This window comes from Acetobacter sp. (genome assembly GCF_052102375.1).
In the GTDB taxonomy this organism is placed as follows: domain Bacteria; phylum Pseudomonadota; class Alphaproteobacteria; order Acetobacterales; family Acetobacteraceae; genus Acetobacter.
Genome location: NZ_JBQDXI010000009.1, coordinates 1 through 113958, shown reverse-complemented (window position 1 = coordinate 113958; position 113958 = coordinate 1). Strand labels below are relative to the sequence as shown.

The following is a 113958-nucleotide window of genomic DNA, read 5'->3' as shown; positions in this document are numbered from 1 at the left end:
TCACAAACACCGTCAACACCCTATTTCATATTTCTTTCACTCTCGCAGAAAATAAATCACTCAAACGCCAGAGAGCCGCCGGATCTCTGCTTACGCACTCTATATTAAAGAAGCGCAGCGCGAATTTAAGACAGACCTTACCTCATGGCCCTACCCTTCACACTCTCTTATAAAGAATGAAGAGCCCTCCACTCACTCACGGTTGCTCAATGGCAGCGCCTGAGCCTTACTCTTAAAACTTCTGCGACTCTTTCCATGCTCCTTACTGCGCATTAGTCTTGGTCTCGGCTATTGCAAATTTTCGCTCAAAATTCTCATGGCCCCACCAAGGACAACAAGAAATATTTCCTAAAATTTCACGACAACAACCTTCGCCATCACCCTCAAAACGCAACACACAACATCAAAATCTTAAAATTAAATGAAAAACTAATTAAAATAGTGATTTCATCTTATTTTTGAATGGTAATTATATAGAATAAAATTATGTTAATTAAATTATTATTTTATGTTTTTTGTTGTTGTTTAATCAATACCACCCATTGCATGATAGCGTTTTGAAAGCACGCCATAATACTCCATAGAAACCTTCTTCTTGACGTGAAGTTTGTGACCAACAAGTCCCCTGTCACACACACTCATCAGAGCAAGGCTTCCGCTTTACATGACGCATTTTCAACCTGTGACACTTTTGTAAATCTACAAAAAGACTATATACGCCACACGTCCGGCCTCTCAGCAGGCCTACTCACCGTGCCTTTTGGCGCTTAACCTAATTGTTAAATTTCTTCGAATGGCTCGCTGATGAACGTTATGAACTCTGCTTCTTCACCCCTTAACGAAGAGACCTTGCAGCCGGTTCCAACAAATTCCGGTCAGCCACGACGTTATGGTGATTTTCCTACTTTCCCTACTGCGCTGGATTATGCCGCCCAGGGTGAGGCCGGTTTTAATATCTATTCAGGCAAAGGCGTTCTGCTTGAAGCCCTGCCTTATAAAAAACTGCGTGAACAAGCTATTGAAACGGGTCTGCGCTTTTTAGGCATGGGCCTGCAACCGGGCGACCGGGTTGCTATCGTTGCTGAAAGCGACGGCGACTTCGCGCGGATTTTCTTTGGTTGCCAGTATGCTGGCCTTGTGTCTGCCCCCCTCCCCTTACCCGTCGCTTTTGCTGGGAAGGAAGCCTATCTGGCCACATTACGCGGCATGATTACCAGTTCTGGCGCAAGCGCGGTCATTATCCCCCAGATCATAGAAGGGTGGACAAATGATATTGTCAGCGGCCTAGGGCTGGTTTTTGCAGGTTCCCCGGCAGAATTAATGGCCCGCCCGGTACCAAATATCGCTTTGCCGGATGTGGGGCCTGACGCTTTATCCTATCTTCAGTTCTCATCAGGCAGCACACGCTTCCCCATGGGGGTATGTGTCAGCCAGCGTTCTGGCATGGCGAACGTTGCCGCTATTGCTCATGACGGTTTACAGGTGACTGAAACAGGCGACCGCTGTGTTTCCTGGTTGCCGCTTTATCATGACATGGGCTTGGTAGGGTTCTTCCTGACGCCAATGACCTGTCAGTTGACAGTTGACTTGCTGCCCACGCGTGAATTTGCGCGCCGTCCCCACGTATGGCTTGACCTTATTAGCCGTAATAGGGGTACTTTGGCATACAGCCCGTCTTTCGGATACGAGCTTTGCGCTCGTCGTCCTGCCTCTGCTGAGTTGGATCTCTCAAGCTGGCGCATTGCCGGCATTGGTGGCGATATGATTCGCCCGCATATTCTTGAAGAATTTGCAGAGCGTTTTGAATCCGCTGGTTTTAGCAAAAATGCGTTCGAAGCCAGCTATGGCATGGCTGAAGCCACATTGGCGATTAGCTTCGCGCCCCTTAACAGCGGCATTCAAACTGATACGGTTGATCTGGCCGTGCTTGAAAGCAAGGGAGTTGCCATTGCCCCAACTTCTCCTGACGTTCCAAGCCGTACATTCGTGCTGTGTGGTAAGGTGCTGCCAGGACATGGCCTTGAAGTACGCAATTCTGAAGGTACTGTTTTAGGCGATCGTCAGGTTGGGACCATTTTTGTCTCCGGCCCAAGCTTGATGAATGGTTATTTCCGCCGCCCCGATGCAACGGAAGAAGTTCTTGATTCTCACGGTTGGCTGAATACAGGTGATCTTGGCTATATGCTCAATGGTCAGATTGTGGTGACAGGCCGCGCAAAGGATCTGATCATCATCAATGGCCGTAACATCTGGCCGCAAGATCTGGAATGGTCAGCTGAAACAGCCATTTCCTCCCTTCGCAGCCGAGACGTTGCTGTCTTCTCTCTTGAAAAAGATCAGCAGGAAGAGGTGGTGGCCCTTATTCAATGCCGCGCCACAGACCCTGATGCGCGTGAAAGCCTGCGGAGCGAAGCTGCAAGCCTATTCCGCCGCCTGCATGGTGTGGATGTGTCTGTTGTTTTGGTTCCGCCTCATGCGTTGCCACAAACATCTTCCGGCAAACTGACGCGTGCTAAAGCCCGCACGATGTTCCTGAGCGGTGCGTTTGCTCCACAACCTGAAGTTGAACCTGTGTGAGCGCTCCGTAGCAACAAGCCACAAACTGGCGCACTGTACTTTTTTAGGCCATAAAGCAGGCGCCAGCGGGATGGCTGCCTGCTTTTATTTGTATGCGCATAAAACGAAGAGAGACCGTACCATGAGCGACACCATAGAAAGCGTTTCCGCGCTGATTATTGAAAAGCTTCTTGCCAACCCTAAAGTGCCGCGTGACATTGATGGCAACTGCAAGATCATGGAAGATCTGGCTTTTGACTCTCTCGCCGTCATGAATTTTGTGATGGAAGTGGAAGACACGCTTGATGTCTCCGTGCCGCTCGACAAACTGGCTGATATCCGCACCATTAATGACCTTGCTGCCTGTATTGTTGACCTGAAAAACAAAGGCTGAGCCCGTATGACATCACTCTTTGCCAAATTTAACGGCACAGCCAGTGCTCTTGGTGCTCTGGTTCAGGCTGGCGGGCGCAACCCTTTTGGCGTGGTTATTGAAAAACCACTCTCTTCCACCGTTGGGTTGATTGAGGGGCGCGAAACGCTTCTGTTCGGTACAAACAACTATCTGGGCCTCAGCCAGTCTGCGCGAGCCATTAAAGCCGCACAGGACGCCGTGGCCCATTATGGCGTTGGCACGACCGGGTCTCGTATTGCTAACGGGACGCAGTCCTTACACCGTAAGCTTGAAACGCAGATAGCGGCTTACTTCAAGCGCCGGGATGCCATGGTATTTTCAACCGGATATCAGGCTAATCTGGGCATGATATCCACGCTGGTTGGCAAAGACGATTACCTCATTCTTGATGCTGACAGTCACGCCAGTATTTACGATGGCAGCCGTCTCAGCCCTGCACAGGTTATTCGTTTTCGTCATAACGATGCCGATGACCTGCACAAGCGCCTAAAACGCCTTGACGGGACACCCGGGGCTAAACTGGTGGTTGTGGAAGGTATTTACTCCATGACCGGCAATGTTGCTCCTATTGCCGAGATGGCACAGGTCAAGCGGGAAACCGGCTCTTACCTGCTGGTAGATGAAGCACACTCATTCGGCGTTATGGGCGAGAGAGGTCTTGGCGTAGCAGAAGCTGCTGGCGTTGAGGCTGATGTGGACTTCGTTGTGGGTACGTTCTCCAAAAGTCTGGGAACGGTTGGCGGCTATTGCGTATCCGACCATCCGGAACTGGAATTTGTACGCCTGAACTGCCGTCCGTACATGTTCACTGCCTCACTGCCGCCAGAAGTCATTGCCGCCACCATGGCTGCTTTGGAAGACATGGAGGCTCATCCTGAACTCCGTACGCAGTTAATGGACAATGCGGCCCGCCTTCATGCTGGTTTTCACCGCATTGGCTTGAACGCCAGCCGCCAGGTAAGCCCGGTTATTGCTGTGACCCTGGAGGAAATGGGACAGGCAATTGTTATGTGGAACCGTTTGCTGGAGTTGGGGGTTTACGTTAACCTCAGCGTACCGCCTGCCACACCGGACCACAGGCCACTGCTGCGCTGCTCCGTTATGGCAACGCACACACCAGCGCAAATTGATCAGGCAATAGATATTTTCCGTCAGGCTGGCCTTGATGCTGGCGTACTGAACGCGTCTGTTGCTTAACTAACTGCTTTTCTGAAACGCTCCCTTGCGCCAAAGCTTCCACAGAATTGGAGGCCCGGCGATAAGGGGGTGTTTTTCAGCAAAGGGCGTCAACGGCACAGAAATACCGCTATGCCGTTCAATTTTCCATGCTGCGTATCGCGGCCCTCCGGCAAACGTGAAGGCGGCTTTTACAAGGCGGGCTATGTTCAGCGGTTTGCCTATTTTCTTTCTCCACAACCAGTCTGCATTAGACTTCTCACGCTCCTGCGCAGAGAGCATGGGGCTAAGTAGGCCTGCTTCCTCAATAAATCTTACCCCGGCAATGATCCAACAGGGTACGAGCAACGCTGCATATCTTTCAGGATAGGCCGCGACAATACTGGCGCCCCGACCTGCTTTTTCCACACGTAATTCTGTCTGGTAAGTCCGTTGATACAAGGCATTCCAGAACTCTTCTGCCTGCCCTTTTTCCGGCCCAAAACAGGCAGCCCACCGCGCGCCTGTAATCACCGCACGCATAACACTTCGGGTTAAGGCTACCTCTGCCTTCTCATTTGCGAACCAGACCAAACGTACTGGTTGGGAGAAACGTGCCCATACCGTTGTATCCCATGGTGTAAAGCCCGTTAGCTTGCGGAACTGCGCTAGTGTGAGAATGGCTACTTTTGCACGCAGGGTTTTACCGCCGCTTTCTATTTCGTAATACTCGACATTGGGGGGAAGAAGGGCGTTCCCTATCCGTGCCGCGAGGGAACGTGGCCAATCTGATTGTTTGTCAAGAATGACATAAAAATCCAGCAACGTATCAGACTGTATGCCGCCACGTAGGCCGGAACCATAAAACAATATGCCTAAAGGCCGACCTTTGTCTTTCAGTTCAGAGACAAACTCTCTTACTTCCGGCGCAACTGGTGTCTGAAGTTCTGCTGCAACATGGTGTGTGAGCTGTTTAACAGCAGAAAGCAGCTGAGATGCGCCGGACATGCCTAACCCCTTCAGGCTTGAAGAAAGGAAACGACCGGACCGGCTGTGATGTCGAGACAATGCTCAGGTCCGGTTTCCAGCACTTCACCATCCAGCACAAAGGACTGAGCACTCCGGAGCCGGATACGTTCTACTGAGCCACTTTGGTAGCTACTGCTTTGCTGCATCCATGCTGGTGCCTTGCCGCGCATCAAGTTCCATGTCGCTTTTGTCAGATGTTCTGGCCTTGCAGCAACATCAAGATAGCTGATTCCTTTATCCGGCTGGCCGGGGGCCCGCCAAAAGGGCCAGATTTTGTGAGTCAGACGGTGCAAACCGGTGCAGAGAAAAAGAAAGTGGTTTTTTATATCACCGGGCTGACCATCCAAGCCCAGTGCAGCCATGGTTCCGTTCAGCCATTCCTGCCTTAAACTGGGCGAAAGAATTTGACGTGCGGTAATAGCTAACGTTGCCAGCACTGCGGCATCATGCGCGTAAGTGTTCATGACGTTTGGGCCATGTGCGATCTCTATAGCCCGCGTAAAGGCTCCAGCACCGCCAAAAAAACCAAGTTCCGGCGCACGTGTCTGGCCGGGCCATGAAATAACAAGCGGCTGACGCCGCTGTATTTTTGTTGCCAGTTGTGCAGACCCTGCGCGTGCTGCCCGCAGATGTTCCAGTGCTTTGATGCCCCGCAGGCCAAACCCAACGTCTGCTGCGATCAGATTGGTATTGCCTGACGGCAGAACAGCGATCGTCGGTAATTTATGATTAGGGTAGGAAGATGCGTAGAGTACGCTTAGCACCCTGCCTACTGTACCATCCCCACCATCAATCACCAGACAATCCACATTCTGATGGGCTAGTTCTTCTATGGTTTCACGCAGAGCATCTGCTGTTTCAGGCGCATGAAAGAGCGGGCCGAGCATTGCTTGGGCTGCTTTAAGGTAATGACGATCCGCCTTGAGATTGCGTCGGCTACGGGGATTGTGAATTAAGGCGAAACGATCTGTCACTCAGACACTCTTTAAGCAGAATAAAAATACCGGTAGCTTTTGCCCCGGTTGATGCCGGTGGTATAGTTCGTGTTGGTTCGCTTGTCACATGCTGTCCCAGGCAGACCACTCTGCATACGGAGACTTTTATTTTTGTCCGCTGTCAAAATTGCCCATCTTTCTGATTTGCATTTACCGTTAGCTGGGCTGCCTTGCTTAAAGGAAATCCGGTTTAAGCGGCTGCTTTCGCTCCTTTCGTGGCAATTACGACGCAAACATATCCATTTACCACAAACACTTAGCTACATTATGCAGGACATACGCGCTCATATGCCTGATATGGTAGCTATGACCGGGGACCTGACTAATCTGGGCCTCCTATCAGAATTTCAAGCTGCACAAACATGGCTCAAGGAACAAGACCTACCGCCTACGTTGCTTGTTCCTGGCAATCATGACGCCCTGATTCGCGAACCAACTTATTCCTGCAAAAGTACCCTATGGGCTCCATGGCTGCGTAATACAGGCCATACACCGTCCGTCCTGCGGCACGGACCTGTCATGCTCATCGGTCTAAACAGCGCCATCCCCACAGCACCCTTTCTGGCGTCCGGCTGTGTTGCAGCAAAAAGCGTTGAAGCACTGCGTCCGCTTTTGCGTCAGGCAGCCGAGGAAGGGTTATGTCGTGTCGTGCTTCTACACCACCCTCCGGTGGCTGGCCTTGTATCGCGCCGGAAAGGGTTGCGCCAGCGCAAGGCCTTACAGCGCCTGTTCCAGCAGGAAGGTGCCGAGCTCGTCCTGCATGGTCATTCCCATCGCGGTAGCCTAAGCTTTATTCCTCAGACACATATTCCGGTGCTGGGCACGCCATCAGCCTCCCATTGTGCACAGACATCAGCACGTTCGGCTGGCTGGAACGACATTTCCATACAGGCCTGCGCAACAGAGTGGCATATTACCATTCAACGCCGCGCTTTGGGCCTGGATATGAAAATGCATGATGGCCCGATATATCGTTTTGCCCCCCATCGCCTTTCCCAGCCAACCCGGCTATGAAACCATCCATGCAGCCCGAGCCTTTTCTGCGCAGGGTTCTGTCGTTCTTCACGCCCAGAACGCTGGACCGTTACCTGATAGCGCAGGTTCTCCCTCCTTTTCTGGTCGCCCTTTGTGTTGTGATGTCGGCTTTGCTGCTGGAACGGCTTCTTGTGCTGTTCAATATGCTGGCGGCTGGTAACAATCATCTTTTCACATTTATCGGGCTGTTGCTGACCCTGCTGCCGCATTACCTTGGCTTGGCCATTCCAGCCGCGCTTTGCGTGAGTGTGTTCACAGTAGTGCGGCGAATGAGCCAGAATGAGGAAATTGATGCCATTAACAGTAGCGGGCAGTCCTTACTGAGGGTGGCGCGGCCGTTTGTACTGATGGGTGGGTTACTCGGTCTGCTCTCATTCTTTTTATACGGCTTTATTCAGCCACACGCCCGCTACGACTTCCGTGAGGCCTTGTACACCGCCAGCCACACAGGCTGGGCACCGCGATTGCAGTCCCGTATGTTTGCCCGCCCCTCAGCCAATATCACGCTGCTGGCAGACCATGTGGACCACGCTGGCTCTCGCCTGAAGGACGTGTTTATCCGTGACACGTCTGATAACCGCGAACGTGTCATTACAGCCGCATCGGGCCAGATCAGAATTGCCAGTGATAGCTCTGCTGTAGAAATCGATCTGCAAAATGGCACTATCGTCACCGATACAGGTATCGGTGTGCCAACATTGACCAGGTTTGAGCATGCCACTCGTCTTCTGACAGAAGCTTCCCATATCTCCCCTTTCCGGGCACGCGGGGACGATGAACGCGAATTGACTTCCAAAGAACTGGTCGGGCGTCTGGTTGACCATAACGTTGCTATTTCCCGGCCCCATATGCGCTCGGAAGTGCATTTCCGACTGGCCCGCAGCCTGACCATTCCGTTTATTCCTGTTCTGGCCGTAGCATTGGCCATAATGCGCAAGCGCCAGCAGGGAAACGCTGGGTTAGTAATTGCCTTCCTGGCTCTGGTTGGGTTCGACCACGTGCTTCAGTTCGGACATAGTATGGTTGCGACTAAAAACACTTCCGTCATGGCCATTTGGTTGCCTGCTTTTGCTTTTATAAGCCTCTGCTCGGCATTGCTCTTTTACAAGTCTGGGGCTTTTCAGGCCATGCTTGCGCAGCGCCTTGCCGCACGTCGTAAAACTGCGCATGGGAATATTTCCCCATGAGCAAAACCGCCAAGCCCCCTCGTTTTGTCTTGCTGCGCTATCTTTCTGGTGCACTGCTGAGCCGTGTTTTATTATGTGGCGCGGTCTTGGTCGGGCTGCTGGAAATTCTGGCACTGCTAGAACAGACTACCCCTATTTTACAACGCCATCTGGGTCTGCACGGTATTTTAACCTATGCAGGCATGCGGCTGCCTTTCTTGCTGGCTGGGGCCTTGCCGCTCAGCCTGCTGATTGGTGCCTTGGTGATGCTGACACAAATGACACTGGGGAGTGAAACAGCCATTCTTCAGGCATCAGGGCTGTCCATCACCCGTCTTTATAAACATCTTATACCGGCCACGTTGTTAATTGGTGCCATAGGGGTCGTGCTGGATGATCAGGTAACACCACGCTCGGAGCAGGCACTTGCTGCATGGTGGAACCGCACAGACCCCACCCCTGAAAACGGACATTCCTTCTGGTTTCACGAAGGGCAGGATGTAACACACGTCACATATGTTGCTGATGGTGGGAATATGCTGTCCGGCCTAGATATCTACTCACGCGACAGGAACGGTTTGTTACAAGATGTGATTCACGCGGCCAGAGCTGATTATACGCATGCCAACGGATGGGTGCTGCATGACCTGAAGCGGGTTCAGATCAAAGAAAATTCTGCTGACCGCCTACCGCAGGAAGAGCAGAGAGTGTGGCATACCTCCTTGCATCCATGGGATTTTATCCGCCTGTCTGCTGAAAACCCACCATTATCTTCCGGTACAATATTGGGGATGCTGCGCGGCCGCCTGCCGTCTGATTCAAGCCCTGGCTTCCTTCAGGCCGGGCTGCTGGAACGCTTTTTAAGGCCTGCATCCCTTTTGGTTCTACTGTTAATTGCCATGCCGGTGATCTATATCCCTCCACGCACGGGTACCCGAAGCTGGGCTCCTGTGTGGTGCCTGGGTGCGGGTCTGCTTTTTATCATTGTGCAAGGAATGCTGCGCGCAATGGGAAATGCCGGCCTTTTACCGCCGCCTGTTGCGACAATACCCGGCCTACTAATTTTTACTTTGGGCGCCGTGACAGTGCTTTTGAGGAATGAAGCAAAATGAGTGGAACGCTGAATAACGCGAACCTGAAAACCGGCCGCAGTTTTGATCTGGGCAAAATGAACCTCAGACAACTGTGGATTGCGTACCTGACTTACCCAACCATTTTACTTTACTTTGCACTGGTTGTGGCAAGTGTGGTGGCTGCCACGCATTTCTTTGCCGGGTGGAGCGCTACTCTGGTTTCCGTGGTTGCTGTTATTCTGGTGTATCCTCTCGCATGGTATCTGCTGCACCGTTATGTGCTGCACGGTCGTCTGCTTTATAAAATGAAATGGACCTCCGGTTTATGGAAGCGCATTCATTTTGATCACCATCAGGACCCACACCTGCTGGACGTACTGTTTGGCTCTCCCGCCACAACACTGCCGACCATAGCTGTCATCACCCTACCAATCGGCTACCTCATCGGTGGGTGGGGAGCCGCTGCAACTGCGTTTGGTACAGGTGTGACCATCACCTGCATTTATGAGTTCTTTCACTGCATTCAGCATCTGAACTACAAACCCCGTGCGGCTTGGATCCAGCGCATGAAGGCCCGTCACGTCCTCCATCATTTCCACGACGAAGACGGTAATTTCGGCATTACCAGCTTTCTGGTCGACCGGATATTTGGCAGCTACTATCTGGATGCAAAAGCCCGTCCCCGTAGCCCAACCGTCTTTAATCTTGGGTATGATATAAAAGAAGCAAAGACGTATCCTTGGGTCATGGATCTTACTGGCTCCCCTCCGCGGGACCGGCCTGACGGTGCCCGCACTTCTACCAGCAAAACCCCGGAAGCAGCACGGCACGCAGCATGAGCTACTCCGCTGATGCACTGACTGTTCTTGTTCTGGCTGGCACTCGTCCCGGCGTGCCAGACCCCATGGCTCAGGCAGCCGGTGTCTCGCACAAGGCTATTCTACCTGTCGCGGGTGTTCCCATGATCACCCGTGTGCTTGAGACGTTACAAAACACCCCTGCCGTAGGCCGGATTATCGTGTGTATCGATGCTCCAGCAGTACTTGATGGTCTGGTGCCGCCAGCAGTTACTGTTGTGCCATCTCGTCCTGAGGGGCCAAGCGCCAGTGTCTTGGCAGCGTTGACACAGTTTGGCACACCTTTACTGGTGACAACGGCAGATAATGCGCTCCTGAGACCCGAGTGGATTATGGAGTTTTTGAACGCGAGCCCACCTCAGGCAGATGTCACCGTTGCCGTTGCGCCTGAAGCCGTGGTGTTACGAGACGTTCCCGTTACAAAACGCACCTTTATTCGTTTGTCTGATCTGGCTTTTTCTGGTTGCAACCTGTTTTTATTCCGCACCCCAGTCGCTCTCAATGTTGCTCGCCTGTGGTTGCGCGTTGAAAAAAACCGTAAGCATCCCCTACGCATTGCGTGGCTACTTGGTCCTTTTGTCTTACTGAAGGCTGTTATGAAAAAACTCAGCCGAAACGCGCTCTGCACCCGTATAGAAAAGTTGACGGGCGCAAAAGCAGCACTTGTCTGTCTGTCCGACGGCAGAGCCGCTGTGGATATTGATAAACTAGCCGATCTGGAACTGACAGAACGCCTTCTGGGCGCGGAGTAGTCCTCAGTCTGGCAAAAGGCTGGCAGCGGCGTCCGGTACTTCTGCCATGCTTGCGGCCTGTGCTTGCGCCTGTGTAGCCAAAGCGGGGTCACCATATCCCCAAGCTGCAAATAGCGCGGGGCACCCTGCACCTTTTGCCGCAGCCAAGTCTGGCACCATATCCCCAATCATGACAGTACAAGCGGGGCTTCCTCCTGCTTTTTCAATTGTGCCCAACAAATGCACGGGATCAGGCTTACGCGCTGAAAAACTGTCTCCGCCCCCAACACAAGCAAACAGGGACAGTAAATCAAATTTTTCAAGAATAGCCAAAGCTGCAACTTCCGGTTTGTTCGTGCAGACAGCCAAGATCCAGCCCTGATCCTTTAGAGTATGCAAAGCCTGGTTCGTACCCGGAAACAGGCGTGAAAGTCGCGTTGCCCGTGGCGTGTAAAGGGCCATGAACGCCTGACATGCCTGTGCGTGATCAATTTTTGCAAGGCGCTCAGCAACATCCACACCCTTGCCATTGGCCGATTGCAGCAGGCGCTCCACAAGAAGAGGAACGCCATTACCAATCATGCGCCGCACTTCGGCATCTGACACGCTGGGCAAGCCATATTGCGCCATCAGGGCACGGCCGGACTCTGCCAGATCAGGCAGAGAGTCCAGCAGGGTACCATCCATATCAAACACAGCGAGTTTCTGCTTCATCACCACTTGGCCCTTTTGGTAAATTCCTGAAAAACTTTATGATATCAACTCAGCTCTATTCTTATAGCACGAGGTTTGACACGGGCTGGAGGTTGGCTTACCGCAGTCTGGACATGACAGACACATTCCCATCCCGTCCTGCCACTGCGGTTCTATTGGCCGCCGGGCTGGGCACACGCATGAAATCCTCCCGCCCAAAAGCCATGCAACGGCTTGCTGGCCGCCCTATGCTGGCACATCTGATTGCCAATGCGGCTGAGATATTTGACCGCCTTGTGGTGGTAGTCGGGCCTGAGATGGCTGATGTTGCTGAATTGGCGGCCCCCTACCCTGTCGTCATTCAGCACGACCGCTTGGGCACGGCTCATGCGGCACTTCAAGCCGAAGCCTATTTTGGCGATGGCGATGTGGCTGTCCTTTATGCTGATAACCCCCTTATCTCTGCTGAAACGCTCAATAACCTACTGACAGAGCGGCGGCAGCCAGAAGTAGAATTGGCTCTACTGGCCATGCGCCCGTCTGAGCCGGGCCGCTATGGCCGCGTTATGACATCCGGCGTAAATGTGCAGCGAATCGTAGAATGGGCAGACGCAACTCCAGACGAGCGCGCTATAGACCTCTGCAATGCAGGGGTTTTATGTGCTGATGCTGCCACCTTCCGGCGCTGGTTACAGGCTGTGAAAAATGACAACAGCAAGGGCGAGTTCTATCTGACGGATGTGGTGGACATGGCCGTTGCGGAAGGACTGACCGTCCGCGCCGTAGAAGCGGCAGAAGATGAATTACGCGGCATTAACTCCCGCGTTGAGCTGGCTCAGGCTGAGGCCGCCCTGCAACAGCGTTTACGTACCCAAGCCATGCTGAACGGTGTGACACTAGTGGCACCTGAGACTGTTTTCCTATGTGCTGACACCGTACTTGAGGCCGATGTGCTGGTAGAACCGCATGTGGTGTTTGGCCCCGGCGTTACCGTACAGAGTGGCGCAGAAATTAGGGCCTTCAGCCACCTTGAAAACTGCACTGTGGGTGAGGCCGCCATCATAGGCCCTTACGCACGCCTCCGAACGGGATCTGCCATTGGTGCCAACGCCCATATTGGCAACTTTGTTGAGATCAAGAACACAACCGTTGGAGAAGGCGCCAAAGCCAACCATCTGACCTATCTGGGCGATGCCTCCATTGGAGCACGCACCAACGTAGGCGCTGGTACCATTACCTGTAATTATGACGGCTACTTCAAACATCACACCGCCATTGGTGACAACGTGTTTGTGGGTTCCAACGCCATTCTGGTAGCGCCCGTGAGCATAGGCACAAACGCCATGATTGCCGCAGGCAGTACCGTTACCAAAGACGTTCCGGCGGATGCTCTGGCATTTGGCCGTTCTCGTCAGGTCAACAAACATGAATTGGGCCGCCATTTCAAGGAAACGCTTAAAGCCCGAAAGGATAAAAGCTGATGTGTGGAATTTGCGGCGTTGTTGGTCTGCGCCATGCAACACCTATTGTTTTTGAAGGCTTAAGGCGGCTTGAATATCGCGGTTATGACTCCGCCGGTATTGCAACGTTGGTGGATGGTCGTGTCGAACGCCGCCGCGCTGCTGGCAAACTGAACAATCTAGGTGTGATGCTTGACGAAAACCCACTACCGGGCACCACCGGCATTGGCCATACGCGTTGGGCAACACACGGGGCCCCTACCACCTGCAATGCACACCCCCATGGCACAGAACGCGTTGCCATTGTCCATAATGGCATTGTTGAAAACTTCGAGGCCCTCCGGCATGAGCTGGAAGCCGCCGGACAGGTTTTTGAAACCGAAACCGATAGTGAAACCATAGCGCAACTGGTTGACTACTATCTGGTTCAGGGCATGGCACCAAAAGACGCAGCCCTGAAAGCGCTACGGCGGCTTGAGGGTGCATATGCCATTGCCATGATTTTTGCTGGCCATGAAGGCCTGATGATTGGCGCTTGCCATAGTGCCCCGTTAGCCGTTGGCTATGGCGATGGTGAGATGTTTCTTGGCTCCGACTCTCTTGCTTTGGCTCCCCTGACACGCCGCATCACCTATATGGAAGATGGGGATTGCGTGGTGATTACGCCTGCTGGTGCCGAGTTCATGACCTTTGAGGGCACACCAGTTCATCGCAAAGAGCAGGTTACGGCTCTGGCGGCTGGCGCAATCGGCAAAGATGGCTACCGCCACTACATGGAGAAAGAGCTCCATGAACATCCTCTGGTTATTGGGCAGACCCTCCAACGGATGGTGGACCCTGCAACCCGCAAGATTGTTCTGCCGGACATGCCGTTCGATCTGGCAACCGTACCGCGTGCTGTTATTACTGCCTGTGGGTCGGCCTTCTATGCTGGCATGGTGGGACGTTACTGGCTGGAAGCCATAGCACATCTGCCAGTGGATATTGATGTGGCCAGTGAACTCCGCTACCGCAATCCACCCCTGACTGCTGGCTCTCTTGGGCTTCTTATTTCGCAGTCTGGTGAAACGGCAGATACACTGGCCGCCCTGCGTACCTTGCGCCAGAATGCGGCCCATGTCCTGTCAGTGCTGAATGTTGAGCACAGCACGATGGCCCGTGAAAGCGACATGGTACTGGGTACCGTGGCGGGGCCAGAAATTTCCGTTGCCTCCACCAAGGCCTTTACGGCCCAGTTGACTGTTCTGGCCTGCCTGAGCATTGCAACAGCCCGCGCCCGTGGTGTGCTTGACGAACAAGGCGAGGACGATCTGGTTTCTGCCCTGCTCGACCTGCCCAGCCGGGCCGGAGATGTCTTTACCCAAGGTGACGCCATTCGCCGCATGGCAGCTATTGTGGCTGAAGCGCGGGATGTTCTGTATCTGGGCCGTGGCAGCATGTTCCCTGTTGCCATGGAAGGTGCGTTGAAACTGAAGGAAATTTCCTACATTCACGCTGAAGCCTATGCGGCTGGTGAAATGAAGCATGGCCCAATTTCCCTGATTGACCGCACGGTGCCGATTGTGGCCAGCGTACCGTTCACGCCTCTGTTTGATAAAACACTCTCTAACCTGCAAGAGGCCAAAGCGCGCGGCGGCCGCCTGCTGGTGTTTACGGATACCAAGGGTGCTGAGCGTGTCTCCGCCATTGCGGAAGATATGGTCGTTCTGCCGCATGTGCATGAATTTGCAGCCCCGATCCTGCAGACAATTCCTGTGCAGATGCTGGCTTACGAAGTCGCTGTTCTCAAAGGCACCGATGTTGACCAGCCGCGTAATCTGGCCAAGTCGGTCACGGTAGAATAAGCAGTCAAATTTGAAAAAAGCCCGGTGGACCACAAAACGGTCTACCGGGCTTTTTTTATGTCGTCAGTCTCCTCAGCAGTTTTGATAAGACGGACGCAAAAACATTTTATTTCACGGGTATTGGTTTGGTACCCCATCCAGAAGAACGCTGATACGCCCCAGTTTGGGATGGTCCAGCTCAATCCGCACAGCAACCAGACCGGCAGCACCTATTTTCTCAAACCAAACACGACCCGGTTGTGGGTTATGCAGTTTGCTTTTGTCGCTTGTAAATTTGAAGCCTTTAATCTGCTGCCCAACAAAATTGCAGCGTAAGCCTGCCTCACCCCAGTCCAGCGGGCCACCGGAAGGTAGCTTCTGCTCGCCAACAGACTGGATGGACAGAGTAGTAAGCCGCAAGCCATCAAAAATTTTTTCCTGCCCCTGACAGCTATGGGTCAAACGTGCCTGATGCAATAACCCCATGAGCATAGCCAGCACGTCCATCGCCCCTTTTCGCTCTTCCTGCGTTACGGGCTCGCGGTCTGTTTCCGGCGGGTCAAGCAATGTTACTTCCGGTGTCTGATCCTTATACACAATACGGGCGTGACGCTGTTGGCGGCGGGACCATCCTTCGGTTTCAAAATGGTCCGGATCTACTTCTTGCCCCTCAAACCGGCCTTGAGCCTGCATGGAGAGGTCTGTTTTCATAAACAGCCCAAAGAGTGGTGTTGTCTTAACATGAGCAGCAATGCCGTATTGCTGGTCGCTCAGGCGATAGGAAGCCTGAATATCCATGACATGAAGGCTATGCACAAACACGCGGTAGCGTACCGCAGTCTGCGGGGAAGTGCTTTGACCGTAAGACTGGCTGGCCGGTATAACCGCTGTCATTACGGCTATGCCAAGAGCACAGGCAATACGCCGCACCGCGGAAGATTTAAGGCCCGGAAAGAACATGCTTCTCTCTATCATTCACTCAATGGTGTTATGAAATACTCTCGCTCTGTGAAGAGCTATCGGGACGATTCTGCGTCACCGGTTGAGGGTCTATAGCCCAGACGGGCTGAAACAGCCTGCGCAAGAGCCGTTGCTCTTTGGCCCAGTTCAGCCACGTCATATCGGCTTAACTCGGACTGAGGCAGACTGATTCCAACTCCCGCCACCATGCGCCCCGAATAGTCTTTAACGCCTGCGCCAAAACACCACAGCCCATCGTGAACTTGCTCATCATCCACTGCGTAGCCACGCTGGCGGATATCGGCAATTTCCCGCACCAGAGTTGTAACAGAGCGGATGCAGTTGGGGGTGAGTGGCTCAGGCCATGTTGAGGCCGGGTGTAAGGTCAGCCATTCCCGGAAAGATGTATCATCCATTTCGGCCAGCATGGCGTTGCCTGTCGCTGTAAATATTGCAGGCAAGCGCATGCCTACACGAAACGATGCACCCAGTACGGTGGCACTATTACGGCATGCAACATAAACCACCTCCATGCCTTCCAGCAGAGTAAGGGTGACCGTAAAGGCGTTCAGGTCTGAAAAACCGTCCAGAGCCTGATAAAATTCTGTCACCAGATCGCGCTTTTCCGTCACGCCGCCTACCCAGTCCAACAACCGCGTGCCCAGCCGATGGCCTTGGGTTGCTGTTTTCTCCAACAAGCCCAGTTCAACCATAACGGCGAGCAGGCCATGCACGGTGCTGCGGGGCAATTCCAGTTGTCTGGCTATGTCAGCTGCCAATGGCGGGCGCGATTCTGCCTTCACCATATCGAGCACGCGTACCGCACGGCGTAGTGCAGGAACGGAATCTGCTGGTTTGCTCATGTCGTTTCTTATTTTCCTTGTTGACAAGACAGGCCAATACCCTCATTATTCTAAATACGGGATCGAGTTCAATATAATGAACAATAACAATGAACCGATCTTTTAGCAACAATTCGGTGGAAGCCTGACAAGAACCCATAAAAGGGCAGCAGGCTTCCCCCCGATTGCCCCCTGCCCCTCGCTCAACCTCTTTTCTTACGGTATGCAGGGTCTACCCTTACGGGCCTGGTAACAAAAGAGGGCAATATATCCATGACAACAGCTTACGACTTCACCCTTCCCGGTCTTGAAGGTGGCACGCTGGATCTGAGCGCGTATCGCGGTCACCCTCTTCTTATTGTCAACACGGCATCAAAATGCGGTTTTACCCCTCAATATGAAGGGTTACAGTCCGTGTGGTCGCAATTCAAGAAAGCCGGAGTGATGGTCATTGGCGTGCCAAGCAATGACTTCGGGCAGCAGGAACCCGGTACATCCTCTGACATTGCCAGCTTTTGCCACCGCAATTACGGGGTAAGTTTTCCCATGGCAGCACGTTCCCCTGTGAAAGGGAGCAATGCCATACCCCTGTTCCAGTGGCTGAACACGGAATGCGGTTTCCTAGCCCGCCCACGATGGAATTTTTATAAGTATCTTATTAATAAGCACGGCAAACCTGTGGCCTGGTTTAGCAGCGTGACGCCTCCTACCTCCCCGCGTGTACGCGATGCCATCGAACGCGTGCTGCTCAACGGCTAGGAACGATGCCGCCATGCAGAAGAGAAAGTGTGTCATACTCGGATAGTGCTTAAATTTTTTGAGCCAAGAGAGCGGATATGGACTGTCCCAGCACAACTGCATGGCGTGTAGCGCAGCACCGAGCCAAACATCAGATTTTGGACCGTGGCACTATTTTTCCAGACCCACTCGCCTGCCCCATACTTGGTCTTGATGAACAAGACCCAGACCTGACACATGACCAACCAGGCGAAAAAAGTTTTCGATCCTTTTTAGCCATCAGAAGCAGAATAGCAGAAGATAAACTGGCTAACGCCGTCAAACGCGGCACCAAACAGGTGGTTATCCTTGGTGGCGGACTAGAGACGTTGGGCTTACGCGGGCCCTGTAGCCATAAAAATGTGACGTTTTTTGAAGTTGATTCTCCTGCCATGCATGTCTGGAAACAGAGACATCTTGCAAGCTTAGGCTTATGCGTTCCCTCTTCCCTCATTTTTGTATCAGTCGATTTTGAGACAGTTACTCTGATAAAAGACCTGATCACCGCAGGGATAAACACGACACAACCTGTATTTTTTTCGTGGCTGGGGGTGGTGCCCTATTTATCGCGTTCCAGCATAGAAAACACTTTACAGTCTGCGGCCATATTTCCGGATTCTGAAATTGTTTTTGACTATGGCGAGCCCATAGAAAATTACTCTGGGCATCACCGCGCCCTTATGGAAAAGCGCAGCAAGCTGGTTGAGTCTTTTGGGGAACCTTGGATAAGCCGATTCCAGCCTGAGGAGATGCACTCCCTCCTCCAAAATACTGGATTTGACGACATTCTTGATTTTGACAGAAACCGCATAGCATCATATTTTGGGTGGCCACCTGTCCATGCCACCCAAAAAGCCAGCCCTCACGTAGTGTGTGCACGGACGCACAACAATTAAGAACTGAGCTTTTCCCGTTGTTTTAACGCGAGACGATCAAGCCATCCTGCAACGTGATGACACGATCCATACGGGCAAGTAACTCCTCATTATGAGTTGCTACCAGCGCAGCCAGCCCCTTGCCACGTACGGCTGCCAGCAATTCGTCAAATACGCCATCGGCCGTACGGACGTCCAAGTTTCCTGTAGGCTCATCTGCCAGCAGCAAGGCGGGATTATTGGCAAACGCGCGGGCAATAGCCACACGCTGTTGCTCCCCACCAGACAGCTTGCCCGGCAAATGTTTAACGCGGTGGGATAAACCAAATAGACCAAGTAGGTCCTGAGCTTTAGTGCGCGCCTCTGCCTTATGCACACCAGCTATCATTTGCGGCAGCATCACATTTTCCTGCGCCGTAAATTCTGCCAGAAGATGATGAAACTGATACACAAAGCCTATCTGGTCACGCCGCAACGCTGTACGGCCTGCATCGGCCATGCCGTACGTATTCTGGCCGCAAATCTCCACCGTACCCTCATCTGGCGTATCGAGCAGACCAGCCAGATGTAGCAATGTGGATTTCCCGGTCCCAGAGGGGGCAACCAGAGCAACCAGTTCTCCCGCATGCAGGGTAAAATCTGCTCCTTGTAGAATGGGAAGCGACCCATCCTCCCCGCTTTGGTAGGTTTTTTTTACGCCTGAAAGGCGCAGAACCACATCACTCATGACGCAGAGCCTCCACTGGGTCCGTGCGGGCAGCACGCCAGGATGGATAAAGGGTTGCCAGAAGTGACAGCGTAAGCGCCATAGCAATAACTTCACCCACCTGCGTCCAAACCAGTTTGGCGGGCAGATGTGTCAGATAATACACTTCCGGATTAAACAGGTTGGTACCTGTAAGAGACTGAAGCACCTGACGAATACGCTCAATATTGAGACAAAAAACAACGCCCAGCAACGTGCCTGCAACTGTGCCCGTGACCCCTACGGATGCGCCGCACATCAGAAAAATACGCATAATGGCGCCACGGCTGGCACCAATGGTCCGCAGGACAGCTATGTCGCCTGTTTTGTCCTTCACCATCATGATGAGAGAGGAAATAACGTTAAAGGCTGCGACAAGGATAATAAGTGCAAGAATAAGGAACATGACGTTCTGCTCCACCTGCACCGCGCCAAACAGGGCATTATTGGCATTGGTCCAATCCAGCACCCGCAGGCCGGGATCTCCCACTGCGTTCACAATCCGCATGGTGACAGGGCGAATATTCTGGGCATCCTGCACCATGACCTGAATTTGGGTCACTTTATCAGGCATCTGGAAATAGACTTGGGCTGCATGCATGGGCAGAAAGACGTAACTTGCGTTGTAGTCATTCACGCCCGCATCAAAAATAGCAACGATATGATAGGCCCGCACACGCGGCACCGTACCAAATGCCGTTGCCGCGCCCTCCGGTGAGACCAGAGTGATGCGTGAGCCAATGCTTAACCCTGCGCGGGATGCCAGCGTGACGCCTACTGCAACGGCATCATCGCCCTGAAAATCATCCAGAGAGCCTGCAATCAGGGAAGAACTGACAGACTTAAGGTCCAGCAGCCCCTGCTTGGTCATGCCATGCACAACACCACCGGAATTGAACGACCCAGCGCTGAGCAGAACCTGACCTTCAACCAGAGGCGTAGCGCTTATGACACCCGGCACTTTTTTTACCCGGTCTGTCACCTCCTCATAGTGGGAGATGGTCCGGCCCGCGCCGTAAATGCTCAGGTCTCCATTCAAACCAAGGATGCGATCCATCAGGTCTGCCTGAAACCCGTTCATCACCGCCATGACGATGATGAGTGTGGCCACCCCGAGCGCAATCCCGACCAGCGAGAAAATAGCAATAACGGAAACAAAGCGCTCTCCGCGCCTTGCCCGCAAGTAGCGGCCTGCTATGGCGCGCTCAAAGGGGCCAAACATGTTCAGCCTGCCAGAACCAGAGCCAGAGCATCATCCACGCTCAGGTCGTGGCGCTCGCCTGTGGCACGGCGCTTCAGTTCAACACGACCTTCTTTTGCGCTACGTGGGCCAACGACAATTTGCCACGGATGCCCCATCAGGTCGGCATCAGCAAACTTGGCACCGGCACGATCCGTGCGATCATCGTACAGAAACGCTTCCGTATTGGTGTTATAAATCTGCTCGCACAGGGCATCACAGGTTTCATCACCAACTTTCAGGTTCAGGATAGCCGCTTTGAAAGGCGCTACTGCGTCCGGCCAGATAATCCCGTTTTCGTCATGGCTGGCTTCGATAATAGCGCCTGCCAGACGGGAGACCCCAATACCGTAAGACCCCATTTCCGGATAAATTTGTGTGCCGTCAGGGCCAACGACGCTGACATCCATTGCCTTGGTATATTTGGTACCAAAATGGAAAATATGCCCAACTTCAACCCCGCGCCCTTCCCGGCGGCGGTCTTCAGGTACAGCATCCCATGCAGCGGTATCGTGCATTTCGTCCGTAGCGGCATAAGGTGTTGTCACACGCTCATAAAAAGCTTCAAGTTCACGCTGGCTGTTCACATCCACAGGGGCGTCCAGCCAATCCTGATCTTCAAGCGCTGCATCGTAAAACACGCCGCTTTCCCCGGTCGGGGCCAGAATCAGGAATTCGTGACTCAGTTCACCACCAATTGGGCCTGTATCGGCACGCATAGGCACTGCTCGAACACCCAAACGCTGGAAGGTACGCAGGTATGCCAGCATCATGCGGTGATAGCTTGCCACAGCACTCTGGTAATCCAGATCAAAGCTGTAGGCATCTTTCATCAGGAATTCGCGGCCACGCATCACACCAAAACGGGGGCGGACTTCATCACGAAATTTCCACTGAATATGGTACAGAACCTGTGGCAGATCTTTGTAGGACTTCACACCCTGTGCAAACAGGTCTGTAATCATTTCCTCATTAGTTGGCCCGTACAGCAGGTCACGCTTGTGGCGGTCCTGAATACGCAGCATTTCCGGGCCGTAGGCATCGTAACGGCCTGAGCGTTTCCAGAGGTCAGCAGACTGAAGCGTGGGCATAAGCACTTCCTGTGCGCCAACCCGATCCTGCTCTTCGCGCACGATCTGGCTGATATTGCGCAGAACCTTGAGCCCTGCGGGCAACCACGCATAAATACCAGAAGCTGTCTGGCGAATAAGGCCAGCCCGCAACATCAGACGATGCGAGACAATCTGGGCTTCTGCCGGATTTTCTTTAAGCGTGGGGAGGAAACTGCGCGAAAGACGCATGGTTATGCTCAGCCTTGTCTGGAAGCGGCCCAAGAAGGAGCCGCAGAAAACACTATGTGGAACGTTCTGCTCTAAAACACTGTAGCCATAAAGAAAACCCGCGCAAAGCGGGCTTCCTTTTTTACAGCATCTTATATGAGGTGGAGGCTGCGTCAGACACGCAGCACATGGACATCCACCAATGGGCGTTTTTGCAGTTTGCGCCCTAATGCACGACGCAATGCCGTTTTTGCTGCATCGCGGAAAGATTGATCATCACCCCGCAATTCGTCGGGAATAACATCAATGGCGTTCGCAAACTCTTCGCGCACGCGCACACTTTCCAGATCATCTGGCTCAAGCAGGCCGGGGGCGCTGATTTTTGGCTCGCCAATCACAAAGCCTTCGTCATCCACGGCAAAGCTGGCAATTACCACACCATTGAACAACATTTTACGGCGGGCAGCCAACACACCACCATTCATGGGGAGCAGACGCCCTGCATCCAGAGCCAGACGGCCACTGGGTGCGGTATCCACCACTTCTGCCTTGCCGGGAGCAAGGCGAAGGATGTCGCCATCTTCCAGAAGAATAGGGGTAATGCCTTTGTCTTGCGCCAGTGCAGCATGAGCCGTCAGGTGACGCCACTCGCCATGAACCGGCACAGCAAACTGCGGACGCACCAGATCATACATGGCCTGCACATCATCACCGGTCGCGTGGCCGGACACATGCACGAAATGCTCTTTATCGGTAATAACGCGTACGCCACGGCGGGACAGATTATCCTGCACTGCCATGATAGCCCGTTCATTACCGGGAATCATGCGGCTAGAATAAATAACGGTATCACCCTCACCCAGAGAAATGTTCGGGTGAATATCGAGCGAGATACGAGACAGAGCAGAACGTGGTTCACCCTGACTGCCGGTGATGATCATTACAATCTGATCGTCTGGCAGGTCATTCACATCCTGCTCGGTCAGGAAGGGCAGTACGCCGGACAGATATCCACATTCCCGCGCTGAAACGTCCAGATTCCGCAAGGAGCGTCCGACCAGCACAACTGTACGGCCAGCAGACTGGGCCGCCATGGCAATGCTTTCCACGCGTGCCACGTTGGACGCAAAGCATGTTACGGCAATACGCCCTTTAAGGCTGCTGATGAGGTCCGTCATGCTCCGACGCACTTCAGCTTCCGACTGGGACGGACCAGATTTCATGACGTTGGTGCTGTCACACACCAACGCGATCACACCTTCATCACCCACCTCTTTCAGGCGTTTGGTGTCAGTCGGCGGGCCTACCAGTGGGTCAGGGTCAAGCTTCCAGTCACCAGTGTGCACCACAACACCAGCGGGCGTACGCAATACAACAGCCTGTGCTTCTGGCACAGAATGGGTAACGGGTATGAATTCAAGATTGAAAGGCCCGACATCAAACGTCCCGCCACACGGGATGGTATGAATGGGGACTTCATTCAACAACCGGGCTTCACCCAACTTGCGCCGTAGGACGGAGCCTGCAAACGGGGTGACATAAACCGGGCACTGAAGAAGCGGCCATATATGCGCTACGGCCCCAATATGATCCTCATGCGCATGGGTAATGACCAACCCGGCCAACTGGTCACGGCGCTCAACAATAAAGGTGGGGTCTGGCACCAGAATTTCAGCTTCCGGTGTGTCATTCCCGCTAAAACCAATACCACAATCTATCGCCAGCCAGGTTTCCCCAAGACGATAGAGGTTAAGATTCATGCCGATCTCGCCCGTTCCACCCAAAGGCAGAAAGGCGAAATCGCCGGTCTGTTCAGTCATTCGTTTAACTATCCTTCTGTCAAAAGATCTTTTTCTGGTGTGAGACGCGGCAAGGGATTCCGCCCCGCCAATATCCGCAGCCCGTTCAGGGTCAGCATTGAATCCACATGGTCAAAGACCGTCGTTCCTTCAGAGAAGAGCGGAGCCAGACCACCGGTCGCGAGCACTTTCATATCCTGCCCGACCTCCTTCCTGATCCTCTCAACGATCCCCTCAATCAAACCGACATACCCCCAGAAAACCCCTGAGCGCATGGCTGTGACAGTGTTACGCCCAATAACGGAATCAACCACTGGACGCCCCACACCAATACGTGGCAGCCGTGCTGCCGCCTGATGGAGGGCTTCAACAGACAGATTGATGCCTGGTGCAATAACGCCGCCGCAATAATTCCCTTCTGCATCGACCACATCAAAGGTCGTGGCTGTCCCAAAATCTATAACCGTCAACGGCCCACCATAGAGATGGTGTGACGCAAGTCCATTTAAAAGACGGTCCACCCCAACTTCGTCAGGATTGTCCATCTTGATTGCAAAACCCCAGTCCAGCCGGGCTGAGGCCAGAAGAGGCTCAACTGCAAACCACTGGCGGCATAGTGTACGCAAATGATAGAGAGCGGCTGGCACAACGGTTCCTATCACCGCGCCCTCAATATCATCGGCAGAAATACCCTGCATTTTCAGCAGGGCCAGAAGCCAGACCGCATATTCGTCAGACGTGCGCTGGGCCTGCATGGTAATACGCCATGTGCCCTGCCACTTAGCGCCATCATACACAGCAAACACAACATTGGTGTTTCCAGCATCAATGACGAGCAGCACCGCCGACCTCCTGTGATGATAGCAGGATGTCCCCTGTCGCTATCATTTTCATTCCATTTTCCGTTTCAAGCAGGAGCCGCCCATCGGGGGCCAATCCTGCAAAGAGACCCTGTTCATAAGTAGTCCCGCCCTTTACCACAAGAGGCGTGCCAACAGGATGTGCCCTTGAAAGCCATTCTGAACACAAAACAGAGAAGCCCTGCTCCGCCCAGACTGCACACCAACGAGACATCTGACGTAAGATAGCCTCCGCTACCAAGCAGGGTTCTGGGGTGCCGTAGTGCGCCAGAGAAGCTGCCTGCCGACCGATTGTTTGCGCATCCGGCGCTTGTGCCAGATTGGCCCCCATCCCGATGATAAGGGACTGTCCATCCTGCTCTATCAGAATACCGCCCAGCTTCTGCCCATTCAGCAAAATATCGTTAGGCCACTTGATGCTCAGATGTGTCCGGGCAGAGGGAACAACGTCCGCCAGCCCCTCATAAAATGCGAGGGACGCAACAAAAGGCCAGCCGCCAAGCGCTTTCAGGGGAATACAGTCTGCATCCAGCGTCATGGAAAGGGCCAGACTTCGGCCGGGGTCAACCCAATTCCGCCCGCGGCTTCCCCGCCCCTTGGTCTGGCGGAGGGCCAAAAGCGCCAAGCCCGGCGGCTCCCCAGCACGCACACGCTCCATGCAGACATCTGAGGTTGAAGTCAGTTCATCGTAACATTCTAACCGCCATGGCGGACAAACTGCCTTCATTCCCGGTCCTTACCCAACCAATGCCTGTGCTGCGTGCTGGGCTACAGTCATAAGCGGACCAAGCGCCAGAATAAAGAGCACTGTCGCTACGCTCATACCCCCGGTTACAAACAATAAGGTGGTGGCCGGTCGGTCAAATGCCTCTGCGCTCTCTTCAAAGTACAAAACTTTGACAACCCGTAGGTAGTAATAAGCCCCCACGATGCTGGACAGAGCACCAATGGCAACCAGTGCGTAAAGATGTGACTGCCAAGCAGCGGCAAACACCATGAACTTGCCAAAAAACCCGGCAAGAGGCGGCACACCAATCATGCTGAACATGAAAATAGCCAAAGCAGCGGCAAGCCCGGGCTCCCTACGCCCCAGCCCTGCCAGATCAGCTATTGTGGTTACTTCATGGCCTTTACGCTGCATGGTGGCAATAACAGCAAACACGCCAGCGTTCATGACAAGATAGGCCGCCAGATAAATGAGCGTAGCCCGCACGCCAGCGGCTGAGGCCGAGGCAAGCCCCATCATGGCGTAGCCCATATGTCCGATGGACGAGTATGCCATAAGCCGCTTGATGTCTGTTTGAGGAATGGCCGCCAGCGCTCCATAAACCATGGACAGCAGTGAGACGAGTTCTACCAGAATTTGCCAGCGCGGGGCCATGGTGCCGAATGGCCCTGTCATAACCCGCAGGAACAGCGCAAACGCAGCAAACTTGGGGGCACTGGCCATATAAGCCGTAACGGGCGTTGGTGCGCCCTGATACACATCAGGCGTCCACATATGAAAAGGCACAGCGGATAATTTGAAGCACAGCCCGACAACAACAAAAACTATCCCGACCATCAGGCCAAGCGGGAGGCTCTCTTCACTACCAATAGCCGTCAGCAGGCCAGCATAATCCATGGTGCCAGCATAGCCATAAATGAGCGACATACCGTACAGCAGCAAGCCTGAAGCCAGAGACCCGAGTACAAAATATTTTAACCCGGCCTCAGAAGACCTAACGTTATCCCGCTCCAACGCACACAAAATATAAATGGAGAGTGAAGACAGCTCCAAACCCACAAATAGCGTCATCAGGTTACCGGAAGACGCCATGATCATGGCACCCAAGGTAGAGAACAGCATAAGAATGGGTGTTTCAAAGGGAAGCGAAGCGTGCTCGCCGCGTGCCTCCCCTTGGTAGCCAACCGTTACTACCGTTGCCAGCAATCCGCCAATAAGGGCCAGTTCCTTCATGAAACGCGCAAAGCTGTCGTTAATAAAGGTGCCCGCATACGCCACACCATCGGGCGAGAGTGCGACCAGAAACCCGCACCCTATGAATGCCGCGATTGTAAGCGTGGCACAGGGGAAAAACCCTTCCCCGCGTCTTTGCAACACACCGATGACAAGAATAAGCAGCCCGGACAGGGCCAAGCCAATTTCCGGAATTGCCAGAGACCAGTTTACTGCATTGGGGGTCATTGAGCAGCGCTCCGTCCGTAACCGATATGAGAGGAAAACTGTGAAGGCATGATTTTCCTCCCTAACCGCACAACGCCACAGTAAGGAGCACCACGAGGCCAGCCAGCATGGTAAAAGCATAAATGGCTATTGAGCCCGTCTGCATCCGTACAGCCTGTGCAGCACTTTGAGACGTCAGCCGAACCAGATCACGAGGAAGACCTTCCACTGCGCCTTCCTCTCCATTTTTCCAGAGCGTCCGGGCGATGGCTTTGTAGGGTTTGACAAAAATAAATGCGTAAAGCTCGTCAAAATACCATTTGTTCAGCAGAAACACATAAAGTGGACGGAACGCACCAGCCATTTGTGCAGGTAGGCGCGGTGCCATGCTGTAGCAGACATAAGCAACAGCTATGCCAGCTAGCCCGGCCAGAGACGGCATGAGGCTGATGATAGACGGAACATGCTCAAAATTTTCCATGATCCGGTTACCGGGCGCATTGAAAATTGTACCATGCCAGAACAGGTCCTGCCCCTGCCCAATATAGAAGGGCGCCAGAACAACACCAGCAATGACGGCACCGAGAGAGAGCACAACCAGAGGCAGGCTCATGCTGATCGGGCTTTCATGCGCAGCATCTCGCGCTGCCACGTTGGCAGGGCTTCCGTGGAAAACCAGAAGAAGCAGACGCCAGCTATAAAAAGCAGTGATAAACGCCGTAACGGTACCCAGCACCCAAGCGTAATGGCTCATCCCTGTCTGGTTAGCCCATAAAGCGTTGAGAATGGCATCTTTTGACCAGTAGCCCGCAAATGGGAATACCCCGGCCAATGCTAGGCTCCCAACCCACATGGCACCGTATGTCAGAGGCAGTTTTTTCCACAGCCCGCCCATACGGAACATGTTCTGTTCATCATGCATGGCATGAATAACCGAACCCGCGCCCAGAAACAGCAGGGCTTTGAAAAAGGCATGTGTTGTCAGATGAAAAACGGATGCCTGATAAGCTCCCACGCCAACAGCTGCAAACATATAACCAAGCTGCGAACAGGTGGAGTAGGCAATGGTGCGTTTGATATCCGGCTGTACCATACCCACGGTTGCGGCAAAAAAGCAGGTTGTTGCACCAATAAAAAGAATGAAATTCCGCGTACCCGGCGCAAACTCTAGCAAAGGTGAGACCCGCGCCATGAGGAACACCCCGGCGGTCACCATTGTTGCTGCATGAATAAGGGCAGATACGGGGGTTGGCCCTTCCATAGCGTCTGGCAACCATGTGTGCAGAAACAACTGGGCCGATTTACCCATAGCTCCGATAAACAGCAGGAGAGAGATAAGTTCAACCATACTGAAAGACGTGCCAAACACAGCATACTCACTGCCCAGAACATGCGGCACCGATGCGAAAATGGCATCGTACTGCACTGTGTGGAACAGCACGTAAATCAGGCCAATACCGACAAGAAAAAACAGGTCAGCCACACGGTTGACGACAAAGGCCTTGATGGCGGCTGCCGTGGCCGATGGCCGGTCGTACCAGTATCCAATCAGCAGATAACTGGCCAAACCCACCCCTTCCCAACCGAAAAACAGCTGAACAAGGTCATTGGACGATACCAGCATGAGCATGGCAAAGGTAAACAGGGAAAGATAAGCGAAAAACCGGTAAACCGGCATGGTTTCATGGCTCATATACCCCAGGCTGTAGCAATGCACGAGCAATGAGACACTCAGCACCATCGCCGTCATGGTGACGGATAATGTGTCAAAGCGCAGCATCCAGCGTGCCTCAAAGCCACCAGCGTTGATCCAGTCAGAGACCAGCAGGGCATGGGGTGCAAAACCTGAGCTCCAGCCTTGGCAGAGGGCCAGTACGCCGCACAAGGTAGCAACCGCCATGCAACTCAACGTGACAAGCTTTGCCAGACTATCGCCAATGAGACGACCGCCCAGCCCTGCAATACCTGCCCCCGCAAGAGGTAGAAAAATTGCCGCGGCAAACAGGTGAAGATCGGTTTGCATGGTGGTGCTCACCCCTTCATCATCGTGGCGTCTTCAACTTGAATGGAGCCACGGTTGCGGAAATAGACAGTAACGATAGCCAGACCAATGGCGGCTTCTGCCGCAGCAATAGTCAGCACGAAAAGCACCATAACCTGACCTGACAAATCTCCATGCGCGGACGAAAACGCGACAAAATTGAGATTGGCCGCCAGAAGAATGAGTTCCATGGACATGAGAATGATGATGACGTTTTTACGGTTCAGAAAAATCCCGAACACGCCAAGCACCAGCAGGGCAGCACTCACAACAAGATAGGGCATAAGCCCAATGGGGGCGATTGCCGAGGTCATGCCTCTTCCTCCCTTTTCTCTGCCTCTATCATCCCGCCTGACGCGTAAGAGCCGGGCACTGATGTTTCATGATACGAGTGATGCGGACGTAGAAAACCACCCTGAGCGGAGACACTTGCCCCGAGGGGAGCATCTACCAGTTCAAGAGTGTCCGCTGGGGTGCGGGCATGTTGCCGGTCAATAATTTGGCGTCGGCCCATACCGGTATCACGCAGGGTGAGCACGATTGCGCCGATCATGGCGACCAGCAAGACCAGACCGCAGGCCTGAAATAGCAGGACATAATGCGTATAGATCAGTGTGCCCAGAGCGGCCGTGTTGGTAAGGCCGGGCGCACCGGTAAGCGGTGCTATGGTGGAAGCTGGCGCCATCTTCCAGTCACTGAACGCCATGATGAGTTCAAAAAACAGAACTCCACCCACGCACGCGCCAATTGGCGCATAATGCTGCAAGCCTTCACGCATTTTTGTGAAGTCTATGTCCAGCATCATGACGACAAACAGGAAGAGAACCGCCACCGCACCCACGTAAACAATGACAAGCAGCATGGCCAGAAATTCGGCACCTGCTACAAGAAAAAGGCCTGCGGCGTTAAAAAAAGCCAGAATAAGAAAAAGCACCGAATGCACAGGGTTTCGCGCACTTATGACCATAATTGCTGAAACCAGAAGCACCGTTGCAAAGACGTAAAAAACAAGCTGCGGTATCATCTATCTATCTCCTGCCCTGCTATAACCTGCACACCGTTCAGCGGTACGGTGCGTCAAGTTCCAGACGCCGGGCCAGCAAGGCTTCCCAGCGGTCTCCATTCGCGAGCAGTTTGTCCTTGTCGTACAACAGCTCTTCCCGTGTTTCGGTCGCAAATTCGTAGTTCGGGCCTTCTACAATGGCATCCACAGGGCACGCTTCCTCACACAGACCGCAGTAAATGCACTTGGTCATATCAATGTCGTAGCGCGTTGTGCGGCGGGAACCATCATCACGTTCTTCGGCGTCGATGGTTATGGCCTCGGCAGGGCATGTTGCCTCGCACAGTTTACAGGCAATGCAGCGCTCCTCTCCATTAGGGTAGCGGCGCAAAGCGTGCTCCCCCCTGAAGCGAGGCGAGAGAGGCCCTTTTTCATAAGGATAGTTAATGGTGGCTTTCGGCTGGAACATCATTTTGAATGTGGCTGCCATACCGGCGGCAAGCTCCACCAGCAGGAAGGAGCGCAAAGTGTTTTTAAGAGTCTTCATGGTCAAACACCCCCAACCTGCGGCAGCAAACCCGTGGCCATGAGAAAGGCCGCTGTTGCTATCATCCACACCAGAGACAAAGGCAGGAAAACCTTCCAGCCAAGACGCATCAACTGGTCATACCGAAAACGCGGGAATGTGGCGCGCACCCAGATAAATACGAACAGACAGAACAGAATTTTGAAAATGAGCCACAGCGGCCCCGGCACCCATGTAAAAGGTGCAAGTCCTAAAGGAGGAAGCCAGCCACCAAGGAACAGAATGCTGACCATGGAGGACATAAGGATCATGTTTGCGTATTCGCCTAAGAAGAACAGGCCGAAAGCCAGCGACGAATACTCAACAAAAAACCCAGCCACCAATTCGCTTTCGCCTTCTGGCAAGTCAAATGGCGCACGACCTGTTTCTGCCAACGCTGAAATGAAGAAGACAATAAACATTGGAAACATGGGCAGACAGAACCAGATATGGCGCTGTGCCAGCACAATATCGTTCAGATTCAGGCTACCAACAGCCAACAGCACTGATACGATAATTAGGCCTATGGACACTTCATAAGAGACCATCTGCGCAGCCGAGCGCATGGCCCCCATGAAGGCGTATTTGGAGTTGGATGCCCACCCAGCAATGATAATGCCGTAAACACCGAGAGACGAAATTGCCAGCAGGTACAGGATACCCACATTGATGTTGGCAACAGCCAACCCGTTACCCGTGGGGATAACCGCCCAAGCCACCATGGCCAGAGAGAAAGTCAGGAATGGCGCAAACAGAAACAAGGCACGGTTGGCCCCGGCGGGAATAACCGTTTCCTTAAAAATCATCTTGATAGCGTCTGCAAAGGCCTGCAACAGACCAAACAGGCCATTCACGTTGGGGCCACGGCGGCGTTGCATGGCCGCCATAACCTTACGCTCCATAAGGGTAAGGTACGCAACCCCCAGAAGCAAGGGCACCAGAACCGCCAGCGTTTCCAGCACCATCAGGATAATCTGGCCAGCCAGCGTGTGATAAAAGAAATACGCCATGGCCTCTACTCCGCTGCCACGGCAGCATGTGCCGGGCCATACACGCGGGAACATTCCGCCATGGTTGGGCTGGCACGGCTTATGGCGTTTGTCTGGTAATAGTCCGTAACAACTTCCCGGAAGGGATAGCCTGTCAGATCAGACAATGCCGGATGTTCCACGCAGACCTGCCCTGACAGACGGCCAGATGCTGCCATGCCCCCTGTTGCAAAAACCGGGTTCAACTCTGCCATTCGCGCCCGTACACCGTCCTGAGTATCATAAGGCAATGTGTGCCCCACCACCTCAGAAAAGGCTCGTATAATGCGCCAATCTTCCTTGGCTTGGCCAGGCGGGAAAATAGCCCTGAAGGCGCGCTGCACACGTCCTGCCGTGTTAACGTATGTGCCGGGTTTTTCGGTATAAGCGGCACCGGGGAGGATAATATCCGCCCGCGCAGCAGCGGCATCACCATGATGGCCTTGATAGACCACAAAAGTCTCAGGCCCTATTTTCTCTAACGGAAAATCATCAGCCCCGAGCAGCCAGAGCACTTCCACACCACCGCGAAGCATGTTGGGGCTCGCCAGACCACGTTGGCCGGGCAGAAAACCAATGTCTAAACCAGCCACACGTGATGCTGCTGTATGCAGAATGTTAAAACCGTTCCACCCCTCCGCACAGGCACCCACCTGCTGCGCCAAGCTGTAAGCGGCTGTATAAATCGCTTTTGCATCCGGACGGGTTAAAGCTCCGTGTCCTACAATGATCATGGGCCGTTTGGCGTTTTTAAGTATATCCGTGAAAGCGTGAGATCCATCCAGAAGGGCTTTAAGGCCCTCCGGCCCCTCACCTAGCATTTCAACAGGATAGGTCAGGTCACATGTCGGCACGCCCAATGCAGCCACTGGAAAGTTACCGCGCCCGCTTCGTAAAAATCGTTTGCGAATACGTGCATTAAGCACGGGTGCCTCATACCGTGGGTTTGTCCCGATCAGCAGAAGGGCATCCGCATCATCAATCCCACTGATATCGCTATTAAACAGGTAACCAGAGCGCTGTGACGTATCGTACCATGCGCCATCCTGACGGCAGTCTATATTGGCTGAACCAAGTGCGGTCATAAGGTCTTTAAGAGCGCACAAGCTTTCTGCATCACAAAGGTCTCCAGCAAGAGCACCAATGCGCTCGCCCGGCACACCCTCAAGCCTGCGGGCGAGAGACACAAAAGCTTCCTGCCATGAAGCCTTGTGTAACTTGCCATGCACGCGCACCCAAGGCTGATCCAGCCGCCTGCGTTTAAGGCCATCAATGGAGAAACGGCCTTTATCTGACAGCCATTCTTCATTCACAGCATCATTAACACGGGGGACAATACGCATTACCTCCCCGCCGCGGGCCTGCACCTGAATGTTTGTGCCCACAGCATCCATGACATCAATGCTATCTGTCTTTTTATATTCCCATGAGCGAGCGCGAAAAGCCGAAGGCTTGGCTGTCAGTGCGCCCACGGGGCAAATATCAATGAGGTTGCCCGAAAGTTCGGATGTCAGGGCTTTTTCGACATATGTTGTAATCTCGGCATTTTCCCCACGAGAGACCATGCCAAGTTCTGGTGTACCGGCAACTTCGGTCGTAAAACGAACGCAACGTGTGCATTGAATGCAGCGCGTCATGACCGTTTTAACCAAAGGCCCCAGATCTTTATCCGTTACGGCGCGCTTGGCTTCCTGATACCGGGAAACACCAGTGCCATAGCCATAAGCCTGATCCTGCAAGTCACACTCGCCGCCCTGATCGCAGATGGGGCAATCCAGCGGGTGATTGATAAGCAGGAACTCCATAACCGCCCGCCGGGCACGGCGTACAACCTCCGTATCTGTCAGGATTTCCATACCATCCGCAACTGGAAAACCGCAGGACGCAACAGGCTTGGGGGCACGTACTACCTGCACAAGACACATACGGCAGTTGCCCGCAACAGACAGCCGTTCATGGTAGCAGAAGCGTGGTATTTCCTTGCCCGCGGCTTCACAGGCCTGAAGGGCGCTAGAACCTGGCGGCACATCTACTGGCGTGCCATCAACAATGACCCTGACCATAATTTTACTCCGCTGCTACGGGCATAATCTGGGCTGGCACCTGAACAAGTCCGGTGCTGCCCAAAGCTGCCTTATAGTGCTGGATACGGGCTTCCATTTCCGGCCTGAAATGCCTGATAAGTCCCTGAATAGGCCATGCCGCAGCATCCCCTAATGCACAGATGGTATTACCTTCCACCTGCCGGGTGACCTGCTCCAACAGATCAATCTCCTCCAGTTCTGCGCGGCCCTGCACCATGCGGTCCATCATGCGCATCATCCACCCAGTCCCTTCCCGGCAGGGTGTGCACTGGCCACAGCTTTCGTGCTTGAAAAAGCGGGAGAAGCGGGCAATCGCTTCAATAATATCGGTTGAACGGTCCATCACAATCATGCAGGCAGTGCCCAAACCGGAGCGTTCGGCCCGCAAGCTATCATAGTCCATCAAAACAGTTTCACAGACCGATTTTGGAAGCACTGGCACGGAACATCCGCCTGGAATAACAGCCAGCAGATTGTCCCACCCACCGCGCACGCCGCCACCGTGTTTTTGGATAATCTCTTTGAGCGGAACGCCTAGCTCTTCCTCAAACACGCATGGTGTGTTTACGTGCCCGGAAATAGCCATGAGTTTGGTTCCAGCGTTATTGGGACGCCCCAAACTGGAAAACCACGCCCCACCGCGCCGCAAAATGGTTGAGGCAACCGCAATACTTTCCACGTTATTGACTGTGGTTGGGCACCCATAAAGCCCAACACCCGCCGGGAACGGTGGCTTCATGCGGGGCTGGCCTTTTTTACCTTCAAGGCTTTCCAGCAACGCTGTCTCTTCGCCACAAATATACGCACCGGCGCCACGATGGATATAGAAATCAAAATCCCAGCCGGTATCGGCAGCATTGGGACCAAGAAGTCCTGCTGCATAGGCTTCATCCACCGCATATTGAAGATGCTCTGCCTCGCGGAAAAACTCGCCACGAATATAAATATAAGCGGCGTGCGCCCCCATAGCGAAAGACGCAATAAGAGCGCTTTCTATTAACTTATGAGGTTCGTGCCGCATGACCTCGCGGTCTTTGCAGGTGCCGGGCTCTGACTCATCGCCATTAATGACCAGATAGCTTGGCCGGCCATCTGCCTGCTTTGGCATGAAAGACCATTTAAGCCCGGTGGGAAAACCTGCACCACCACGCCCGCGCAAACCAGAAGCTTTCATTTCCGCCAGAATGGCATCCCGCCCTTTAGCAAGAATGGCCGCGGTGTCGTGCCAATCCCCACGCTGGCGGGCGCCAGCCAGTTTCCAGTCATTCTGACCATATAGATTTGTGAAAATACGGTCTTTATCCTGCAACATGCCCGTCCCTCCTACTGCGTGACTGAAGGTGTGGGGTCTGCTGTTTCCAGCAAGGTCTTGCGCCCACCTTCTGGCGCAGAACCCTTACGGTTTATGGCCGGTCCCGCGGGCGGTCTGGTACCGTCTCTTAACGCAGCAATCAGAGCTTCCGTGCTGGAGGCATCCATATCTTCATAGAAATCATCATCAACTTGCAAAATCGGCGCATTTGAGCACGCGCCCAGACACTCAACCTGCGTCAGAGTAAACAAGCCGTCATGGCTGGTTTCGCCAAAGCTGTTAATACCAGTTGCCTTTTTGCAAGCATGCGTCACATCATCGGAACCACGTAACCAACAGGGTGTAGTCGTGCAGACCTGCAAATGATAGCGGCCAATCGGTTGCGTGTTGAACATAGTGTAAAAAGAAGCCACTTCATAAACACGGATGGGTGCCATCTCGAGCCTATGTGCTATTTCGTCCATCGCAACGAGTGGTATCCAGGCGCTTCCGGTCATACGGGCCATCTGCCTTTGCGCGATATAAAGCAGAGGCATCACAGCGCTGGCTTTGCGGGCTTGGGGATATTTAGCCAGAACTGTCTGAATTTCAGTTTCTGACGCCGCATCAAAAGAAAAAACGTCAGGCTGATCAGCCGGTTTCCAAGATGATGTCAACGGTCAACCTCCCCGAACACAAGATCGAGCGAGCCAAGAACAGCTACCATATCTGCCAACATGGCACGACGGGACAGCTCATCCAGCGCTTGCAAATGAGCAAAGCCCGTTGGACGTATTTTACAGCGGTAAGGCCTGTTACTGCCGTCTGCCACCAGATACACTCCAAACTCGCCTTTAGGACTTTCCACTGCTGTATAGGTTGCTCCGGACGGCACGTGATAGCCCTCACTATACAATTTGAAGTGATGGATAAGCGCTTCCATAGAGCGTTTCATTTCAGCACGCGGCGGAGGTGCGAATTTGGGGTCTTGCACCTTCACGGCACCCGGACGCATAAAAGAAAGACATTGCGTAATAATCTTTACGCTTTCTCGCATTTCCTGAATACGAACCAGGTAGCGGTCATAACAATCACCTTGCCGGGTTACTGGCACTTTAAAATCAACTTTGTGGTAATTGTCATAAGGCTGACTGCGCCGCAGGTCCCATGGCACACCGGAAGCACGCAAACATGGGCCGCTAAACCCCCAGGCCAAAGCCTGTTCGGATGTGAAAATACCAATACCAACCGTACGTTGTTTCCAGATGCGGTTTTCTGTCAGCAGCCCTTCCAGCTCATCAATCCATGCCGGAAATTCTGTGGACCAGATGCCAATGCGGTCTTCCAGTTCCGTCGGAATATCCCGCGCAACGCCACCAGGCCGGAAGTAGTTTGCATGAAAGCGGGCACCTGAAGCGGCTTCATAAAACTCCAGCAACTTCTCACGCTCTTCATATCCCCACAAGGCCGGGGTCACGGCACCACAGTCCAGCCCCATGGCGGTAATATTGAGAATATGATTGAGTATACGGGTGATTTCCGCAAAAAGCACCCGCAACCATTTGGCGCGCTCAGGAATATCAATCCCCAGTAACTTTTCTGTAGCCAGAGCAAAAGCCTGCTCTTCACACATGGGGGAGGCATAATCCAGCCGGTCAAAATATGGCAGTGCTTTCTGATAGCTTTTATATTCTATCAGCTTTTCCGTACCACGATGGAGCAGTCCTATATGAGGATCTGCACGCGCTACCACCTCCCCTTCCAGTTCCAGCACAAGCCGCAGCACCCCATGCGCTGACGGATGTTGCGGACCAAAGTTGAGCTTGTGAGAATCAAACTCCACAATACGCCTAGGCGCGCCACCTTCAACCTGCTGATCAGGCAAAAGGGTTTCAGGAATATCCTGTTTGAGGAGTGTCTCAGCCGACATATCAGGGGTGTTCTGAAACTCTGTCATCCACGGGCCCTCTTGATACCCTGCCTGACCTCATGGGCTTTTTCATCACCTGGGAGTGTAAGCATTCCTTCCCACGGCGACACGAAATCAAAATCTCTGAAATCCTGTGTCAGAGAAACAGGTTCTTTTACAACCTGACGCTTCTCAACATCGTAGCGCACTTCCTCATACCCAGTCAGAGGAAAGTCTTTCCTGAGAGGAAAATCCTCAAAACCATCATCCGTCAAAATGCGGCGCATATCCGGCTGCCCGGAAAACACCACACCGAACAGATCATAGCATTCCCGTTCCCACCAGGTGGCGCTCGGCCACAAATGGTGAACTGACGGCACTGGTGCAATTTCATCTGTTGTGACGATAACGCGAATACGATGGTTATGGGTAACCGAGAGCAGATTATAAACCACATCAAACCGCTCGGGCCTGCTGGGGTAATCTACACCGCATAGGTCCATCAATTGCTCAAAGCGGTAACGTGGGTCATCCCGCAGCAAAGTCAGGAGAGGAAGCAGCCGCTCCCGCGTGGTTTTTACAACCAGCTCGCCTTTTTCTACCGCAGCCATGTGTATGTCTGGCAAAGATGTTGCTAGCGTAAACGCCATAGCACCAATCTGCCCCTGCATGCGGGAAGCTTGCAGGGTATGAGAAAGCTCAGCCACGCAGGATTGTCCCTGTCCGACGGATCTTCTTTTGAAGCAGCATGATACCGTAAATCAGCGCCTCCGCCGTGGGCGGACAGCCAGGCACATAGACGTCAACCGGCACAATGCGGTCACAGCCTCGCACAACGGAATAAGAGTAGTGGTAATACCCACCACCATTGGCACAAGAGCCCATAGAAATAACCCAACGGGGCTCTGCCATCTGCTCATAAAGCCGGCGCAGCACCGGGGCCATCTTGTTGGTAAGTGTCCCTGCGACAATCATGACATCAGACTGACGAGGCGAGCCGCGCGGAATAATGCCCATACGGTCAAGGTCATAGCGGGGCATGTAAGCGTGGATCATCTCCACAGCGCAGCAAGCCAGACCAAACGACATAGGCCACAGGCTACCTGTACGGCCCCAATTAACCAGCTTGTCGAGATTGGCAACAACAAAGCCCTTCTCGGCAATAGCGCCGGTTATACCGCGCACCACTGCATCCTGCTCCGGACCCGGCGGCAGCGCTTCACGGTTCCACAGCACGACATCATCATGTGATTGTTCAGACATAGGCAGCGTCTCCCCTTTCAATCCCAATCCAGCGCGCCTTTGCGCCACTCATACAGGAAGCCGATACCCAGCACGCTGAGGAAACCCAGCATGGACAAGAAGCCGAATAGCCCGATGCGAGAGAGGCTCACCGCCCAAGGAAATAGGAAAGCGACCTCAAGGTCGAAAATAATGAACAGAATAGCGACCAGATAAAACCGCACATCAAAACGGCGACGGGCGTCATCAAAAGCCTCAAAGCCGCATTCATATGCCGTGGTTTTTTCTGGATAAGGCTTCTGATGCCCACTCACCAACGCCATACCTAACATGGCGGCTGCGATGACTACTGAAATGGCACCAAATATGAGAACTGGCGCGTAGTCACCTAAAACAGATTGCATTGGGGGGCGCTCCTGCTTTCGTTAAGGTTATGAAACCAAACGTGTTGCAGGCAAGACTACTCCCTGACGCACAGAACAACCATGCCTCAGCGCAGTATTGGCGGGAACTTTCCCGTGATTACTTGGGATATCACTCTGATTATTAAAGCTTAATAACCAGATTTTTACTTTTTTATGGAAGGTAAGAGCCGAAGCTCTTACTTGCATAATTTCACTTGAAAAGTGAAATGGTGGGCGGTGAGGGGATCGAACCCCCGGCCATCTCGGTGTAAACGAGACGCTCTACCGCTGAGCTAACCGCCCGCCGCAGTATGTGCCACAAATGAAAACGGGCGGCAACCCCTTTTTTTAAGGTTTTGCCGCCCGTTCGCCAAAAAAACTATTTTCTTTGAAGAAATTAGCTTACGGCGTCTTTCAGTGCCTTGCCCGGCTTGAAACGGACAGAGGTAGAAGCAGGAATATCAATTTCCTCGCCGGTGCGTGGGTTACGCCCTTTGGCTGCCTTACGGGTAGCGGTCACAAACGTACCGAAACCAACAAGACGAACTTCCTGCCCACCAGAAAGGGCTTTCTCGATAGCACCGAATACGGCGTCGACCACTTCTCCAGCCTTCGCCTTTGGCAGAGCAGCCTCATCGGCTACTGCCGCAACGAGTTCCTGCTTGTTGAGCGGCTTATCCATTTTACGCCTTTCTTAAGTATCACAATTGCTGGCGCGGCGGGCGGCTTGGTTCCGCCTGTCCGCTTCCCGGTCGCACTATGAAGCCGTTTTTCGCTACGTCAACCGATCAAGCGCAAAGATCGACGTCATAGTGCTGTTTCCTGTCAGTGCGGGAGCACCGCAGCAGGCTTAACTCCTTCCGCCCCCGGAACAGGTTCGGACACCTCTTCCCAGTGAATGGGTTTGGGTTGCCGCACTAACGCACGTGCCAGAACCTCATCCACATGGGAGACAGGTACAACTTCCAGATCTTTCTTCACAGAATCAGGAATTTCCGTCAGGTCTTTTTCGTTATCCTTGGGAATAAAGACCGTCTTGATCCCTGCCCTTACGGCAGCAAGAAGCTTCTCTTTCAATCCACCAATTGCCAGAACACGCCCACGCAGTGTGATCTCACCTGTCATGGCAACATCACGCCTAATAGGTATACCTGTCAGGACACTAACCAGAGACGTTGCCATGGCAACGCCAGCTGAAGGCCCGTCTTTAGGAGTCGCACCTTCAGGCACATGAACGTGAAAACTGCGCTTATCGAAGAGGGTCGGAACAATACCAAAGGTTGTTGCCCGGCTGCGGACATAAGAGAATGCGGCAGACACGCTCTCCTTCATCACATCGCCCAGCTTCCCAGTTTCGACAATGCCGCCTTTGCCGGGAACCATAACGCTTTCAATAGTCAGAATTTCGCCGCCCACCTCGGTCCAAGCCAAGCCGGTGACAATACCCACCATATCCTCGGCCTCGGTCTCGCCGTAACGGAAACGCTTAACGCCAGCCAGTTTTTCGAGATTACGGACGGTGATAGCCACTTTTTTGGCTTTACCAGTCACAATCTCTTTCACGACCTTACGGGCAAGATTAGCGATCTCACGCTCTAGGCTACGCACCCCGGCTTCCCGCGTGTAGTAGCGAATCAGGTCACGCAAAGCGTCGTCACTGATCGACCATTCACTGGCCTTGAGGTTATGAGCCTCTGCCTGCTTGGCAATAAGATGACGACGGCAGATTTCGACCTTTTCGTCTTCCGTGTAGCCAGACAGCCGGATGATTTCCATACGATCCAGCAGCGGCTGTGGCATGTTCAGGCTATTGGCCGTTGTGACAAACATCACATCTGACAGATCATAATCCACTTCCAGATAATGATCGGCAAAGGTGCTGTTCTGCTCCGGATCCAGTACTTCCAACAGTGCGGAAGCCGGATCTCCGCGCCAGTCGGCACCCAGTTTATCAATTTCGTCCAGCAGGAAGAGCGGGTTGGACACCTTGGCCTTTTTCATGCCCTGCACAATTTTGCCGGGCATGGAGCCAATGTACGTACGACGATGCCCCCGAATTTCGGCTTCATCACGCACGCCACCCAGTGACATCCGCACGTACTGGCGGCCCGTAGCCTTAGCAATAGACCGCGCCAGAGACGTCTTACCCACACCGGGAGGCCCCACCAGACAGAGAATCGGGCCTTTGAGTTTCTGAGAACGGCTCTGGACCGCCAGATACTCGAGAATACGCTCTTTCACTTTATCCAGCGCGTAGTGGTCAGTATCCAGAATAGTCTCAGCTTCAGCCAGATCGTGCCGAACTTTGGTCCGCTTTTTCCAGGGGATACCCAGAATCCAGTCCAGATAGTTCCGTACGACCGTTGATTCGGCAGACATGGCGCTCATGCCACGCAGCTTCTTCAGTTCGGCAATCGCTTTTTCCCGTGCTTCCTTGGAAAGCTTGGTTTTAGCGATACGTTCTTCTATCTCGGTGGTTTCGTCTTTGCCGTCTTCGCCTTCACCCAACTCTTTCTGAATGGCTTTGAGTTGCTCATTCAGATAGTACTCGCGCTGGGTCTTCTCCATCTGGCGTTTGACGCGGTTGCGGATTTTTTTCTCAACCTGAAGAACACCAATTTCCGCCTCAATATGAGCGAAAACTTTTTCCATCTGCTGCATGACGGTTGGTGCTTCAAGAATTTCCTGCTTTTCAGAAATCTTGAGGTTCAGATGACTGGCAACCGTATCAACAAGTTTGGAAAGGTCCGTGATCTGGTTGAGAGAGACCAGAACTTCAGACGCAATTTTCTTGTTAAGCTTAATGTAGTCTTCAAACTGGGAAATAATGGAACGCCCAAGGGCTTCCGCCTCCGGCCCGGCGGCCGGTTGTTCAGAAATTTCCTCAATTTCCGCTTCAAAATGCCCGTCGATATCGTGCAGTTCTTTTACCTTGGCACGACGCACCCCCTCCACCAGCACTTTTACGGTGCCATCGGGCAGCTTCAGCAACTGGAGAATGGTGGATACGGTACCAAAACGATACACATCATCTACACCCGGATCATCCTGGGCAGCATCTTTCTGGGCGACCAGAAGGATCTGGCGGTCTTCACGCGTAACAGATTCCAACGCCTTGACGGATTTTTCGCGCCCCACAAAAAGCGGAACAATCATGTGAGGAAAAACCACGATATCGCGCAGAGGAAGAACGGCCACGCGATTGTTTTTAGGTGGAACTGCTGTTGCTACAGATTCGTCTGATACGGGCGCGGCAGACACAACGTGTGAGGCCTGCTCTTTGGCCGGAGCCTTACGCTTGCGCTTGACTGCTGGTTTCTTTTCTTCAGCCATAACCATGACCTCCTTCAAGGACGATCCAGGCCAAGGCACCCGCTTGCGGCATGCCCCTAGGCCCGTAGAGGCACCAAAAAGGCCTCCGCCTCTACATGTCGTTACGAATGACCCATTTAGCAATGGGCTTATAGAAAAACCAAGCCAGTAGAAATTTACTCTCTACTGGCTTTTGTACCTCTCCCCTCAGGCTGATTGCTCAGCAGGGGCTTCCTTGTTTTTACCGTAAACATAGACAGGGCTGGTTTTTTCTTCCGCCACGTCCCGGTTTACAACCACTTCTTCCACCGTGTTCAATCCTGGCAGATCAAACATGGTAGACATCAGGATGCTTTCCATAATGGACCGCAACCCACGTGCACCCGTTTTCCGTTTAATGGCACGATCTGCAATGGCCTTCATGGCGTCATCCGTGAAGGTCAGCTTGACATCTTCCATCTGGAACAAACGCTGGTACTGTTTGATCAGAGCATTTTTAGGTTCGCTCAAAATCTTGATCAGCGCTGCTTCGTCAAGGTCACCCAACGTAGCCAGAACCGGTAGACGACCGATAAATTCGGGGATCAGACCAAATTTCATCAGATCTTCTGGTTCAACGTCCTGCAGAATTTCCCCTGTCCGGCGTTCATCGGAAGAACGCACATCAGCACCAAAGCCAATACCTGACCCTTTGCCACGTGCGGAGATAATCTTGTCCAGACCGGCAAATGCACCACCACAGATAAACAACATGTTGGTGGTATCAACCTGAAGGAATTCCTGCTGCGGATGCTTGCGCCCACCCTGTGGAGGAACGGAGGCAACCGTGCCTTCCATCAGTTTGAGCAGCGCCTGCTGCACACCCTCACCGCTGACATCACGCGTGATGGACGGGTTTTCTGCCTTACGTGAAATCTTGTCGATTTCATCGATGTAGACAATGCCGCGCTGCGCCCGCTCAACATTATAGTCAGACGCCTGAAGCAGTTTGAGAATGATGTTTTCAACATCTTCCCCAACATAGCCAGCTTCTGTCAGTGTTGTAGCGTCTGCCATAGTAAAGGGAACATCAAGAATACGTGCCAGCGTTTGTGCAAGCAGCGTCTTACCCGAACCCGTAGGACCAATAAGCATGATGTTGGATTTTGCAATCTCGACATCGTTGCTTTTGGTAGCCTGTGTCAGACGTTTGTAATGATTATGCACCGCGACAGAGAGGACCTTTTTGGCCTCAAACTGACCAATAACATAGTCATCCAGAACCTTGCATATCTCTTTAGGTGTTGGCACACCTTCGCGGGATTTGACCAATGTCGTCTTGTGCTCTTCACGGATAATATCCATGCAGAGTTCGACGCATTCGTCACAGATGAACACGGTCGGACCAGCGATCAGCTTCCGCACTTCATGCTGTGATTTACCGCAGAAAGAGCAGTAAAGCGTGTTCTTGGAATCACCGGACTTCGCGTTCATGAGCCCACTCCCTCGATCATCCCAGGCCTCAGATAACCGAGGGCCGCGTTGCTAGGCTTATCCACCCAGAAGGTGGACCACCCCTGCATTGTAACAGGAGTGTTGCTGTACACCAGATTAAGGATGGTCTTTATCCTTTTTTGCCGTGTCTTCAGTCGCCTTATGGTGCGTGATGACTGTGTCAACAATACCGAAAGCCTGAGCTTCCTCTGCTGACATATAACTATCGCGTTCCAGCTTCTGTTCAATATCTTCCAGAGTCTGTCCCGTATGCTCACGATAGATTTCATTCAGACGCTGACGAATGATAAGAATTTCTTTGGCCTGAATTTCAATATCACTTGCCTGCCCCTGCGCGCCGCCAGAAGGCTGGTGCACCATAACGCGAGCATTAGGCAACGCAAAACGCCGTCCCTTCTCTCCACCGGCAAGCAGCAGAGACCCCATGGAAGCAGCCTGACCGATACACACAGTGCTCACCGGGCTGCGGATATATTGCATGGTGTCGTAGATAGCCAGACCCGCAGACACCACGCCACCAGGGCTGTTGATGTAGAAGGAAATTTCCTTCGTGGGGTTTACGCTTTCAAGATAAAGAAGCTGAGCAGAGATCAGAGAAGCCACTTGGTCATAGACCGGGCCTGTGAGAAAAATGATTCGCTCCTGAAGCAGGCGGGAATAGATATCGAATGCCCGCTCACCCCTTGAGGTCTGTTCGACCACCATGGGTACCATAGCGTTGCTGAAAATCTCAACGGGATCACGATCCCTCATGTTAGTCATTCCCGTAAAAAACCTGCACAAACCCACTCCCGCGCCCGTTAAGCATACGGGCGTTGGTTGGGCACTCTCATTCAAGATAGAGATAAAGTGGCAATATGCCACCCCGGAAAAGAAAAACAGGCTGAAAAAGAGTGTCCCGCCAGTTCACACTGGCGGGACACTAAGGCCTCAGATGTTAGCTGGCGGTATGTCCGACAGCTCTTCGGGAGTGACTTCCTTGTCCTCCACCTTGGCCAGTTCTATCAGATAGTCCACGACCTTGTTTTCAAAGATCGGCCCGCGGAGCGATTCAACCGCCTGCGGATTGTTCTGGAAGAACTGGAACACCTGCTGTTCCTGCCCTTGGTAACGCATCGCTTCCGCCCGCATAGCGCGGCCAAGTTCGTCCTGCGTTACGGTAATGGCGTTCTTACGACCGATTTCAGCAAGCAGCAGACCCAGCTTTACACGGCGTTCTGCAATTTTGCGGTAATCAGCACGAAGGGTTTCTTCGTCCTTACCTTTGTCTTCTTCGTCAAGCTGATCAGCTTTACGGTCAGATTCGACGCGCTCCCAAATCTGGTCGAATTCAGCATCAACCATACCTTCGGGTGCAGCAAAATCTGTCTTAGCTGCCAGAGCGTCCAGCAGATCGCGCTTGATACGCAGGCGTGTCAGCTGTTCGTATTCACCTTCAACCTGCTTGCGGACCAGGTCACGCAGCTGTTCAAGGGTTTCAAAACCAAGCTTTTTAGCCAGTTCGTCATCCACAGGCGCATCAACGGCTTTTTTCAGTTCTTTAGCCTTGATGTCGAAGGTTGCTTCTTTACCAGCAAGCTCTTCTGCACCGTAGTTTTCCGGGAAGGTGACCGTGATGATTTTTTCTTCACCAGGTGTCATGCCTTCGATCTGCTCTGCAAAACCGGGGATGAAACCTTCACCACCAATTTCCACATTCACATCATCAGCCGTACCGCCGTCGAAGGGAACGCCATCGCGCTTACCAACGAAATCAACCGTCAGGATGTCACCTTTTGCAGCGGGGCGAACTTCTTCAACTTTTTCGAAGTTACGCTGACGCTTGGCGATATCAGCCACAACCTTGTCGACCGCTTCATCACTGGCGACAGCTTTAAGGCGCGTCAGGGACAGATCAGACAGATCAGGGACTGTGATTTCTGGCAGAATTTCAGTTTCAACCTTGAAAACAAGATCGCTACCGTCTTCCTGACCGGAAACCAGATCAACCTGAGGCTGACCAGCAGGGCGGAAACCGCGCTCTTCAAGAGCTGACTGCAGGGATTCGGAGACGGTCTGCTCAAGAACTTCTGCGCGCACGGCTGCGCTGTAACGCTGGCGTGCTACGGAAACAGGCACTTTGCCCGGACGAAACCCAGGAAGAGTCAGACCTGCGGCAACTTCTTTGAGACGAGCATCCTGCTTCGCCTGAAGATCTGCTGCCGGAATGGTAATGGTGAAACCACGCTTCAGCCCTTCGGAAAGGGTCTCGGTAACCTGCATCGGCCAGGCCTTCCTTTCGGTACAAACTTAAAAAACCCGCATCGTGCCGAAAGGCTGCTGCGGAAGGACGGGGCTACCAATCTAAAATTGGTACGGGCGGAGGGACTTGAACCCCCACGACTTGCGTCACCAGAACCTAAATCTGGCGTGTCTACCAATTCCACCACGCCCGCACGGTTAAAATGCCCCGTCACAAGGTGGGAGCATGTAGCCTAGTGTGGGGGTGGGGGCAAGATACTCTTTTGCATTATCTATCAGATTATTGCGCCAGCCTGCATTTTAGTCGCTTTTTCCCGTGCGGGCCCCAGATAACGGTCAAGGTCTTCCGCCAAAGGCCATGCGCCAGCCTGAAGACCAGCCTCTCCATGCAGCCACACGCCCGCACCCGCAGCACCCCACGCAGACATCCCGGCGGCCAGCAACGCCGCAATAACACCCGAAAGAGTATCACCTGACCCTGCTGTGCCTAAAGCGGGACTGGCATGCGTATTCACCGCCATCTGCCCATCGGGTGCGGCAATAAGCGTTGTCGGCCCCTTGAGCACCACAACGGCGTTAAGATCCTGCGCAGCGTTACGGACCGCGCTCGGCAAGTCCTTACCCACAGGACCGAATAGCTTGGCGAACTCACCCATATGAGGCGTAATCACAGCAACACCCCTCAGTTTTTCTGGCACACCAGCATAAGCCGACAGAGCGCCTGCATCCGCCAAAACAGTCTTTTGTGCAGTAAGGAGTAGCGGAAGCGTGTCCTCAACTTCGCGTTCAGTTAGACCAGGGCCACACACCCATACTTTGCGCCGTGCATCCTCCAGCAGACTGGAAAGGGGCGCGTCATCCACCACAAGCCCAGGCGCACCTGCACGGTACAGATCCGCCCCCTGCTCTGCCGCTATACGCACAAGCCCCGCCCCCGCCGACCGTGCACCCCCAGCACACAAACGAGCCGCTCCCGGCATGGACTGACCAGCACAGATACTCACAACACCGCGCGTATATTTATGGCTTTCAGCGCTCAATACAGGGAGGCGCCACAAGCCGGGGTGATTATGCCATGCGCACGGGGGAACACCGGTCAACGCTGCAGGCGGCATCCCGATATCGGCCACCACAAGTTCCCCCACATCAGCTCGTCCGGGGTACAGCAGGTGCCCTAACTTGGGACGTACAAAAGTTACGGTCATGAGCGCTTTGCTCACCAAACCACGCGGCTGACCCGTCGCACCGTCGATGCCTGACGGGATATCAACCGCAACAATTTTGTGAGCCGCACTAAGTACTGCACTCACAACCGCATTGAGGTCGCGACTTAACCCGGCACCGAACACCGCATCCACCACGAGGTCCGCTCTCTGAGCTTCCTCCGGTGTAAAAGGCTGACGTGGCCCTTTAAAACGGGCCGCAGCCTGAGCCGAAACACTACCAGCCTTTGGGTCAGCATAGCAGGCAACACTCACGGGCCAGCCTGCCTGCGCCAGATACCGTGCGGCAACATATCCATCGCCACCATTATTGCCTGGACCACATAAAACCAGCACACGACATGACCTGAAATGCTGACAGATGGCGCGCGCAACAGCCCGCCCTGCGGCCTCCATCAACACTGAAACGGATACGCTTTGCGCTGCCAGATGGTCTATCCGCCCCATTTCTTCTGGGGTGTAGAGCGCAAGGGCGGAATTAGCGGATACTGGCAAATTCTCTCTCCTGACATCCAGCAAACTGACTTGCACCCAAGGCCGTGCCTTGGCAATCAGACAGCTTAAGTGTGCTACGCCCCTATTGAACCCTAACTGTGGCGCGCAGTTCTAACCCTTTAAGGGTCTTTTCGGTTTCTTGTTAAAGCGGAGTCTGCATGTCTCATTCCATTGTGTGGAGCCTTGTTCTCGCACTTCATATTCTTTGCATTGTCGTCTGGATTGGTGGGGCTGTTTATGCCACGGCAATTTTACGCCCCAGCCTGAGCTTGCTGGATAATACGCAACGTAATTCTGTGCATTTACAAACGCTTGGTCGTTTTTTCAAAATGCTGACACACGTTATCCCCACAGCCCTCATCACAGGTTGGCTGCTTATCCTGCATGAAGGCGGGTTTGCTCATGTTCCATGGACAACAAACGCAATGCAGGGCCTAGGCGTTATCATGGCGCTGCTCTTCGTACGTATTCTAACCGGTCCTTACCAGAAAGCCCGTCGGGCTATTCGCCCGCAGCCTGCGACCTTCGACTCCATCCGCTCTCAAATTCTTATAATTGTAGCAATGGGTGTTCTTGCTGTTCTGGTCGCAGCCATGGGCCATCCATTCGTATAAGAACGGGAGAGAGTTTACTGGAAAACTTGATTCCAATGGCGTTTCCCTTTATCGGAACATTCGCCTGACCGGCTTCAGTTTATGACCTTGCGCCAACTTTTTGGCGCGGGGGAAAACCAAGGGCCTGTCGGTCCATGCTTCATAATGACTGACTACTCCCGAGAGTATATTGACAGCCAAAACACCTGCACGCCCCCGCAAAACCACAACCCGCACCCGTAAAAAAACGGACGTGGCCGCCTCTGACGTTTCGGTAAAAGCCGATACGGAAAGTGTGGCTGTGGAGCCTGTTGACGGTGGTGTAGAGGCCAAACCTGTCAAAAAAACGACACGGACCCGCCGCGCGGCACCAAAAGTGAAAGCCGCTGCTGCCGAAGCCGTTGTTGAGGCTGTAGACCTACCTGCCGCAGAGAGTGCTGAAGCAGTTGACGCTGCGCCTGCAAAAGCTGCAGCCAAAACAACGCGGGCACGCAAAACACCTGTGCGAAAAACCGCAGTCCGAAAAAAGCCTGTCGCTGCAGCAAAAAAAGAAGCGCCAGAACCAGTAGAAGAAGCTGCTACGGCTCCTGTAGAAGCACCAACCCCGGAGGCCAAGCCGGACGTTGTTGAAGCTGCCACCGAAGAAACGCCAGTTGCAGACACAGAGGCTGCAACTGAGCGCTCGGTTACAGAAACGGCGCAGGAGCCAGCCAAAGAGGACAAACCCCTCTTCAAGGATCTGGAACTTTCCGAACCCATTTTGCGCGCCATTGAGGACATGGGGTACGTTCACCCCACCCCCATTCAGGCGCAGGCTATTCCTGCCATTCTGATGGCGAAAGACGTACTGGGCGTTGCTCAGACAGGGACTGGCAAAACGGCCTCTTTCACGTTGCCGATGCTGGAAATTCTGTCCGATTCTCGCGCTCGGGCCCGTATGCCACGCTCCCTCATTCTGGAACCAACACGGGAACTGGCTCTTCAGGTTGCCGAAAACTTTGTAAATTACGGCAAATATCTCAAACTGACCCATGCCCTGCTGATTGGCGGCGAAAGCATGGCGGACCAGAAAGAGGTTCTGAATCGTGGTGTGGACGTCCTGATTGCCACACCCGGCCGCCTGCTTGATCTTTTTGAACGCGGTGGCCTGCTACTGACGCAGACGCGTATTCTGGTTATTGATGAAGCTGACCGTATGCTCGATATGGGCTTCATCCCCGATATCGAAAAAATCGTGAGTTTCCTGCCTGCGAACAGGCAAACTCTCTTCTTCTCCGCGACCATGGCTCCCCCTATCCGGAAGCTGGCTGATGCGTTCCTACATTCCCCCAAGGAAATTACAGTCAGCCGCGAATCGTCTGTTGCAACGACAATCGAAACCGGCCTTGTGGTGGTTGATGAGTTTAACAAACGTGACACGTTGCGCCGCATGCTGCGTGACCCAGCCATGCAGAATGCCATTGTCTTCTGTAACCGCAAACGCGATGTGGACGTTCTGACACGCTCCCTGACCAAACATGGTTTTGCTGTTGGCGCATTGCATGGTGACCTGCCTCAGTCAGCGCGCTTCGCCACACTTGAAAAATTCAAGAATGGTGAACTTAAGGTTCTGGTGTGCTCTGATGTGGCCGCCCGTGGAATTGATATTGGTGGGTTGTCCCACGTTTTCAATTTTGATCTGCCATTCCATGCAGAAGATTATGTGCACCGCATTGGCCGCACGGGGCGCGCAGGACGGACAGGTCACGCCTACAGTTTGGCAACCCCCTACGATAAAGCTTTGGCTGACGCCATTGAGACCCTGACGGGCAAACCGATCAATCGCCTGACGATTGAGGGCGTTAACCAGCTTGATTGGACAGACGAAAAACGGCCTTCCCGTCACGCTGCCAATCGCGACCGGCCTCGTCGGGACGGGCAAGCCAAGCCTGCGCAGCACAACAAACCTAAAGATGCTGCGCCTGTGCAGGATGCACCTGTTGCAGCACCACAGGCGGCACCGGACACGCAGCAGCAGACACGTGGCCGTAATAGGGGCGCACAAGCTCCTTACCCGGCCCCCCGGAACGGCCAGCAGAAACCCTACCGTGAGCGGATGCGTGATGAAGCCCCGCCCATGCCAGCCGGAGAGTTTGTTGGCTTTGGTAAGGATGTACCCTCTTTCATGCTTCTGCCACGCCGCACCACCATTCTGGCAGACCTCCCCACTCCGACATCTGATATGTCGGTCACGGACGATGGCACGGTAGAGCACTCCTGACTGTGACACAAAATGACGTAATACGGTCCGCTCCTACAGAGCGGACCGTTACTATTGGGTATCTGGGCGCACAAGGCGACGGAATGACCCGTCTGGATGATGGAACTATCATCCATCTCCCCAACACAGTACCGGGCGACACAGTCACCATTGCCTCTCGTAATGGAAAAGACTGGCATGTGGAGCGTATTGATACGCCTTCACCAGATCGGGTTACCCCTCCTTGCTCTCTTTTTGAGACATGTGGTGGCTGCTCATTACAGCATGTTGCACCAGCCGCACTGCTAAACTGGAAAACGGACCGGGTTCTTTTTGCTCTAAAAAAAGCGGGCTTTAAAACTCTACCGGACGTTGTGCAGCATCAGGTTCCACCGCATTCCCGCAGACGTGCAGATCTTGCCATTCGTCGGAACGGCAAAGAACTGCTTTTAGGCCTGCACGCCCGAGGGAGTGCGCAGATTGTTGATTTAACAACCTGCCAGATCATGCACCCGAGTCTGTTCGCCGCCCTCCAGCCACTCCGGCAGGTACTCCGGAGCCTCGAAGGCTTGCGGCAGGCGGGAGAGATACAGATTAATCTGCTGGATTCAGGGCTGGATATTCTTTTCAGCACTGACGGGCCATTAACCGCTGCAGACAGAATCCGTCTGGCGGCTTTTGCCGATTCGTTATCTATTCCGCGTATCAACTGGTATCAGCGTGGTTCTGATGCGTATGAGACCGTTGCCCAAAGGGGCTCAGTGTTTCATAGCTTAGCCACTGCTACTGTAGCCCCGCCGCCGGGTGCCTTTTTGCAGGCAACGCAAGAAAGTGAGCGCTGGATTCAGGATGCCGTACTGGCTGCCTTACCTGCCAAACTGGCCAAACGAGACTCCATTATTGAGCTCTATGCAGGGTGCGGAACGTTAAGCTTCCCGCTCAGCACCTTAGCCAGAGTCGTGGCGTATGAGGGCTATCAGCCAGCAGCAACATGCCTGAAAACGGCTGCAAGCGGCTACAAACTGGATGTCTCCCTCCGGGACCTGAACCGTCAGCCCATTATGGCTCGTGAACTGGGAGAGGCCGCAGCCGTTGTGCTGGACCCTCCCCACGCCGGTGCAAAATTACAGATGAAGCAACTGACATTGGGTAAACCAAAACACGTTGTTTATGTCAGCTGTAATCCGGCCGCGCTGGCAAAAGACGCGGAGGCCCTGCACACTGCCGGATACAGCCTGACGAGCGTGCAGGTTATTGACCAGTTCCTGTGGTCAGCAGAAGTGGAAGCCGTTTGTGGCTTCACACATGAAAGCTCTCGCCGCAGCCGCAGCGGCCCTTCTCGTTTGGGTTTATAAATACAAACCCTTCCGAGAGGTCTGTCTGCTGAAAATCCATTTCTGACCCAATAAGAAACAGTACGGCTTTGCTGTCCACAAACAGGGTCAGGCCTTTATCTTTTACAATTTCATCACCGACAGATGCCGCTTCAACAAACTGCATGTCATACGCCTTGCCGGAGCAGCCTTTGGTGGTCACGGCAATGCGGAGCGTCTGCCCGGCATGTGCCGTTTTATAAAGCTGTTCCAACTGGTGCGCTGCTGCGTCTGTTAGACGCATAAGGGGGGGCAATTCTCTCTTTGCAGGCGGCGCAACTATGGTCTGTGACATTGTTCCGTCCTTTCCCGTTAAAACATGTTCAGTGCAAGGCAGGCTTCATCGCTCATACGGGACATATCCCACGGTGGGTCCCACACGACATCAACGGTTGCAGCAACCACACCCGGCACTTTTTCAACCGCCTCTTTAACCTGCAAAGGCAATTCCTGCGCACTGGGGCAGTTTGGGGCCGTCAGAGTCATCTCAATTTTTACACGGCCATCATCGTACAGGTCGATCGCGTAAATCAGCCCAAGTTCGTAGATATTAACCGGTATTTCAGGGTCATGTACCGTAGCAATGGCTGCGATAATGGCATCTTCATCAACAGGGCCTGTTGCCACAGGCATAGTGCTACCCTCAGCCTCATCAGGCTGCCAGCTCTCTACCTTAGCCTGCTCTGGATGACCCTCTGGTCCGTCTGTATTCAGAACCGGATGATCATTCTGTGCATTTTCCTGCTGAGTGTCAGGAGCGTGCACCTTTTCAAACGTCGTCATGAGAAAGCGCCTCCTTTAAAGCGGCCCACGGCAGTTCTGCGCACCGAATACGGGAGCGGTGCGCACGCAACGGGGCAAACGCCTTAAGCGGCCCCAATGCAGCAATTTCTTCAAACTCACCCTCAACGGTGGCGGGAGCCGTATCTTCCACCAGCAAGGCAGAAAAACGTTGCCCGACTTGTAACGCCTGAGCCGGACTAAGGCCCAGAATACGCTCGGCCATCAGGTCCGCTGCAGCCAGACAGATGGCACATCCTCGTGTCTGATGGCGCACCTGACTGATATGGTTGTGGTCCAGCGCAAGTTCCACCCGTGTTTTATCACCACAGAGCGGATTTTTACCGTTTCCAACTTTTTCCGCCTGCTCCAGCCGCCCTGCAAAAAGAGGGGCACGAGAGCGCGCAACAATCAGTTGGTCATAGAGTGCTGAACCTTCAAGCACCTGCGTCACACAAAGAAATCTCTGATGCGAACCAGCGTATCTGCCAGCACATCAATTTCTTCCTTAACCGTGTAGAGCCCAAAACTGGCCCTAGCGGTAGCAGTCAGGCCCAACCTACGCATGAGGGGCTCCGCACAGTGGTGTCCTGCGCGTATTGCAATCCCGTTGCGGTCCAGCAGGGTTGCAATATCGTGCGGATGCACGTCAGCCATTGTGAAAGAAATAACGCCACCACGATCCCGCGGCTGACCAACAACTTTTAGCCCCGGTACATCCTGCAGGCGGGTCAAGGCATACGCCGTCAGGTCTGCCTCATGCGCCGCAATGGCATCCATGCCAATGCTTTCCACCCATGTAATGGCAGCCCCGAGAGCTATGGTCTCGATAATGGCAGGCGTCCCGGCTTCAAACTTATGCGGCACGTTAGCCCATGTTGACCGCTCAAACGTGACGGTGGAGATCATATCTCCGCCCCCCATAAAGGGTGGCATGGCGTCAAGCAGCTCTTTACGCGCCCACAACACACCAATGCCTGTCGGCCCGTACAGCTTGTGCCCGGTAAAAGTATAAAAATCCGCCCCCAGTGCCTGCACATCGGTTTTACGATGCACAACAGACTGGCTGCCATCAAACAGAACCTGCGCTCCAGCCGCATGGGCCATATCCGCTATGGCCTTCGCCGGCGTGACCGTCCCGAGCACGTTGGACATGTGCGTAACAGCGACTAACCCGACCGTGCCGTCAGCCAGCAAAGTTTGCAGAGCATCCAGATCCAGATCACCCGCGTCTGTAATCGGGGCAATGCGAAGTTCTATGCCTGCGCGGTCACGCAACATTTGCCACGGCACCAGGTTGGCATGGTGTTCCATTTCGGAAATAACCACAGCCTGCCCCGGCTTGAGCAGTGCACCAAAAGAATGCGCAACCAGATTAATGGCTTCTGTGCTGTTCCGCGTGAACACGATTTCATTGCGGGACGGTGCATTCAGAAATGCAGCCACCAGATCACGCACGCCTTCATAGGCCTCGGTCGTGCGTTCGCTCATCCAGTGCAGACCGCGATGGATGTTGGCATATTGTGTGCGCATGGTATTGGCCATGGCATCAATAACCGCAACGGGCTTCTGTGCTGAAGCCGCGCTATCTAGAAAAACCAGAGGCCTGTCATGCACCTTCTCCCCAAGAATAGGGAACTGGGCACGAATTGCGGCACTATCCAGTGTATTTTTGTGCTGCAAAACGGACATTATGCCTCCTCTCCACTTACGGGAAACCGCTGGGCCATAATGTGGCTGCAAAGAGCCCGCGCCGTCTCATCCGGAATCAGCGCTAGTGCCTCTTCCAAAAAGGCATGTATGAGGATTTGCCGGGCTTCCGCATACGGTACGCCGCGGCTACGCAGATAAAACATCTGGTCTTCATCCAACGCGCCTACGGTTGCCCCGTGGCTGCATTTGACGTCATCCGCGTAGATTTCCAGCTCGGGCTTGGCATCAATCTCAGCCTGCTCGGACAAAAGCAGAGCCTGATTCATCTGGTAGCCATCGGTCTTCTGGGCAATACGTTCGACCAGAACCTTGCCCTGAAACACGCCGCGAGACTGACCATCCAACACGTTGCGAACGGTCTGACGGGAGATACAGTCCGGCGCAGCATGGGTGATGACACTTGTCAGGTCACCATGCTGACGCGCACGAAGGCGTTGCGCACCATTTACATGAACCTGTGCGTGGGATGCTGCGAGCGTGGCATGAACCTCGTGCCGGGCCAGCGCAGCGCCCAAGCCAAGAACAAAGCTGTTATAGCTGCCGTGCTCATCCACCTGTGCATAGAGTGTTGCCAGGCTGGCGGCATCATCACCTTCCGCCTGCACCGTTACATGCTGCAACTCTGCACGGGCGGCAACGGAAACCTCCAAAACGGGATTATGCAGATACCTGCCCTGCCCTGCCTGAATACAAGTAAGGGAAAGCTTGGCCCCTGCTGCCAAAACAACGGCATGACGAGGATGGAAAGATACAGGAGCGTCAGCCTGCCCTATGGAGATAAGCAGCACATGCCCTGCATCCCCATTTTCTGGCACAGACAAGCTCACACCGTCCTGCGCCAAGGCAGTATTCAGCGCTGTCAGTGGGTCCCGATCCGGGCAAGCCTGCACACCAAAAGACTTGGTCTGTGCAAAGAAGGAAACGTCAGCAGATGTGGGCTTCTGAGAAAATTCCTCAGCATAAAGACCGTTCACAAACACCAGACGAGGCAGAGCCTCAGCCGGACCTTTTGTGACACCAAGCCGATCCAGTTCAGCCCGCACCTGTGCAGCATCATACGCTTGTGCAGGAGCAGCAAACGGCGTTTCCGTAAGAAAACGCAGGCCAGTGTATTTCCACTCTTCCACGCGGCGGTCAGGCAGACCCACCCTGTGCAGAGCCCCTAGAGCAGCCTTGCGTGTCTGGTCCGTTATCGTGTCAAAACGGGCCTCAAACGACTGTAAGGTTGCTTTTGGATTTTTTGCTATGGCGTTCACGCGGCCTCCGCAAGAAAGCGGGTGTAACCTTCTGTATCAATCTGCTCAGCCAGTTCTGGCCCACCAGAATGAATGATGCGCCCTTTTGCCATAACGTGAATACGGTCTGGCTTCAGGTAATCAAGCAGACGTTTGTGATGGGTGATAACCAGCGCAGAAAACTCAGGTGAGCGCATGCGGTTCACACCTTCGGCAACAATCCGCAGGGCGTCCACATCCAAGCCGCTATCTGTTTCGTCCAGAATAGCAAAAGAAGGCTGAAGCAGAGTCATCTGCAGCACTTCATTCCGCTTCTTCTCCCCACCGGAAAAACCGACATTGACGTTACGCTTGAGCATATCTGGCGCCATGGAGAGGGACTTTGCAGCCTCACGCGCAGCTTTCAGGAAGGCAACAGCATCAAGCTCCTCCTGCCCACGGGCGCGCCGGACCGCATTGACGGCCGTACGCAGGAAGTTGGCATTATTGACGCCGGGCAACTCAATTGGAGACTGGAAGGCCAGAAACAAGCCTGCTGCAGCGCGTTCTTCTGGTTCCATGGCCAACAGGTCCTGACCATGAAACTGCACGGATCCGGCAGTTACCTCATACTCTTCCCGTCCAGCCAGAACGTAAGACAGCGTAGACTTACCGCAGCCATTCGGCCCCATGATGGCATGGACCTCACCCGGCGGAATGGTCAGATCCACTCCACGCAGGATTTCTTTTTCCTGTCCGTCCGCATCAATCCGGGCGCACAGACCGGAAATTTCCAAAAACTGGGTCATGTTCTGCCCTTCCTTACCCTACGCTGCCTTCAAGGCTGATCTGCAACAATTTCTGAGCTTCCACGGCAAACTCCATGGGCAGCTCCTTCAACACGTCTCGGCAGAAGCCGTTGACTATCAGACCCACAGCATCTTCTTCCGACAGACCACGCTGACGGCAATAGAAAAGCTGGTCTTCTGATATTTTGGACGTGGTAGCTTCATGTTCAATACGGGCGGCCATATTGCGGTTTTCAATGTAAGGCACGGTATGCGCCCCACACTGATCGCCAATCAGAAGGCTATCACACTGCGTAAAGTTACGTGCGCCGGATGCTTTGGGCAGTACGCGCACCAACCCTCGATATGTGCTGTCTGACTTACCCGCACTAATTGTTTTGGCAATGATGGTTGAGCGCGTATTGCGCCCAATGTGGATCATCTTGGTGCCGGTATCCGCCTGCTGATGGTTGTTGGTCACAGCAACCGAATAGAATTCCCCTACTGATCCTTCTCCCTGCAATATGCAGGATGGGTACTTCCACGTAATGGCCGAACCGGTCTCAACCTGTGTCCATGAAATTTTGGAGCGGGCACCACGGCAGGCGCCACGCTTGGTCACAAAGTTATAAATACCCCCGCGGCCATTTTCATCGCCGGGATACCAGTTCTGGACCGTAGAATATTTGATAGACGCATCGTCCATCGCCACCAACTCAACCACTGCTGCGTGAAGCTGGTTTTCGTCCCGCATGGGCGCTGTACAGCCCTCGAGATAGGATACATACGCGCCGTCTTCCACCACAATCAGCGTGCGTTCAAACTGCCCGGTATTGCGGGCGTTGATGCGGAAGTAGGTGGAAAGCTCCATGGGGCAACGCACACCCTTGGGCACGTAAACAAAGGAGCCATCCGTAAACACGGCAGAGTTCAGGGCTGCGTAGAAGTTATCTCCGGCAGGTACAACGGTGCCCAGATACTTCCGCACCAGTTCTGGATGGTCTTTTACTGCTTCGGAAATCGGGCAGAAAATAACGCCAGCTTCTTCCAGCGTTTTGCGGAAGGTGGTGACAACCGACACACTGTCAAACACTGCATCAACAGCAACGGGAGTGCGCGCGACTTCGCCCTCCGGCAACTCCACTCCGGCCAGCAAAGCCTGCTCATGCAGAGGGATACCCAGTTTTTCATAGGTCCGCAGCAGTTCAGGGTCCACTTCTTCAAGGGACTTAGGGCCGGGCTTCTTTTTAGGAGCCGCGTAGTAGTGGAGGTCTTGATAATCAATGGGAGGGTAAGACACCTTGGCCCATTGCGGTTCTGCCATGGTCAACCAAGCCCGATAGGCACTCAGCCGCCATTCCAGCAACCATTCAGGCTCTTCCTTCCTGGCCGAGATCAGGCGGATGGTATCTTCGTTCAGCCCTTTGGGGGCAAGATCCATGTCAATTTCGGTTTCAAACCCCCATTTGTAGGAAGATTGACCCAGTTTTTCGACCGCTTCACGGGTTTCTGTCACTGCTGGCATGGCTCAAGCCCCTTCACATTGTGTGTTGCCACTGGTCAGGACGTTTTTCTTCATGAAGGCAGAACCGCAGGTACTGTTCTGCCGCATGGTCTCCAGTGAGATCGCTTCAAGCGTATCCCGTATGGCCTTGTTGATTGTGTCCCAACTGCCGCACATGCCGCAGGATACGCCGGCATCACACTCTCCGCCATCCACGCAGGCTGTAAGGGCAATCCGGCCATCCATTGCGGAGATAACGCTGGCAACCGAAATCTCCGCCAACGGACGCGCCAGACGGTAACCGCCTTTGGCCCCGCGCTGGGACAGCACGAATTTATTGGCAGAGAGCACTTTAAGAATTTTAGCGACAGTGGGTTCTGGCACACCTGTTTCCGTGGCCAGAGCGGGTGATGTCACCACGCCGTCCTGCTCGCCAAGATTAACAAGAATAACGACCGCGTAGTCAGCCAGCCGGGAAAGTTTCAGCATTATCCTGCATTACCTGATTGGAGACCTGAGAGGTCCTGTTTCAGACACATGAGACCAAGCGGGCCAAACGTCAACCGAAAACGACACCTTTCCCGCATGCCGCGCAAACGTGATCTGCCCGGCTGGAAGGGCATACCAGACCCTATTGTGCGTTAACGCCAAAGAGCAGCCGTAACACTGCAAACAACGCGGCCCCCACTCCGAATCCGACAAGTGTGCCGTTAAACCTTACAAACTGCAGTTCTTTCCCGACGCGCAGTTCCAGTTTTTCAGCAATTTGTACGGCGTCCCACCCGGCGACAACCTTGGCAATGAAGTCGGCCATCTGTTCACGAACAAAAGGAAGAGCCTTGAAGGTTGCCTTGCTGACACCATCCATAATTTTCTGACGCAAGGCGGGGTCCTGTCTGGCCTGCATGGCCATCCGGTCCACAGCGTCCTGAATAACAGACGCTATGCGACCATTGGGGTCTTCAATATCTTCTTCCACCAAACGGCGGAAACGCTGCCAAATATCACCCCACCACACCACGACACTTTCATGCGACAGAACGCTCATGATGGTCTGGGAAATTTCCGACCCACGTTCAGGGTCCGTTTCTATGCGGTCAATCTGACCGCGCACCCACGCGGTAAACCCTTCCCGCAACGTGGAGTTTTGGGGGTCCACACGCTCAAGCTCCTTGCTGGCAGCCAGCAGCACGCGGGTAGCGATAGATCCCCCAATTGCCCAGCCCAGCAACCGCCCCCCCTGCTCCCGCACGCGATCTTCAATAATGCCGCGTAAGGCACCTTCCTTGGCTTGCAATCCATCTTTGATCTGACTGAGGAAATAAGAGAGCACTTCCTGATGCCGGTCATCATCCACAAGGCTGCGCAGCGCCTTCGCCACGATGGGGGCTAGACTGTTCCCGCCCACCAAATGCGGTAACGCCTTGCTAATAGCTGCGCTGGCACGCCCATCTTCCAACCGGTCGAGCATCTGCGGCATGGAGGAGAGTAACGACCGCGTTATTGTCTCACGCGTACCTGGCTCATCCAGCATGTTGGCCAGAAAATTGGGAATATCCACACGTTCCAAAACGCGTGTAACCTCTTTTTCCGTAAAAACCTGTCCGGACACAAAGCGCCCTAAAGCACGCCCCAGTTTTTCTTTTTGCGCAGGGAGAATCGCGGTGTGCGGGATTGGCAGTCCCATGGGGTGGCGGAACAGGGCCACAACGGCAAACCAGTCTGCCAAACCACCCACCACACCGGCGCGCGCCCCGGCCCGCAGCATCTCAAGCCCAAAGCCATCCGTTACCCAGCCTGCAGCGGGTGCAGCATACCCTGCAACAGTCAGTCCCCCCATAAAAACGAGCAGTCCCGTTGCTGCGCGTTGATAACGTTTAAGGGTTTTGCGGGCCGCTTTGTCTGCGTCACTTTCAGGGTACAATGTCATAGGCCAATGGATAGCACTGCATGCTTCCGTTCCCAAGAGTGCGTGAAGGTTGTTGCCGCCCGCGCCAAGACATGAAACTGTTTGCCCGACATTAGCCTAACAATAAAAATGACAACTTGCGGGTACGACACATCATGGACCTTTCCTCTTTTCCTGAAGAGTTCCAGTCTTTCCTAGCGCCGCTTCTTACTGCGCCTTATGGCCCGCGCGCGACCGATACCTCTAACCCTGTAACGGCAGTCGCACAGGTTATTGCCAGTGCCTTGGCTGATGGCACGCTGTCGGTAGAAGATGTGTCCTTACAAATTCAGGCTGTGAGAGACAGTGCCTTTTTGCGCCGCGCGGGCCGCCTGCACCGCTACGTTGGTGGGGCGAACACGCATGATACACAGCGACGACTACAAGAGAGTGTGAACCAGCTTTTTGCGACTTTGCCAGAACAGACGCCAGAAGCTTTCATGCAAGCAGTAGCCCCTACGCGGTTTGCCGCTGTCTTTACCGCACACCCTACCTTTGCCTTGAACAACACTGTGTATGCGGCGTTGGCTGACTGCGCGTCCCATCCGGTTTTACCTGATACTGCACCCTTTTTTGAAACGCACCGTCGGGCCGCACCTCCTACTCTGAACGAAGAATTTACCCTTGCGACGCAGGCTATTGCCCGCGCTCGTGATGCGATGGATAGCCTGAACGCCACGCTCATTCGTACAGCCCGAAAAGCATGGCCAGACAAGTGGCATCTGCTTGCCCCCCATCCTGTTATTGCGACCAGTTGGGTGGGGTATGACACCGACGGACGGACGGACATTGGGTGGTGGGATACGCTACGCTTACGGCTCCGTATGAAACTGCTTCAACTTGAGCGCCTGCAGGATCAACTGGCCGACTCTCGTGACGCCATACCCCATTTGTCGACCCGCATTGCAAAAGCCATAAGCGCTGTTGAACAGCAATTAGCCGCCACCCCAACACAGCCGGACCCGCACACAGTAGCCGCTTTTGCTGATAAAATGGTTAATAGCAATACTCAGGCCCTGACCTCAGCTCAGGAGCTGGATCAGGATCTTCTGGATGCAATCCAGAACGCGTCCGTAGAGCAACAGGAACAGCTTGCCGTAGCCCGCGCAGGTTTTCTGGCGCACGGATTGGCCTTGGCGCACACACATGTGCGTCTTAATGCCGCACAGGTTCATAATTTTGTCCGGCAGAAGCTGGATATTCTGGATATGCCGGGCAACCCGGCTCATCGGCGCACCCTGTTGGCCCGTATTAATGAGGCTCTGGAACAGGTGCAGCCCGTGCCGGTCGATTTCGGGTCGCTGATGGGTGACCCCTCTACGGCTGGGCGCCTGATGATGACCGTGGCGCAAATCCTTAAACATATTGATGCAGACACACCTGTCCGCTTCCTGATTGCCGAAACGGAAAGCGGCTATACCTTGCTGGCTGCCTTATGGGCCGCCACATATTTTGGTGTTGCCGACAAACTGGAAATTTCACCTCTTTTTGAAACAGAAGAGGCACTGACTAACGGTGACCGGATTGTGGAAGAGGCACTCCGCTCGCCTGCCTGGCGGGCGTATGTGCAGCGCACGGGGCGCATCTGCTTCCAGTTTGGATACTCCGATTCCGGGCGCTATGTGGGCCAGTTGGCTGCAACAAACCTGATTGAACGCCTACGCCTTAAAATTCACGATCTGTTGGCCCATTGGGGCCTGACAGACGTTACGGTAATTTTCTTTGATACCCACGGGGAAAGCATTGGGCGTGGGGCGCACCCTTTCCGGCTTGCAGACCGCTTCAACTATCTGTCACCGCATCATGCCCGGTCCAAATTTGCGTCCTCTGGCATTATCTGCCGGGAAGAAACTGCTTTTCAGGGTGGAGACGGCTATCTGCTCTTCGGTACGCCTTTGCTTGCCGGAGCCACAATAGCAACAATTGCTGACTACCTGTTCACCCCCCTTCAGGCCGAGTCTGACCCTGTTTACGATCAACCTGATTTCTCTGCCGACTTCTTCTCCAGCATTGCGGAGGGCATGACCCGGTTGGTGGAAGACCCTGGTTACGCTGCTTTACTGGGGGCCTTTGGGCCCGCCCTGATTGACCGTACAGGCTCACGGCCTCCGGCACGACAAAGCGCTGAATCGGCTAATCGTACCCGTATCAGCCACCCCAGCCAGCTTCGTGCCATTCCCAACAATGCCATTCTCCAGCAGTTAGGCTGGTGTGCCAACACGCTTCAGGGGCTGGGTACCGCCGTACTGCGCCACCCCGAAACATTTGAAACCTTCAACACGTCCAGCCCTCGTTTTCATTGTGCGCTGGACTTTGCGCGCCATGCCCTCGCCTGCTCAGATGACCGGGTCCTGAAATCCGTTATCCATTTGCTGGACCCCGGCTTCTGGCTGGAACGTGCGACACGGGACCCTCAGCGCCAGCGCAGAGCTGCTTTCCTGTCCCTAATGCGAGACCTCGAGAAACTCGACTTCTCATCCGACCTTCATGCCCTGTTCCGCCGGGTTCAGGCAGACCATCTGGCACTGCGTGAAGCTTGGGAAGACGCACCCCACGGTTCTGAACGCCTCCGTGCTCTCCATGCCATACGCATAGCGTTGATTGAACGTATCTGGCTTCTGGCCTGCGACATTCCGTTTTTTATGCCGCGCGGAGGCTTTAACCGCGAAGCCATGATGCAACAGATCCTATGCCTTGATATTCCGGGCGTACTGGAGGAACTGGACCACATTTTTTCTGCCGGAACAGCCGTATCGACATTGGACTTTCATGAACCCGCAGGCCTGCGGGATGAGAACCTTTATGGGCGGGAACGTCAGCAAATCTTCATTCCCATGAAACACTGTTACGACCTGATGCACGAAATCAGCGTAGCTATCATGCATGAAATTGGCGCTTTTGGATAATGGCGTATCAGAAGGGTAGCCCGCACCTTATTTCACGTAGTTCAAGGTGCCATCGCACCTAACCTTTTGATGCAACACCGTCATCTCTGGAACCAATTTTTACTGTCACACGTTTTTATGACCTGAATCCCTTAATCCAATATGGTCAGGCCATGAACAAAAGAACCCATAATGCCAGCCCCCCAAAACCTCTTTCCTCTCAAGGTGGGGGGCTATCATGACCCAGACATCCCCTTCGGTCGCCAGAAGACATCCCGTGCTAACAGGGTTGGCCTGCTTTGGACTGGCCGTTGTGCTGCTGATTGTTTTCTGGTCGTGGGACTGGTTTGTTCCAATGGTCAACTCTCGGGCTACGGCGGCCTTGCACCGCAAAACAAGCATTGAGCATCTGCATGTTGGCCTAGGCAGGGTTATCACTGTCAGTGTTGATGGCCTGAAAGTTGAGCAACCCAAGACTTTTGCTCAGGAAAAAAGCCTGTTTGCAGAAGCTAAAAATGTCACCGCGTCTTTTGATATCTGGTCCTATCTCTGGCATCGCTCGGTTCATATTCCACTTATCGCACTGGATGAACCTAAACTCGACATTCTTGCACGCAAAGATGGCGTGAATAACTACACCTTTACCGAAGACGGAAAACCCGCTCCCGGTGATAAAAAACAGTCTGATACAAATTCCATTTCTCTGCCGGATATTGGTGAGCTTCGTATTTCCTCTGGAGCCTTACACGTTCTGCATGCACCTATGCGGGCCGACATGACCATGGCCGTCAACACAACCCCACCGGAGGGGGACAGTCGCGGCACTCTTCGTGTTGATGCAAAAGGCCGATATGCACAGCAGCCTATTACGGCACGCTTTATTGGTGGTGCCATCTTGTCTTTTGTGACGGACAAAACCCCCTACCCTGTTGATCTGCACATACAGAACGGCCCAACAACAGCAACCTTGCAGGGACGCATAGAGCATCCGTTAGTATTAGGGGGCGCACAGCTTAAGCTGCACTTTGCCGGACCTGATATGTCCCTGCTCTACCCGCTGACGGGAGTGCCAATCCCCCAGACCCCCGCTTACAGCGTGACAGGTAATCTGGACTACACACCTACCCACATTTTGTTCAAAAACTTTGAAGGCAAAATGGGGCAGAGCGATATAGGCGGCAGTATTGCGGTAGACCCGCATAAAAAGCCGCCTTTTATTGAGGCTAACCTCACATCAAAGAACGTAGATCTTGTGGACTTGGGTGGTTTTATTGGCGCGAAACCCAACAAAACAGATGGAGAGAAAAAAGCAGAAACAAAAAGCAATACCGTTCTGCCAGATACACCTATCAACATTCCCAAACTGAATGCCGTTAATGCACACGTGACCTACCACGGTACGCATATTCAAAATAAGCAGTTGCCGCTCGATAATATCGACACAGAGTTTTTTGTGACAGATGGAGCCATTGACCTCAAACGACTGAATTTCGCGGTAGGCAGCGGCACTCTTGCCAGCTCTGCAACGCTGAAGCCGGATGGCAAATTGTTTGATACCACCGCAAAGGTCGATTTTTCCCGCATTGACCTGTCACGTATCATGCAAGCGACAACCGACTCAAAGGCCAAAGGGATTATTGGCGGCCATATGACCCTGAAGGCAAAGGGGAACTCCGTGGCCAGCCTGATGGCAGCAGGCAACGGCGGCTTGACGTTGGTGCTGGACCAAGGTGGGGATATTACCGCCATTCTGCCAAACGTACTTGGCCTTCAACTTGGCAATGCCGTGCTAAGCGCCCTTGGCTTGCCATCTCATACCGACATTAAATGCTTCATTGCTGACATGCCATTACGCAATGGTATTGTATCCACCAATACGCTTCTACTCGAAACGGGTGAGGCCAGAACTCTTGGCAGTGGAACCATTAATTTTCGGGATAACACGCTGAATTACGCCCTCACCACACGGTCGCAAGGCGTGACCATTGCGTCCCTTCCCGGTGCTTTCCACATTACGGGGCATATTAAGTCTCCCACAGTGTTGCCCGGTGCAGAAATTCTGGGCCGTGCAGCCGCTGCTACAGGGCTGGGCTTTGTTTTCCCGCCACTAGCGCTTCTGCCCACCATTCAGTTTGGCGTGGGTGACAAATCCATATGCAGCCGTGCTGTGCAGGAAGTGAATGCTCATCCGGCTGCTGGAATAGCTCCCGGCAGCTTGTCCCATGCGCGTGGCACAAAAGGCAACGTGGTGCCTCAAACAGCCCCTGCAAAATCAAAACCCAAAGCAAACGCCAACACGCAGAAAAGCAAAGCCGCACAAAAACAAATGACGCCAGCGGAAATCCGGGCTGCTTGGAATGCGAAGCTGAAAAAGAAAAACTAAGATGAGGCTGCCGTAAAAAGCAGCCTCCCACACTGAGCACTGAGGGTCACTATTCCTTTTATGCAAGCATAAAAAAAGCCGCCCCAAAATGGAGCGGCTTCTTTTTGGCCCAGCGAACTGGGAAGAAATTATTTGGACTGAGACACAATTTCTTCAGCCACGTTGCGTGGCACCGGATCGTAGTGATGGAACTGCATGGTGAAGGATGCACGACCCTTCGTCATGGAACGCAGGTGAGAAATGTAACCGAACATTTCTTTCAGCGGAACATGAGCGCGAACCATAACCGTAGAACCGGATGTTTCCTGGCTCTGGATCATACCACGGCGGCGGTTAAGGTCACCCACAACGTCACCAACGTGATCGTTCGGGGTGGTGACTTCCACATCCATGATCGGTTCCAGAATAACAGGGCCAGCCTGCTTCATACCTTCACGGAAGCAAGCCTTTGCCGCGATTTCGAACGCCAGAGCGGACGAGTCAACGTCATGGTACTTACCGTCGAGCAGTGTGAACTTGAAGTCCACGGTCTGGAAGCCAGCGAGAACACCGGTAGAAGACTGAACGCGAATACCCTTTTCAACCGCAGGAATATATTCCTTCGGAACGGTACCACCAACAATCTTGTTTTCGAACTGGATGTCTTCGTTCCGCTCAAGCGGTTCAAAGCAGATCTTGACTTCAGCGTACTGACCAGACCCACCAGACTGCTTTTTGTGGGTGTAGATTTCCGTGTGTGGCTTCGTGATTGTTTCACGGTAAGCAACCTGCGGAGCACCAACATTTGCATCCACGCCATATTCACGACGCAGACGGTCGATGATGATGTCGAGGTGCAGTTCGCCCATGCCGGACAGAATGGTCTGACCTGTTTCCTGATCGGTTTTCAGCTGCAGGGAAGGATCTTCAGAAGCGAGCTTCTGCAGAGCCAGTGTCATTTTTTCCACAGCGTCTTTGGTTTTCGGTTCAACAGAAATGTCGATAACCGGAACCGGGAAGGTCATACGTTCCAGAACAACCGGATCGGACGCATCAGCCAGCGTATCACCCGTCTGGCTGTCTTTCAGGCCAACGAATGCAGCAATATCACCAGCATGAACTTCGCTCAGTTCTTCACGCTTGTCAGCATGCATCTGGTAGATACGGCCAATACGTTCTTTGTGGCCTTTTGTGGTGTTGAGAACGGTATCACCCGTTTTCAGAACGCCACGGTAGACACGCACAAAGGTAAGCGTACCGTATTTGTCGTTGATGATTTTGAATGCCAGACCAGCAAACTTGCCATTCGGGTCAACCGGAATGATGGGCTGTGCTGTTTCGTCGTCTTCCTGACCTTCCGGAGGAGCGCAACGAATGCCTTCAACGTCATCAGGAGCTGGCAGGTAATCGATAATGGCATCGAGCAGAGGCTGAACGCCTTTGTTCTTGAAGGCCGTACCACACAGAACCGGACGGAATTCACCGGTGAGCGCACCTTTTTTGATGCAGCGCTTCAGTGTTTCTTTGGAGACGTCACCGTTCTCGAAGTATTCTTCCATTGCCTTTTCATCAACGGACAGAGCCGTGTCGATCAGGTTCTGGCGTGCTTCAGCAGCTTTTTCTTTCAGGTCTGCCGGAATTTCTTCGTCGTGGAATTTCGCACCCAGTTCACCACCTTCCCAGATGATGGCCTTCATCTCAACGAGATCGACCACACCAAGGAACTGGTCTTCTGCACCAATTGGCAGCTGCAGCGGGATAGCAACGATATCCAGCTTTTCTTTCAGCGTGTCGAATGCACGGTAAAAGTCAGCGCCGGTACGGTCCAGCTTGTTGATGAAGATGATGCGTGGAACCTTGTAGCGGTCAGCCAGACGCCAGTTGGTTTCAGACTGCGGCTGAACACCAGCAACACCTTCAATGATGAACACGGCACCATCGAGCACGCGCAGGGAGCGGTTAACTTCAATGTTGAAGTCAATGTGTCCGGGGGTGTCGATAATGTTGATGCGGTGGTCGTTCCACTCACAGGTCACGGCAGCGGAGGTAATCGTGATACCGCGTTCACGTTCCTGCGCCATGTAGTCAGTGGTGGTGTTACCTTCGTGCACTTCACCAATTTTGTGAGACACACCGGTGTAGTACAGAATACGCTCAGTCGTGGTTGTCTTGCCCGCGTCAATATGCGCGGTGATCCCGATATTGCGGATCTTTGAGAGTTCGGATTTGGCGGACACGAAAACCTCCAGAAAACAGGTCAGGCGCGATGGAACAACCTTCGCGCCTGTGGCCGCCAACACCGTGCTGGCACCTGAGTGTGTCAGGTAGCCCGGCTGCCGGAAACCGGCCGATAGACGTAAAGATGCCCAACACCTTGTTGGGCACCAGAACCGCAGAAACCGGGCCAGCTAGATAATAGCAGGTCCGGAACTGGCGGTATTAAGGCAGAACCCCTGAATCAGGCGCCAGCAGCTGCCTGCTTTTTGGCCTGAGCGCGCAGAACGCGGCGCTTAATGACCTGGGCTTCTTCAGGCAGCTTGCGGTTAGGCGTGCTTGTCAGGAAGGAATCCAGACCACCATTGTGTTCAATGGTACGCAGACCGCGAGCTGTGACACGCATACGCACAGGTGCGTTCAGCGTTTCAGAGATCAGGGACGCTTCCTGCAGGTTAGGCAGGAAACGACGGCGGGACTTATTGTTGGCATGGCTGACGTTATTGCCGGTCAGCACGCCTTTGCCGGTGATTTGGCAGCGACGGGACATTGTCTCATCCTTGTCTAAATTAGAAACAGAGGGCCGAGACGAGCGCCCGGCGACCACATTCAGGATTGGCGCGGCTTATGGCTTAGCAACCACCTTCCGTCAAGGGTTGACCTCAGGCTTTCTCGTTTTCAGCGCCGTTTTCTGCTGTCATGGACTCATGAACTTCGCCTGAGCGCACACTATTGGCAGCTGAGTCGAGAATACGCAAAATGGTTTCCTTATCCATTGTGCGCGCAAGAAGGCTCAGTGAGCCACCCAGCAGAGCCGAGGCTACAGCCAATGGCGGGTGCTTTTCCTTAAGCAGGTGGTCTACTGCACTTTCTATCACCATGGCGCACCGTGCCAGATCTTCCGGCACGTCCTGAGCATGCTCTGCAACGGAAGGAGTAGCTGCTGTGTCCGTCATAAAATCTTGTCCTCTTTCTTTTCAACACAGGCGGTTAAGGCACCCATGCCTGCGCGATTCGCTACGATACCAGCCTAAACCTGTACGCCTGTTTTTTCACCTGTCGGGTGCGGCGTGATGGTCTCGGCACTTTGCGCCGCCCACATTCCTGCATAGGTACCACCATCCGCCAGCAAAGCCTCATGGGTACCCCGTTCCAGCACACGCCCCTGCCCCATCACCAGAATTTCGTCTGCATCCACAACAGTGGAGAGGCGATGTGCGATAACAAGCGTCGTGCGCTGTGCCGACACAGTTTTAAGGGCTGCCTGAATCTCCTGTTCGGTATGGGTGTCCAACGCGCTTGTCGCCTCGTCAAGCACAAGAACGCGTGGGTCTTTCAAAATTGTACGCGCAATGGCCACGCGCTGTTTTTCACCGCCAGAAAGCTTTAGGCCTCGCTCCCCTACCTGCGTGTCATAGCCATCAGGCAAGGATGCAATAAAGTCGTGTATCTGGGCTAGACGGGCTACCTGCTCTACCTCCGCTGGAGTAGCCCCCAGACGGCCATAGGCGATGTTGTAGCCTATTGTATCGTTAAACAGCACGGTATCCTGCGGCACCACGCCTATAGCCGCCCTCAGGTCAGCCTGACGGTAACTCCGCACATCATGGCCATCCACCAGCACAGTGCCAGACCATGTATCGTAAAACCTGAACAGCAACCGGCTTATGGTCGATTTCCCAGCGCCTGTTGAACCAACAATAGCCACCTTCATGCCGGGTTTGGCCGTAAAGCTTACTCCATGCAGAATTTCGCGCTCCGGGGTGTAGCCAAACCGGACATCCTGAAATGCTACTTCCGCAGCCTCATGCCCTTGCAGATGCGCTTCTATGGGAAGAGGGCTGGCAGGATCTGCCACCTCAATATCCTCCTCCATCAGACCGAACATGTGCTCCAAATCAACCATAGCGGTGCGAATGGCGGAGTAGACTGACCCTAAAAAGTTAAGTGGTCCATAAAGCTGCAACAGATAGGTGTTAACCATGACAAACTGGCCCACGCTTATCCGGCCCAGCTCAACATCCCGCCCTGCTAGCAGCATGATAAGCGTGAGTGCTATGGCAATAATGGCTGCCTGCCCGAAGTTGAGCACCCCCAGAGAATACTGGGTTTTACGGGCCGCAGTCTCATACCGGGCCTGTGCGTTATCGTACCGCTGGGCCTCATGCCCCTCATTGCCAAAATATTTGACTGTTTCATAATTCAGCAGGCTATCCAGCGCTTTGCCCGTAGCCTCGGTATTGGTTTCGTTCATCTGACGGCGGATCCCCAACCGCCATGAGGTGAACTTCATGGTGAAGCCAATATACGCCGCGATCATCAAAGCAATCAGGGCAACATATTTCCAGTCGAACACCCGCCAGATCACAACGGCGACCAAAACTGCCTGCAATATGGTGGGAGACAGAGACATACCCATACGCAAAAGAGTTTCAACGCCCTCCGTTCCCCGCTCAATAGCGCGGGTTACACCGCCCGTATTCCGGTCAAGGTGAAAGCGCAGAGAAAGCTGATGCATATGCTGGAAACTGCGGAAGGCGGCCTGACGGGCCACCCTGAACCGCACCGGCGCAAAAAGTGCGTCCCGCAGGTTGGTGAGCCCGGCAGACAGAAGACGTACCGCACCATAACCGATAATAATTGCTGCCGGAGCCAGAGCGATACTCAGGGGGTGTGAAAGCCGGTCAACGACTTGGCTGTAAACCAATGGCACAGCCAGCGTTGCCAACTCTCCGCCGACCATAACGCACAGCACCAGCACCACCCGCCACCGCAGGCTGCTGTTTTCACGCGGCCAAAGGTAGGGGAGCAGACGGGACAGGGTAACGGAAGCCGGTTGTTTAGGCGGACCGGAAACCCGCCGTTGACGTGGGGACATACAGACGGATGTGCCACGCCTTTTACATTTTGCAACCCCGCCAAACCTTGCCTCCGCCCTGCACAAGCCAGATAAAAGGCTGACACTTCATTTTTAGCATCAGCATGACAGGATTTTTCATGCCGTCAGACGATACGCCTTTTCTACGCCACCTCAGGGAATGCAACACAGCGGAGATACCCGGCGCACGCTTCCCCTTCCTGCTGGCAGGCAAACAGGCAGGCTGGATAGATCCTGCCATTGCTGACCGGCTGGAACAGGCAGGCCTTGGCTCCCGCACACAAGGCTTTGCCCTACCGAACCCAGCCGAACTGGAAGCGTTGGGCGAGACCTTGGCACAGGAAGGCTTTTACCGCTCCCACCATGAACTTTTTGATGTCATGCCTGATCTGGATACACCGGTTGTTGGCAGGATTGACCGTGGTGCGTTGCCCTTATTCGGGTTTGTAGCCATTGGCGTGCATATGAACGGGTTGGTGCACAAAGCAAAGGGCCTGCATTTGTGGACAGGCCGCCGTGCCCGTAACAAGCGGCTGGACCCCGGCAAACTGGACCATCTGGTGGCTGGCGGCGTACCCGCTGGCTACGCCCCCCACGCCGCCTTGCTAAAGGAAGCAGAAGAAGAAGCCAGTATTGGGTCTGACTTGGCCGGTCAGGCACAAAGCAAAGGGCGTATTTTATACGCCCTGAACAGACCTGAAGGGTTACGGCGCGATATTCTGTATTGCTACGATCTGCTGTTACCGGAAAGTTTTGAGCCAGTTGCTGCTGACGGTGAGGTTGAATCCTTTACCCTCATGCCTCTGACCGAAGCCTTTACGCTCGTGCGGGATACGGATGAATTCAAGTTTAACGTCAACCTTGTGCTGATTGACCTTTTCCTGCGGCACAACTTGATAGACCCACACTCAGATGTTGGCGTAGCGCTCCGTCAGGGGCTGGACAAAGGCCTCTCCCCGGCAAGCCCAGGCAAACAGTAGGATAAAAAAAAGCGGCAGTCGGGTTACCCCGGCATGCCGCTTTTATTGTCTGCGTTTAACCGCCTCTGCTGCCTATCAGGCAGACATCTTGGCATCCAGCAAGGCTTTGGCTTCTGCTTCAGCCGCCTTCATGCAAGCGAGAAGACTTTCACGTATTTCATCCAGCCGCTTTTTGTCGGTAATTTTCAGGCCGAACAAATCTTTCACATAGAAAACGTCCACAGCCCGCACACCATAAGTCGTAATATGAGCTGAGGCGATTTGCAGACTTTCGTCGCTCATGGTGGCGGTAACATCATGCAGCAAGCCGGGCCGGTCACGCCCGTTAATTTCGATAACCGTGTAGGTATTGGACGCCCCGTTATCAATCACCACACGCGGTGGCACATGAATGGCCCGCATACGCAGTGGCATATGGCCAAAACCCGCCCGCGCAATATCCGCCTTAATATCAATTTGGCCACTCAATGCCTGCTCTATCAGGGAGGAGAGACGCACCAACCGGTGTGTTTCCTCATACGCGCTGCCTGCCGTATCCTGAATCCAGAAGGTATCCAGCGCCATGCCATGCATCATGGTATGAATGCGCGCATCCACAATGGACGCACCAGCCAAAGCAAGAGCCCCTGCAATTTTTGAGAATAGCCCCGGCACGTCGATAGAATACACTGTCACTTCCGTGACGCCACGGGCTGGCAGAGGCAGAACTTCCACCGTCAATGGGGCTTCTCGCGCATCTGCTTCCCGGATCAGACGGGCATGGCGCTTATGGGTTTCGTGGTCGAACGACAGCCAGTAACCCGCGTAACCAAGGTCCAGAAACCGCTCAATATCCGGTTGAGCCACACCATCTTCTGCCAAAATTTCGGCTGTTATATCTTTGGCATGACGTACACGCACATCGCGCTCGGTCGTTGCCAGACCACCGGCCAGAACTTCCGCCACGCGCACGTAAAGCTCGCGCAGCAAGGTGGCTTTCCAGGCGTTCCAGACGCGGGAACTGACGGCACGCATATCCACAATAGTCAGGAGCAGGAGCAAACGCAGACGCTCCGGCGACTGCACAATATCTGCCACATCCAGAATGGTCTTGGGGTCATCAATATCCCGCTGGAAGGCGGTGTGGCTCAGCAGCAGATGATGTAGAACCAGCCAGGAAACTGTCTCTGTTTCTTCCCCAGACATACCAAGCTTCGGGCACAGTTCGGCAGCAATTTCCGACCCAATTTCTGAGTGGTCACCCCCACGGCCTTTTGCAACGTCATGAAGCAAAACGGCCATATACAGCGCCCTGCGGGAATGCAGGCCTTTGACCAGTTCGTATGCGACCGGAATTTCGTCTGCCATACGGCCTGCGGCCACTTCGTCCATAATACGGACGGCCTCTATCGTATGCTCATCCACTGTGAACACATGATAGGTATCAAACTGCATCTGGCCGACAATGCGCGCCCAGTCGGGAATAAGCCGACCAAAAATACCTGTCTCGTTCAGAATATGCAGCCAGTGGGCATGACCCGGAGGCGCATGCTGCTCATAGCTGGTCATAACCTGCGCTTCGGAATCGGACGGCATGGCTACTTCCCGGCGGCGGCGGCCCGATGGCTCAGGGTTGGGCGAGTCCCCACACAGCAGGTCCAGAAAAATACGGGCTGCTTCCGGGTCTTCACGCAAGGCTATAGCGCGCCGTTCCCACCGGATAAGCTGATGCCGCGCCATGGGGTGCAGCGGCCTGCGGCGGTTACGCGCCCAGTCCAGCAACTGCATCATCTTGATAGGTTCGTGGTCGAACGAGATACCCCGCTCTGGCAGAATTTGCCCATCAAGTAAGGTAAAGCCCGCCTCCCGCATGGCCTCGTCCGGTTTGGCGGCCGTGGCCACAGGTCCCTGCGCCTGCCTGAGTACGGCGGGTTCCAGCACGTGGGTCAGGCGCATAACTTCACGCGCTGTCAGGAAATAGTGCCGCATGAAGCGCTCAACACCATTCTGGCGGCCATGACGGGTGTACCCCATCCGCGCACCAATAACGGGCTGCATGTCAAATGTCAGGCGCTCTTCCGCACGGCCTGCCACGTAGTGAAGGTGTAGCCGGACTGTCCATAAAAAATCCCACGAGCGGCGGGCACGGGCCGCTTCCTGCGCGGTGAGTATGCCCATCCAGATAAAATCTGGTGCCAGCAGGTCCGTAACATGTCGGGTGCCAAAGGTGTTCCGGCACATCCAGTACAAGGTTTGCAGGTCACGCAGACCGCCCCGGCCTTCTTTTATATTGGGCTCAACCAGATAGGGACTATCTCCAAAACGGCGATGCCGCTCCAGCCGTTCACGCCGCTTGTCATGAATAAAACCAGAGGCTCCAGCTTCCACACACGCAACAATGTAGCGGGCTTCCAGCATGGCGAACAACGCTGCATCGCCAGCCAGAAGGCGGGCATCAAGCAACGCTGTGCGAACAGTGGTATCCTTGCGGGCTTCTTCAATACATTCGGTAATGGTGCGGGTGGCGTGACCTACCTTCACACCCAAATCCCACAGGAAATAGAGGACATATTCCACCAGACGGTGGGCATCACTCACATTACCCTCTTCTGTTAGAAACAGGAGGTCAATGTCACTGAACGGTGCAAGCAGCCCACGGCCATAACCACCGGTAGCAGCCACAACCAACCGCCCGCGGGAGCGCCCTTCCGCGCCAATTTCTTCTACACCACTGGCAGAGCCGGTAGCACGCAGAGCAAGGTCAACAATGCCGCGCAGCAACACATCGGTAAACGCGGCAATGAGCTTTGCGGCAGCAGCCCCCTTGAGGTCGTGCCGCTCGAACCGTGCACGCACATCTGCCTGATAACGGCCCAGATAGCGCCGAAAGATAGCCACAGCTTCATCACGCGGCGGGATGGTAGCGTTAGGCGGGGTTGCATCCCTCAGTTCCCGGGCAAGGCAGACCGCCAGCCCTTCCGGAGTAAGAAGGGCCAATGCGGCGACATCAGGCTGCCCGGGGGCGGCATTTACAGGGGCGTGCGGCATTGCGGTCGAGTTCTGCTCCAAAAGACAGGTATTGAGATAAGTGAGGGTAGTCTAGCACGCCTAAGCGAGCTTGGTATCCTGCATGGCTTCCTTGTGAAGCTCATAGAGCATATCCAGTGCTGCACGGGGTGTCAGGGCATCTACGTCCAGATCCACCAGGCGCTTCCTTAACGTAGTTTCATCCTCTTGCGGTATAGTCTTCTGCGTGTCGAACAGTGGCAGAGGCTTGGGGCCTGTTGCGTGGTCTTTTTCCAGCTCCCGCAGTAAACGCCCTGCTCGCTCTACAACTGACGTAGGTACGCCCGCCAGCCGCGCAACATGCACACCCCAGCTTTTTTTAGCTGAACCGGCCAAAACTTCATGCAGGAACACAATTTGCCCACGCCATTCCCGCACCGCCATTGTGTGTGGGGAAAGTCTGGGCAGAGTATCAACCAAGCCCGAGAGTTCATGGAAGTGCGTTGCAAAAATTGCACGGCATCTTACCGTTGAATGCAAGGCTTCCAGAACAGACCATGCAATAGCCAGACCGTCCAATGTGGCTGTCCCGCGCCCAATTTCATCCACCACAACCAGAGAACGCGGGCCAGCCTGATTGAGAATCGCGGCTGTCTCGGTCATTTCCACCATGAAGGTGGATCGGCCACGCGCCAGATCGTCCGACGCACCAACGCGGGAGAAGAGCTGATCAACCACGCCAATATGCGCTTTGTCAGCCGCAACAGGAAAACCGCCCTGAGCCAGAATAATGGCAAGAGCAGTTTGACGCAGGAAGGTCGATTTACCCGCCATATTAGGCCCCGTCAGCAACATGACGCGCCGTTTTGGCGAAAGGTCACAGCCGTTGGGGGTAAAACGTGTGCCTTTTGGCAGAGCGGCTTCAACAACCGGGTGGCGGCAACCATGCAGGTCAAATGCGCCGTCGTCCGTCACCACTGGTCTGCACCAGCTCCCACCTGCGGCAAGGGTGGCACAAGACTGCAAGACATCCAGTACAGCCAGTGCCTTGGCCAGAACGGGTACGTCCTGCTCCGCCAGCACCGCCTCCGCCAGAGCCGTGAACAAGCCTTTTTCCCGCGCAGCCGCACGCTCACCGGCTTCCGCAATCTTGGCATCCAGACCGGAGAGTTCTTCTGTGGAGAAACGGGCATTACTGGCCGTGCCCTGCCGGAACATCAGCCCGTCCTGATCTTTCATGCGGCTACTGGCAGAAACTGGAACCTCAATCACATACCCAAGCTGGGCGTGATGTTTGATCTTCAGGCTAGCCACACCGAATCGGGCGGCATAGTCGGTCTGTAACCCGGCCACAATGCGCCGGGAATTATCCCGCAGCCCCCTGTAACCATCCAACTCACCGTCATAGCCTGGCGCAATAACGCCGCCATCTTCCAGTCGGGCTGGTAAGTTTTCAGCCAATGCACGCGTTAGCTCAGCCTGAAGGTCCGTGGCCACACCAAGGCGACTCACAGCCTTGTCCAGATAAGGCGGAAGGTCCGCCTTGCTACCGCCTAAGGCTGCTGCGGCCTCTCTGGCAGCGGCCAAGCCGTCCCGGATGCTTGCAAGGTCTCGTGGTTGGCCCCGTCCTAATGAAAGACGCCCGAGGGCGCGGGCAATGTCCGGCGCTTTTTTAAGCGCATCACGTAGGCTGTCACGGCAGGTTCCGGCATCCCGCAGCCACACCCATCCTTCCTGCCGTGCTGCAATACGCCCTGTATCGGTCAGGGGTGCGGCCAGCCATTCAGCCAGAAGGCGGGCACCGGCAGCGGTAACTGCCCGATTAACAGCAGAAAAAAGCGTATGCTCCATCCCACCATCACGCGCCCGCAAAATATCCAGACTAGCCCGCGTAGCAGGATCTATGCCCAGAATACCGCCATCGGTCTGTGGGCTGGGGTGTGCCAGACGGGGCAGCTTTCCGGCCTGACTACGCTGCACATATTCAACCGCCAAGGCTGCGGCTACCGCTTCCTCATCCGAAAATGTGCCAAACGCATCTACACTGGCAACACTGAAAGCGGAGGCCAGCCGCTGGCGGGCTGCCTCTACACCGGGCACCAGCACATCTGGCGCACGGCAGCTCTCAAAATCCCCTAACGGAAAGCCCGGAGGCACAAGAATTTCGGCAGGATCAAGACGCCCGAGCAGCCCAGCCAGATTTTTTTGCGTAATGTGCGCTGTCTCAAACAGGCCAGTGGACACATCAATCCACGCTGCACCAAGAGGAGCCTCCGGCTGTGCAGCTTCGGCACTTTTGCCCTTGCGGCCGCGCCCTGTGGAAGCCGCTGCTTCTACCAAGGCCAGCAGCAGGTTGGAGCGTCCGGGCTCCAACAATTCATCCTCTGTCAGCGTGCCGGGGGTAATAACCCGCACCACGGCACGGGCCAAAGGCCCTTTGCTGGCCCCTTTTCCCTTACGTGGCGCCTCTGTCTGTTCAGCCACAGCGACACGGAATCCACGCCGGATTAACCGTGCCAGATAGGCTGAGGCCGCGGCCACAGGCACACCGCACATGGGTATGGGCTCCCCAGCATGGTTACCGCGCGCTGTCAGGGCGATGTCCAGCGCCGCTGCTGCGGCTGTGGCATCGTCAAAAAACAGTTCGTAGAAGTCGCCCATGCGGAAAAACAGCAAGGCTTCTGGATTTTCTGCTTTCAGCGCAAACCATTGCGCCATAGCAGGGGTGGCACCCTCGGGAGAATAACGCGTCATACCGCTTATCATAAGGGCCTGCGTGGCGGGGGCAACCGCCTTCAGGCAGGCTTTTGCACCAAAGCCTGTAAAGCGGCCACAACCCGCGCCACCGGCTCATGCCATGGGGCCATTCCCTCACCGGCCTGCGGCTGGGTGACAACTCTGACGCTTGGGTACCAGAGGCTGCGCGCTTCCCCTGTGGACTGAGGCGTGATAGCCCCCTGCCCCCACCGCCAGTCTCCGCCGAAGCGGTTAAGCAGCCATGTTGGTTTTCCCAGCAGACCAGCAAGATGCGCCATGCCGGTATCAACCGTCACCACAGCATCCAAACCCTGTATGATGCTGGCAGTCTGCACCAAATCGCCCTCTGGTAGTGGCTCCAGAGCAAAGGGTGGGAGCTTTTCCGGGTTTTGTTGCAGTGAGTGAAAAGACACTCCTTCAACCCGTGCTAGAGAGCCAAGGCACACAGGATCCAGAGAGCGCCTGCGGTCAAAACGATAGGTAGGATTACCAGCCCAACACAGCCCTACCCGTATCGGCTGTGTTGAAGCGCGAGCATGATAAGGCAGATCAACCTGCGGTTGCCATGCAAACGGTTCAGCCATGCCCAAAACATGCGGCAGACTTAACAGAGAGCAGGCAGCCGTAGCCCCATACTCCGCTGCTTGTGCCCCATCGGGCAGCACAGTCACCACATCCCCCAAATCGAGGCGTGTCATTAAACCCCGAACGGTGGAGGGCACGGCCAGCACCACCGGAGCGCGTGACGCAGCATGAGTGATGTATCTTGAAAACTGGAGTATGTCCCCCAACCCCTGTTCAGCATACACCAGCACAGGGGGAGTTTGTGCCTGACCGCTCCAGTCTGGCAGGTCTTGGGTGTGCCGGTTGGGCAAGAGTTCTTTGCGCGACTCAAAATACCGCCAGCCGTCCTCAAACCGCCCCTCTCCCAACAAAAGTGGCCCCAGATTAAAACGTGCGCGTGCCCTATCCTGCGCTGACGCACCGGGAAGGGCCATTGCACGGCGGAACAACGCTTCGGCTTCTGCCGTCCGCCCACTCTCCGCCAACGCTGTGCCGTAATTTGTCGCCAGACGGGCATCTTCCGGACACTGGGCGCATGCAGTCTCTAAATGCTCTACCGCCGAGGGCAGGATACCAAGCGCCATTTGCACCAGCCCCAGATTGTTATGTGTTTCTGCTGCGTTAGGCTGTTTGTGCACCGATTGGGTCAAGACCTGCCGTGCCTCCTCAAAAGCACCTTGAGCAAACAAAGCGGCCCCATAGTTTGCAAGAGCTGCGGCGTTCTCCGGCAAAGCAGCAGCCACTTGTGCAAAATGCGGTGCTGCATCGCGTATTTTCCCAGCACGCTCTAGTAACAGCGCGTGCTGATTTTGGACAAAAATATTATTTGGCTCCAGCGCCAAAGCCTTCTGGGAGGCACCAATACTCTCCGCCACCAGCCCATGCCGCGCCAGAAAAGCGGCGAGTGCCAAGTGGCGTTCTGTTTCCAACGGTCGCAGCCGTACTGCGTTTTTCAGCGCCTGTGCTGCATCCTCCACCCGTCCCTGTGCCTCCAGCACATCTGCCATAGCCTGATGCGCTCGCGGGTCACGCGGTGTTTGCATGACGGCCACATTGACAGCCGCCCGCGCTGGTTCCGTATGGCCAAGCATAAGGAGCGCCAGACCCATGGTGATATGAAAATGGGCCTGTGGGCTGAGTGTAAGAGCCTTTGAGGCAAGCTTTAGCGCAGATTCCGCGCTGCCGTTAGCGCGCGCAACACAGGCCAGACCGTGCCACGCTTCGGCATTGTCAGGTGCGGCCCGCACAAGCGCGGTCAGCCACTCGGCTGCCAGTTCCGCATTGCCGTGTGCCAGCAACTCCAGCGCTGCGTTGACCGATGCGTGCTCGGAGTCTGTTGGAACCTGCTGCATCGTCACGTCCTAAGTTTTATGGCCGGGGAGGTCCGTGCATCCAATGGCCAAGCCCTCTACGATATTTATCCCTCTTTAGGGCTCTTTATGCCAGTTCTGCACATTCCGTTGGCTGATATCCTGCATTATGGTGGCGGCATGACCAAAGCCTATCAGACGCTAGAGCGCCACTTCGCCCGCCTTTCCTCGCTGAACGATGCCTTAGGCATTTTGTCTTGGGACAAGGAAGTTATCATGCCGCACGGTGCTGCTGACCGGCGGGCCGATACCTTGGCGACCCTTGCAGGACTGCGCCACGATATTCTGACAGCCCCGGCAATGGCGGACCTTCTGGCCGATGCAGAAGCAGGCACCACCCTGACAGCGTGGCAAAAGGCCAATCTGGCAGAAATGCGCCGTAGCCATGCTCATGCCACGGCCCTTCCGGGAGATCTGGTGGAAGCGCTGACACAGGCCACAACCCGCAGTGAGATGGCATGGCGCGAGGCCCGGGCACAGAGCGATTACGCGGGCTTTTTGCCGCACCTGACTGAGGTGCTCAACCTGACACGCCAGACCGCAACTGCCAAAGGGCAGGCCTTGGGCCTTTCTCCCTATGACGCGCTGCTGGATTCGTTCGACCCCGGTACCCGCCAAAGCGATATCGACCCCATTTTTACCAAACTGGAAGCAGACCTACCCGACCTGATAGGGGCTGTGCTGGAAAAACAGGCCAGTTTGCCGCCCGCACTGCCTCTGCCCGGCCCGTTTTCCGTCCCGCAGCAGGAAGCTCTGGGCCGCAGGCTTATGCAACAACTGGGCTTTGACATGAGCCGGGGCAGACTGGACGTCAGCACGCATCCTTTCTGCGGCGGGGCCACCTATGATGTACGCCTGACAACCCGTTATGTAGAGGATGATTTTATTCCTGCCATGATGGGTGTTTTACATGAAACAGGCCACGCCTTATATGAGCAGGGGCTGCCAGCAGAATGGCTCTCACAGCCCGTAGGCAAAGCTGGCGGCATGACGCTGCATGAAAGCCAGTCCCTTATGGTGGAAATGCAGGTTTGTCGCTCCCGCGCCTTTGTGGACTGGGTAACCCCGCACGTGCGGGAGGCCTTTGGAGCGCCCCAAAACCCCGCATGGCAGGCAGAAAACCTGCATCGCCACCTTATTCATGTCCAGCCCGGCTTTATTCGTGTTGACGCTGATGAGGTCACTTACCCGGCGCATATTCTGGTGCGCTATAAGCTGGAAAAAGCAATGGTGAACGGCGACCTGTCTTTAGCGGACCTGCCGGGTGCTTTTAACGAAGGCATAAAAGCGTTGCTGGGGCTGGACGTACCGGACGATCGGCGCGGTTGCCTGCAGGATATCCATTGGCCGGAGGGGCTGTTTGGCTACTTCCCCTGTTATGCGTTGGGGGCAATGGCTGCTGCACAACTTCGTACCGCTGCCTATGAACAGTCGCCTGATATTGCACCCGCCGTCGCACAGGGTGATTTTTTACCCCTTATGCATTGGCTGCGTACCAACGTGCATAGCCGTGCGAGCAGCGCCTCAATGCCAGAAATTTTACAGACCGCCACAGGTTCACCCCTTAAAGCGGATGCGTACCTCTCCCGTATTCGCAACCGTTATCTGAGCCGCTCGGCGGGCGCTTAAGACGGGCGGATGGGTCTTACCAGCCCGCCATGCGCAGAATGCGTTTGTCTCCTTTTCCAAAGCGGCGGAAACTACAGTCCATGTTTCCGCTGCTCCGCCATAAGGCCCTTTGCCCTATGCTTTTCCGTCCTTCTGTATTTAGCAACCAAGCCGCACTGCGGGTTACTCTTGCAACTGCGGGCATTTGCCTGCTGGCTGGCACCCAGCCAGCCTTTGCGTTGCACATGCCAAAGGTGCCAGAACTTTCTGCGTCTGCCCTAACGCCTGCGATACAATCAGACAAACAGGTATGGGATGCTATCGTTCCCTTACCCGATGGCCGATTTATTTTTGAAGCGCCAGTCTGGGTTGGTAACACCCCTCCCCAACTGTCCGTGCGGGCACAGGACGGCACGTTTAGCCCTTACCCGTCAGAAAGCTGGAACGCGCTTAATGGTGATGCAAGCCAGCGCATTGTTTCCGCTGCCGGTATGTTCCTGCGGGAAGATGGCGCATTGTGGGTGCTGGATAGTGGCGTGCCCGATCATAAGGCCTCAGCAATAGCCCCCGCCAAACTGATACAGATTGATACCAAAGAGAATAAAGTTGTACGCACAGTTCTTATAGACAGTGCGGCGCTCCACAAAGAGAGCATTCTGTCCGGCGTGGCCGTACATGACAATACGGCCTATGTGGCAGATTCCGGTGTGGCGGGCATTCTGGTTATTGACCTGAAAAACGGCACCACACGCCGCTTCCTTGATCGACACCCATCGCTCATGGCAACCCGCCCCATTGTCACGCCATCTGGCCCGGTCAAAACCGCTGAAGGGCACTTGCTGGCCATTGATGCAAGCATGATTGCCGTGAGCCCCGATGGCAAATGGATTGTGGTGCAACCACCCGGTGGTTATCTGTCACGCGTTGAAACCAGCATTTTCACAGATCCTGACGTCACGGCCGCAGCCTTTGAAGAAAGTGTAACCCAATGGTTCAAAACGCCTTCTCTGGGTGGCATGACCATTGCGCCGGACGGCACGCTTTACTGGTCCGATATTACAACGGGCAGTATTCTTAGTTACACGGTCGGGCGCGTTCCCCGCCGCCTGATTACCGACCCACGCCTGCAATGGCCTGCCACGCCGGGGCTGGATAACGCCGGGCATCTATATGTTCCAGCAGCCCAGCTTGACCATACGGCAGCGTTTACGCACGCAGCACCTACAGTGTCCTGGCCGGTTACGGTGTATAAACTGACACTGCCTGCGGCACCGCTCGCCCCCTAGGGTGCGGCTATTTTCCCTCTCTCACAGTAGTTTTCACGAGCGGCGTGGACTGGTCTTGGCCATCTGGCCATAAACGGTGCACAAGCCTACTTCGCGCCACTCTCTATTCAGGGTATAACCCGCACATGCGCTATATCTCGACCCGGGGGAAGGCTCCCGCTCTCTCGTTTTCCGATGTCCTGCTGACTGGTCTGGCCGAAGATGGCGGCCTGTACCTGCCGGAAACATGGCCCTCTTTTTCCAAAGATGAGTGGAAAGCCCTGCGTGGCCTCCCTTACCCGGAACTCGCGGCCCGCGTGCTCGCGCCTTTTGTGGGCAGTGATATTGAGGGCGCTACCCTGCGCCGCCTGTGCGCACAGGCCTATACAGGCTTTGACCACCCTGCCATCGTCCCGCTAACGCAGGTTGAAGATGGCCTGTTTGTGCAGGAACTGTTCCACGGCCCCACATTGGCCTTCAAAGACATGGCCATGCAGGTGCTTGGTCAGTTGTTTGAGCATGTTCTGGCTGAGCGCAACAGCCACGTTACCATTGTTGGCGCGACATCTGGAGACACCGGGTCCGCCGCTATTGAAGCCTGCCGTGGCCGTGACCGCCTGTCGGTTGTTATTCTGCACCCCAAAGGCCGCACCTCTGAAGTGCAGCGCCGGCAGATGACCACAGTGCTGGAACCCAACGTCACCAACTTGGCTGTTGAAGGCACGTTTGATGACTGTCAGGATCTAGTGAAAGCTTGCTTTGCTGACATGCCGTTCCGTACGGATATGCACCTGTCCGCCGTCAACTCCATCAACTGGGCGCGTATTGCCGCCCAGATCCCCTACTATGTGTATGCTGCCCTGAATTTCGGCGCGCCAGACCGCGAGGTTTCTTTTGCCGTTCCAACCGGCAATTTCGGGAATATTCTGGCGGCATGGGCCGCCCGCAAGATGGGGCTGCCCATCCGCCGCCTATGCGTTGGCTCCAACCGCAATGACATTCTGACCCGCTTCCTGAATGCTAATGACATGACCATGAAAGAGGTTATCCCCAGCCTCTCTCCGTCCATGGATATTCAGGTCTCATCAAACTTCGAGCGGCTGCTGTTTGAGTTGCTCGACCGCGATGCAGAAGCCTGTGCCCGTATCATGACCGGTTTCCGCAGTACCGGCCACATGGATGTGCCTGCACATACATGGGAAAAGGCACGTACTGTCTTTTCTGGTCTGGCCCTTGACGATGGTGAGACGGAAGCCGAAATCAAAGCACTGCACCAGAACTCCAATTATCTGGCAGACCCGCACAGCGCTATCGGCATTGCCGCAGGACGAAAGTTCCGTGAGGCAGGTGTGCCCATGGTTGCCATGGCAACCGCACACCCGGCCAAGTTCCCGGATGCCATGGTGGCGGCAACAGGTATTCATCCTGCGCTGCCCGTGCATTTGGAAGACCTGTTCTCTCGTGAGGAACGATACCGCACCGTGCCCGCCACGCCAGATGCCATAAAAGACGCGGTACGCGCCGCAGTCTTATCAAACACACACTAAGCTTTATTTTTCTTTTTTCAGGCCGCCCTGTGCGGCCTTTTCTTTCAGGACAAGAATGACGACCGACCCCATCAATCTGACCCGCCTTCCCTCCGGCCTGACCGTTGTAACCGAGCGTATGGAGCGTGTTGAAACCGTCTCCTTCGGGGCCTATGTGGCCACAGGCACACGAGACGAGACTGCTGAAGAAAACGGTGTGTCCCATTTTCTGGAACATATGGCCTTCAAAGGCACAGAAAGCCGTTCAGCCCTTCAGATTGCTGAGGAAATCGAAAATGTAGGCGGTCACATCAACGCCTATACCGCGCGTGAACAGACTGCTTTTTACGTCAAACTCCTCAAGGAAAATCTGGATCTGGGCGTTGATATCATTGGTGATATCCTCACCCACTCCACTTTTGACCCTGCTGAAATCGAGCGCGAGCGCGGTGTCATTCTTCAGGAAATCGGGCAGGCCAATGATACACCTGACGATGTGGTGTTTGACCATTTTCAGGCTGCCGCCTTCCCAAACCAGCCTATGGGCCGCCCCACACTAGGCACGGAAGCGCTGATTGAAACCATGAGCCGCGACACGCTCATGCGTTACATGCGCACCCATTACACCACCAGCAACATGGTTGTGGCCGCTGCAGGCAACCTGCACCATGATGATGTGGTGCAGCGCGTGCAGCAACATTTTGCTGACCTGCCCACCACACCCCAAATCCCCACGCCACCTGCCCTCTATGCAGGTAGTGAATTCCGTCAGGAAAAAGATTTGGATCAGGCCCATGTGGTTATGGGATTTCCGTCCGTAGGGTTTAACGACCCAGACTATTATGCTGCTCTGCTGCTTTCCATGCTGCTGGGTGGGGGCATGTCTTCCCGGCTGTTTCAGGAAATCCGGGAAAAGCGCGGGTTGGTCTATTCCGTCTATTCCTTTAACGCGCCTTTCATGGATGGTGGACTGTTTGGCATTTACGCAGGCACAGGTGAAAAACAATGTGCTGAACTGGTGCCTGTAACACTGGAAGAACTGCGCAAGGTTCAGCTGTCCGTTGGGCAGGAGGAATTGAACCGTGCCCATGCACAGCTCAAGGCCTCGCTTTTGATGTCACTGGAGAGCACGGGAAGCCGGTGTGAACAGATTGCCCGCCAGCTTCAGCTTTTTGGCCGCATTGTGCCGGTTGCTGAAACAGTTGCGCGTGTAGAAGCTGTTACGCAGGCTGATATTTGCCGTGTTGCAGCGCGCATTTTCCGGCAGCAGCCAACACTGGCAGCCCTTGGCCCCATCAGCCATGTGCCATCCCTGAGCGATATTACGGAGAAACTTGTCGCATGAGTGAAAACACGCTCGATAAAATCTCTGACCTTCTGCGCCGCGCCCGCTCTGCTGGCGCGGATGCGGCTGATGCCGTTTTTGTTTCCAGTACAGCCATTGGTGCTGGTGTACGAAATGGTGTGACGGAAGAGCTTGAACGATCTGAGACAACAGACCTCGGCTTGCGTGTATTTTCCGGCAAGAAATCCGCTATCGTGTCCACCACAACTCTGGACCCGGCACGATTTGATGGGCTTGTTGAGCAGGCACTGGCCATGGCGCAGGTTCTGCCAGATGACCTGTTTGCAGGCTTGGCTGAGCATAGCCTGACCGGCACCCACACCACCAACACGCTTGATCTGGCAGACACGGCCGAGCCAGATGCCAACGCTCTGTTGGCTCGTGCGACTGAGGGCGAACAAGCTGCTCTGGCCATCAAAGGTGTGACCAATAGCGCGGGCAGCAGTGCCTCCTTTGGTCGGACGGAAGTAATTCTTGCTACATCGCAGGGATTTATGGGGTCTTATGCGCGTACCAGCCACTCAACTTCTGTCTGCGTGCTGGCGGGTCAGGGCGAGACCATGCAGCGCGACTACGACTACAGCAGCGCCGTCTATCTCTCTGACCTAACAAACCCGACCACTCTGGGCAAACAGGCAGGCGAAAATGCCGTAGCCCGTTTAAACCCCACACGCCCGCGTACAGGCCGGTATCCCGTGGTGTTTCACCCGCGCATTGCCAACAGCTTTCTGCGGCACTTTGTTGGGGCCGTTAATGGTTCTGCCATTGCACGGGGCACGTCTTTCTTAAAAGACAAAATGGGCCAGAAGATTTTTGCTGATGGCATTACCGTTACGGATGACCCCACCCGCCCCCGCGGCCTGCGCTCCCGCCCGTTTGATGGAGAGGGTACATTAGCGGCCCCCCTCACGCTGGTCGAGAATGGGATTTTGAAAAGCTGGGTGCTTGATACCCGCAGCGCCCGCCAACTTGGGCTAACCAGCAACGGCCGTGCAGCCCGTGGCGCATCCAGCCCTCCCGGCCCATCTGCCACCAACCTGGCTTTTGCTGCGGGCCATCTCAGCCCATCTGAAGTGATGGCGGACATCAAGGAAGGACTGTTCATTACAGAAATGATGGGTTCCTCCATTAACGGCCTGACAGGAGATTACAGCCGGGGTGCTTCTGGCTTCATGATCCGTGATGGCCAGGTTGCCGAAGCCGTAGCCGAGTTCACGCTGGCCGGGAACTTGCTTGATATTTTTGCGTCTTTGGTAGTAGCCAACGATTTAGTGTTCCGTTTTGGCACTGACGCCCCCACATTAAGGTCAGATGCCCTAAGTGTTGCTGGGGCCTAACTTTGTGGAGACACCCGCTACCGTGAAAAAGCGCTACCTTTCTTCTGCTCTCACAGCCTTGCTGACCGTGAGCCTGCTGGGAGCACCTTTGGCCTATCAGGCTGATGCCCGCCCCGGCCAAGGCAGCTCTATGGGCAGCCGTGGCAGCCGGACATGGAGCGCGCCCCCTGCTACTCGTACAACCCCTTATAGCGCGGCTCCTATGGACCGCTCCATTACGCCCCGCACAGCTCCTATGCCTAATAGTGGGTTTGGTGCACAGGCCCCTTATCGGCAAGGTATGGGTATGCCGAGCATGCGGCCCCGGCATCCATTCCTGACCGGCTTGGCTGGTGGGTTGCTGGGCGCTGGCCTCTTTGGCCTTCTGAGCGGGCATGGTTTCTTTGGGGGTATCGGTAGCTTTTTCAGCCTGATTGGTCTGATGCTCCAGATTATTCTGGTTGTGTGGGTTGTGATGTGGCTGGTCCGTCGCTTTTCTAAAAACCAGAATACGGGTGGCGCAGGGGCTAACGGCTTTAACCTGTCACAGGGTTCTACAGGGTCTTTCGCCCCATCAGCCGGGGCTGCTGCTCAATCGAGCGCATTGCCCATCGTAGCCAGTGACTACCAAGCCTTTCAGCAAACCCTGCTTGATATTCAGAACGCTTGGAACCAGCAGAATATTACGGCAATGCAGCAGATGGCAACGCCGGAAATGGTATCCTACTTCAACCAGCAGCTCTCTGCTCTGGCTGCACAAGGGGCACGCAATGTCGTGTCTGACGTGCACTTCATTCAGGGAGATCTGGCAGAGGCATGGCGCGAGAATGGCATGGATTATGCCACTGTTGCCATGCGCTACAGCCTGATTGACCTGACCACAAACGCGACAGGTCAAGTTATTGAAGGTAGCTCCACCGACCCTGTGACGGTTACCGAGTTGTGGACCTTCACGCGTCCATCCCGTGGTGGCCGCTGGCTGTTGTCTGCCATTCAGCAGGCTTCCGGTTCTTAACACCTGACAGCTCGCATCTCTTGCTTTTTGAAAACTCCCGGCCTTTAGTGGTCGGGAGTTTTTTATGATCCGACACAGGCTGTTTCCATGCTCTACCTTGAAATTGCAGCACTCGTTCTTGCCAGTTCAGCCTCAGCTTTTGGCGTGTTTATGCATTATTGGGGCAAGCGGCAGATGGCTGACCTGAAAGCGGAGGTCGTTAAGCTTCAGGCGCACGGTGTGCCGATTGATCTGGATAACGTACTGGCGGCATCCGGTAAAAAGTCTGGTCCTGCATCACGGGCCTAATTTGGAACCACAGCACTGATCCCAAGCATAAAAAAAGCCCTGCATAAAAAGCAGGGCTTTTTACGTTTGGCTGTCTGAGTGTTAGATCATAAATGGCCTAACGTGAGCCCATACATGATCCCGGCCAAAAGCAGCATGAAAGCGAACATAACTGCCAGGCGGCCTTTCTGCCGTTTCTGTTTTTCCGCATTTTCCTGCTGTGTGAGAAGAGTGCTCATTCATTAGCTCCCCAGAAAACTTTGCAATGCATGATCTGCCAGAAGCCCGCAGAACAGCAAAAACAGATACGCCAGAGAAAACCGAAACGATATTCTTGCCGCTTTATCACCTTTAAGGCTGACACCGTTTGCGTCCTGCGGCTCACGCAGGACCGCAACCGCGCAGGCAATAAACCCAAGCCCCAGAATGAGCGCTGTTGCTGTATAGAGCCAGCCACACAAATGCATAACGGAAGGCACCAGAGACACAGCCAGCAAGACGAACGTATAGGCGAGAATTTGCCACCGTGTGTGCCGTGCCCCTTTGACAACTGGCAACATGGGAATACCGGCGCGCCCATAATCCTTACAGGCGTAAAGAGACAGGGACCAGAAGTGCGGTGGGGTCCAGAAAAAGACAATACCGAACATAACAAGCGGCAGAACGGCCATATGCCCGGTTGCCGCGGCCCAGCCTATCATGGGCGGAAAGGCCCCTGCCGCACCACCAATCACAATATTCTGCGGTGTCGAGCGCTTGAGCCACATCGTGTAAATGACAGCATAGAAAAAAATGGAAAACGCCAAAATACCCGCGGCAAGCGCGTTCGTTGCCATCCACATGAGGCAAACAGACAAGCAGGACAGGCCAACACCATAAGCAAGCGCCTCTTGCTCTGGAATACGACCGCCGGGAATAGGCCGTGTAATCGTACGCTGCATGACGGCATCAATATCGCGGTCATACCACATATTGATTGCACCCGCGGCACCGGAGGCAAGACAGATACAAATGATAGCAACGACAGATTCAAAAAGCGAAATATGACCAGGAGCAACAACCATGCCAGCAGCCCCTGTAAAAACAACAAGGGAAATAACTCTGGGCTTGAGAAGCTGAATCCAGTCCTTTGCCGTTGTACCAACCCGGTCCGCCTTGAAGCGCATACGTGTTGAAGTTCCAGTGGAACTGGCTACCGTGTCACTCATGAGCGTACCATCCCAGCGTTATTCTGCAGTACGGCATGCTTCTTGCTCCGTTTCTGCGGCATAGGGCTGTCTTTTAAGAAACTCAGCCCCATTGTCAGGAGAAAGCACAAGCCAGAGAGCACAAACAACGCCCCACTCACAACCTGAGTGGTAGCAGACAGGCCGGGAAGAGCCAGAACCGTGGCGACACACATCATGCCAAACTGCACGGTGGCGAGTGTGGAGGAGTACCAGCGGCCGCAAAGTTCTCCGCGCCAGAAATAAACCCCGCAGAACACAGCGTACAGCATGCCGAATTGAAGTGCGGAATGAAGCCCGCCGCCCTGCGTAAATTGGCTGACCCAGCCTGTGGAAACGACCAGAAGAAAGCCCAGCCCCCACAGAACCGGTACGCGGACAGATAAATAGGTCCGCCATGTCCCAATCATCCAGACAAGCGCCAGAAGAACAGATGCCAGTGTTGCGGCACCCAGCACCCAAGACTCCGCGACTAAGGGCGACAGACCGACAATGTCACCCTCAGAACCCTGTGCAAAAGCGGCTTTGACCCACAATACCGTGCAGACGGCTGCTGCGCCTGTCATGAGGCCGACAACCCACCGCATGGGGAAACGTACAGTGGTGGCAACTGTCTCAAACACAATACCAAACCCGATCAGCAACGTGACCAAAGTAACGGGCTTAGCAAAAAGTTCCACCAAAGCGGCACTAAAGGGCACACCAGCACTTTGCTGATGTGTAGCCAAAGCGGCCAGTACAGGGACAGTCAGTAAAAGAACAGCAGAAGACAGCATTTCCCCCCACACGAAGGGAGAGAAAGCAGTCCGCTCTGCACCATCTGCACGACTGTCAAATAATGTTGCCAGCACTATCATGGCCGCGAGCAGTGCACCGGCGCACCACAAGAAAAGTGCTGCGTACTGGTGCGCTGGCGCACCAACCATAAGCCCGCCAGCCACCGCCAGACAGCCGAGCGCCACAGCGTTGAGACGAGGCATAACCATAGCACCGCGCCCAAGAGCGGCAGGAAGCCAGAGTGTTCCGAAACCACCAATAAAGGCGGGAAAAACAACAAACAGAAGCATGAGTGATGCGTGATTCTGTTCCAGCGCCACCCAGAAACCTGTTGCAGGAACCAAGCCTGCACTCTGTAGCGCTGAACTACCGCCGCCAAGCAGGGCTGCAATGACTGCCAACACCAGATAACCCATCCCTACCCCGTTTATGGATAAAGTGCGCTGTTCCATAGTGTCTTGCCTTTTATTCTGGCTTTGGTCCGCTTGAGCAGAGGCCATGCTGTGCACCCCACATACTTCCAGTTTCGTGCACGGCGTCCACCTGCACCTTAAGATGCCATCCCTATAACGGATTTTTTATCAGGAAACGAGCGTTTCAGCCGCGCACGCCGGTCGCCCCTGCTGTGTGCAGACAGGGCGACAGAACGTGGAGCGGGTTAAATATTGTCTAGTGTCACCAGTGTAAACAACCCAGCCGGAGGCACTGGCTGGATACGTGCCCGTACCAGATCATCCGGTGGTAGCAGGGATTCCATGGCAAAGTCAGGATGCCAGCCTAGTGAGCGTGATGCCCGCGCCATACCGCGCTCAACTGCACCGCGCACGCCATTGGGGGCCAGAAAATGGTTTACAAACAGGATATGACCGCCCGGCTTAACAACGCGTTTAAGCTCACGAAGCAACTTACGCGGATGCGGCACAACAGACGCCACAAACATGGCCACAGCGATGTCGAAAGACGCATCATCAAAGCAGGTTTCTTCGGCGTCCATTTCCAGCAGGGCATCAACGTTACCCAACTTTTCACGCTGCACGCGCTCCCGTGCACGGGCCAGCATGTCACCCGACAGATCAATACCCGTGATCTGTTTATCTTTGGTATAGAACGGAAGGGCCAACCCTGTTCCCACGCCCACTTCCAGCACTTTCGTACCAGAAAGACGGTTTACAGCCTCAACCGCTCTACGGCGGCCAAAGCCGGAAACACTGCCGAACACGGTGTCATACACACCTGCCCACCTGCGATAAGCAGCCTTTACGGCTTCAGCATCCAAGGCAGACCGAGAAGGTGCCGGATCTTCACCCTGACCGCCGGGTGCGCATTTGTGCAAAACTTCACTCATGCTCTCTCTCTGCCCGCTGGCGCTGATTTCTTCAAGAGCCACTACGCTTCTTCCTTTACTTTAAATAAAACGCGCCACAAAAGCGCCCTTGTCTCAGGCCCCATAATGCCCTTACCTTCACCCGCAACGTCGTTATTCTACAAGTAGGGAAACATGCTGCAATTCTTCCTTATCCTGTTTTCCCTTATCATCTGGGTTTCCATTTTTACCTACTTCTGGCGCGCTGAACTCTTTCGCTGGCTAGATAACCGTTTTGGAAAAGACACAGCATTGAAATATCCCGATGATGAAGACGAAGGCACGACGGATCACGCTGCAGAACTTTTTGCGCCCCCCAAAAAGCCGAAAGAAGATGCTGCAAAGCAAGATGATACTGCGGCGCGCAAAAACAGCACACCACAGTAAGTCTTTTCAGCCTCTCAGTTTAGTTTCAATGCAATCCCATATTGTGGCTGCTGCATTGACGCCATCAAACCGTTCCAGTTCCTGCAAACCTGTGGGAGATGTCACATTAATCTCGGTCAGATAATCCCCGATCACGTCAATTCCCACAAAAATCAGACCATGTTCTTTCAGGAATGGCCCAATTGCTGCGCAGATTTCCTCGTCCCTTGGGGTAAGGGCAACTTTATGGGCCACCCCACCGACATGCATGTTGGACCGATGATCGCCCTCTGAAGGAACACGGTTGATGGCCCCAACGGGTTCCCCGTCCACAAGAATAATACGCTTATCACCTGCCTTCACGGCTGGCTCGTAACGCTGAATCATCAAAGGTTCACGGGAGCGGGCAAAATGCATTTCAAGGAGGGCGTTAAGGTTCTGGTCATCTTCCTTGATCCGAAAAATGCCACTACCGCCATTCCCGAAAAGCGGCTTCACAATAATATCACGCCATTTAGCACGAAAAGCGCGGATCTGCTCAGCGTCCCACGTCACCAATGTTGGTGGCATCAAGTGTGGAAAATGCGTTACCAGCAGCTTTTCGGGCGAATCCCGTACCCAACGCGGGTCGTTCACGACCAGAGCCTTGTCTGGCCCTATGCCGTGCACATGGTCCAGCACATGCGTGGCAGTGATATAAGCCATGTCAAACGGCGGATCCTGACGCATCAGGACGACATCCATATCCCGGAGAGAGCGCCGGGATCCCTCACCAAATGTAGCGTGGTCACCTTTTTTGCGCTGTACCGTCACAGGGCGTAACCACGCTGTAACCTGTGTTGCAGACGCCTTACCGGGTGTGACAACCCCTTCCCCGAGTGCCAGAGAAGGCACTTCATAGACAAAAAGAGAGTGCCCGCGTGCCTGTGCTTCCAGCATCAGGGCAAAAGTTGAATCCCCGTCAATATTAATATGTTCCAGCGGATCCATCTGGACGGCCACGTTGAGTGTCACTGCCATGCCCTGTGCTTTCCCTTAGTATCGCATAAGTAAGAGGTACCGTATCTCTCTTCCGCGCTGCTGTCCAAACCCGAGCAGTATGCCTTGTACACTTTCAACTATGGCGAGGAAGAAGGACAGCATCTTGCCCCTGCCCTGACGCAGTACACTGCAACCGCACTTTATAAACGGAATAAGTATCAGCCACGACGCCCCGGCGGGCACGCGCCACATCTGGTAGATGCTCCAAAACAGTGAACATGGCGGGATCTGGCTCGTCATGCCGCCGGTGACTCCTGATCAGATACCCTTCTGTGCAGGCAGAAGGCTGAAGCGCGAACAGCGCCCAACGCGGCTCAACGGCTACAACAGGACGGGAGGTCGGAGCATAAAATGCAAGTTCTGCTGCCAGCCCATATTCATCGGCAATCAGCGGCTGATGTTCTGGTAGCTGCACATCAAGCATTGGGGCCAGTTCTGCCCAGCCCCCCATCTGCCGTAAGGTCATGTCAAAATGCGGAGACAGCTTTAAAGGTGCTGCAAGTGCTTGCCCTATAACCAGAACCACCAACACCACACCAAAGCCGCTAACAGCTTTCCACCAACGCCATGCAGGCAGTGTCGCGGCCATGCACAGGATAGGATAGAGAACGACAGGCCAATTTGCCTGCACCCGCGCCCCAAAAGCATGCTGAATAAAAACCGCCGCAGACACGGCAATCATGCAGGTATAGACCCGAGAAATGGCGTCTTTCTGCCGAAACAGCACCACAGCACCCATAACAAAGAACAGAAAAATGCCCGGTGTTGCCAAGCCTATCTGCCCTCCGAGCAACTCTCCAAAATAAGTAACTATCTTATTGGGGTGCCAGTCCCCTGCACGCCCCCCCTGCTTTAAAAAGCTGGCCCAACCATGATGAGCGTTCCACCAGACGACAGGCGCCAGACAAAGGGTGGCACACAATCCTCCTAGCCACGGCCAGATCGTTTTCAGCCACATCCGGCCAGAAGCAAAAATCAACAGCCACAAACAGAGCCCGGCAACAGGCAATATGGCAGTGTATTTACTGGAAAAACCCAAACCTGCACTGCCACCAACTATGAGCCACCACCACCCTTGCCGTGATTGTAGCAAGCCAGTCAGACTCCATAAAAAGAGCGCCATAAAAAAAAGAAGGGGTGTGTCTGGGGTTATCAGGATTGTCCCCACCCCCAGAGCAAGGGTGCCATTTAAAAGGACAGCAGCCTGAATACCGGCCTTTGTCGCCTGTGAAGCACCCAGCCCGCGGGACAGCCCCCATCTCCGTGTTGCCAGAGCCAGAAAAAGACTACCCAAGGCCGCACTAACAGGACCAAGAAGCCTTACGCCACAGGCAGTGTCACCGGCCAAAGCCATGCCCAGCCTTATAAACACCGCAACCATGGGAGGGTGATCAAGATACCCTGCCGCAGGTGCGAGAGCCCACACCCGATAATAGGCTTCGTCAGGTGTTAACGGGAGCCATGCAGTGGCAGCTATACGCAGCACTGTCAGTACAGCCAGCGCACATAACCAGCCCCAATATGGCACTTTACTCACTGACCAAAAATCCGGGTACAAGATAACTTTAGAATCGCGCAACCGCTGCCCTGAGCATCAAGTGCTTTTTCTGTTAAATCTCGTCGTGACCCAACCGGAAATGACTGGGCAGTAGCGGAGGGGCGCAGCAGACTCACTTTGAGCGTGTCTCACTATCCACAGGCAAAGGCACACCACTGCGCTCCAGGCTGGTCCGAATGGTCTGTAGTGTTTGAACCCGGATAACGTGCGGGGCTTCCGTAAGGTGGCGGGTCAGAAGATTTTCATGCGCTGCATCTTTCGCGATCAAACGCACCAGAAAGTCTCCACCACCGCGAATCATGTGGCATTCCCGCACTTCCGGCCATTCAGCAAGATGATGTTCAAACGCGGAAAGCACCGCCTCTTTTTGGCTATCCAACCCGATCAGCGCGAAAAACGTGATCGGCCACCCCAGCGTGGAGGCATCGGGGCGGGCATGATAGCCGTGAATAACCCCCAACTCTTCCAACCGCCTAACACGACGGAGACACGGAGGGGCAGAAATACCAACCCGGCGCGCCAATTCAACATTGGTCATACGCCCATCTTCTTGCAGTTCTGCTACAATTCGTAGGTCAACAGCGTCCAGTTCCGTCACCTTGTTTGTTCCATTATGCGCCGCAGCCTTGTTTTAACAAATTATGTGCCCTGTATATGCCATGCACAGCCTGTGCCCGCAAACGCTACACTCTTGCTCTATCGGGGCGCACCCGCCATATCGCCTATAAGTCATCAGTGTCCGCGCTCCCACCAACATGAGCGGCTCCACGTCAAGAAAGGCTAGCTATATATGACCGAAACCATCACGACAGACCTGCTTGTTATAGGTGCGGGTCCTGCGGGCTACACGGCTGCCATTTACGCTGCCCGTGCGAATCTCAAACCCGTGCTGGTTGCAGGGCTTCAGCCTGGCGGGCAGTTGATGATTACAACCGACGTTGAAAACTACCCCGGCTTTGCTGAAGCTGTGCAAGGCCCGTGGTTGATGGAACAGATGGCCGCGCAAGCTGCTCATGTTGGCACCAGAATTGAGCACGACATCATCACTTCTGTTGATTTTCAGTCTGGCGCACCTTTCCGCCTGGTGGGAGATTCCGGCACACAGTATGTCGCGCGCTCAGTCATTATTGCGACTGGTGCTCAGGCTAAGTGGCTTGGCCTGCCAAGCGAGCAGAAACTGCAAGGCGCTGGTGTGTCCGCCTGCGCCACCTGTGACGGATTTTTCTACCGAGGGAAAAATGTTGTCGTTGTCGGTGGTGGCAATACTGCTGTGGAAGAAGCCCTTTACCTGACCCACCATGCAGCACACGTAACCCTGATCCACCGCAGAGACAGCTTACGGGCTGAAAAAATTCTTCAGGATCGTTTCTTCAATCATCCCAAAACATCTATTCTTTGGAACACTGCTGTTGACGAAATTCTAGCCGAAGGTGAGCCCGCTGTGGTATCTGCCATCCGGCTGCGTAACACGCAGGATGGCACCCTCACCACTCTGCCGACAGATGGCGTGTTTGTTGCAATTGGCCACGCTCCCAACACGGCTATTTTCAAAAATCAGCTCACGCTGGATGCTGACAATTATATTGTGACCAAACCCGGTTCCACCCATACGTCCGTACCCGGAGTTTTTGCGGCAGGTGATGTGCAAGACAAGATCTATCGTCAGGCAGTAACGGCTGCTGGGAGCGGATGCATGGCTGCACTCGATGCAGAACGCTATCTGGCGGAGTGAGCTTCTCCGTAACGCGTAGTCCCTTGACCCGGAGTTACAATTACTGCACGTAATGATTTCAGAGTTACATAGTGATACTCTGACAACACTTCATTCAATCATTGCAGGAGGCGTGCGTGGACTGGGACAAACTCCGGGTTTTCCATGCTGTAGCCGAAGCGGGTTCCTTTACCCACGCTGGGGACGTTCTCAATCTTAGCCAATCTGCGGTTTCCCGCCAGATTTCAGCTCTTGAGGACGTTCTGCAGGTTCCTCTTTTTCATCGCCATGCCCGTGGGCTTATTCTCACAGAACAGGGCGAGACGTTGCATAAGACGGTGCGTGAGGTCTTTTCAAAACTTGAAATGACACAAACGCTTTTAACCGAAAGCAAGGAAAAGGCCGCAGGACGGCTACGGGTTACAACCACAACAGGTTTTGGCAATTGCTGGCTTATGCCCAGACTGCATAAGTTTATGTCAGCGAACCCTGACATCGATATCTGCCTCATTCTCGAAGATAACGATCTTGATCTGGGAATGCGGGAAGCGGATGTTGCTGTGCGTATGCACGCTCCGCGGCAGCCAGACCTTATCCAGCGGCATCTGGCGGACTTCCACCTGCCAATTTTTGCAGCGCCGCTTTATATTGAAAAATACGGCACACCTAAGACGCTGGAAGATCTTTCCACGCATCAGCTCGTGCTGTTTGGGGAGCATCACCCACCGGTTGCTCACATCAACTGGCTGGCCGACGCTACACGCGCAAGCGGTGTAAAACAGGCTGCACGGCTGGAAGTAAACAGCATGGCTGCCATGGCATATGCTATTTCTTCAGGTCTTGGCATCGGTTCTATCCCAACTTACGCCGCCAAGGAATTTCCTGATCTGGTGCAAGTTCTGCCGGAAATTACAACTCCGACAGTAGATGCCTACTTTGTTTACCCGGAAGAACTACGCAGCTCAAAGCGCGTAGCTGTATTCCGTGACTTCCTGATGAGCGAACTGGGCATACGGTAATACAAACTACCAGACTCGGTTACTCTTACAAAAAAGCTCCCCATATCGGGGAGCTTTTTTGGTATTAAGTGCGTTTTATTTATCAATTTCTATTATAACTGTCTTCTAATCTTATAATATCGTCTTCTCCCAAATAAGCTCCAGATTGCACCTCTATTAGGGTCAGTGGAATTTTTCCCGGATTTTCCAAACGGTGTTTACATCCTTGGGGCAGATAGACACTCTCATTTTCTCGCACCAGTATTTCGTCTTCACCTCGCGTTACAAGAGCAACACCATCTACCACAACCCAATGTTCTGAGCGATGAAAATGCTTTTGCAGAGAAAGCTTCCCTCCTGGGTTAACGACAATACGCTTTACTTGAAAACGTTCACTGCAAATCAATGCTTCGTAAAAACCCCAAGGCCGATGACATTTACGATGCGATGAGGCCTCTACACGTTCGTCCCCCTTTAGACGCTCAACAATTTTTTTTACGTTTTGCGCCTGACTTTTATGGGTTACCAAAACAGCGTCCAAAGTCACTACCACGATAACGTCTTCCAGCCCGGATACAGCGGTTAAAGTCCCTTCGGACCGCACGTAGCATCCTTGCACATCCTCAACCATAACGTCCCCAACCAGAACATTGTTACGGTCATCCTTTGAGCTTATCTCCCACAGCGCATCCCAGCTTCCAACATCTGACCAACCAAGATTGGCCGGGATAACAGCTGACAATGTCGTTTTTTCTGCAATAGCATAGTCGATAGAGATATCTGGAGCCTGCTCAAAAGCCTCCCGCTGCAAGCGTATAAAATCCAGATCGTCCTTTCTTTGCTCAAATGCTTTCTGAACAGAGGCAATTACTGTGGGAGCGTGACGCTGCATCTCCGCCAGCAACACGTCCGCCCGGAACACAAACATCCCTGAATTCCAGAAATAATTTCCTTCTTTCAAGAAAAACTCAGCTGTTTTTTCATCAGGCTTTTCATGGAAGGACCGAATAACATAAGCCCCCTCGACATCAGAAAGAGGCTGCCCCTGCTCTATGTATCCATATCCCGTGTGGGCCTGCGTTGGTGTCATGCCAAATGTTACAATTCGCCCCAATTCTGCTGCTTTAATGGCTTTTCCCATTACCTGCATCAAAACCTGCTGCTCCGTAATCTCAGCATCCGCAGGCATCATCCATAAAATGGCCTGTGGATTTGTTTGCGTTGCCAGTAATGCTGCTGCGGTAATAGCGGGCGCTGAGTTACGACCAACAGGCTCCAGAACAATTTGAGCTTTGTCAGCAAGAACTTCTCTAACCTGCTCAGCTATAAGAAACCGATGCTCTTCATTACAAACAATAATAGGAGCGGCATATCGCTGCGCACGTAGCAACGTCTCTTGCAACATGCTGCGATGGCTGATTAGAGGCCACAATTGCTTAGGGAAACTGGCGCGGGACATAGGCCATAATCTACTTCCCGTGCCGCCAGACAAGACGACGGGGATGATAGGGGGGCGTGAGGAGTGGCTTTCTCTCATACTAAAAGCTTTCTAATTTTTTCAAAAGTCATCTTGTAGAATGTTTGCTCTCTTATGCCATCTTTATGGGCTCTCGTCGCGTGTGCAATTTCTACAAGAAAGAAGCTTATACTAGCAGAACAAGCGATCATCCCGCTCACGAAACCATAAGCAGAACGACTAGGCTCGCGCTGTTTTCTGAAAAATGGAAAAGAAAACATTACGAGAGTTTTATTTTTTTACTTGCTCAGCTCATCTTATCCGTAAAAAAAGACCACTGGGGTAGATAAAAATGTAAGTTGTTCAGTCAAAATTGAACATTCTCTATTCACAAGAAAGAATAGAACATATATGAACGAAACATTCAGAAAACAAAATATAATGGATGCACCATGACTGAGAACCAGAGCTACCCCATCATTCTTGATTTGGTTGCCGAGATTGTTTCCGCACACGTTTCTAACAACCAGACGGATCCGGCAACAATTCCTGCGTTGATTAAGGATGTTTACCAGGCCCTTAAAACAGCGGATCAGCCACAGAGCGAACCGGAAAAGCTTCAGCCTGCTGTTCCCGTAAAGCGTTCGGTTTTTCCTGACTACATTGTCTGCCTTGAAGACGGCAAAAAGCTGAAAATGCTCAAACGCCACCTGCAAAGCGCATATGGTATGACCCCAGAACAGTACCGTGAACGCTGGAGCCTGCCGACCGACTACCCGATGGTTGCACCGAACTACGCTGAACGCCGCTCCACACTTGCACGTGAAATTGGCCTTGGCCGTAAAATTCACGCCACCACAGAAGGCGAAGAAACAGTAGGCCGTGGCCGCCGCAGCAAGAAGCAGGCTGGCTAAAATTTTCTGAAAAAGCCGGTGTGTATTGCTCTGGTTCCCGCACACCGGCATCTTACATATTGACGAAACCCACATGTATAGCGAAAGTCAGATCACGCTATCTCTCGCATAGCGGTAAGTTACACAGTTTTCTTGCAAAGCGCGTCTTTCCACTTTTCCTGCGCGCCCGTTTTCTCTGTCTTATTGTGTCAGATTGTACGAGCCTGGAAGGTAAACATGACCAAATCTGAACTCATCGCCGCTTTAATGAGAAAGCACCCTCACCTACAGATCAAAGATGTCACGTTAATCGTGAATACGGTTTTTGGTGCTATTTCCGATAGTCTGACCGATGCAAACCGCGTTGAACTACGGGGCTTTGGCGCTTTTTCGGTTAAGGAGCGTGACCCACGCATTGGCCGCAATCCAAAAACTGGTGAACAGGTTGAAGTCTCAAAGAAGTTCATTCCCTTCTTTAAAACAGGCAAAGAGCTTCACGCACGCCTCAATAAAGAGCGCGATATTCCATAAGTTGTTTTAAAGCTTAACCGTCATGCACTGCTGTGCCAGCTTTAAGTCTTCAACGAATCTGGCATATTCTCGTTGCTTGTCTGACGGGTTAGGAAGACGTAACAGATAAGAAGGGTGCACAGTTACTAAGCCCTGTACGTTTGGGGCGAGATCAAAAGTCCGTGATCTTTCTCGCGAGATGGTGACCGGTCGGCCCAGCAGACTTTGTGCAGCTGTTACCCCCATCATGACAATAAGTGCTGGCTTAACAAGGCGTCGCTCAGCATCCAGCCAAGCACGACAGGCTGTAATATTGTCTTGTTCAGGCTTCTGATGCAGCCTATGTGAACCGCGCCATGTAAAACGGAAATGTTTGACTGCATTGGTCACATAAACATCTGAGCGGATTAACCCAGCATCTTTTAAAGCACTATCTAAAACTTGCCCTGCAGGCCCAACAAAGGGATGACCGGCCTTATCCTCCTGATCTCCCGGTTGTTCGCCTACCAACATAATTTGGGCCGTTACAGGGCCTTCACCAAAGACTGTGCGTTGAGCCGGTTTCCACAGCGCACAAGAACGACAATCCATTGCCTCAGCACCAAGCTGATCGAGCGTTTTCGCCTGCTGGCGCTCTACTTCCGTTGGAATGAGGACGGTATTGGGATAGCCATCCCACGGCCAAGTAGCGTCAGGCTGCCATACGGATGGTGTCTGACCTCCCTCTCCAAACAAGAGAGCATGCCCATCCCATTTCATGCTGCGATACGGCGTGTGAACCATCCACGTTTCCGCGACGCGAGCACGACAAAACGCGGCATTAGCTTCCAGAATGTAATTATGGGTTTCGCAATACCAAGCGCCTCGGCCACCATTCCTGTAGTACGCAGCAAATGCCTGGCGAAACGCCGCAGTCTCCTGCTTTACACGCGCGACCCACTGGTCAACTTGGAGCCTGTCAGGGTCTCCGTTGCTCTGTTGGAGGTCTAGCCCGCCATGAACAACCCGATAAACAAGCCTGTAAAGCCGTGAAAAACGGTCTGGGTCATTGACTTGAATAGCAAGAACCAAACGCTCTACCAGACTTCGCGGCAGGGTCAGTGCACCACCCGCCTCAGGTATGGTCCAGACAGGTTGGGAAACATTCTGACCAAAAACATCGGCAGATTTCAGAACGGACCATGACAGCTCTTCTGGCTTAGTGCCTCTGGCAACGTGATAGCGCACCGCCTGCCGCCATGTGGCAAAATCCACCTCATGCGCCAGAACGATGTGTGTGCCACCTTCTTCACGCTCCATCACCTTACCTTATTTCCGTAATTTCCGCCGGATACGCGCCACCACACTAGCAAAATCCGTCAACCCAAAAAGGTGCAACAGCACGGCGTAAAGCATACCGCCAGCCAGCACCATGGCCCCTAACCATAAACCCCGCAGCAACAAACCATGAGGGAAGGCAATTACAGCCGTAAGAGCCCACAACCCAGCCCCCATCAAGCCAGACGCCACACAAGTTAACGTCAACCGCCGTTTTGTCTGTGCTTCAAGCTCCAGCGCATTCCGTCTGTTCAGCAAAAACGCCAGACATGCGACATTGAGACAGGCTGCCAGACTACTGGCCAGTGGAGGCCCCACATAAACCAACGGTTTCATAAGCAGCAGGTTCAAAACCAGATTTAAAACCAGAATACCTACGCCCACATACACAGGCGTGCGTGTATCTCCCCGCGCAAAAAATGCAGGAGAAAGCACTTTCACCATGACAAAAGCGGGAAGACCCAGAGCATAGGCACATAACGCACGCGCTGAGAGCAAGGCGTCCTGCTCGGTAAAGGAACCGTGGCCAAACAGAACAATCATGATAGGCCCGGCCAAAACCAGCAAACCGGCAACGGCTGGCAAAGTCAGAAGCAAAACATAGTCGATGGATCTGTTCTGGGCAGCACGAGCAGCCTCATGCTCTCCTGCGGCCAAATGACGTGTCAGAACGGGAAGAAGTGTTGTTCCGGCAGCAGCCCCGAGAACACCGAGCGGTAGTTGGTTAATACGATCAGCAAAATACATGAGTGAAACACTGCCCGAAGGCAGTAATGTTGCAATAATCGTATCGATGGTCAGGTTAATCTGCCCTACACCACTCCCGATCAGACCTGGCACCATGCGTTTAAGCAGCAAGTGTATACGCGGCGTAAATTTGGGAACCAAAGGCATCAGACCAAAACCGGCCTTGTGACATGACCAGAGTAACAGCCCTAACTGAACCACCCCTGACGCTGTCACTCCCCATGCTGCAGCGTAAGCCACATTGGGCATATAGGGCGACACAAACAGAATGGCGATAATGCCCACAATATTGAAAGCCAGATAGGCAGCGGCTGCCATACTGAATTTATGCAGGCCATTGAGCACACCCGCCACCAGAGCTGCTGCACAAATAAGGACCAGATACGGAAAAGTAATACGGCTCAGGCTAACGGCAAGAGCATATTGCTGGCCCTCCCTCAGGAAGCCTGGGGCAATAACCGGCAAAATCTGCGGCATGAAAACTTCACCCAGCACGCAGAGACCGGTCAGCCAGACGAGCATAATTCCCAAGGCACGGCGGGCAAAAAGACGTGCCTCGCTTTCACCTTCCTTGGCAAGGATAGAAGAAAAAAGCGGCACGAAGGCAGCGTTAAATGCCCCTTCCCCAAATAACCTGCGGAACATGTTGGGGAGTCTGAACGCTACCAGGTACGCATCCTGGAGTGCCCCTGCCCCCATAAATGCTGCAAGAAGCTGGTCACGCACTAACCCGAGAATACGGCTGAGCATGGTCCAACCGCCAACAGTAAGGAAACTTCTGAACATGAGACCTGTATAGAAAAAGAGCCAAAGCCCGCATGGAAGGGGAGAGGCGGATACGCAAAACCTTTGTTCTGCTTCTTATGCCTGCATCAGGAAGTAACTATGCTATCTAATACAGAATGCCTATCTCTATTCGTGCTCGTCCCCCACTCTGGAAAAGCACGAAACACTGACACAAAATAAGTCATCGTTCAGGCCAAAGGGAGTTTCATCAGGAATGCAAGACACCACGCCACAGGCCAAGATTTCCGGGCCGCCGCGCTGCACTCTTGTCAAAGCCAGCCACCGCTCTCGCAGAGGGCAAGAGATTGCACGCAATGTTCTGGCGTTTTTCATCCTGGCCATTGCTCTCTACACCATTCGCGGCTTTATGCCGGCGCTCATGTGGGGATGCGTTTTTGCGGTTGCAACGTGGCCGCTTTACACACGGGCGCAGCTCTTCTGGCCGAAAGCGGCAAAAGGATTATTGCTTCCTTTTCTCTTTACAGCAGCCATGACTCTCATTTTTGTCATTCCGCTTCTGCTTATTACACTTGAAGCAGTCGGGGAGGCCCAGAGCGCCCTGAACTGGTTAGAGAAAGCGCGCCAGTCCGGTGTACCGGTACCTGAAGCCATCTCCCATCTGCCCTTTGGTCGCCAGACTTTGACGCAATGGTGGCAGGCTCATCTTGCCAACCCTAAAGATGTTTCGGGCTTGGTGGGTGCTCTGGATAGCAAGGGGATGGCTGTCACCAAAGCCGTTGGCGCACAGGTTGCTCACAGAGGCACCCTGTTCTGCTTTTCTATTGTGACTCTGTTTTTCCTGTACAAGGACGGTTCTTCAGTTGTGCACCAATGCCGCATTGCCTCCCGTCGTGCTTTTGGTCGCCGGGGTGAAATTGTTGCACGCCAGATTGTTGCGTCCATACATGGCACCGTGCAAGGCCTGGTTCTGGTGGGTATAGCCGAAGGCGTACTCATGGGCTTTGTCTATTTTCTGTGCGGTGCCCCGCACCCTGCCTTGTTTGGGGTGATTACTGGCGTTGCGGCCATGATTCCATTTTGTGCCATGATCGCCATAGGGTTTGTGTCTCTGCTCATTCTGGCGCAAGGCGCGTCAATGGCAGGCATTATTGCGTTCTGTATCGGTGCGATTGTCATTTTTGTGGCAGACCACTTTATACGCCCCGTCCTGATTGGCGGCAGCACGAAACTGCCTTTCCTATGGGTACTTTTGGGTATTTTGGGCGGAGCCGAAACATGGGGGTTGTTGGGGCTATTTGTTGGCCCCGCTGCCATGGCTGCACTGGACCTTGTGTGGCGTCGCTGGACTGTTGCGAGTTCCCGCCGCCAAAACCAGATAGAGTCCTGAAAAACAAAAAAGGGTGTTCACTAAGAACACCCGCAGCACTTTCTTATTGTAAGGAAAGTCTCAAGCAAACAAGATATCGGGCAGGCGGGATTCGAACCCACGACCCCCAGTCCCCCAGACTGATGCGCTACCAGACTGCGCTACTGCCCGTTTGCTTGGTGAAGAGGTCTTTAGCAGTCTCTCCAGAAAGGCACAAGCCACCCTTTCTCTTTTTTATGCAGAAAGACGCTGCCGTAACGACTGCAACTCAACCAGAATATCCTCAAGGTCCTCGCGCAAACGCTGATTAACCTGCACCAGTTCCGCAACTTTTACGGCCTGTATTTCATCAACAGGCGAAGAAACAGTGTGAGGTTCTGCCTGTAATTCCTCGACAGACGAGTTCACTTCAACCTGCGCGGACTCAATCGTTGCCTCAGACAAAACGGACAAAGAGTCTTCTACTGAAGATGAAATATCGCCCTGTTCTAATGTCGAAGCTTCATCGGTTACGTCTGCAACATCCCCGTATTGCTCGAGCGTATGTTCGGCAGCGATATCTTCAACATAATGAGCGCCTGCATAAACGAGCGTATCTTCGCTCACCGCCACATCGCTCTGCTCTGCCTGACTGTCCGTCACATCCCAAGCGGGGATAGATGCTTCTTCTGTACTATCATCTTCCGGCTGCGCAACACGGCCGCCATCCACTACTTCACCGACAGGGAAATCCTCTGACTCGCCACCTGAAGAAGTAGAATGTTCAACCGTCGCATCAACAGTCTGTGGCTCAGCATTGGCAACCGGTTGATCGCCCTCTCGCAGCAGTCGCTGAACACCTTTTACGGTGTAGCCTTTCTGATACAAAAGATCGGCTATGTATTTCAGGAGATCAATATCAGACGGACGATAGTAACGCCGCCCTCCCCCCCGTTTAAGGGGGCGGACCTGTTCAAACCGCGTTTCCCAAAACCGCAAGACGTGCTGAGGGACATGCAACTCATCGGCTACTTCGCTAATCGTCCGAAAAGCGTTCGGGCCTTTTTCAGAGTACAGAAAATCTTCTTCGACCGAAGGCACAGTCTCGGCTTCAATCGGCTGTAAATTAGGATCAGTCATTATCATCTTCAAAGTCTGCATCGACAGACTCATGGTTTACTTGTGCACGGAGAAGCTGACTGGGTCGGAAGACCAGTACAGAACGGGGTAATATAGGGACTTCCTCCCCCGTTTTGGGATTACGCCCACTCCGTTGGCCTTTCTGGCGAACAGAGAACGTCCCGAAACCACTGATTTTTACACTCTCCCCTTCTTCAAGGGCGAGCATCACCGTTTCCAGAATATCTTCCAGAAAAGCGGCTGAATCTTTCCGGGACAGCCCAACCTGCTGGTAGATAGTTTCTACCAGAGACGCACGCGTGACAGTTTCCATAGCCCTGAGCCTAGCATGTAAAAAAGGGCCGTCAATTCACTCCGTGTGACAAGTAGGCTTTCAGGCTACAAAAATTACATCCGCGCGAGGGCTGAGCCCCACGTTAAGCCGCCACCCAATGCCTCCATTAGCACCAAATCGCCCTTTTTGATGCGGCCATCACGCACCGCTTCATCAAGCGCCAAGGGAATCGAAGCGGCAGAGGTATTGGCATGACGATCAACCGTCACCACCACCTGTTCTGGCGGCAAACCAAGCTTTTTACCAACACCTTCAATGATACGGATATTGGCCTGATGTGGCACCAGCCAAGAAACGTCACTGTAGGATAGGCCTTCAGCCTCTAGTGCTTCATCAACTGAGGAAGAAAGCTTGGCTACAGCATGACGAAACACGTCACGCCCGTTCATTTTTAAGTGACCACTCATTTCTGGGCGGCCAACAGCTCCGTCAACATACAACAGATCCCCTGCCGTACCGTCAGAATGGAGATGTGTTGACAGAATACCGGAGTCACCAGCCTGATCTGAGCCAGACACAACAACCGCACCTGCGCCATCACCAAAGAGCACACAAGTACCGCGGTCTGACCAGTCAACAATACGAGAATAAACCTCGCTACCAATAACCAATACGTTACGGGCCAAACCGGAGCGAATAAAAGAATCTGCTGTTGAAAGCGCAAAGATAAAGCCAGAACATGCGGCTGCAATATCGAAACCAAAGCCCTGCGTCATACCCAGCTCAGCCTGAATACGGACAGCAGTGGCCGGAAAAGCCTGATCCGGCGTGGAGGTACCAACAATAACCGCATCAATGTCAGTCGCAGCCAGACCAGCATACTCCAGCGCGCGGCTGGCAGCTTTTGCCCCCATGCTGGCCGCCGTATCGTCAGGACCAGCAATATGACGGCGGGTGATTCCGGTACGGGATTTTATCCATTCGTCAGAGGTCTCAAGCCGGGCTGCCAGTTCATCGTTAGTTACGACCCGATCCGGCAGAAAGCTGCCAAACCCTACCAGGAGCGAACGTCTCGCCATCTCTGTTCTTTCATTATCCAGCAGCTCACGCCAACACCATTTGTGGGCGAAGCTCTGCGTACTTGTGCCTCAGGACGCTATAACTGCTGGTTCGCGTTCTGCAACACTCTGCTGATGGGAAAGAAGCGCCCCCATGTGGGACAGACGCTCACGAATACCATCGTTGAAACCATGGGTTACCATGTCCATGGCGACATCAACGGCAGCAGCAAAACCTTCGGCATCTGTGCCACCGTGAGATTTTACAACCACGCCGTTCAAACCGACAAACACAGCACCGTTATAGCGGCGCGGGTCCAGCCACTCCTTCATCCGCTCCAAACCGGGGCGAACCAGAAGGTAGCCGAGCTTGGCAACCAGACTGCGGCTAAACACCTGACGCAGGAGGGTAGTGGCCATTTTCAGTGCCCCCTCACCCGTCTTGAGTGCAACATTGCCTGTAAAACCGTCTGTCACCACCACATCGGTGGTGCCTGCGGTAATATCATGCCCTTCAACAAACCCATGAAACTGAGATGCCAGAGGGCTTTCACGCAGGACTTCGGAAGCAATGCGCAGCTTCTCGTCGCCCTTCAGTTCTTCAGAACCGATGTTAAGAAGGCCGATACGGGGGGCGGGCAAGCCTAGTACGGCTTTTGCAAACGCCTCTCCCATAACCGCAAATTCTACGAGATTACGCCAGTCACACACCACATTGGCCCCGAGGTCGAGCATGACCACGTCACCTTTAATGGTAGGACTGATAGCTGCCATGGCAGGGCGTGAAATGCCAGGCAGGGTTTTGACCACTATTTTGGCCAAGGCAAGCATGGCACCACTATTGCCGGCAGAAACAACGCCACGGGCCTTACCGCTTGCAACAGCATCCATCCCCAGACGCATGGAAGACTTCCGGACCCGAAGGGCCGCAGTTGGCTTCATGTCCATGGGGATGGACTCATCTGTATGCCAGATGGTGCAGATGGCTTCTGCTTTCGGGTGCCTGGCAAGCAGCGGGCGAAGCTTTGCTTCATCGCCCGTCAGAAGCACACGCATACCGGGGTGACGATCAGCAGCAATGGCGAGTCCGGCAACGACCACATCTGGAGCCCCGTCCCCACCCATTCCGTCTACGGCAAGACTAAACGTCTCGCTTTGCTCTGAAGGGGAAGTTTCTGGAATCTCTCTATTGCTCATGCCTGCTTCTCTGCCATGCCGCAGATGCCCACTCCTATACGTGCTGTGTGCCCTTAACAGTCATAACAACAGATCAAGGGCACTCACCTGAAATCAGGCGCGAACAGCAACTTTCAGTGCTTTGCCTGCGGCAATCACTTCACGACCATCATAGTGGCCGCAGTGGCTGCAGATGTTGTGCGGGCGCTTCAGTTCACCGCAGTTTGAGCATTCAGCAAAAGCTTCAGCCGTCAGAGCCTGATGGCTGCGACGCATGCCACGGCGTGAAGGCGAGGTTTTTCTTTTAGGTACAGCCATGGGCCCGAGCCCCTCCAAAACAATTCTTTAGCGACTGCACACAGCACAGAATGCCGTGCAACAGACAAACAAAACAGGTTTATTAACCAGATTGAGCGCGGGCTGTAGCAGAGAGCTGTTGCTTTCGCAAGCAACAGCTCAAGAAAACCCGTGTTTGCACACTAGCTATCTTTACGGCGCAACCGCTCAAGTTGAGCAAACGGATTAACGCGCTCGGCCTGCGCTTCTTCACGTGCTCTTTTCTCTACTTCTTCTTCCTTCATGACAAGCCCTTTGGGAAGTTGGGCATTGGGCGCATGCGGATAAAGAGGCAAATCCAGTGCAAACTGCTCAATGGCGGCCTCACCGAGATCGACGGAGTCTCCCTCGTAAGGGATCTGGTCAATAGCCTCCAGATCAGGCTCTCCGCTTTCGTCAAAATGTTCTTCAGGCACAAACTCTACCGTAAAGGAGCCTGCCAGAACGTCCTCAAACGGTTCCAGGGTCACAACGCAGTTCTGCTTAAAACGCGCAGCCAGAGCGCCCTGAGCTGTCACCACATTCCGCCTGCCGACCTGCAACTGGTATTTGCAGCGCAACATGCTGACTTCAGCCAGATTTAAACGGGCGGCAATATGCACGCACTCTTCAGGCGTGGCTTCCACTGTAACAGAAAGGCCGCCAACCCCGATTCGGCGTACCGGGGTAGGACGGGAAAATTCGGACTTAGGAGCCATGTAAACCTCCTGAAAAAACACCAGCATGAGAGACGGCGCGGCATACGTCATACCTCACGAACGGGTAAGGCACGGTCTATGCCGTATCATAAACTACAGGTGCCGTAAGAGCTTGATGTGTATTTTTCCGGCAAAAACGGGGGCATGTGGTATTCAGTAATTGACGCACCGCGCCCGTTGGGGCATCCGACAAGGGAGCCATGCCTTTTTACAAAACGGCACAGCCATGCGTTTAATGACCAATGACCGCACAACCCGGGGTGCCCGACAGACCATGATGCAGCAACGCTCACACACAATGGCGCGTCTTCGCAAAGCTGGTAGCCTTTTGGCTGCCCTTGGCGTTCTGTCTGGCTGTGCGGTCTTCCGTCCCACCCCCATTCCACGCGGCTCACTCATTGAAGCGGATGACTATAATCAGCTTATTCCGGGTACCAGCACCCGCGCGGACGCAGTGGATCTTCTGGGGTCATCCACAACGCGTGGCGCGTTTGATGACAACACATGGATTTATATTTCCATGACAACCTATCTCCGTCCCATTGATTTTCCGGGCGTGAAGAAGCAGCAGGTTGTTGTGCTTAAATTCAATCAGGCAGGTACGCTGGACAGCCTGCGCACCCTGAGCCGGAAAGATGCCCGCCCAGTTGCCATGATTAGCCAGGTTACACCCACACCAGGCACGAGCATCAATATCCTTCAGCAAATTCTGGGTAACGTTGGCCGCTACAACCCCATGCAGAACCTTATGGGCGCAGGCAGCACAACCGGCACAGGCATGATGGGGCAGAACTCCGGCCCTGGTCACTTTGGCTCGGGTAACTCTCTCTAAAGTATCCTGATACCGTAAACGCAACGCAGTTTGCGTTTACGGCAAAATAATCTTTACACGCAAACCACCTTGCGGCGAGGTTGAGAGTTCCATCTCCCCGCCATGGGCGCGCACGATGTCACGTGCAATGGTCAGACCCAACCCTGTTCCACCACTTCTGCCGCCGCTCTCAAAAGCCCTGAAAACGGCAGCATGATGCTCCGGCTGTATACCTGGCCCATCATCATCAACCAGCAAACATACACCCTCAGAGACAGCGCGCGCTTTGAGGGTAATGCCTCCTCCATGCCTGCGGGCGTTATCCAGCAAGTTCATCAAGGCACGGCGCATGGCGTCCGGTCGCATGGTAACCTGTAAATTCTTCTGGACACTCACGGCATAAATAGTCGCCCCTGCGCGCTGCGCTGCAAGCACGACATCATGCAGGAAGGGGGTTACCTCGACCTGCATGGGGGTTTCAGCCCCTTCACCTCGTGCAAACGACAGGTAACTGTCGATCATGTGCTCCATCTCGACCACGTCACCAATCATGTCCTCCACGTCTTCCTTGAGGGTCTCCGCCTGAATGGTTCCGCGCTGCGGCATCATAGCCAAAGAAAGACGAATGCGGGTCAAAGGTGTTCTCAGATCATGTGAGACACCGGCAAGCACCCCTGTACGCTGCGACACAAAGCGGAAAATCCGGTCCTGCATGCGGTTAAAGGCGATCGCTGCTTTCCGAACCTCCTGCGCACCCTCGGGCTTGATGGGTCCTATATCCCGCCCCAACCCAAATTGTTCTGCAGCATGGGCCAGCCGCCGGATAGCCCGCACCTGATTACGCATAAACAGGCTCGCAATGGTAAAAAGGAGCAAAGAGCTCCCGAGTGCCCACGCCACAAAAAGCCAGATTTGCCCCATATCCAGTCGTTTACGAGGAGCCTCTACCTCCAACACACCGTCACTAAGCTGAATGGAAATCAGCACCGTATGCGGGTCACTATGCCAGTTTATGAAAAATGGCTTGTCGATGGTTTCTTGCAGAGCATGTGCCAGATCTTCATCCATTGGCCCAAGGACATGGTTGAAGCCGGTGCGCCGCAGGCGTGCGTTGGGCTTCCATGTTTCAACTAGAAGCAGATGATCCCGCGCCTGCGCCACAAACCATTGTTTGTCACTCTGTTTTTGTAGTTTTTCGAGCGCATTAAGGGAGAGAACGACTTCTGCCGCCACAGCACTGGAAAGACGGCGGGACACAACCTTAAGAAAATTACCGTAAAAAAGTTCTAGCGAAATTGCCTGTGTAATGAGCAGGGGTATAAAAACGATCAGCAGCGACCGCCCCAGCAGAGAGCGCGGTAATACCCGCCGTACGGATTTTTCAACCCTACGGGACTGGAGCACCCGCCGAGGAAAATAGTGGAGCGCCTGCCAGCCCATAATAGTTTACTGCACACCAGGCTTGAGCACATAGCCCCGCCCCCGAATGGTGTGAAGAAAGCGCGGCTCGCGCGGATCAGGTTCAATACGACGGCGGAGCCGTGTGACCTGTACGTCTACGGCGCGTTCTCCAATTTCCGCCATATCAAGGGCGCGGGCAATTTCATCGCGTGTAAAAACATCATTAGGTCTGCGGGCAAGCACAGACAAAAGAGCCGCCTCCCCGCCAGTAAGATGAATATTGCCGTCCGGGCCGGATAAAAGGGCTCTCACCGGGTCAAACTCTTTGTCTCCCAAACGGATAATACGCAGATTATCGGCTGCGGGAGCGGGAGCCAGCCGCCGCAGATGCGCTTTCAACCGTAGCAGAAGTTCTCGCGGCTCAAATGGTTTGCCCAGATAGTCATCCGCCCCTGCTTCCAGACCAGAAATCCGGTCTGCTGGTTCACCACGGGCTGTTAGCAGAATAACTGGAAATTCCTGCCGTGCTTCACGCAGGGCACGGGTCAGTTCCAATCCGTCCTCTCCCGGCATGGTCACGTCCAGCACCATGGCGTCTGGCTGAATACCGCCCAAGGCTTTCCGGGCTTCCGCTGCATTAGCTGCAACACTGACTCTCAGCCCGTTCTCGGAAAGGTAGCGCTGTAACAGCCGCCTAAGCCGTGCATCATCATCCACAACGATAACGTGAGGGGCTGTACCTTCTTCGTATGTAAAATCGTGCGGATTATGCGCCATGACGTCCCTTCTTTCGCGCTGTACCTTCATCGGCCACCAGAGCACGACTGCTTTCCGAGAGCATGCCCCACATGACGCGACGGAACCCCTCAACAGCAGCGCCCCCTGCTTCCCGGTAAGCGCCCATCAAACGGTGCTTTGCTGCAGCAAAAAGCTCAGCCTCAACAGTCTGACCCGCTTTGCTTAAACGTAAAAGCTTTTGCCTTCGGTCACGGAGGCAGGACTCGCTCTCAAGGTAGCCGCGCTCCTGCATCTCCCCCAAGGTACGGCCAAGGCTTTGCTTGGTTACGCCTAAAATATCCTGCAGGCGGCTGACTGGAATGCGGGGGCTGAAGGCCAGCACCTGCAACACCCTGTAATGAGCCCGGCCAATGCCATGATCTTCCAGAATCGGGGACACGGCCTCCGCCATATCGCGCCCGGCCAGAAACATCATAGTTTGAGCAAGACGGATCTGCTCTTCCCGTAAAAAGAGTAACCCTGCACCAGCTTCATCCGTTGGGCGATACCCGCTCATGCTCAGATCCGGTTTTCTTTTTTCAGGCTGGTTCAGCAGGCGTGACGGCATGAACGGAGCCGGGCTTAGGGCGCATAAACACGCCCAACAGGCGCGTTTTAAGTTTGCCAATTTGCCGGACGCCAGCAAGCCGGTGCTCAATAAATCGCGCCATATCAGCCTCGTTTTGTCCCCGCGCCAGCCAGAACAGAAGGGTTGCGCCATATATGCTTCCCAACGTCAGGCGCTTGGTCACGTAAGTAACGCCAGAAGACTCATCCTGCGCGGCCTGCCAGATGGCATTAACCGTCCGTAACATGCTGCGCCGCAAAGCCCCTCCAGCGCAGGGTGCAGCCAGCACACCAAAGCCACTTCTGGCACCAGTACGCATAGCTCTCTCAACGGGCAGACGCAGCAGGAGCGCCTGTTTAACACGCTGGCTCAAGCGTTCTTCCTCACAACTCAGCATGGCGGAAAGCATGTCGCGGTCACATAGGTCTGACCAGGATTCAACCATTTCTACCGGGCCACCGGGAAACAGCAGGTCAGCCTCAGGCCCCGCAACATCCCGCAATGTGGCCATACGCCACCCGCGCTCCCCAGCAACAGCAGCCACTTTACGCAAGGCTTCATCCCGTACTGCATCCCGCTCCAGTGGGGCTGGCATACTGCTTGCTGCCAGACCTGCGACTGCAAAAGAAATTGCCTGCTGTATTTTCAGCCCAGCCGAAACATTCATGCCCTTACCCCGTACCGTACCATTTCCGCCTCAAAACCAAGGCGGCCTAGATCTGTCATGCGCATGGGATAGAGAATCCCATCCAAATGGTCCATTTCATGCTGCATGACGTGTGCGCGGAAACCAGACGCCACACCGTTAATCCGTTTGCCAGTCTCGTCATATCCCGCATAGCGGACCCGCTTGTAACGCGGCACTTGCCCACGCAAACCGGGAATAGACAGGCACCCCTCCACCCGTGGAATCATCTCATCATCTACCGGTTCAAGCTCCGGGTTCAGAATAACCTGAACATCAAGGGCTGGATCATCTTCTCCCTCACTACGGACCTGGGGCACGGAGTAGAGAAAAAGCCTTTTCGAAACATGCACTTGTGGTCCAGCCAGCCCCACACCGCCTGCATCCGCCAATGTCTCTCTCATGTCAGAGATAAGGCGCTGGATTTCCGGTGCCGTAACATCCTCAATTTCCGCCGCCCGTTGGAGCAGAACCGGGTGACCCATACGCGCAATTTTAAGAATGGCCATGTTTCTCTCCTTCTCACATCTGCACTCTGTCACAAGAGTTTGTTGATAAGAAGCAAGAACGAATTGTGTCTTTCTGCAAGCCCGTGTTATAGAGGCCGCCAATAGAGGAATCGGTATGTGCCCTGCGTGCTGCCTGCTCCTTTTTTTATATCACTTCAAAACCGGGGTAACCGGGTTTTCTGAAACAGGGGTTAGTGACCAAGTGCACGTTCTCGTCCGTGACAACAATGTCGATCAGGCTCTAAAGGCACTCAAAAAGAAAATGCAGCGCGAAGGCATTTTCCGCGAAATGAAGCTGCGCCGCCACTTTGAAAAGCCGTCTGAGCGTAAAGCTCGTGAGTCTGCTGAGGCAGTTCGTCGCGCTCGCAAGATGGAACGCAAGCGCCTGGAACGCGAAGGCTTCTAAGCCTTCCCTTCAGGGATCAAGAAAAAGGCCGGACCACCGCATGGTGTCCGGCCTTTTTCTTTGCGTTGCTGCCTCCCTTAACCCGGCAGCATCATGCGGAAGAACCAACCGCTCCCAATCCCCACCAAAACGGTAACCAGCAACGAACAGCGCATAGCCGCTACGATTGTGACGGTGAGCGCCAGTAAATCTGCCATTCGACCTGCGGCAAAATCAGGTGCAAGCACGGCTATCAAGACACAGCCGGGCGCTGCTTCCATAACTTTGGCTGTTCGAGGCGCAATATGCTGCCGGTTTAACAAGAGATAGCCGCCAATACGTGTGCAATATGTGGCAAGAGCCATCAACAACAGGGTGAGAACAGTCATGACCGTGCCTGCACCCATGCCACTGCTGCGCCTGACAATGCTCCTAGGGGAACATACCAGCCCTTAGGCAAAACCATATAAGCGGCAACGGCCACGCCAAGACTGACACCCCACGGCAGAGCAGAAGCCATGCCTTTCCACATACCGCGCAGCAATACAAAGAACACTGCCGGAAACGCCATGTCAAAACCGTACCGACTCACATCCCCCATAATAGGTCCGGCAACAGCCCCTATCGCAGTGCCAATAACCCAACTCATATACAAGCAGAGGGAAACACTCATATAATAAGGCAGGCTAAACCCTGTTTTGCGGGCATCTGTCAGGCTTAAGGCCCATGTTTCATCACACATGAAAAACAGGCAGAAGAGCATTTTATTGCGTGGAACAGCGCGCAAATGCGGTGCCAGTGCGGCGCCCATAAGCAGATGACGGCTGTTAACAAGAAATGTGACACCTACAATGAGCAGGATATGTGGGGGAGATGTCCACAACCCCACAGCGGCAAATTCAGAGCCACCCCCAAAATTCAGCCCTGTCATCATAGGCACTTCAAATAGGGCAAAACCACGCATCCGGGCTTGCGCACCAAGCACAAGACCAAACGGAATAAAGCCCAGCATAATGGGAAAAGCAGAACGCAGACCGCGTAAAACCTCCATACGCGTAGACGGAGGACAGCGAGAAGCAGAGGCAACCTGCACGATAGGGTTTCCAGACAGGAGAAAAAAGGAAGCCCGTTTATAGCAAACACCCCAAAGCAGGTGTGTGCAAAATCATCTCCAAAATTCTGAATTATTAGAGTAATATGCTAAAAAATTTTTCCAGAAGGAAATTTTATGCCACCTGCTTTAGACAGAATAGATAAACGTATTTTGGCTGCGTTACAGCGAAACGGCCGTATGAGTAATGTGGAACTGGCAAAAGAGGTTGGGCTATCCCCTACCCCATGCCTAAGGCGTGTCCGGATGTTGGAAGACGCTGGTATAATCGACCGCTATGTTGCCTTGCTCAACCCAACAAAACTGGGTGTGACAACCACCGTCTTTGTACGCGTCTGGCTTGAAGGGCAGGATGAAGATACCGTCAGCCACTTTGTTAAAGCCATTCAGGCCTCACCTGAGGTTGTAGAATGCCATTTGATGGCCGGCGACTGTGATTTTCTGTTGCGCGTAGTTGCAAAAAACATTGAGGCCTACCGCCAGTTTCAGGCGGAACATCTTGCACGTGTTAAAGGGGTGCGCAGTTTAAAAACCGATATTCCCATGCAGAAGGTTAAACTGTCGTCGCGGATTTCTCACAGTTGAGGCAATTTCGGTTCATTTTGTAGAATTCAGTCATC

The 113958-nt window shown here is 54.0% G+C and carries 103 protein-coding genes and 3 tRNA genes; 34 read left to right on the top strand and 72 right to left on the bottom strand.

Annotated features, from left to right (window positions below):
* Nucleotides 1-804: 804 nt before the first annotated feature.
* The 3 genes from ACTIDN_RS06040 to spt all read left to right on the top strand — a co-directional run bounded on the left by ACTIDN_RS06040 (nt 805) and on the right by spt (nt 4168).
* Nucleotides 805-2577 (top strand): fatty acyl-AMP ligase, encoded by a 1773-nt coding sequence (locus ACTIDN_RS06040; protein ID WP_441376336.1) that lies wholly within the window; start codon nt 805-807, stop codon nt 2575-2577.
* Nucleotides 2578-2698: 121 nt separating this feature from the next.
* The gene (locus tag ACTIDN_RS06035) at nt 2699-2950 is read left to right on the top strand and encodes an acyl carrier protein (RefSeq protein WP_048838855.1); all 252 of its coding nucleotides are present in this window, start codon (nt 2699-2701) and stop codon (nt 2948-2950) included.
* A gap of 6 nt (nt 2951-2956) precedes the next feature.
* Nucleotides 2957-4168 carry a serine palmitoyltransferase gene (gene spt, locus ACTIDN_RS06030; RefSeq protein WP_415508120.1) on the top strand — a complete coding sequence of 404 codons (1212 nt, stop codon included), beginning with the start codon at nt 2957-2959 and terminating at the stop codon, nt 4166-4168.
* Here the strand turns inward: spt and ACTIDN_RS06025 are convergent, their stop codons facing one another.
* On the bottom strand, nt 4169-5134 hold the full coding sequence (locus ACTIDN_RS06025; protein WP_441376335.1) for a hypothetical protein: 966 nt from the start codon (nt 5132-5134) through the stop codon (nt 4169-4171).
* Nucleotides 5135-5145: 11 nt separating this feature from the next.
* Nucleotides 5146-6129, bottom strand: a complete 984-nt coding sequence (locus tag ACTIDN_RS06020) for a diacylglycerol/lipid kinase family protein (protein WP_415508122.1) — start codon at nt 6127-6129, stop codon at nt 5146-5148.
* Nucleotides 6130-6261: 132 nt separating this feature from the next.
* Here ACTIDN_RS06020 and ACTIDN_RS06015 point away from each other — a divergent pair, with 132 nt between their 5' ends.
* The 5 genes from ACTIDN_RS06015 to ACTIDN_RS05995 are packed head-to-tail and all read left to right on the top strand — an operon-like array spanning nt 6262 to nt 11033.
* Nucleotides 6262-7164 (top strand): metallophosphoesterase family protein, encoded by a 903-nt coding sequence (locus ACTIDN_RS06015; RefSeq protein WP_441376334.1) that lies wholly within the window; start codon nt 6262-6264, stop codon nt 7162-7164.
* 8 nt (nt 7165-7172) lie between these two features.
* On the top strand, nt 7173-8372 hold the full coding sequence (locus tag ACTIDN_RS06010) for an LptF/LptG family permease (RefSeq protein ID WP_441376333.1): 1200 nt from the start codon (nt 7173-7175) through the stop codon (nt 8370-8372).
* Nucleotides 8369-9463 (top strand): LptF/LptG family permease, encoded by a 1095-nt coding sequence (locus ACTIDN_RS06005; RefSeq protein WP_441376332.1) that lies wholly within the window; start codon nt 8369-8371, stop codon nt 9461-9463. Before ACTIDN_RS06010 ends, ACTIDN_RS06005 begins: the two co-directional genes overlap by 4 nt.
* Nucleotides 9460-10263 carry a sterol desaturase family protein gene (locus tag ACTIDN_RS06000; RefSeq protein ID WP_415508126.1) on the top strand — a complete coding sequence of 268 codons (804 nt, stop codon included), beginning with the start codon at nt 9460-9462 and terminating at the stop codon, nt 10261-10263. The genes ACTIDN_RS06005 and ACTIDN_RS06000 overlap by 4 nt, the downstream gene beginning before the upstream one ends.
* Entirely contained in the window at nt 10260-11033 is a 774-nt protein-coding gene (locus tag ACTIDN_RS05995) for a nucleotidyltransferase family protein (RefSeq protein WP_441376331.1), read from the top strand. The genes ACTIDN_RS06000 and ACTIDN_RS05995 overlap by 4 nt, the downstream gene beginning before the upstream one ends.
* 3 nt (nt 11034-11036) lie before the next feature.
* Here ACTIDN_RS05995 and ACTIDN_RS05990 read toward each other — a convergent pair whose 3' ends face one another.
* Entirely contained in the window at nt 11037-11726 is a 690-nt protein-coding gene (locus ACTIDN_RS05990; protein WP_441376330.1) for an HAD hydrolase-like protein, read from the bottom strand.
* A 113-nt stretch (nt 11727-11839) separates the two neighbouring features.
* Here ACTIDN_RS05990 and glmU point away from each other — a divergent pair, with 113 nt between their 5' ends.
* Nucleotides 11840-13186, top strand: a complete 1347-nt coding sequence (glmU, locus tag ACTIDN_RS05985) for a bifunctional UDP-N-acetylglucosamine diphosphorylase/glucosamine-1-phosphate N-acetyltransferase GlmU (RefSeq protein ID WP_441376329.1) — start codon at nt 11840-11842, stop codon at nt 13184-13186.
* A complete protein-coding gene (gene glmS / locus ACTIDN_RS05980) occupies nt 13186-15009 on the top strand; it encodes a glutamine--fructose-6-phosphate transaminase (isomerizing) (protein ID WP_441376328.1) in 1824 nt (607 codons plus the stop codon). Before glmU ends, glmS begins: the two co-directional genes overlap by 1 nt.
* A 111-nt stretch (nt 15010-15120) precedes the next feature.
* On the opposite strand, the gene ACTIDN_RS05975 is transcribed toward glmS, so the two are convergent.
* Entirely contained in the window at nt 15121-15948 is an 828-nt protein-coding gene (locus ACTIDN_RS05975) for a DUF3108 domain-containing protein (RefSeq protein WP_441376327.1), read from the bottom strand.
* Nucleotides 15949-16004: 56 nt separating this feature from the next.
* On the bottom strand, nt 16005-16811 hold the full coding sequence (locus ACTIDN_RS05970) for an IclR family transcriptional regulator (protein ID WP_415508132.1): 807 nt from the start codon (nt 16809-16811) through the stop codon (nt 16005-16007).
* 252 nt (nt 16812-17063) lie between these two features.
* On the opposite strand from ACTIDN_RS05970, the gene ACTIDN_RS05965 reads away from it, so the two are divergent.
* Both ACTIDN_RS05965 and ACTIDN_RS05960 read left to right on the top strand, forming a co-directional pair.
* Complete coding sequence (locus ACTIDN_RS05965) at nt 17064-17549, top strand: glutathione peroxidase (RefSeq protein WP_415508133.1); 486 nt, start codon at nt 17064-17066, stop codon at nt 17547-17549.
* 77 nt (nt 17550-17626) lie between these two features.
* The gene (locus ACTIDN_RS05960; protein ID WP_441376326.1) at nt 17627-18463 is read left to right on the top strand and encodes a class I SAM-dependent methyltransferase; all 837 of its coding nucleotides are present in this window, start codon (nt 17627-17629) and stop codon (nt 18461-18463) included.
* A 22-nt stretch (nt 18464-18485) separates the two neighbouring features.
* Here ACTIDN_RS05960 and ACTIDN_RS05955 read toward each other — a convergent pair whose 3' ends face one another.
* The 27 genes from ACTIDN_RS05955 to ACTIDN_RS05825 form a co-directional block, all read right to left on the bottom strand.
* Entirely contained in the window at nt 18486-19169 is a 684-nt protein-coding gene (locus ACTIDN_RS05955; RefSeq protein WP_441376325.1) for an ABC transporter ATP-binding protein, read from the bottom strand.
* Nucleotides 19162-20409 carry a lipoprotein-releasing ABC transporter permease subunit gene (locus ACTIDN_RS05950; RefSeq protein ID WP_415508136.1) on the bottom strand — a complete coding sequence of 416 codons (1248 nt, stop codon included), beginning with the start codon at nt 20407-20409 and terminating at the stop codon, nt 19162-19164. The genes ACTIDN_RS05955 and ACTIDN_RS05950 overlap by 8 nt, the downstream gene beginning before the upstream one ends.
* 2 nt (nt 20410-20411) lie before the next feature.
* A complete protein-coding gene (gene proS, locus ACTIDN_RS05945) occupies nt 20412-21728 on the bottom strand; it encodes a proline--tRNA ligase (RefSeq protein WP_415508137.1) in 1317 nt (438 codons plus the stop codon).
* A gap of 152 nt (nt 21729-21880) precedes the next feature.
* A complete protein-coding gene (locus ACTIDN_RS05940; protein ID WP_441376324.1) occupies nt 21881-23527 on the bottom strand; it encodes a ribonuclease J in 1647 nt (548 codons plus the stop codon).
* 8 nt (nt 23528-23535) lie between these two features.
* Nucleotides 23536-24348, bottom strand: coding sequence for a type III pantothenate kinase (locus ACTIDN_RS05935; RefSeq protein WP_415508138.1), 813 nt, complete (start codon nt 24346-24348; stop codon nt 23536-23538).
* Entirely contained in the window at nt 24332-25093 is a 762-nt protein-coding gene (locus ACTIDN_RS05930; RefSeq protein ID WP_441376323.1) for a biotin--[acetyl-CoA-carboxylase] ligase, read from the bottom strand. The genes ACTIDN_RS05935 and ACTIDN_RS05930 overlap by 17 nt, the downstream gene beginning before the upstream one ends.
* 9 nt (nt 25094-25102) lie before the next feature.
* On the bottom strand, nt 25103-26554 hold the full coding sequence (gene nuoN / locus ACTIDN_RS05925) for an NADH-quinone oxidoreductase subunit NuoN (protein ID WP_441376322.1): 1452 nt from the start codon (nt 26552-26554) through the stop codon (nt 25103-25105).
* A 61-nt stretch (nt 26555-26615) separates the two neighbouring features.
* Nucleotides 26616-28556 (bottom strand): NADH-quinone oxidoreductase subunit L, encoded by a 1941-nt coding sequence (gene nuoL, locus ACTIDN_RS05920; protein ID WP_441376321.1) that lies wholly within the window; start codon nt 28554-28556, stop codon nt 26616-26618.
* An 8-nt stretch (nt 28557-28564) separates the two neighbouring features.
* Nucleotides 28565-28888: an NADH-quinone oxidoreductase subunit NuoK gene (nuoK, locus tag ACTIDN_RS05915; RefSeq protein ID WP_086651806.1), complete on the bottom strand. Its 324-nt coding sequence runs from the start codon at nt 28886-28888 to the stop codon at nt 28565-28567.
* Nucleotides 28885-29598, bottom strand: coding sequence for an NADH-quinone oxidoreductase subunit J (locus ACTIDN_RS05910; RefSeq protein WP_441376320.1), 714 nt, complete (start codon nt 29596-29598; stop codon nt 28885-28887). The genes nuoK and ACTIDN_RS05910 overlap by 4 nt, the downstream gene beginning before the upstream one ends.
* Before the next feature lie 37 nt (nt 29599-29635).
* A complete protein-coding gene (gene nuoI, locus ACTIDN_RS05905) occupies nt 29636-30124 on the bottom strand; it encodes an NADH-quinone oxidoreductase subunit NuoI (protein WP_415508143.1) in 489 nt (162 codons plus the stop codon).
* A gap of 2 nt (nt 30125-30126) precedes the next feature.
* Nucleotides 30127-31152: an NADH-quinone oxidoreductase subunit NuoH gene (gene nuoH / locus ACTIDN_RS05900; RefSeq protein WP_441376319.1), complete on the bottom strand. Its 1026-nt coding sequence runs from the start codon at nt 31150-31152 to the stop codon at nt 30127-30129.
* 5 nt (nt 31153-31157) lie between these two features.
* Complete coding sequence (gene nuoG, locus ACTIDN_RS05895) at nt 31158-33233, bottom strand: NADH-quinone oxidoreductase subunit NuoG (RefSeq protein WP_441376318.1); 2076 nt, start codon at nt 33231-33233, stop codon at nt 31158-31160.
* A gap of 4 nt (nt 33234-33237) precedes the next feature.
* A complete protein-coding gene (gene nuoF, locus ACTIDN_RS05890) occupies nt 33238-34566 on the bottom strand; it encodes an NADH-quinone oxidoreductase subunit NuoF (protein ID WP_441376317.1) in 1329 nt (442 codons plus the stop codon).
* 11 nt (nt 34567-34577) lie between these two features.
* Nucleotides 34578-35222 carry a complex I 24 kDa subunit family protein gene (locus tag ACTIDN_RS05885; RefSeq protein ID WP_441376316.1) on the bottom strand — a complete coding sequence of 215 codons (645 nt, stop codon included), beginning with the start codon at nt 35220-35222 and terminating at the stop codon, nt 34578-34580.
* The gene (locus ACTIDN_RS05880; protein WP_441376315.1) at nt 35219-36502 is read right to left on the bottom strand and encodes an NADH-quinone oxidoreductase subunit D; all 1284 of its coding nucleotides are present in this window, start codon (nt 36500-36502) and stop codon (nt 35219-35221) included. Before ACTIDN_RS05880 ends, ACTIDN_RS05885 begins: the two co-directional genes overlap by 4 nt.
* Entirely contained in the window at nt 36499-37125 is a 627-nt protein-coding gene (locus ACTIDN_RS05875) for an NADH-quinone oxidoreductase subunit C (RefSeq protein WP_415508153.1), read from the bottom strand. Before ACTIDN_RS05875 ends, ACTIDN_RS05880 begins: the two co-directional genes overlap by 4 nt.
* Before the next feature lie 28 nt (nt 37126-37153).
* Complete coding sequence (locus ACTIDN_RS05870) at nt 37154-37717, bottom strand: NuoB/complex I 20 kDa subunit family protein (RefSeq protein WP_415508149.1); 564 nt, start codon at nt 37715-37717, stop codon at nt 37154-37156.
* A 17-nt stretch (nt 37718-37734) separates the two neighbouring features.
* The gene (locus ACTIDN_RS05865) at nt 37735-38100 is read right to left on the bottom strand and encodes an NADH-quinone oxidoreductase subunit A (protein ID WP_048838823.1); all 366 of its coding nucleotides are present in this window, start codon (nt 38098-38100) and stop codon (nt 37735-37737) included.
* A 228-nt stretch (nt 38101-38328) separates the two neighbouring features.
* Nucleotides 38329-38403: transfer RNA gene (locus ACTIDN_RS05860), tRNA-Val, on the bottom strand.
* 94 nt (nt 38404-38497) lie between these two features.
* The gene (locus ACTIDN_RS05855; protein WP_048838822.1) at nt 38498-38782 is read right to left on the bottom strand and encodes an HU family DNA-binding protein; all 285 of its coding nucleotides are present in this window, start codon (nt 38780-38782) and stop codon (nt 38498-38500) included.
* Between the two features lie 143 nt (nt 38783-38925).
* Entirely contained in the window at nt 38926-41433 is a 2508-nt protein-coding gene (gene lon / locus ACTIDN_RS05850) for an endopeptidase La (RefSeq protein WP_441376314.1), read from the bottom strand.
* A gap of 186 nt (nt 41434-41619) precedes the next feature.
* Nucleotides 41620-42885, bottom strand: coding sequence for an ATP-dependent Clp protease ATP-binding subunit ClpX (gene clpX, locus ACTIDN_RS05845; RefSeq protein ID WP_048838820.1), 1266 nt, complete (start codon nt 42883-42885; stop codon nt 41620-41622).
* A gap of 117 nt (nt 42886-43002) precedes the next feature.
* A complete protein-coding gene (clpP, locus tag ACTIDN_RS05840) occupies nt 43003-43668 on the bottom strand; it encodes an ATP-dependent Clp endopeptidase proteolytic subunit ClpP (RefSeq protein ID WP_181015836.1) in 666 nt (221 codons plus the stop codon).
* 168 nt (nt 43669-43836) lie between these two features.
* Nucleotides 43837-45168 carry a trigger factor gene (gene tig / locus ACTIDN_RS05835; RefSeq protein WP_441376313.1) on the bottom strand — a complete coding sequence of 444 codons (1332 nt, stop codon included), beginning with the start codon at nt 45166-45168 and terminating at the stop codon, nt 43837-43839.
* Between the two features lie 88 nt (nt 45169-45256).
* Nucleotides 45257-45341 (bottom strand) — tRNA-Leu (locus tag ACTIDN_RS05830).
* A gap of 81 nt (nt 45342-45422) precedes the next feature.
* Entirely contained in the window at nt 45423-46817 is a 1395-nt protein-coding gene (locus ACTIDN_RS05825; RefSeq protein ID WP_441376342.1) for an NAD(P)H-hydrate dehydratase, read from the bottom strand.
* Nucleotides 46818-47023: 206 nt separating this feature from the next.
* Here ACTIDN_RS05825 and ACTIDN_RS05820 point away from each other — a divergent pair, with 206 nt between their 5' ends.
* From ACTIDN_RS05820 to ACTIDN_RS05810, 3 genes are all read left to right on the top strand, one after another.
* Complete coding sequence (locus ACTIDN_RS05820; protein WP_415508956.1) at nt 47024-47479, top strand: hypothetical protein; 456 nt, start codon at nt 47024-47026, stop codon at nt 47477-47479.
* Nucleotides 47480-47753: 274 nt separating this feature from the next.
* Nucleotides 47754-49718: a DEAD/DEAH box helicase gene (locus tag ACTIDN_RS05815; RefSeq protein WP_441376341.1), complete on the top strand. Its 1965-nt coding sequence runs from the start codon at nt 47754-47756 to the stop codon at nt 49716-49718.
* An 83-nt stretch (nt 49719-49801) separates the two neighbouring features.
* Nucleotides 49802-51052, top strand: a complete 1251-nt coding sequence (locus tag ACTIDN_RS05810; RefSeq protein ID WP_441376340.1) for a class I SAM-dependent RNA methyltransferase — start codon at nt 49802-49804, stop codon at nt 51050-51052.
* Here the strand turns inward: ACTIDN_RS05810 and ACTIDN_RS05805 are convergent.
* The 9 genes from ACTIDN_RS05805 to ACTIDN_RS05765 all read right to left on the bottom strand — a co-directional run bounded on the left by ACTIDN_RS05805 (nt 50997) and on the right by ACTIDN_RS05765 (nt 58999).
* Nucleotides 50997-51365 (bottom strand): HesB/IscA family protein, encoded by a 369-nt coding sequence (locus ACTIDN_RS05805; RefSeq protein ID WP_441376312.1) that lies wholly within the window; start codon nt 51363-51365, stop codon nt 50997-50999. The genes ACTIDN_RS05810 and ACTIDN_RS05805 overlap by 56 nt on opposite strands.
* Nucleotides 51366-51382: 17 nt before the next feature.
* Nucleotides 51383-51703 (bottom strand): SUF system Fe-S cluster assembly protein, encoded by a 321-nt coding sequence (locus ACTIDN_RS05800; RefSeq protein WP_441376339.1) that lies wholly within the window; start codon nt 51701-51703, stop codon nt 51383-51385.
* Nucleotides 51704-51839: 136 nt separating this feature from the next.
* Entirely contained in the window at nt 51840-52304 is a 465-nt protein-coding gene (gene sufU / locus ACTIDN_RS05795) for a Fe-S cluster assembly sulfur transfer protein SufU (protein ID WP_441376311.1), read from the bottom strand.
* Complete coding sequence (locus ACTIDN_RS05790; protein WP_441376310.1) at nt 52301-53542, bottom strand: aminotransferase class V-fold PLP-dependent enzyme; 1242 nt, start codon at nt 53540-53542, stop codon at nt 52301-52303. Before ACTIDN_RS05790 ends, sufU begins: the two co-directional genes overlap by 4 nt.
* Complete coding sequence (sufD, locus tag ACTIDN_RS05785) at nt 53542-54819, bottom strand: Fe-S cluster assembly protein SufD (RefSeq protein WP_441376309.1); 1278 nt, start codon at nt 54817-54819, stop codon at nt 53542-53544. Before sufD ends, ACTIDN_RS05790 begins: the two co-directional genes overlap by 1 nt.
* The gene (sufC, locus tag ACTIDN_RS05780; RefSeq protein WP_048838810.1) at nt 54816-55586 is read right to left on the bottom strand and encodes a Fe-S cluster assembly ATPase SufC; all 771 of its coding nucleotides are present in this window, start codon (nt 55584-55586) and stop codon (nt 54816-54818) included. Before sufC ends, sufD begins: the two co-directional genes overlap by 4 nt.
* Before the next feature lie 13 nt (nt 55587-55599).
* Nucleotides 55600-57090 (bottom strand): Fe-S cluster assembly protein SufB, encoded by a 1491-nt coding sequence (gene sufB / locus ACTIDN_RS05775; protein WP_415508961.1) that lies wholly within the window; start codon nt 57088-57090, stop codon nt 55600-55602.
* 3 nt (nt 57091-57093) lie between these two features.
* On the bottom strand, nt 57094-57558 hold the full coding sequence (locus tag ACTIDN_RS05770) for an SUF system Fe-S cluster assembly regulator (RefSeq protein ID WP_048838808.1): 465 nt from the start codon (nt 57556-57558) through the stop codon (nt 57094-57096).
* A gap of 142 nt (nt 57559-57700) precedes the next feature.
* Nucleotides 57701-58999: a DUF445 domain-containing protein gene (locus ACTIDN_RS05765; protein ID WP_441376308.1), complete on the bottom strand. Its 1299-nt coding sequence runs from the start codon at nt 58997-58999 to the stop codon at nt 57701-57703.
* A gap of 134 nt (nt 59000-59133) precedes the next feature.
* Here ACTIDN_RS05765 and ACTIDN_RS05760 point away from each other — a divergent pair, with 134 nt between their 5' ends.
* Both ACTIDN_RS05760 and ACTIDN_RS05755 read left to right on the top strand, forming a co-directional pair.
* The gene (locus ACTIDN_RS05760; RefSeq protein ID WP_441376307.1) at nt 59134-61923 is read left to right on the top strand and encodes a phosphoenolpyruvate carboxylase; all 2790 of its coding nucleotides are present in this window, start codon (nt 59134-59136) and stop codon (nt 61921-61923) included.
* A 217-nt stretch (nt 61924-62140) separates the two neighbouring features.
* A complete protein-coding gene (locus ACTIDN_RS05755) occupies nt 62141-64285 on the top strand; it encodes an AsmA family protein (protein WP_441376306.1) in 2145 nt (714 codons plus the stop codon).
* Nucleotides 64286-64413: 128 nt separating this feature from the next.
* On the opposite strand, the gene fusA is transcribed toward ACTIDN_RS05755, so the two are convergent.
* The 4 genes from fusA to ACTIDN_RS05735 all read right to left on the bottom strand — a co-directional run bounded on the left by fusA (nt 64414) and on the right by ACTIDN_RS05735 (nt 69290).
* Entirely contained in the window at nt 64414-66501 is a 2088-nt protein-coding gene (gene fusA / locus ACTIDN_RS05750; RefSeq protein ID WP_086651434.1) for an elongation factor G, read from the bottom strand.
* A 221-nt stretch (nt 66502-66722) separates the two neighbouring features.
* Nucleotides 66723-67028, bottom strand: a complete 306-nt coding sequence (rpmB, locus tag ACTIDN_RS05745; protein ID WP_048838805.1) for a 50S ribosomal protein L28 — start codon at nt 67026-67028, stop codon at nt 66723-66725.
* Between the two features lie 112 nt (nt 67029-67140).
* Complete coding sequence (locus tag ACTIDN_RS05740) at nt 67141-67434, bottom strand: hypothetical protein (protein ID WP_415508930.1); 294 nt, start codon at nt 67432-67434, stop codon at nt 67141-67143.
* A 74-nt stretch (nt 67435-67508) separates the two neighbouring features.
* A complete protein-coding gene (locus tag ACTIDN_RS05735) occupies nt 67509-69290 on the bottom strand; it encodes an ABCB family ABC transporter ATP-binding protein/permease (RefSeq protein ID WP_441376338.1) in 1782 nt (593 codons plus the stop codon).
* Nucleotides 69291-69475: 185 nt separating this feature from the next.
* Between ACTIDN_RS05735 and ACTIDN_RS05730 the strand changes: the two genes are divergently transcribed.
* The gene (locus ACTIDN_RS05730; protein ID WP_441376305.1) at nt 69476-70336 is read left to right on the top strand and encodes an NUDIX domain-containing protein; all 861 of its coding nucleotides are present in this window, start codon (nt 69476-69478) and stop codon (nt 70334-70336) included.
* Nucleotides 70337-70411: 75 nt separating this feature from the next.
* Here ACTIDN_RS05730 and ACTIDN_RS05725 read toward each other — a convergent pair whose 3' ends face one another.
* Genes ACTIDN_RS05725 through ACTIDN_RS05715 form a run of 3 tightly spaced genes read right to left on the bottom strand, consistent with a single transcriptional unit; the run spans nt 70412 to nt 77994 of the window.
* The gene (locus ACTIDN_RS05725; protein WP_441376304.1) at nt 70412-73363 is read right to left on the bottom strand and encodes a [protein-PII] uridylyltransferase; all 2952 of its coding nucleotides are present in this window, start codon (nt 73361-73363) and stop codon (nt 70412-70414) included.
* A 60-nt stretch (nt 73364-73423) separates the two neighbouring features.
* Entirely contained in the window at nt 73424-76075 is a 2652-nt protein-coding gene (mutS, locus tag ACTIDN_RS05720; protein WP_441376303.1) for a DNA mismatch repair protein MutS, read from the bottom strand.
* Between the two features lie 41 nt (nt 76076-76116).
* Nucleotides 76117-77994, bottom strand: coding sequence for a tetratricopeptide repeat protein (locus tag ACTIDN_RS05715; RefSeq protein ID WP_441376302.1), 1878 nt, complete (start codon nt 77992-77994; stop codon nt 76117-76119).
* Between the two features lie 138 nt (nt 77995-78132).
* On the opposite strand from ACTIDN_RS05715, the gene ACTIDN_RS05710 reads away from it, so the two are divergent.
* The 7 genes from ACTIDN_RS05710 to ACTIDN_RS05680 all read left to right on the top strand — a co-directional run bounded on the left by ACTIDN_RS05710 (nt 78133) and on the right by ACTIDN_RS05680 (nt 86375).
* The gene (locus tag ACTIDN_RS05710) at nt 78133-79641 is read left to right on the top strand and encodes a carboxypeptidase M32 (RefSeq protein WP_441376337.1); all 1509 of its coding nucleotides are present in this window, start codon (nt 78133-78135) and stop codon (nt 79639-79641) included.
* A 116-nt stretch (nt 79642-79757) separates the two neighbouring features.
* Nucleotides 79758-80906 (top strand): L-dopachrome tautomerase-related protein, encoded by a 1149-nt coding sequence (locus tag ACTIDN_RS05705; protein ID WP_441376301.1) that lies wholly within the window; start codon nt 79758-79760, stop codon nt 80904-80906.
* A gap of 125 nt (nt 80907-81031) precedes the next feature.
* A complete protein-coding gene (gene thrC, locus ACTIDN_RS05700) occupies nt 81032-82432 on the top strand; it encodes a threonine synthase (protein WP_441376300.1) in 1401 nt (466 codons plus the stop codon).
* Between the two features lie 55 nt (nt 82433-82487).
* Nucleotides 82488-83756 carry a M16 family metallopeptidase gene (locus ACTIDN_RS05695; protein ID WP_086651416.1) on the top strand — a complete coding sequence of 423 codons (1269 nt, stop codon included), beginning with the start codon at nt 82488-82490 and terminating at the stop codon, nt 83754-83756.
* The gene (locus tag ACTIDN_RS05690) at nt 83753-85093 is read left to right on the top strand and encodes a TldD/PmbA family protein (protein ID WP_441376299.1); all 1341 of its coding nucleotides are present in this window, start codon (nt 83753-83755) and stop codon (nt 85091-85093) included. Before ACTIDN_RS05695 ends, ACTIDN_RS05690 begins: the two co-directional genes overlap by 4 nt.
* A 22-nt stretch (nt 85094-85115) precedes the next feature.
* Nucleotides 85116-86087 carry a Tim44 domain-containing protein gene (locus tag ACTIDN_RS05685; protein ID WP_415508789.1) on the top strand — a complete coding sequence of 324 codons (972 nt, stop codon included), beginning with the start codon at nt 85116-85118 and terminating at the stop codon, nt 86085-86087.
* An 87-nt stretch (nt 86088-86174) separates the two neighbouring features.
* Nucleotides 86175-86375 (top strand): hypothetical protein, encoded by a 201-nt coding sequence (locus tag ACTIDN_RS05680; RefSeq protein ID WP_415508790.1) that lies wholly within the window; start codon nt 86175-86177, stop codon nt 86373-86375.
* A gap of 86 nt (nt 86376-86461) precedes the next feature.
* Here ACTIDN_RS05680 and ACTIDN_RS05675 read toward each other — a convergent pair whose 3' ends face one another.
* From ACTIDN_RS05675 to ACTIDN_RS05660, 4 genes are all read right to left on the bottom strand, one after another.
* Complete coding sequence (locus ACTIDN_RS05675) at nt 86462-86593, bottom strand: hypothetical protein (protein ID WP_441376298.1); 132 nt, start codon at nt 86591-86593, stop codon at nt 86462-86464.
* Nucleotides 86594-86596: 3 nt separating this feature from the next.
* Nucleotides 86597-87562: a heme o synthase gene (locus tag ACTIDN_RS05670; protein ID WP_441376297.1), complete on the bottom strand. Its 966-nt coding sequence runs from the start codon at nt 87560-87562 to the stop codon at nt 86597-86599.
* A complete protein-coding gene (locus ACTIDN_RS05665; protein ID WP_441376296.1) occupies nt 87559-88809 on the bottom strand; it encodes a cbb3-type cytochrome c oxidase subunit I in 1251 nt (416 codons plus the stop codon). The genes ACTIDN_RS05670 and ACTIDN_RS05665 overlap by 4 nt, the downstream gene beginning before the upstream one ends.
* 206 nt (nt 88810-89015) lie before the next feature.
* Complete coding sequence (locus ACTIDN_RS05660) at nt 89016-89702, bottom strand: class I SAM-dependent methyltransferase (protein WP_415508812.1); 687 nt, start codon at nt 89700-89702, stop codon at nt 89016-89018.
* 153 nt (nt 89703-89855) lie between these two features.
* On the opposite strand from ACTIDN_RS05660, the gene ACTIDN_RS05655 reads away from it, so the two are divergent.
* The gene (locus tag ACTIDN_RS05655) at nt 89856-90107 is read left to right on the top strand and encodes a hypothetical protein (RefSeq protein WP_441376295.1); all 252 of its coding nucleotides are present in this window, start codon (nt 89856-89858) and stop codon (nt 90105-90107) included.
* Nucleotides 90108-90113: 6 nt separating this feature from the next.
* Here ACTIDN_RS05655 and gshB read toward each other — a convergent pair whose 3' ends face one another.
* The 3 genes from gshB to ACTIDN_RS05640 all read right to left on the bottom strand — a co-directional run bounded on the left by gshB (nt 90114) and on the right by ACTIDN_RS05640 (nt 93283).
* Nucleotides 90114-91106, bottom strand: coding sequence for a glutathione synthase (gene gshB, locus ACTIDN_RS05650; RefSeq protein ID WP_415508795.1), 993 nt, complete (start codon nt 91104-91106; stop codon nt 90114-90116).
* Between the two features lie 94 nt (nt 91107-91200).
* Entirely contained in the window at nt 91201-92664 is a 1464-nt protein-coding gene (locus ACTIDN_RS05645; protein ID WP_441376294.1) for a glycosyltransferase family 39 protein, read from the bottom strand.
* 133 nt (nt 92665-92797) lie between these two features.
* Nucleotides 92798-93283, bottom strand: coding sequence for an Lrp/AsnC family transcriptional regulator (locus tag ACTIDN_RS05640; protein WP_415508797.1), 486 nt, complete (start codon nt 93281-93283; stop codon nt 92798-92800).
* Nucleotides 93284-93475: 192 nt separating this feature from the next.
* Between ACTIDN_RS05640 and trxB the strand changes: the two genes are divergently transcribed.
* Nucleotides 93476-94417: a thioredoxin-disulfide reductase gene (gene trxB / locus ACTIDN_RS05635; RefSeq protein WP_048838789.1), complete on the top strand. Its 942-nt coding sequence runs from the start codon at nt 93476-93478 to the stop codon at nt 94415-94417.
* A gap of 116 nt (nt 94418-94533) precedes the next feature.
* Nucleotides 94534-95415 carry a LysR family transcriptional regulator gene (locus tag ACTIDN_RS05630; RefSeq protein ID WP_415508798.1) on the top strand — a complete coding sequence of 294 codons (882 nt, stop codon included), beginning with the start codon at nt 94534-94536 and terminating at the stop codon, nt 95413-95415.
* Nucleotides 95416-95497: 82 nt separating this feature from the next.
* On the opposite strand, the gene ACTIDN_RS05625 is transcribed toward ACTIDN_RS05630, so the two are convergent.
* Nucleotides 95498-96931, bottom strand: coding sequence for a mannose-1-phosphate guanylyltransferase/mannose-6-phosphate isomerase (locus ACTIDN_RS05625; RefSeq protein ID WP_441376293.1), 1434 nt, complete (start codon nt 96929-96931; stop codon nt 95498-95500).
* A 371-nt stretch (nt 96932-97302) separates the two neighbouring features.
* Here ACTIDN_RS05625 and ACTIDN_RS05620 point away from each other — a divergent pair, with 371 nt between their 5' ends.
* The gene (locus ACTIDN_RS05620) at nt 97303-97764 is read left to right on the top strand and encodes a MucR family transcriptional regulator (RefSeq protein ID WP_415508799.1); all 462 of its coding nucleotides are present in this window, start codon (nt 97303-97305) and stop codon (nt 97762-97764) included.
* A gap of 216 nt (nt 97765-97980) precedes the next feature.
* On the top strand, nt 97981-98274 hold the full coding sequence (locus ACTIDN_RS05615) for an integration host factor subunit beta (protein ID WP_415508800.1): 294 nt from the start codon (nt 97981-97983) through the stop codon (nt 98272-98274).
* Nucleotides 98275-98280: 6 nt separating this feature from the next.
* Here ACTIDN_RS05615 and ACTIDN_RS05610 read toward each other — a convergent pair whose 3' ends face one another.
* Nucleotides 98281-99552, bottom strand: a complete 1272-nt coding sequence (locus tag ACTIDN_RS05610) for a UdgX family uracil-DNA binding protein (protein ID WP_441376292.1) — start codon at nt 99550-99552, stop codon at nt 98281-98283.
* A gap of 9 nt (nt 99553-99561) precedes the next feature.
* On the bottom strand, nt 99562-101103 hold the full coding sequence (murJ, locus tag ACTIDN_RS05605) for a murein biosynthesis integral membrane protein MurJ (RefSeq protein ID WP_441376291.1): 1542 nt from the start codon (nt 101101-101103) through the stop codon (nt 99562-99564).
* Between the two features lie 214 nt (nt 101104-101317).
* On the opposite strand from murJ, the gene ACTIDN_RS05600 reads away from it, so the two are divergent.
* Nucleotides 101318-102451 (top strand): AI-2E family transporter, encoded by a 1134-nt coding sequence (locus ACTIDN_RS05600; protein WP_441376290.1) that lies wholly within the window; start codon nt 101318-101320, stop codon nt 102449-102451.
* Between the two features lie 76 nt (nt 102452-102527).
* Here the strand turns inward: ACTIDN_RS05600 and ACTIDN_RS05595 are convergent.
* The 7 genes from ACTIDN_RS05595 to ACTIDN_RS05565 all read right to left on the bottom strand — a co-directional run bounded on the left by ACTIDN_RS05595 (nt 102528) and on the right by ACTIDN_RS05565 (nt 107091).
* Nucleotides 102528-102601 (bottom strand) — tRNA-Pro (locus tag ACTIDN_RS05595).
* A 63-nt stretch (nt 102602-102664) separates the two neighbouring features.
* The gene (locus tag ACTIDN_RS05590) at nt 102665-103549 is read right to left on the bottom strand and encodes a MerR family transcriptional regulator (RefSeq protein WP_441376289.1); all 885 of its coding nucleotides are present in this window, start codon (nt 103547-103549) and stop codon (nt 102665-102667) included.
* On the bottom strand, nt 103542-103898 hold the full coding sequence (locus tag ACTIDN_RS05585; protein WP_415508814.1) for an integration host factor subunit alpha: 357 nt from the start codon (nt 103896-103898) through the stop codon (nt 103542-103544). The genes ACTIDN_RS05590 and ACTIDN_RS05585 overlap by 8 nt, the downstream gene beginning before the upstream one ends.
* Before the next feature lie 38 nt (nt 103899-103936).
* Nucleotides 103937-104902, bottom strand: a complete 966-nt coding sequence (locus ACTIDN_RS05580) for a beta-ketoacyl-ACP synthase III (RefSeq protein ID WP_441376288.1) — start codon at nt 104900-104902, stop codon at nt 103937-103939.
* A 69-nt stretch (nt 104903-104971) separates the two neighbouring features.
* A complete protein-coding gene (gene plsX, locus ACTIDN_RS05575; RefSeq protein WP_415508805.1) occupies nt 104972-106078 on the bottom strand; it encodes a phosphate acyltransferase PlsX in 1107 nt (368 codons plus the stop codon).
* A 93-nt stretch (nt 106079-106171) separates the two neighbouring features.
* The gene (gene rpmF / locus ACTIDN_RS05570; protein ID WP_048838778.1) at nt 106172-106375 is read right to left on the bottom strand and encodes a 50S ribosomal protein L32; all 204 of its coding nucleotides are present in this window, start codon (nt 106373-106375) and stop codon (nt 106172-106174) included.
* Nucleotides 106376-106536: 161 nt separating this feature from the next.
* Nucleotides 106537-107091, bottom strand: coding sequence for a YceD family protein (locus tag ACTIDN_RS05565; protein ID WP_415508806.1), 555 nt, complete (start codon nt 107089-107091; stop codon nt 106537-106539).
* 274 nt (nt 107092-107365) lie between these two features.
* Here ACTIDN_RS05565 and ACTIDN_RS05560 point away from each other — a divergent pair, with 274 nt between their 5' ends.
* Nucleotides 107366-107923 (top strand): outer membrane protein assembly factor BamE, encoded by a 558-nt coding sequence (locus ACTIDN_RS05560; RefSeq protein WP_415508815.1) that lies wholly within the window; start codon nt 107366-107368, stop codon nt 107921-107923.
* Nucleotides 107924-107959: 36 nt separating this feature from the next.
* Here ACTIDN_RS05560 and ACTIDN_RS05555 read toward each other — a convergent pair whose 3' ends face one another.
* From ACTIDN_RS05555 to def, 5 genes are read right to left on the bottom strand one after another with little or no spacing between them, the layout of a single operon-like run.
* On the bottom strand, nt 107960-109342 hold the full coding sequence (locus ACTIDN_RS05555; RefSeq protein WP_441376287.1) for an ATP-binding protein: 1383 nt from the start codon (nt 109340-109342) through the stop codon (nt 107960-107962).
* A gap of 6 nt (nt 109343-109348) precedes the next feature.
* Nucleotides 109349-110080, bottom strand: a complete 732-nt coding sequence (locus tag ACTIDN_RS05550; protein WP_415508808.1) for a response regulator — start codon at nt 110078-110080, stop codon at nt 109349-109351.
* Entirely contained in the window at nt 110070-110597 is a 528-nt protein-coding gene (locus ACTIDN_RS05545; RefSeq protein ID WP_415508809.1) for a MarR family winged helix-turn-helix transcriptional regulator, read from the bottom strand. Before ACTIDN_RS05545 ends, ACTIDN_RS05550 begins: the two co-directional genes overlap by 11 nt.
* A 22-nt stretch (nt 110598-110619) precedes the next feature.
* The gene (locus ACTIDN_RS05540) at nt 110620-111315 is read right to left on the bottom strand and encodes a rpsU-divergently transcribed protein (RefSeq protein WP_441376286.1); all 696 of its coding nucleotides are present in this window, start codon (nt 111313-111315) and stop codon (nt 110620-110622) included.
* Nucleotides 111312-111842: a peptide deformylase gene (gene def / locus ACTIDN_RS05535; RefSeq protein ID WP_441376285.1), complete on the bottom strand. Its 531-nt coding sequence runs from the start codon at nt 111840-111842 to the stop codon at nt 111312-111314. Before def ends, ACTIDN_RS05540 begins: the two co-directional genes overlap by 4 nt.
* Before the next feature lie 202 nt (nt 111843-112044).
* On the opposite strand from def, the gene rpsU reads away from it, so the two are divergent.
* A complete protein-coding gene (gene rpsU, locus ACTIDN_RS05530; RefSeq protein ID WP_006557524.1) occupies nt 112045-112248 on the top strand; it encodes a 30S ribosomal protein S21 in 204 nt (67 codons plus the stop codon).
* Between the two features lie 77 nt (nt 112249-112325).
* Here rpsU and ACTIDN_RS05525 read toward each other — a convergent pair whose 3' ends face one another.
* Nucleotides 112326-112616, bottom strand: a complete 291-nt coding sequence (locus ACTIDN_RS05525) for an AzlD family protein (protein ID WP_441376284.1) — start codon at nt 112614-112616, stop codon at nt 112326-112328.
* A complete protein-coding gene (locus ACTIDN_RS05520) occupies nt 112613-113320 on the bottom strand; it encodes an AzlC family ABC transporter permease (protein ID WP_441376283.1) in 708 nt (235 codons plus the stop codon). Before ACTIDN_RS05520 ends, ACTIDN_RS05525 begins: the two co-directional genes overlap by 4 nt.
* A 135-nt stretch (nt 113321-113455) precedes the next feature.
* On the opposite strand from ACTIDN_RS05520, the gene ACTIDN_RS05515 reads away from it, so the two are divergent.
* Complete coding sequence (locus ACTIDN_RS05515) at nt 113456-113923, top strand: Lrp/AsnC family transcriptional regulator (RefSeq protein ID WP_441376282.1); 468 nt, start codon at nt 113456-113458, stop codon at nt 113921-113923.
* Nucleotides 113924-113958: the final 35 nt, after the last annotated feature.

Bases quoted from the DNA above. Each gene is read 5' to 3' on its own strand.
- ACTIDN_RS06040 (WP_441376336.1), top strand. From the start codon at position 805: ATGAACGTTATGAACTCTGCTTCTTCACCCCTTAACGAAGAGACCTTG.
- ACTIDN_RS06035 (WP_048838855.1), top strand. From the start codon at position 2,699: ATGAGCGACACCATAGAAAGCGTTTCCGCGCTGATTATTGAAAAGCTT.
- spt (WP_415508120.1), top strand. From the start codon at position 2,957: ATGACATCACTCTTTGCCAAATTTAACGGCACAGCCAGTGCTCTTGGT.
- ACTIDN_RS06025 (WP_441376335.1), bottom strand. From the start codon at position 5,134: ATGTCCGGCGCATCTCAGCTGCTTTCTGCTGTTAAACAGCTCACACAC.
- ACTIDN_RS06010 (WP_441376333.1), top strand. From the start codon at position 7,173: ATGCAGCCCGAGCCTTTTCTGCGCAGGGTTCTGTCGTTCTTCACGCCC.
- ACTIDN_RS06005 (WP_441376332.1), top strand. From the start codon at position 8,369: ATGAGCAAAACCGCCAAGCCCCCTCGTTTTGTCTTGCTGCGCTATCTT.
- ACTIDN_RS06000 (WP_415508126.1), top strand. From the start codon at position 9,460: ATGAGTGGAACGCTGAATAACGCGAACCTGAAAACCGGCCGCAGTTTT.
- ACTIDN_RS05995 (WP_441376331.1), top strand. From the start codon at position 10,260: ATGAGCTACTCCGCTGATGCACTGACTGTTCTTGTTCTGGCTGGCACT.
- ACTIDN_RS05990 (WP_441376330.1), bottom strand. From the start codon at position 11,726: ATGAAGCAGAAACTCGCTGTGTTTGATATGGATGGTACCCTGCTGGAC.
- glmU (WP_441376329.1), top strand. From the start codon at position 11,840: ATGACAGACACATTCCCATCCCGTCCTGCCACTGCGGTTCTATTGGCC.
- glmS (WP_441376328.1), top strand. From the start codon at position 13,186: ATGTGTGGAATTTGCGGCGTTGTTGGTCTGCGCCATGCAACACCTATT.
- ACTIDN_RS05975 (WP_441376327.1), bottom strand. From the start codon at position 15,948: ATGTTCTTTCCGGGCCTTAAATCTTCCGCGGTGCGGCGTATTGCCTGT.
- ACTIDN_RS05970 (WP_415508132.1), bottom strand. From the start codon at position 16,811: ATGAGCAAACCAGCAGATTCCGTTCCTGCACTACGCCGTGCGGTACGC.
- ACTIDN_RS05965 (WP_415508133.1), top strand. From the start codon at position 17,064: ATGACAACAGCTTACGACTTCACCCTTCCCGGTCTTGAAGGTGGCACG.
- ACTIDN_RS05960 (WP_441376326.1), top strand. From the start codon at position 17,627: ATGGACTGTCCCAGCACAACTGCATGGCGTGTAGCGCAGCACCGAGCC.
- ACTIDN_RS05955 (WP_441376325.1), bottom strand. From the start codon at position 19,169: ATGAGTGATGTGGTTCTGCGCCTTTCAGGCGTAAAAAAAACCTACCAA.
- ACTIDN_RS05950 (WP_415508136.1), bottom strand. From the start codon at position 20,409: ATGTTTGGCCCCTTTGAGCGCGCCATAGCAGGCCGCTACTTGCGGGCA.
- proS (WP_415508137.1), bottom strand. From the start codon at position 21,728: ATGCGTCTTTCGCGCAGTTTCCTCCCCACGCTTAAAGAAAATCCGGCA.
- ACTIDN_RS05940 (WP_441376324.1), bottom strand. From the start codon at position 23,527: ATGACTGAACAGACCGGCGATTTCGCCTTTCTGCCTTTGGGTGGAACG.
- ACTIDN_RS05930 (WP_441376323.1), bottom strand. From the start codon at position 25,093: ATGAAGGCAGTTTGTCCGCCATGGCGGTTAGAATGTTACGATGAACTG.
- nuoN (WP_441376322.1), bottom strand. From the start codon at position 26,554: ATGACCCCCAATGCAGTAAACTGGTCTCTGGCAATTCCGGAAATTGGC.
- nuoL (WP_441376321.1), bottom strand. From the start codon at position 28,556: ATGCAAACCGATCTTCACCTGTTTGCCGCGGCAATTTTTCTACCTCTT.
- nuoK (WP_086651806.1), bottom strand. From the start codon at position 28,888: ATGACCTCGGCAATCGCCCCCATTGGGCTTATGCCCTATCTTGTTGTG.
- ACTIDN_RS05910 (WP_441376320.1), bottom strand. From the start codon at position 29,598: ATGATACCGCAGCTTGTTTTTTACGTCTTTGCAACGGTGCTTCTGGTT.
- nuoI (WP_415508143.1), bottom strand. From the start codon at position 30,124: ATGAAGACTCTTAAAAACACTTTGCGCTCCTTCCTGCTGGTGGAGCTT.
- nuoH (WP_441376319.1), bottom strand. From the start codon at position 31,152: ATGGCGTATTTCTTTTATCACACGCTGGCTGGCCAGATTATCCTGATG.
- nuoG (WP_441376318.1), bottom strand. From the start codon at position 33,233: ATGGTCAGGGTCATTGTTGATGGCACGCCAGTAGATGTGCCGCCAGGT.
- nuoF (WP_441376317.1), bottom strand. From the start codon at position 34,566: ATGTTGCAGGATAAAGACCGTATTTTCACAAATCTATATGGTCAGAAT.
- ACTIDN_RS05880 (WP_441376315.1), bottom strand. From the start codon at position 36,502: ATGACAGAGTTTCAGAACACCCCTGATATGTCGGCTGAGACACTCCTC.
- ACTIDN_RS05875 (WP_415508153.1), bottom strand. From the start codon at position 37,125: ATGCAGGGGCAGATTGGTGCTATGGCGTTTACGCTAGCAACATCTTTG.
- ACTIDN_RS05870 (WP_415508149.1), bottom strand. From the start codon at position 37,717: ATGTCTGAACAATCACATGATGATGTCGTGCTGTGGAACCGTGAAGCG.
- ACTIDN_RS05865 (WP_048838823.1), bottom strand. From the start codon at position 38,100: ATGCAATCTGTTTTAGGTGACTACGCGCCAGTTCTCATATTTGGTGCC.
- ACTIDN_RS05855 (WP_048838822.1), bottom strand. From the start codon at position 38,782: ATGGATAAGCCGCTCAACAAGCAGGAACTCGTTGCGGCAGTAGCCGAT.
- lon (WP_441376314.1), bottom strand. From the start codon at position 41,433: ATGGCTGAAGAAAAGAAACCAGCAGTCAAGCGCAAGCGTAAGGCTCCG.
- clpX (WP_048838820.1), bottom strand. From the start codon at position 42,885: ATGAACGCGAAGTCCGGTGATTCCAAGAACACGCTTTACTGCTCTTTC.
- clpP (WP_181015836.1), bottom strand. From the start codon at position 43,668: ATGACTAACATGAGGGATCGTGATCCCGTTGAGATTTTCAGCAACGCT.
- tig (WP_441376313.1), bottom strand. From the start codon at position 45,168: ATGCAGGTTACCGAGACCCTTTCCGAAGGGCTGAAGCGTGGTTTCACC.
- ACTIDN_RS05825 (WP_441376342.1), bottom strand. From the start codon at position 46,817: ATGGGGCGGATAGACCATCTGGCAGCGCAAAGCGTATCCGTTTCAGTG.
- ACTIDN_RS05820 (WP_415508956.1), top strand. From the start codon at position 47,024: ATGTCTCATTCCATTGTGTGGAGCCTTGTTCTCGCACTTCATATTCTT.
- ACTIDN_RS05810 (WP_441376340.1), top strand. From the start codon at position 49,802: ATGACCCGTCTGGATGATGGAACTATCATCCATCTCCCCAACACAGTA.
- ACTIDN_RS05805 (WP_441376312.1), bottom strand. From the start codon at position 51,365: ATGTCACAGACCATAGTTGCGCCGCCTGCAAAGAGAGAATTGCCCCCC.
- ACTIDN_RS05800 (WP_441376339.1), bottom strand. From the start codon at position 51,703: ATGCCTGTGGCAACAGGCCCTGTTGATGAAGATGCCATTATCGCAGCC.
- ACTIDN_RS05790 (WP_441376310.1), bottom strand. From the start codon at position 53,542: ATGTCCGTTTTGCAGCACAAAAATACACTGGATAGTGCCGCAATTCGT.
- sufC (WP_048838810.1), bottom strand. From the start codon at position 55,586: ATGACCCAGTTTTTGGAAATTTCCGGTCTGTGCGCCCGGATTGATGCG.
- sufB (WP_415508961.1), bottom strand. From the start codon at position 57,090: ATGCCAGCAGTGACAGAAACCCGTGAAGCGGTCGAAAAACTGGGTCAA.
- ACTIDN_RS05770 (WP_048838808.1), bottom strand. From the start codon at position 57,558: ATGCTGAAACTTTCCCGGCTGGCTGACTACGCGGTCGTTATTCTTGTT.
- ACTIDN_RS05765 (WP_441376308.1), bottom strand. From the start codon at position 58,999: ATGACATTGTACCCTGAAAGTGACGCAGACAAAGCGGCCCGCAAAACC.
- ACTIDN_RS05760 (WP_441376307.1), top strand. From the start codon at position 59,134: ATGGACCTTTCCTCTTTTCCTGAAGAGTTCCAGTCTTTCCTAGCGCCG.
- ACTIDN_RS05755 (WP_441376306.1), top strand. From the start codon at position 62,141: ATGACCCAGACATCCCCTTCGGTCGCCAGAAGACATCCCGTGCTAACA.
- rpmB (WP_048838805.1), bottom strand. From the start codon at position 67,028: ATGTCCCGTCGCTGCCAAATCACCGGCAAAGGCGTGCTGACCGGCAAT.
- ACTIDN_RS05740 (WP_415508930.1), bottom strand. From the start codon at position 67,434: ATGACGGACACAGCAGCTACTCCTTCCGTTGCAGAGCATGCTCAGGAC.
- ACTIDN_RS05730 (WP_441376305.1), top strand. From the start codon at position 69,476: ATGCCGTCAGACGATACGCCTTTTCTACGCCACCTCAGGGAATGCAAC.
- ACTIDN_RS05725 (WP_441376304.1), bottom strand. From the start codon at position 73,363: ATGCCGCACGCCCCTGTAAATGCCGCCCCCGGGCAGCCTGATGTCGCC.
- mutS (WP_441376303.1), bottom strand. From the start codon at position 76,075: ATGACGCGTTATTCTCCCGAGGGTGCCACCCCTGCTATGGCGCAATGG.
- ACTIDN_RS05715 (WP_441376302.1), bottom strand. From the start codon at position 77,994: ATGCAGCAGGTTCCAACAGACTCCGAGCACGCATCGGTCAACGCAGCG.
- ACTIDN_RS05710 (WP_441376337.1), top strand. From the start codon at position 78,133: ATGACCAAAGCCTATCAGACGCTAGAGCGCCACTTCGCCCGCCTTTCC.
- ACTIDN_RS05705 (WP_441376301.1), top strand. From the start codon at position 79,758: ATGCTTTTCCGTCCTTCTGTATTTAGCAACCAAGCCGCACTGCGGGTT.
- thrC (WP_441376300.1), top strand. From the start codon at position 81,032: ATGCGCTATATCTCGACCCGGGGGAAGGCTCCCGCTCTCTCGTTTTCC.
- ACTIDN_RS05695 (WP_086651416.1), top strand. From the start codon at position 82,488: ATGACGACCGACCCCATCAATCTGACCCGCCTTCCCTCCGGCCTGACC.
- ACTIDN_RS05690 (WP_441376299.1), top strand. From the start codon at position 83,753: ATGAGTGAAAACACGCTCGATAAAATCTCTGACCTTCTGCGCCGCGCC.
- ACTIDN_RS05680 (WP_415508790.1), top strand. From the start codon at position 86,175: ATGCTCTACCTTGAAATTGCAGCACTCGTTCTTGCCAGTTCAGCCTCA.
- ACTIDN_RS05675 (WP_441376298.1), bottom strand. From the start codon at position 86,593: ATGAGCACTCTTCTCACACAGCAGGAAAATGCGGAAAAACAGAAACGG.
- ACTIDN_RS05670 (WP_441376297.1), bottom strand. From the start codon at position 87,562: ATGAGTGACACGGTAGCCAGTTCCACTGGAACTTCAACACGTATGCGC.
- ACTIDN_RS05665 (WP_441376296.1), bottom strand. From the start codon at position 88,809: ATGGAACAGCGCACTTTATCCATAAACGGGGTAGGGATGGGTTATCTG.
- ACTIDN_RS05660 (WP_415508812.1), bottom strand. From the start codon at position 89,702: ATGAGTGAAGTTTTGCACAAATGCGCACCCGGCGGTCAGGGTGAAGAT.
- ACTIDN_RS05655 (WP_441376295.1), top strand. From the start codon at position 89,856: ATGCTGCAATTCTTCCTTATCCTGTTTTCCCTTATCATCTGGGTTTCC.
- gshB (WP_415508795.1), bottom strand. From the start codon at position 91,106: ATGGCAGTGACACTCAACGTGGCCGTCCAGATGGATCCGCTGGAACAT.
- trxB (WP_048838789.1), top strand. From the start codon at position 93,476: ATGACCGAAACCATCACGACAGACCTGCTTGTTATAGGTGCGGGTCCT.
- ACTIDN_RS05625 (WP_441376293.1), bottom strand. From the start codon at position 96,931: ATGAGAGAAAGCCACTCCTCACGCCCCCCTATCATCCCCGTCGTCTTG.
- ACTIDN_RS05620 (WP_415508799.1), top strand. From the start codon at position 97,303: ATGACTGAGAACCAGAGCTACCCCATCATTCTTGATTTGGTTGCCGAG.
- ACTIDN_RS05615 (WP_415508800.1), top strand. From the start codon at position 97,981: ATGACCAAATCTGAACTCATCGCCGCTTTAATGAGAAAGCACCCTCAC.
- ACTIDN_RS05610 (WP_441376292.1), bottom strand. From the start codon at position 99,552: ATGGAGCGTGAAGAAGGTGGCACACACATCGTTCTGGCGCATGAGGTG.
- murJ (WP_441376291.1), bottom strand. From the start codon at position 101,103: ATGTTCAGAAGTTTCCTTACTGTTGGCGGTTGGACCATGCTCAGCCGT.
- ACTIDN_RS05600 (WP_441376290.1), top strand. From the start codon at position 101,318: ATGCAAGACACCACGCCACAGGCCAAGATTTCCGGGCCGCCGCGCTGC.
- ACTIDN_RS05590 (WP_441376289.1), bottom strand. From the start codon at position 103,549: ATGACTGATCCTAATTTACAGCCGATTGAAGCCGAGACTGTGCCTTCG.
- ACTIDN_RS05580 (WP_441376288.1), bottom strand. From the start codon at position 104,902: ATGGCGAGACGTTCGCTCCTGGTAGGGTTTGGCAGCTTTCTGCCGGAT.
- plsX (WP_415508805.1), bottom strand. From the start codon at position 106,078: ATGAGCAATAGAGAGATTCCAGAAACTTCCCCTTCAGAGCAAAGCGAG.
- rpmF (WP_048838778.1), bottom strand. From the start codon at position 106,375: ATGGCTGTACCTAAAAGAAAAACCTCGCCTTCACGCCGTGGCATGCGT.
- ACTIDN_RS05565 (WP_415508806.1), bottom strand. From the start codon at position 107,091: ATGGCTCCTAAGTCCGAATTTTCCCGTCCTACCCCGGTACGCCGAATC.
- ACTIDN_RS05560 (WP_415508815.1), top strand. From the start codon at position 107,366: ATGATGCAGCAACGCTCACACACAATGGCGCGTCTTCGCAAAGCTGGT.
- ACTIDN_RS05555 (WP_441376287.1), bottom strand. From the start codon at position 109,342: ATGGGCTGGCAGGCGCTCCACTATTTTCCTCGGCGGGTGCTCCAGTCC.
- ACTIDN_RS05550 (WP_415508808.1), bottom strand. From the start codon at position 110,080: ATGGCGCATAATCCGCACGATTTTACATACGAAGAAGGTACAGCCCCT.
- ACTIDN_RS05545 (WP_415508809.1), bottom strand. From the start codon at position 110,597: ATGAGCGGGTATCGCCCAACGGATGAAGCTGGTGCAGGGTTACTCTTT.
- ACTIDN_RS05540 (WP_441376286.1), bottom strand. From the start codon at position 111,315: ATGAATGTTTCGGCTGGGCTGAAAATACAGCAGGCAATTTCTTTTGCA.
- def (WP_441376285.1), bottom strand. From the start codon at position 111,842: ATGGCCATTCTTAAAATTGCGCGTATGGGTCACCCGGTTCTGCTCCAA.
- ACTIDN_RS05525 (WP_441376284.1), bottom strand. From the start codon at position 112,616: ATGACTGTTCTCACCCTGTTGTTGATGGCTCTTGCCACATATTGCACA.
- ACTIDN_RS05515 (WP_441376282.1), top strand. From the start codon at position 113,456: ATGCCACCTGCTTTAGACAGAATAGATAAACGTATTTTGGCTGCGTTA.